Origin of the sequence: Pseudomonas sp. NPDC096925 (assembly GCF_044762545.1) — a bacterium.
Lineage (GTDB): Bacteria > Pseudomonadota > Gammaproteobacteria > Pseudomonadales > Pseudomonadaceae > Aquipseudomonas.
On sequence record NZ_JBIWEM010000007.1, the window covers coordinates 113,546 to 228,888 of the forward strand.

The window sequence follows — 115,343 nt, forward strand, 5'->3', positions numbered from 1 at the left end:
GATGGCCGCCAGGGTGTCTTCGATACAGCCGGACTCGTTGAGGGTGTCGGTGTGGATCGCCACCTGGATGTCCATTTCCTCGGCCACACCCAGGCAGCAGTCGATGGCCGCCGGTGTCGAACCCCAGTCTTCGTGCAGCTTGAGGCCCACGGCACCGGCCGCGATCTGCTCGCGCAGTGCTTCCGGCCGCGAGGCGTTGCCCTTGCCCAGCAAGCCGATGTTGATAGGCAGGCTGTCGGCGGCCTGAAGCATGCGCGCCAGGTACCAGGGGCCGGGCGTGCAGGTGGTGGCGTTGGTGCCGGTGGCCGGGCCGGTACCGCCACCGATGAAGGTGGTGACACCGCTGTTCAGCGCCTCGTCCACCTGCTGCGGGCAGATGAAGTGGATGTGCGAATCGACGCCACCGGCGGTGACGATCTTGCCCTCGGCCGCGATCACCTCGGTGCCGGGGCCCACCGGCACGTTCACGCCGGGCTGCACATCGGGGTTGCCAGCCTTGCCGATCACCGCGATGCGCCCGTGCTTGATGCCGATATCGGCCTTGACGATGCCCCAGTGGTCGATGATCAGGGCATTGGTCAGTACCAGGTCCATGGCTTCGGCGGCCAGCATCTGGCCCTGCCCCATGCCATCGCGGATGACCTTGCCGCCACCGAACTTGACCTCTTCGCCATAGATGGTGAAGTCCTGCTCCACCTCGACCCACAGCGCAGTGTCGGCCAGGCGTACGCGGTCGCCCACGGTGGGGCCGAACATATCGGCATAGGCCTGGCGGGAAATACGGCTCATGCCCTGCCCTCCAGCGCGCCCATCACCTTGCCCTGAAAGCCATAGACCTCGCGCTTGCCGGCGTAGGCCACCAGTTGCACGGTACGCGCCTGGCCGGGTTCGAAACGCACGGCGGTACCCGCGGGGATGTCCAGGCGAAAGCCCAGGGTCGGTGCGCGCTCGAACACCAGCGCCTCGTTGACTTCATAGAAGTGGTAGTGCGAGCCGACCTGCACCGGCCGGTCGCCATGGTTGGCCACGCTGACGCTGACCGTCGCGCGGCCGCTGTTCAGTTCGATGTCGCCGGCGGCGACCTGGATTTCACCTGGGATCATGCGGGGCTCCTGGGCAGTTTCAGACGATGGGGTCATGCACGGTCACCAGCTTGGTGCCATCCGGGAAGGTCGCTTCGACCTGCACGTCGTGGAGCATTTCGGCAATGCCGGGCATTACCTGCTCGCGGCTCAGCACTTCGCGCCCCAGGCTCATCAGCTCGGCGACGGTGCGGCCATCACGGGCGCCTTCGAGCACGGCGGCACTGATCAGCGCCACCGCTTCCGGGTAGTTGAGCTTCAGGCCACGGGCCAGGCGCCGCTCCGCCAGCAACGCGGCGGTGAACAGCAGCAGTTTGTCTTTCTCTCTCGGGGTCAGCTCCATGGCGCTCTCTCAGGTAGCCCAGATACGCGGCGGGCAGGCAGGCAGGCCGAGGACGGCCGGGCGCAGCACATGCCACAGGCGTTGCAGGGTGCGTTGCAGGTGTTGGTTGTCATGGTCGAGCACGCGGATCACCAGCAGCGACCCGAGCAGGGTCGCGCCAGCCGGGTTGGCCAGTTCGTCAAGCAGCGGGCGCACCAGCTCCAGCACGGCCTGGTCGGCTGGTGCGGCGCAGAAGGTGGCCAGCAGCGGATGCCCGCCTAGCTTGTCCAGGCGCCCGCCTTCAAGACGCAGGCGCTCGTGCAGGCCGACTTCGTCGGGCAGTTCGATGTGCAGGCGGCTGTCGAGGGCACCCTGGTCGAAACGCTCGCCCATCACCGGGCGCCCCAGGCACAGGGTTTCCCAGGCCAGCAGGCGCGCCCCCGGTTCGAGGGTGAAACGGCTTTGCAGGCTGGCACGGGCGCCGGAAAAGAAGATGCTGTCCTGCGGTAGCCACTCCAGGGTGCTGTCAGCGGCCAGGTGGAAGCGCTGGGCCAGCCGCGCGGTCGGGCCGATGCTGCGGTAGAACTTGCTGGCGCCGGGCATGGTCAGCAGCGCGTGGCTGCCCGGTTCCAGCTGGATGTCCAGTTCCAGGCGGTCGCCGGCGACGATGCCGCCGGGTGGGTGCAGCACGTAGACATGGCAAGGTGCACCTTCCGGATAGAACGGCCGCTGCACCAAAAGAGGTCCGAAATGCCGCCACGCACCAAGGCGGGTCACCTCGTCGCGCCTGACGAAGCGCAACTGCAGGTGGGCGCTCCAGCCTGCATCGTCTTGCTGTTGTTCAATCTGCTCCGCGAGCGACATCCTGCGGCCCCTGAAATCCGTGGCCTGCTGGCCGTTTAGAGGGGCAGGCATGCACGGCTACAGCGCGCGCGGCCTGACCACTCGATCAAATTCTCAGGCTGGATATAGCAGGTTGCGGGCCAACTCCGCAGGTGAACGAAAATGAAACTTTTGCCACAGCCGCTCTGGCATCGGGCATACGGGGGGATGGCGCACAAGGCGGGGGCGTGCATCGGCCCTGTTTCGGTGCCGGGCCATCTCAAGGCAAAAAATTACCCGATGCTGTGACACGGCTTCTGTGGGCGCGGGTTTACCCGCGAAGCATCCCACCCAGTGCATGGCACGGGCTTCGCCCGTGTTCGCGGGTGAACCCGCTCCCACAGGGTTGGAGCTAGTCCTTTATACAGCGGCAAAGCCTCAGTAATCGAAGCGGTCCACCGCACGCCGGCGTTCGTTGTCATCACGCCGGTCATAGATGGCCGTGGTCTGGATATTGGCGTGATGCGCCAGCTTCTGCGCAATCGACAGGTCATGCTCTTCGATCACCCGGGTGATGAACGCCCGGCGGAAGTCGTGCGGCATGATCTTCACGCCCACCTGCGCGCCACGCTGGCGGGCGATGTAGTAAATGGCATGCTTGGTGATACGCGCCCGGGTGATGTGGCTGCCACGGCGGATGCGGTTGAACAGGAACGGGTCGTCTTCAGCCCCTGCCGGCAGGTCCTGGCGGCGCAGGTCCAGCCACGCCTGCAACTTCTCGAACGCCCATGGCGGGGCGTACTTGATCAACTGGCGGTTACCCTTGCCCAGCACCTGCAGGCTGCGCGCCTCGAAATCGACCTGGTCCAGGTCGATGTCCACCGATTCCGACTTGCGCATGCCTGTGCCGTACAGCAAAGCGATGATCGCCGCGTCACGTACCCCCTGCGGCCGTGGGTCGGCCGCACACACATCCATCAGCTCGCGGATCAGGCTGCGGCGCAGGTTGCGCCCCGGCGGCAGGCGGCTGCCAGTGTCCGGCTTGACCTCGCGAATGCGCAGCAACTGCTCGTGATCGATCAGGCCCTGGCGCCAGGCTTCGTTCATCACTCCGCGGATGGCGTTGACGTACAGCGACGAGCTGTTGGGTGCGTAACCGTCGGCACGCAGCGCCGCTACCAGGGCGATCACATGGCCGGGCTCGAGCCGATGCCAAGGCACATCGACGATATTGCAGTCGACAAAACCCAGCCGGTCGGCGGCGTCCTGAAGGATGTAGCGCATGGTTTGCTGGCTGGATGGGGCCAGGCGGGCCATGTACTGCAGCAGCGGATTTTTCGAGAGCTCGGACAAAACGTGAATCCTGTAGCGAAGCGTTGACCAGCAGCGAACCGGCCAAACCCTGAAGCAAGTCAAAACGACATATACGCAAGTCTGAATGACAGCAAAGTACGCATGTCATTCGGACCCAGAGAGGTGCCATCACCTTGATATACAAAGGGTTTGAAGCTGGCACGGATCGTGATCTTACCCCAATTGAGCCTACTGAACGAACGAAGGACCGCCCATGCTTGTACAGCCGATCGAGTCACGCCCGCGCCAGGCCGTCTGGGGCCTGGGTTTCCGCCCATTCTTCCTGGGGGGTAGTTTGTTTGCGCTGCTCGCCTTGCTGTTGTGGGCCGGCGTTCTGGCCGGGGCGCTGGAGCCCACGCCCCCCGGCGGCATGCTCGCCTGGCACCGCCACGAGATGCTCTATGGCTTTGCTGCCGCCATCATCGCCGGCTTCCTGCTGACCGCCGTGCAGAACTGGAGCGGCACCCCAGGCTTGAGCGGGCGTGCGCTGCAGGGGCTGTTCCTGCTTTGGCTGCTGGGCCGGGCAAGCTGGTTCCTGCCATTACCGGGCAGCTTGCTGGTTGTGATCGAGGGCAGCTTCCTGCCACTGGTGGCACTGGCCCTGGCACGGCCGATCGTGCAACGGCGCTTGCGTAACAACTACCCGATCGTCGGCCTGGTGCTGTTGATCGCCGCCTGCCAGTGGCTGACCCTGGTCGGCTGGCTGCGCCAGGACGAACTGTGGCAGCGCCGCGGGGTGTTTGCCGGGTTGTGGCTGGTGGCCGCGATGATGACCGTGCTTGGCGGGCGGGTGATCCCGTTCTTCACCCGGCGCGGCCTGGGCAACATGGCCCCGACCCCTGCCCGCCCCCGGCTGGACCGGGCCTGCCTGCTGCTGAGCGTGGCGGTACCGCTGGCCTTTGCCTCGGGCTTGGCCGATACGCCACGTATCGCCCTGGCCGTGCTGTTCAGCGCCTTGTTCGCCCTGCATACGGCCCGCCTGGCCTTGTGGCATGACCGTGGCTTGTGGCGGGTGCCCCTGCTGTGGTCGCTGCACCTGGCCTATGCCTGGATTGCTATTGCCTGCTTGGGCATGGCGCTGTGGCATGCCGGGGTGGCGCTGGGCCCGAGCCTGGTGACCCACGCCCTAACCGTAGGCGCCATGAGCGGCTTGATCCTGGCGATGATGGCACGGGTCAGCCTGGGCCACACCGGCAGGCCGCTGCAGGTGCCGACCAGCATTGCCTGGGCCTTTGCCTTGATACAACTGGCGACGCTGGCGCGGGTGGTGCTGCCGCTGTTAACGCCGCTGGGGGTGAGCCTTTCAGTAGTGTGCTGGAGCCTGGCGCTGCTGCTGTTCCTGCGTCACTACCTGCCCATCCTGCTGCAGCCACGGGCTGACAGTATGCCGGGCTAGCCTTGATGCCCAGATTGGGGCCGCTTTGCGGCCCAAAGTTTCAGCGCAGACGCACAAATTGCCGGGGCCGCGTTAACCTCCCGGCGCTGGCCACCACCCCGGGAACATCTGCTGCACCCGGGGTTCGGCGAAGCGCTCGTCGATCAAGACCAGAACGCCACGGTCCTGGTCGCCCCGGATGACCCGGCCTGCCGCCTGGATGACCTTGCGCACGCCCGGGTAGAGATAGGCGTAATCGAACCCCGCACCAAACTGCCGCCCCAGGCGCTGCTTGAACTGCTCGTTGACCGGGTTGACCTGGGGTAGCCCGAGGGTGGCGACAAACGCGCCGATCAGCCGTGTGCCCGGCAAGTCCACCCCCTCCCCGAATGCACCACCCAGCACCGCAAAGCCCACCCCACGGCCATCCGCCACAAAACGGTCGAGAAAGCCCTGGCGGGCCGCCTCGTCCATGCCCGGTTCCTGGACCCACAAGGGTATCTGTGCATGCCGCTCGGCCAGCAGCCCGGCCACCTGTTGCAGGTACTCGAAACTGCTGAAGAACGCCAGGTAGTTGCCCGGCATGCGCTCGTACTGCCGGGCAATCAGCTCGACGATCGGCGCCAGCGAAGCCTGGCGTTGCTGATAGCGGGTGGATACCTGGCTGGCGATGCGCACTTCCAGCTGTTCAGCGCGAAACGGCGCGGCCACTTCCAGCCAGGCGGTATCGGCCGGCATGCCCAGCAGGTCGCTGTAGAAATGCCGTGGGCTCAGGGTCGCGGAAAACAGCGTCACACTGCGCGCCGCCTGCATGCGCGGGCCCAACAGGCGCGCCGGGGTGACATTGCGCAGGCACAGGGTGGCCAGCCGGCGCTTGCGCGGGCCCTGGCGCTGGCTGATGTCGAACAGGAAGTGCTCGTCGAACAGCTCGGCAACCCGGCTGAACTGTAACGCCTGGTAGAAGAACTGCAGCACCTGCGGGTCCATTTGCGCAGGCGTCTGGTTCATCTGCTCCTGGATCAGCCCGATGCATTGCTGCAGGGCACGCAGCAATGCGTCCGGCAGCGCCTCGCTGGCCTGGTACGGCGCACGCTGTTCCTTGTAGAGGGCGTTCCACTGCCGGTTCAGCCGGTCCAGCGCACTGACCAGCCCGTGCGGTTTGCTCTGGCGCAGGGCCAGCAACTGGCCCTGGTCGAGACTGGCGCTGTACATGCCGCGCCCGCGCTCGACCAGGTTGTGCGCCTCGTCCACCAGCACCGCGACCCGCCACTGGTTGGCCTGGGTCAGGCCGAACAACAAGGCGTGGGCATCGAAGTAGTAGTTGTAATCCGCCACCAGCACGTCTACCCAGCGCGCCATTTCCTGGCCCAGGTAATACGGGCACACCTGGTGCGCCAGGGCCACGTCGCGCAGCTGGGCGCGGTCGAGCAAGGGCAACGCTGCCGCCGCCTCCCGCGCGGCCGGCAGGCGGTCGTAGAAGCCTGCAGCCAAGGGGCAGGATTCGCCATGGCAGGCCTTGTCAGGGTGCTCGCAGGCCTTGTCGCGGGCGATCAGTTCCAGCGTGCGCAAGGCCGGCTGCGGCGTGGCGTGGGTGATCTGGCGCATGGCATCGAGGGCCAAGGCCCGGCCCGGGGTCTTGGCGGTGAGAAAGAACAGCTTGTCCAGTTGCTGCGGCACCATGGCCTTGAGCAGGGGAAACAAGGTACCGAGGGTCTTGCCAATTCCGGTGCTGGCCTGGGCCATCAGGCAACGGCCGGTACTTACCGCCTTGTACAGGGTCTCCGCCAGTTGCCGCTGGCCCTGGCGGAACGCCGGATAGGGGAAGCCCAGCGCTTGCAGGCCCCGGTTACGCTCGGCCAGGCGTTGCTCCTGCCCTTGTGCCCACGCCAGAAAGCGTTGGCACTGGGTTGCGAAGAAGGCCTGCAGTTCGGCAGCCGTGCAGTGCTCGCTGATCAGCGTCTGGCCGTCGCTGTCCACGTCCAGGTACACCAGCGCCACCTCGATGGCCGGCAGTTGCCGTGCCTGGCACATCAACCAGCCATAGACCTTGGCCTGTGCCCAGTGCAGCTGGCGATGGTTGGCCGGCTGGCGCGACAGCTCGCCACGGTGGGTCTTGATCTCTTCCAGGCGGTTGCAGGCGGGGTCATAACCGTCGGCTCGGCCGCGCACCGTCAGGGTTTCGAACTGGCCTTCGAGGGCAATTTCCGACTCGTAGCCCGTAGCGCGCCCCGCCACCACCCGCCGATGTCCCTCGATCCCCTCGTGTGCGGTGGGTGATGGCGTGAAGCGCAGGTCCAGGTCGCCGACCTTGGCGCTGAACTCGCACAAGGCGCGTACCGCCACGCTGTAGCTCACGGCGTTTCGCTCCAGCGCACATGGCACACCGCGACGGGCAGGCCGTGGGCCCGGCAGAACTCCAGCCAGCGCAGCTGGTTGTCCTGCAAGCGGTCGCCGGGCCCCTTGACTTCGACCATGCGGTAGCGGCCCTGTTGGGGCCAGAACTGGATCAGGTCGGGCATACCGGCGCGGTTGTTGCGGATATCCTGCAGCAGGCGCAGGAAGCACTGTTTCAAATGGGCTGCCGGCAGGCAGGCCAAGGCTTGCTCAAGCAATTCTTCACTGAGCATGGACCAGAACACGAACGGCGACTGCAGGCCTTGCTTGGCGGCGTAGCAGTCGAGAATCGCCCGGTGATGGCTGCCATCGTCAAGCCGCGCCAGGCAACGTTCGAACAGAGCACTGCGGCGTTGCTGGAAGTCGCTGTCGTGCAGGTCCTGCGGGGCGGCCTGAAACGGGTTGAAGAACGCACCAGGCACCGGGGCGAAGATCGCCTCCCAGCACAGCAAGCCGAACAGGCTGTTGAACAGCGTGTTCTCCACGTAATGCACTGGCCCACCGTCTTCGGCCAGGTGCTGGCGTACCGCTTCCTCCACGCCCAGCGCTGCCAGTTCCCGGGGCAGCTCCAGCTCGATCAGCTCCAGGGGCGCGAAACGCTGGCGCCGCTGTGGCGGGCCACCTAGCTTGCGGGCCAGGCGTGGCAACATGCGCTCCAGCGCCTGCACTTCCAGGGCGTTGGCCGGTGCCGCCGCCAGTTGCAGCGCCAGCGCATGGGCCTGGGGCCACTGCTCGCTGCGCTCCAGCACCCGCACCTGGCGGATGCGCGCCTGGGCATGGCTGCACTGCGCGTAGACCGCCATGGCCTGCGCCCAGTCACCCAGGCGTTCGCATTGCTGGCCCAGGGCGAACTGCAGGCGCGCATGGCGCCGGGCCAGCCACGGGTTGTCGCTGCGCAGGCCTTGCATGGCAGCCAGGATCGACAGCGGCTCGTCGCCCTGCTCCAGGCGCTCGGCACATTGGTGCAAGGCCATGGCCAGGTCGACTTCGGCACGTTGCTGCAGGGCACGCGAATCGGCACTGAACGGCACCTGTTCGTAGCGCAGCACACCGAGGTCGGCAAGGACGAAGTCCGACCAGTCCTGGTACAGGTTGCCGAAGAACAGCAGGCGCATGCGGTCGCACAAGGGTTGCAGGCACCACTGGAGGATGCGCACGCCGCTGTCCGGAAACCACTCGGCCAATGACCGGGCTTGCAGGCCCAAGGGTTGCAGCTGTGCAAGCAGGTCATGCTTGGCGGCGCGGGGACGGCTCAGCTGCGGGGCAAAACAGCGGGCAAGTTCGTCCTTGCGCAGCAAGACGAACAGTTGCTCCAGCGCCAGTTGCGCAGGTTCCTGTACCCAGCCGAGGGCCAGCAACGGCTGCAGGGCCTGCCCGGTATCGCCGATTTCGGCATAGTCGAGGCGATCACTGCGAAACAGCTCGCCTTTGCGCATGACCATGCGCACCATCAGGGCTTGTGCCGGGGCGTGCAGTTGGCTGAAGGTGCGGATGAAAGCGAGTTCCTGATCATCGAGCAGGTCTTCGTAGCGCTGTTCGACCCACAGCAGCACCTGGCGGAAGTTGTGCAGGTAATAGAACGGGTCGTCGACGGAATGGGCGATCACGGGCTGGGGTCAGGCGGCTGGAATGGATACTGGTTATACATACAGACCAGTATGCCTGGCAAGTGCCGTGGGTCGCTCAACAATCGGCTATCGGCTTGGGGGCTGCTTTGCAGCCCAATCGCGACGCAAGGCCGCTCCCACAGGTATTGCAGTGCTGTTGAAACCAGCGCGATACCTGTGGGAGCGGCCTTGCGTCGCGATTGGGGCGCAAAGCGCCCCCCGGAATTCACACCTGTTCCGTCGCCCCGACCATCTCCGCCGCCTTGACCTTGGCACTGCCAATCGGCGCCTGCAGCAGCAGGAAGTACGCCACCGCCGAACACAGCGCCACCCCTGCACTGATCATGAACGCCGTGGTGAACGAACCCGAGTACTGGATGCTGAAGCCGGTGACGATCGGCGCCACCGAGCCGGCAATGTAGCCGCCGAAGTTCTGGATCGAGCCAAACGAGGCCACGCGCTGGCTGTCGACGATGGTGTTGACGATCATCCAGGCGGTGGCACTGGCCATGTTGATGCTGAACAACGCCAGGCACAGCAGGATGATGCAACCGGTCAGGCCGGTGACGAACGACAGCGGCAAGGTGAACAGTGCCGCCAGCACCAGGCCGGTGATGACGCTGAACTTGCGGCTGGCCAGCACGCTCATGCCGCGCTTGACCAGCACGTCGCAGAAGCGCCCGGCGACGATCGTGCCCGCTGCGCCAAAGCCGTAGGCCAGCGACACCACCCAGGCAGTCTTGTACAGGTCCAGGCCGTGCTCACGCTCGAAGTAGCCAGGTAGCCAGGTCAGGTGCAGCCAGAGCATGTAGATCACGCCCATGAAGCCCAGTACCGCACCCCAGGTGCTGCGGTGCTTGAACAGGTCGAGCCAGCCGGCAAAGTAGGAGGCCTTCGGCGCTGGTGCAGCGGCTACCGGCGCCGGCTGTTCGCCTGGCAGCGGCTTGCCTTCGGCAGCAAGCTCCGCCAGGTAGCGTGCCTTGCTTTTGTAGAAGGTCAACCAGCACAGCGCCAGCACCACGCCGATCACGCCTGTGATGATGAACATGCCGCGCCAGCCGAAGTTGACCATGAACAGTGTCAGCAAGGGTGGCGCCAGGCACGGGCCGAGGCAGGTCGAGGACCAGACCACGCCGGTCGGGGTGCCGCGTTCGTTGGCATCGAACCACTCCGACAGGGCCTTGGCCGCCGACGGGAACATCGGTGCCTCGCCAATCCCCAGCAGCACCCGCAGGCCCATGAAGCCGGCAAAGCTGTTGACCATGCCGAACGCGGCCTGTGCCACCGACCAGCCCAGCAGCGAGGCGCCGAGGGCGATCTTGCTGCCCAGGCGGTCGATGATCATGCCCATCGGCAGCTGGGCGAAGGCATAGGCAATGGAAAACGCCGACAACAGGATGCCCATCTGCGACGGGCTGATCATCATGTCTTTCTGGATCGAGGTGTTGGCGATCGACAGCGCACTACGGTCCAGGTAGTTGACGATACCGATCAGCAGCAGGAACACGACGGTAATGCGTTGGTACTTCTTCATAGGCTTCATGTGATGACCTTTATTATTATTGTTGCCGCGCTGTCAGCGCCTTGACGATCCTTCGTTGATGCTACGCCCTCCCTGACGCAGCGCGCCGCTCAAGGCTGGCGCGCGGTGGTTGCGACCTCCAGCAGCCCACGCCGGCCGAGGCTGTGGATCAGCGCACGCAGGCCAAAGTCCCACTGCGGCGCCAGGTCGCTGGTGGTCACGCGGTTGCACAGGGTACCCAGGTGCGGGTTGCTGATGCTCACCACATCGCCCGGCTTGTGGGTGAAACCGTTGCCCGGTTGGTCGCGGTCCTGCTTGGGGGCGAACAAGGTACCGAGGAACAGCACCAGGCCGTCGGGGTACTGATGGTTCTCGTTGAGGGTTTGCTGCACCAGGTCCTGCGGGTCGCGGCTGATCTGACGCATGGAGCTGCGGCCGGCGAGGATGAAACCGTCTTCGCCCGTCACCTGCAAGTCCACTTCGGCGGCGCGCACATCATCCAGCCCGAAACTTTCGTCGAACAGGCGCAGCAGCGGGCCCAGCGCGGTGGAGGCATTGTTGTCCTTGGCTTTTGACAGCAGCAAGGCGCTGCGGCCTTCGAAGTCGCGCAGGTTGACGTCGTTGCCGAGCATCGCGCCCTTGATGCGACCGTCACTCGACACCGCCAGCACCACTTCCGGCTCCGGGTTGTTCCAGCTCGACTTGGGGTGGATGCCAATGTCGGCGCCGTGGCCGACCGCCGACAGCGGCTGGGCCTTGGTGAACACCTCGGCATCCGGGCCAATACCCACTTCCAGGTACTGCGACCAAAGGTCTTGCTCCACCAGCACCTTGCGCAGCGCTTCGGCCTGGGCCGAGCCCGGCACGATCTGCGACAGGTCGGCGCCGATGCGGCTGGCCAAGGTGTCACGGATTGCATCGGCCTTGGCCGGGTCGCCCTTGGCCTGCTCTTCCACCACGCGCTCCAGCAGGCTGGTGGCGAAGGTCACACCAGCGGCCTTCACCGCCTGCAGGTCGATGGGTGCCAGCAGCCATGGCTGGTGCGGGTCGCGCTGGGCCGGGTCGCTGTTGCCCAGCAAGGCTGGCAGCCCGACCAGCGGTTCGGCCAGCGGCAGGCTGCGCAGGTAGGCGACCGGGTCGGCCACTTCCAGCAGGGCCGAGACAGTGGCTACATAGGGGCTGATATCGTGCACGGCGCCGGCCTTCACCAGCACCACCGCAGGGCCCTGCTCCGGCAGCCAGACCCGCCCTACCCAACTGCCGCTGTCGAACGCGCTGGCATCGTGATTCAGAGGCAGCGGTCGCTTGCCGTTCGCTCGATCAGTCATCTGTGTACCCTTACTGTCATTCATTGGGAAAGTGCTGGCAGTTGCAGCTGCACGGCCAGCCGGTCAAGGTCAGCCACCAGCTGTGGTGAAAGACGTGCCCCCTGCTCCAGCGCTTGGCGGCGCAGGGCGAGGCCAGCTTGCCCAGGCAGGCGCACCGGGCGCTCAGCATCGAGCGGTCGGCTGGCCAGGACCAGCTGGCCGAGGAAGCTGGTTTCGTCGGTGAACGCTTGCAGGCCACCGAAGAAACGCGGGTCGATGACCACGGCCGTGGCCGAGGCCCCCCACTGGTCTGGTGCATCCTTGCGCCCGTGGCCGGCCAGCCCCGAGGTCAGGGCTTCGACCAGCAGCGCCAGAGCAAACCCTTTGTGGCCAAAGGCCTGGCCACCCAGGGGCAGGATGCTGCCTGGCGGGCTGGTGAAGAAGTCACGCGGGTCGTCGCTCAGTTGCCCGTCATTGCTCACCAGCACCGGGTGTGGCAGACGGCTGCCGGCATCGCGGCACTGGCCGACCAGGCCGAGGGTGACGGTAGACATGCTGACGTCCAGCAGAATCGGCTCGCCCCGGGTCGGGATACCCGCGGCAATCGGGTTGGGGGTGTAGACCGGGTCGACGCCGCCATGGGCGCAGACCAGCCCCACTGACGGGTCCGAGGAATACAGCACGGCCACCAGGCCCTGGTCGGTGTAGGGCTTGAGGTAGGCTGCCAGGCAGCCGATATGCGCGGCGCGGCGTACCACGGCGATACCGATGCCCTGCCCGGCCGCGCCTTTTGCCGCGCAGTCCAAAGCACGGCTGACGCAGTACGGCCCCAACACGTAGTGGCCATCGAACAGGCTGGAAATACCACTGTCGGACACCTGTTCCAGTGCCTGTGCACGGGCCTTGACCTGCCCGCTGAGCATACCGTCGATGTAGCGGCTGACCAGGTTCAGGCCATGGGTGCGATGGCCCAGCAATTCGCCTTCGAGCAGTACCCGGGTCACGACCTGGGCAACTTCGGTATCGGCGCCGGCCTTTTCGAACAGCCGCTCGACGAAGGTGGTAAGCGCTTGCACGTTGTAATGTGTGGTTTGAGTCATTGCGGTTGCCTCGGAAATGGGACAGGGCTTGGCGATCAGGTCACGGCACCGATCTGCCAGGGCACGAACTCGTTCTGCCCGTAGCCGTGCTGTTCGCTCTTGCTGCGCTCCCCGGAAGCGATGCGCAGCATCTGCTGGAAGATGAATGCGCCGCGTTCCTCGATGCTGGTGGAGCCGTCGGCGATGCCGCCGCAATTGACGTCCATGTCTTCTTCCTGGTGCTCGAACACCCGGTTGTTAGTCGCCAGCTTGATCGACGGCGCCGGGGCGCAGCCGTAGGCCGAGCCACGGCCGGTGGTGAAGGCGATCAGGTTGGCCCCGCCAGCCACCTGGCCGGTGGCCGAAACCGGGTCGTAGCCGGGGGTATCCATGAACACCAGGCCCTGGGCACGCACCGCTTCCGCGTACTGGTACACGTCGACCAGGTTGCTGGAGCCGGCCTTGGCCACCGCGCCGAGGGACTTCTCGAGGATGGTGGTCAGGCCCCCGGCCTTGTTGCCGGCCGAGGGGTTGTTGTTCAGTTCGGCGTTCATGCGCTGGCAGTAGTCTTCCCACCAGCGGATGCGGGCCACCAGCTTTTCGCCGACCTCGCGGCTGACCGCCCGGCGGGTCAGCAGGTGCTCGGCACCGTAGATTTCCGGGGTCTCGGACAGGATCGCGGTGCCACCGGCCGCCACCAGGCGGTCGACGGCATTGCCCAACGCAGGGTTGGCGGTAATGCCGGAATAGCCATCGGAACCGCCACACTGCAGGCCGACCACCAGGTGCCGCGCACTGACCGGTTGACGCTGTACCTGGTTGGCCTCGGCCAGCAGCGCCTTGACCTGTTCGATGCCGGCAGCGATGGTTTTGGAAGTGCCGCCGATCCCCTGGATGGTGAACGCGCGCAGCTGGGCGCTGGCCTGCAGGCCCTGGGTTTCCAGCAGGCTTTCGATCTGGTTGGTTTCGCAGCCCAGACCAATGATCAGCACGGCGGCAAAATTGGGATGTACGGCGTACCCGGCCAGGGTGCGACGCAACAGGCCCAGGGCTTCACCGCTGGGGTCCACCGCACAGCCGGCGCCGTGGGTCAGCGCCACCACGCCGTCGATGTTCGGGTAAGCGGCCAGCACTTCAGGGTGAATGTCGCGGCGGAAATGGTCGGCCACGGCCCGGGCCACGGTTGCCGAGCAGTTCACCGAGGTGAGGATGCCGATATAGTTGCGGGTAGCGACCCGGCCATCGGCGCGCACGATGCCCTGGAACTGCGCTTCGCTGCCGGGCTGGTTGCGGGTGTCGACACCAAAGGCGTAGTCACGGGCGAAATCGCCCATCTGCACGTTGTGCACATGCACGTGTTCGCCGGCTTCGATGGCCTGCGAGGCAAAACCGATGATCTGCCCGTAACGGCGCAGGGGCTGGCCCTGCTCCACCCGTTCGGCAGCGACCTTGTGGCCCGAAGGAATCGGCTGGCGCACGGTAATCGCCTCGGCGTCCAGGCGCAGGCCTTGCGGCAGGGCCTGGCGGGCGATGAGCACGTTGTCCAGCGGGTTGAGACGGATGACGGCAAGGTCACCGGACTTGGCAATCAGTTGCATGGGACCTCTCAGGGCGGTGCGGCTGACTTCTTGTTATGGCTGCGACCACTGTAAGAAGCCTTGGGCAACATTCCCAATGAGATGATCCGATCGAGCGATAACCCTGGGTTATCAAAAACAGATATTAGTGCCTGTTTATCAATCGCATTTTAGGGCCATTGGGGCTGCTCTGCAGCCCTTCGCGGGCTTGCCTGCGATGGGCTGCGCAGCGGCCCCATGGGCTTCACCCCTGCTCCTGCTGACGGCGCCGAGCCCCCTCCAGCAAGATCTCGACAAACGCACGGGCCGAAGCGCTCAGCGGCTCATCCTTGCGGGTAACCACGCCGTACTCCAGCGCCGCCAGGTGCAAGGGGCTGCGCAACTCTTTCAGTTGGCCGCTGGCCAGCTGCGCGGCAACCATCGAGCGCGGCAACATGGCGATCATCGGCGCCGCTTGCAGCAGTTGCAGGAACATCGGCATGGAGATGGTTTCGACGCTGTCGGCTGGCGTGGCAATGCCGGCAACCCGGAAGGCCTGCTCCAGGCGGTTGCGGATCGGCGTGCCTACCGGGTACAGCACCCATGGCCAATCGCCCAGCGCTTTCAACGGCGTGCTTTCCAGCTGGTTGAGCGGGTGCTCGCTGTTGACCACCAGGCTGAACGGTTCGGGCTCCAGGGGCTGGAAGTCGAACAATTGGCTGAAGCGTTCTTCAGTGAAGCGGCCAATCATGATGTCGAGCTTGTTCTGCTCCAGCATGGTCAACAAGTGATCGCTGGAATGCTCCACCACTTCGATCGACAGCAACGGGCTACGGGCCTTGATCGCGGCGATGGCCTGCGGCAGCACCAGCGCCGTGGCGGCAAAGATCCCGCCAACGCGGATAAAACCGTGCCCGCCGTTGCGCAGGCGATTGACCTGGTCGACGAACTGTTGTGATTCGGCCAGCGCGCCCTGGGCATAACGCACCACGTATTCGCCCAGTTCGGTGGGTGGCATGCTACGCGGCAGGCGCTCGAACAGGGCGAAGCCGAACTGCTCCTCAAGGTCACGCAACATCTTGCTCAGTGCCGGCTGGCTGAGGTTCATGCGCGTGGCGGTGGCGTGCATGTTGCGGGTGCGCGCCAAGGTGTCGATCAGCACCAGGTGCTTGTAGCGGATCCAGTTGCAAAAGCTGGAATGGGTCATCTCCGGCGGCATTGACGCAGGGCCTCAGGCAAGTGAAAAGGCAGGGCTATTGCGCCCGCAGGTAGTGCAGCAAGGTGTCCAGGGCAACCGAGTTGGGCCGCGCGCGCAAGGTCAGCACGCCCAGGTTGGCCATCGCCAGCGGCAGCTCCACAGGCAGGATGGCGACCATGCCATAGCGGGCATAATGCTTGGCCACGTCATCGGGCACCACCGCAATCATCTCGGAGGCTTCGAGCATGGCGGTGGTAGCCAGGATCGAGGCAGTTTCGACGATATCCAGCGACTGCACCATGCCACCGGCCTGCAGCGCGCTTTCGACACGGCGGCGCATCGGGCTGCCGATGGGGTGCAGGATCCAGGTAAGCGTCACCAGGTCGGCCAGTTGCAGCCCGGCCGCATTGGCCAGCGGGTGGCCGGCGCGGGCGATCACGCGCATCTGCTCACCGCCTTCGAACAGTTCGATGTTCAGGTCCTGGCTGTCGCTCTGGTCCGGCAGGCGCCCCACCACCATGTCGAAGTCGCCGCGCAGCAAGGCCGGCAGCAAGGTGTCGCTGGTGCCGACTTCCAGGGAAATACGCACCTTGGGGTGGTCGCGCTTGTAGGCCAGTACCGCCTTGGTCAGCACGCCCGGCACCGGCCCCATGACGCTGCCTACCCGCACCAGGCCCAAGGCCCCGCGCGCCAGCTCGGCAATCTGCGCCTGGGCATGCTCGAACTCATGCAGCGCGTTCTGCGCATAGCGGATCATCACTTCGCCATACAGCGTCGCTTGCATACCCCGTGGCAAACGCTCGAACAAGCGTACGCCCAGGCGCTCCTCAAGCTGCTGCAGCAACAGGCTGGCTGCCGGTTGCGTGGTGTGCATCGCCGCGGCAGCGCGGCGCAGGTTAGCGAACTCGCCCAAGGCGTTGAGCAGCGTGATCTGCCGGCTGGAAATCTTCAATGCGCCGAGGCTGGCAGGCGCCTGGGCGCTGTCGGATGGCAAGCGAGACATATCGAATCCGGTATCGCTGATTAAGAATTGGCGATTATGCCTGTATCGCTCGACAACCTACAGTCAGGTCTCCCAGTGCTTGAACAAAACAAGAGCCGACCATGAGCATACGTATTACCTACCTGAGCGTTCGCGACATTCGTTTCCCCACTTCGCTGTCGCTGGATGGCTCCGACGCCATGAACAGCGCCCCCGACTATTCGGCAGCCTACGTGGTGCTGCACACCGACGCCGAGGCGCTCGAAGGCCACGGCCTGACCTTCACCATCGGCCGTGGCAACGAGATTTGCGCGGCGGCGGTGCAGTCGCTGGCGCCGCTGATCGTCGGCCTCACCCTGGAGGAAATCACTGGCGACATGGGCGGTTTCTGGCATCGGTTCACCGTCAGCGACAGCCAGTTGCGCTGGCTGGGCCCGGAAAAAGGCGTGATCCACCTGGCCACCGCCGCCATCATCAATGCCGTGTGGGACCTGTGGGCCAAACACGAGGGCAAGCCAGTGTGGAAGCTGCTGGCCGACATGACGCCCGAGCAGCTGGTGCGCTGCCTGGACTTCAGCTACGTCACCGACGTGCTCACCCCCGAAGAAGCCATCGCCCTGCTGCGCCGCCAGGCACCGGGCAAGGCCCAGCGCGAGGCACAGATGCTGCGCGAAGGCTACCCCGGCTACACCACCGCGCCAGGCTGGCTGGGCTACAGCGAAGCAAAGATGCGCAAACTGGCCCGCGAGGCGGTGGAGGATGGCTGGACCCATATCAAGCAGAAGATCGGTGCGGACCTGGAAGAAGACATTCGCCGTGCCAGCATCCTGCGCGACGAAATTGGCTGGGAGCGCACCCTGATGATGGATGCCAACCAGGTATGGGGCGTCGAGGAGTCGGTCGCCAACATGCGCCGCCTGGCCGCCTTCGAACCACTGTGGATCGAAGAACCGACCAGCCCGGACGACATCCTCGGCCACGCCACCATCCGCCAGCGTATTGCGCCGATTGGCGTGGCCACCGGTGAACATTGCCACAACCGGGTGATGTTCAAGCAGATGTTCCAGGCCGGCGCGCTGGACTTCTGCCAGCTGGACGCGGCTCGCCTGGGCGGCCTGAACGAAGTGCTGATCGTGCTGCTGATGGCTGCCAGGTACGACGTGCCGGTGTGCCCGCACGGCGGCGGTGTCGGCCTGTGCGAATATGTGCAGAACATTGCCCTGTTCGACTACATCGCGGTGTCGGCCTCGCTGCACAACCGGGTGCTGGAATACGTCGACCACCTGCACGAGCATTTCATCGACCCGGTGGTGATCCGCCGCGGGCGCTACATGCCGCCGCAACGCCCGGGCTACAGCATCGAAATGCATGCCGAGACTCTGGAACGCTACCAGTACCCCAACGGCGCGGTGTGGCTCGACATCAACCGTTCCTGACCCACAGACCTGGGTGTGCCGCCTTTGCGCGGCGCGCCACCAGTACTTTTCACGGGGAAAAAAACAATGACAATCCTCACCGGTACTGCAGCGGCCCCCGCCCCTGCCGCTACCACCGAACAGCGCCTTAACGGCCTGCTGCTGGGCAAATTGCTGCCGCTGCTCATCGTTGTCTACGTGATGAGCTTCCTTGACCGGACCAACATTGCCCTGGCCAAGGCCAGCATGGGTATCGACCTCGGCCTGTCGGCGGCGGCCTATGGCCTGGGCGCCGGCCTGTTCTTTCTTACCTATGCCCTGGCCGAAGTACCCAGCAACCTGATCATGCATCGGGTGGGCGCACGTTTCTGGATCACCCGCATCATGATCACCTGGGGCCTGCTCTCGGCGGGCATGGCCTTCGTCCAGGGCGAAACCTCGTTCTACATCATGCGCCTGTTGCTGGGGGTGGCCGAAGCGGGCCTGTTCCCTGGCGTGATGCTGTACCTGACCTACTGGTTCGACCGTGAACAGCGTGCCCGCGCCACGGGTTACTTCCTGCTGGGCGTGTGCCTGGCCAATATCCTCAGCGGCCCGCTGGGGGGCGCCTTGCTGGAAATGGACGGTGTGCTGGGTTGGCACGGCTGGCAATGGCTGTTCGTGCTCGAAGGCCTGCCCGCCGTGGTCCTGGCCTATGTGGTATGGAAGAAACTGCCTGATGGCCCAGCCTCGGCGCCCTGGCTGTCGGCCACCGATGCCGAGGACATCGAGCGCCGCCTGGCCGCCGAACGGGCCGCCGCACCGCAGCAGAGCAAGCTGGGGCAGATGTTCCGCGACCGGCAGATCTGGCTGGCGATCGTGGTGTACTTCGTGCACCAGATCACCATCTACACGGTGATTTTCTTCCTGCCGGGCATCATCGGCACCTACGGCGCGCTGTCGCCCTTCCAGGTCGGCCTGTTGACCGCCGTACCGTGGGTTGCCGCCGCCATCGGCGCCGCCACCTTCCCGCGCCTGGCCACCTCGCCGCGCCGGTGCCGCACCCTGCTGTTCTGCGGCCTGCTGACCATGGCGGCCGGGCTGCTGCTGGCGTCGCTGACCAATTCGTTCATCGGCCTGATCGGGTTTTCGCTGACTGCCCTGATGCTGTTCGTGGTGCAGTCGATCATCTTCGTCTTCCCCTCCAGCCGCCTGAGCGGCAGCGCGCTGGCGGCCGGGTTGGCCTTTGTCACCACCTGCGGCCTGTTTGGCGGTTTCGTCGGGCCATCGGTGATGGGCCTGATCGAGCAGGCTACCGGCAGTACCCGAAATGGCTTGTGGATCATTGCCGCGTTGCTGGTGGTAGCCGCGCTGGTCAGTACCCGCTTGCGGCAGGGGCAGGAGCAAGCGCATCGCTGACAGGAGGTTTTACCTGCCAGGGCCTCATAGCCGGCAAGCCGGCTCTCATAGAACTGCACATAACTCATTGAATTAGCAGGGACCCTGTGGGAGCGGCTTCAGCCGCGAACACCGGCGCAGCCGGTGCCATGCACCGCGTTGGATGCTTCGCGGCTAAAGCCGCTCCCACAGGGTACGAGGATCGCTTGCGAATTCAGTTATCTGTGCGACAGCGCCGCCCAAAGCGCTGGGCAATCTCCCACAAGGTCAACGCCTGACTCGTTGCATTGGCAGGGACCTTGTGGGTGCTACGGGTTGCAACGCGACCCCGGCAGCTCAAGGTGCAACCCCGGCGGGCCGGCCGCAGCGCAGTTCCAGCGACTGGGCCAGGCGCTCGACAGCCTGTTGCAGTTCCTCCGGGTGATCACCCAGCCACGCCAACGCCAGGTACTGCTGGTAGCGCCCCTGCAGGCTGAACTGCTCGCCCGGCAGTGCGTGCAGTGCCGAACCAGCCAGCGCTTCAGCAATACCCTCCCACGACAACGGCTGGCGAAAGCGCACCCACAGTGTCCACCCACCCTCCGGCATTTCCAACGCCACCCGCTGGCCGAACTGCTGCTGCAGCGCATGCGCCAGGCATTGCATGCGCTTATGCAGGTCCGTGCGCAACCTCACCAGTTGCGCCTCGATCTCACCTTTACCCAGCATGTGCGCCAGCGCTTGCAGGCGCAGCGGTGCAAGCCGGAATGCACGTTCAGCGAACGCCCTGGCCAGCACGGCATCATGGCCCAGCAGGTAGGCATAGGGCGCCTCGCCCCCCACCGCGGCATCGAACGCCCCCATCACCAATAGCCAGCGGGGGTCGACCCAATCGCGCAGGCGCGTATTCGGCGGCCCGCTGTAACAGTGCTCACTGTCCAGGTCGTTTTCCAGCAACCATACAGGGTGCTGGCCGAGCAACTGGCCAAGCTGCTGCTGGTAGTGCGCTGAAAACAGCCGCCCCTGCGGCATGCCAAGGCACGACGGCATGACCAGCATGCGTACCGGCTCGCTCCCCAGCAGCCGGGCCAGGGCGCGCAGATCCGGGTTGCCGCGGGTATCCAGTGGCACCTCCAGCACACGCATGCCGGCACGTGCCAAAGCGCGCAACACCTGCCAACAACAGGGCGAGTGCACCAGCACGGTCCCCCCTTGCAGGGCCAACGCCGCCAGCACCGTCTCCAGTAACGCCTGCACATCAGGGGCCAGCTGAACGTCCTCGGCAGACCAGTACTGGCTGGAGGAGCGGGTATAGCGCTCGGCAACGGCATTGCGCAGGCGGGCGTTGCCGGGCGCTTCCCAAGGGGCAACACTGTGCATGCGCTGACGTGCCAGGCGCCGCTCGTGGGTGAACAGGGCCCGCTCCAGCATCGACTGTGCCGGCAAGGGTGGCTGCCGGGGCATGGCCGCAGCGTCCCCCTTGCCAGCACCCTGTACGTAGTAGCCCGACCTCGGCAGGCACTGCACGCGGCCCTCCTCCTCCAAAAGGCCGTAGGCACTCTGCACGGTGGCCAGTGACACCCTCAGTCGCCGGGACAATGCCCGCAGCGACGGTAAACGGCATGGGCCACTGCCTTGCGCCTGGCCGATCAAGGCTTCCAGGTAGCGATAGACCTTGCGGTAGGCAAACTCGCCGCGGGCCGATTGCTCCATCAAGGCAGCCCCGCATGACCACGCCGCCGCCCCGAGGCCTGCCGTGGCAGCAACCGCAGTTGTACATCGCGACGGGCCAGGTGGCTCATCAGGCGCCAGGCGGCCAGCGGCAGGCGCCCGTCATAGATCACCCGCAGTTGCCCCAGCGGCAGGCCACTGGTGTTTACCAGCCAGTTTTTCACCGCATCAGGGCAGGGTTTACCCTGCAACGCCCGATGCAGGTAAGGCAACGCCACCAGCATGTCGGCATGCCGACATTGCAGAAAACGCTCGAGGTTTTTCCCCTGCCTGGCGAACGGGCTGAACAGCAGGCATACCTGTTGGATCTGGTTGATACCGTAGGCCTTGCCGAGCTGCAGCTGATTCACATCACGCCGCTTGATGCCTTCCGGCTGGCCAGCCAGCCGCAATGCCGGGCGACTGGCCTGCGGCTCGAGACTGCGTGCGCGCAGTTCGTGCAACTGAGCCGGCGCCAACGGATCGACGAAGGCAGTCAATGACCAGGCATCCTCGGCAGCCTCGAAGCAACCACCGAGCATGAGGTCGAGTTGCTGCGCTTCGAGCAACGGCGGCAACAGGTCATCAATGGCAATTACCCGCACCGGCGTATCCCGCTGCACAGCCCCCGATGCCGACGCCGTCAGGGCGCCCAGCGGTACCCCGATGCTGCCGTTCAGCCGACTCAGCCCATGGGCCAGCGCCGCCAGGCATTGATGCACCCCATGCGGACCACGCTCCCCAGCCAGGCGCAGGCTGCGCCGGGCCCAGGCCAGGTAGCGGCGACGCTGGTGCGCGGGGATGCCGGTGATCAATACATCCGCGGCTGCCTGTGCCTGCAACACAAACCCCACGGCACCCGCCAGTTCCAGGTGTAGCCGGCTACCTAGCAGTGCTTCGGGACTGGCATCGACCAGGTGACCGAACATCAGCATGGCGTCCCTCGCCAACAGCCAGCGTTCGGGCGCGGCAGCGGGGTGCCGGCTGAACGGCACCACTTCACGTCCCTCGATCATCTGCAGCTGCACCCGCGGGTCATCCTGCATGAACAGCGCACTGAAGCTGCGCTCATGGCCTTCGAGCGTGGCGCTGCCAGCCACCGGCAGGCTGACCACCAGCACCCGCAGCTGGAAGGTGACCGGCGCACGCAGGGCGATACTCAGTTGCGCGGCACGCAGCATGGCCAGCAGCCGGGCGCTGCGGCGATCGTTGCCTTGCAGCACCAGCAAGCGGAAGGTGCCGATGTATTCGGGCCCGCCCGCAGCAACCAGCAACCGTTGTATCAGCAACTGCAAGGAAGCCCGCTGCGCTTGTGACATGTGACTGAGCAAGCGCTCGAGCACTTGCTGGTAGATATAATGCATTGCCTGGTCGTGAATAGCAGTCACGTAATCACCTCATCAACTTCATGCAGCCAGCGCACATTGAACAGAAGACCTGAACGTCAACATGCCCTGAACTTGGCCAGAAGAAATTCCCTACAACTAAAAGGAAGTAATGACGTAACCAGTCACTGTCGCCATGCCATCGAGAAAAACGCGTCGCTGCGACGCCCCGCCGCTGCCATGTACCGCCCTGGCTCGGGCATAGCCATGCTCATTCCACGCTCCTTGCGCAAACCATCATTGAGCCATTATCGAGGGATGCAAGGCGAATAGAAGATACAGATCAAGGTAAAAAAACCATTCAGCCGAAGTGAGAAAACACATTGACCGCCAGGCAAAAACAGTTCAAGCCAAAAAACTTGGCGGAATATTTCCACGAGCCACTGAATAATCGCGCCAAATGTAGTCCGCTTCGCTCTTTATTGTAGGATCATTCTTCTTTTGAGCATCAACCTTATGTACCGGGCACAAAAAACCCGGGACTCTGCCCGGGTTTCCTGATAATGCAAACAGCCGTCAGTGTTGCGCCATGTCCAGCACCACACGCCCGCCACACGGGCATTGGTCCATGTAGCGATGCGCTTCTACTACCTGCTCGAACGGGTACACCTTGATGATCTGCGGTGTCAGCAACTGGTCGGCGGTGAACTGGTTGATATCGCGCAGGGCGCGCTGTAGTGCCACCTGGTCCTGGCTGATGCCCAGTTCCGGCTTGCCGGTGAAGTTGCCAATGCAATGCACATGGAACTGGATGTTCTTCTGGAATGCCGCGCAGGCCGGGAACGGCGTCTGATTGCCGCCTTGCAGGCCATACAGCACCAGGCTGCCACGCGGTGCCAGCACATCGCCCAGCAGCGACATCTGCGGCCCGCCCATGCCATCGAGGACCATGTCCACGCCACGGCCATCGGTGTACTTGCCAATCTGCAGCAGCAGGTCCTGTTCTTCGGTGACAATCACCTTGTCGGCGCCCAGGCCCAGCAGGTACTCACGCTGTTCCGCCTCCTTGGTGGCGGCGAACACCTTCAGCCCCAGGGCCTTGCCCAGTTGCACGAAGGCAGGGCCCGCGCAGTGGCTGGCGTCGGTGACCAGCGCGGTCTGCCCGGCCTTGGCCCGGGCCAGGTCAACGTAGGCGAAATAGGCGATCAGCAGCGGCGTGTAGTGCACGCTGGCCTCGATCGGGGTAAGTACATCCGGATAACGGGTAATGGCCGTACGCGGCAGCACGATGACATCGCCATACACGGGGTGGTCGTTGGCACTGGTGGCCGGGAAGCTGGCAACCCGGTCGCCCACGGCAATATCCTCGACCCCTTCGCCAACCGCGGTCACCACCCCGGCCATCTCGTGGCCGATCCCCGCCGGCAGGCGTGCCTGGGATGGTGCCAGGTTCTGGCGCCAGAGCACGTCATACCAGCTGACGCCAACCGCCTCGACGCGGATCTGTACCTCGCCGGCAGCGGGTGACTGTTCGGGCTGCTCCTCGCAACGGAGCACATCGGCAGCGCCGAACTTGTGGAAACGGATCATGCGGGACATCGCATACCTCGCCATTGTGAACCTCTAATTACCACGAACTCTATCCGGGCTTTGCCGGATAGACCATCAGTGGTCATTAATAGTCGACATGCTTGTCATCGATTGGGCACCTGACTTTCCCTGCGATTGGTCCCCCTAAACCCGTGCAGGGTACCAGCCTTTGGCCTTAAGATTCACCTCTGCCCCACTTTAGGCGAAGCGCACCGATGAATCGAAACGACCTGCGTCGCGTAGACCTCAACCTGCTGATCGTGTTCGAAACGCTGATGCACGAGCGCAGCGTGACCCGTGCCGCGGAAAAACTGTTCCTCGGCCAGCCCGCCATCAGCGCGGCCCTGTCACGCCTGCGCAACCTGTTCGACGACCCACTGTTCGTGCGCACCGGCCGCAGCATGGAGCCGTCGGCCCGGGCCCACGAAATATTCTCCCTGCTGTCCCCGGCGCTGGACTCGATTTCCACTGCGGTCAGCCGCGCTGCCGAATTCGACCCGGCCACCAGCAATGCTGTGTTCCGCATCGGCCTGTCGGACGACGCCGAATTTGCCCTGCTGCCGCAGTTGCTCAAGCGCATCCGCGCCGAAGCGCCAGGTATCGTGCTGGTGGTACGTCGGGTCAATTACCTGCTGATGCCGACGCTGCTGGCCTCGGGCGAGATCTCGGTGGGGGTCAGTTACACCAGCGAACTGCCAGCCAACGCCAAGCGCAAGGTGCTGCGCCGCAGCATGCCGAAACTGCTGCGAGCCGACAGCGTGCCCGGCACCATCACCCTGGACGACTTCTGCGCGCGCCCGCATGCGCTGGTGTCGTTTGCCGGGGACCTGTCGGGGTTCATCGACGAGGCCCTGGAGGAGATTGGCCGCAAGCGCCATGTGGTGCTGGCCGTGCCGCAGTTCAACGGGCTGGGGAGCTTGCTGGCGGGCACCGATATTGTCGCTACGGTGCCGGACTACACGGCGGATGCGCTGACCGCGGCGGGTGGGTTGCGGGCCGAGGATCTGCCGTTGGATGTGCGCAGTTTCGAGCTGCACATGGCCTGGCGCGGGGCGCAAGACAATGACCCGGCGGAGCGGTGGTTGCGGTCGCGGATACAGATGTTCTTCGGCGACCCCGATAGCCTGTGAGCGTGTTCTACTGAATTCCAATAACCTCTGCAAATACAGATAGATAGGCGAATTTTCTGTCCGTTGCCATCCGTCGTATTCCACTCATTTCCAACGTAACTGGGGGTATCGTTTGGGGTACTTTTCATTTCCTGAAAAACGATACCCCCCAGATTTTGCCGACCCATCCCGCACCGGCGTTCCGGCAAAAACTCAGCGATGCCTTCCTGCGCAGCGTGACCGCCCCCGGCAAGTACGCCGATGGCGAAGTCCCCGGCGTGTACTTGCAGGTCCAGACCTGGCTCAAGGAGGGCGCCGTTTTTGGTTGAAAGCCTTACACCACGCCGACGAAATCGCTCGCTGTCAGGGCGACATGCCCGACCAGATCAATCTGGAAATCTGCGCCATTACCGCTGTTGACATTGCCCTCCACATACGTGTGTTCAACCCCACCGACATTGGCGAAGTGGTACTTCAATTGCGCTTGGTTACTGAACTCAGTGCCGACGCCATTCCACTCGCCAAGGAAGGCAAAGTCCTGATTACCGGCGGAACCTGCGCCGGAAGTGCGGGCATCGATCAGCGTCAGATCGATGTGGTCAGCTCCCTGCGCAAAGTCGGTGATCACATCGCGGCTAGCGGTCGAAGTGCCGGAGTCGTTCATTGCGCTGAACATAAAGATGTCCGCCCCCGCCCCACCGGTCAAAATGTCGCGGTTGCCGTTGCCGGTCAGTGTGTCAGCGCCGCCTCCACCAATGAGGGTGTCGATGCCGCCTTGCCCGGTCAGGGCATTGTTGGCGCTATCGCCGGTCAAGCTGTTGGTACCGTTGCTGCCGAGAACATTCTCGATGCCGCTCAAGGTGTCATTACCGGTTTGCGAACTGCTCGCCAGGCCAGTAGACAGGTTGACCGTGGCGTTGGCCAAGGTCCCCGACAGGTCGTAGGTATCAGTGTCGCCACCACCCTCGTAGCTGTCATTGCCGTCATTGACCGACGCCCGGAAGGTATCATTACCAAGACCACCAAACAGGCTGTCCAGACCTTGCCCACCGACCAGGATGTCGTCTCCGCTGCCACCGTCGATCCAGTCGTTGCCGCCCTGGCCTTGCAAAAGGTTGCTAACGCTGTCGCCCTGGATGTGATCGACGCCAGAACTGCCGGTGACGTTCTCGATGTCGGTCAGGGAGTCATTGCCGGTTTGGGTGCTGGTTGACGTGCCAACAAGCAAATCGACCGTGGCCGACGCCGATGTGGCCGATAAGTCATAGGTATCGGTGCCCGTACCGCCGTCATAGTGGTCGTTGCCGTCATTCAGCGATGCCAGCAGCGTATCGTTGCCTGCCTCACCAAAGACGGTGTCGTTGCCGGCCACACCGCTAAGCTGGTTGTTACCGCTATTGCCATGGATGACGTTGTCCAGCCCGTTACCTGCGCCGTTTATGTTGTTCGCCCCCTGCAAGCTCAGGTTCTCGACGTTGGCACCCAGGGTGTAGCTGACCGACGACAAGACCGTGTCGGTGCCTTCGTTCAGGTTTTCCTGAACCGCATCGCCATTGGCATCCACCCTGTAAGTGTCGTTGCCGGCGTTACCCAGCATCGTGTCGTTACCGCTACCGCCGTCCAGTAAGTCGGAACCCAGTCCGCCGTTGAGGACGTCATTACCCGAGTAACCCATCAAGATGTCCTGATAGTTGGTGCCATTGAGCGTGTTGCCGAAGAAGTTGGTGCCTTCGATGAAGCGCCCTACCGCTTCCGAAGGTTCGGACGTCAGTTGTTCCACTGTGCCGTTGTTGTCGGTGTAAGTGGTGATGACCCGTAGCTGCTGGCCGAACTGCGCCGAGGTGGGCGCAAAGGTCGAAGCATTCGCCCCGGCAATACTGATCCAGGCCGCCCCCACCAGTGCTTGCCATTGGAAGGTGAACCCACTTGGCCCAGGCAAGCCGTCAGCGTCCTGTATGGTTGAGGTAATGGCGGTCAGCCGGTATTGAGCCGGCACCGGACGGCTAGGTGTGGTCGGCGCAGTGGCAAACCCCGACAGCAACGCATTGCCGGTTGGCAGACTGTTGGTGATGTTCAGGTTGACTGTGCGGTCGGCGAAGCGCAGTTTTTCAATGCCAGTCACGATATCAGTGCCATCGACATTCGCCGCGCCGACCCGCAAATCCACCACTTTGAACGCCGTGATCAACTCGCCACCCAGCCGAATGTCGGTGAACTTGGTAATGCTGTAGTCGGCAAAATTGCCACTGTACAGCGCTTCATCGGCTGCGCCATCGGCCGTGCCTGGGGCTGCGTGGTTATCACCCAAAATGAAGTCCAGACGGGCCGCTTGCAGTCCAGTAAAGTGCTGAGCGAACCCCTGACTGGCGAGCAAGTGATTCAGATCGGCGAGTTTGATCGAATCGCCGACGATTACGTCATTTCCGCCATTACCTTGAGAAACATCGTCGCCGCTGCCGCCTATCAACCAGTTTTCCGTGGCATTACCGATCAGCCCCGCCTGAGGGTTGGCCGGAGTCGTCGTGCTTGCACGACTATCGCTGAAGCGTGAACCGATCAAACCCTCAATGTCTGTCAGCAAGGCGTTGAACGGCTGGAACAGCACAGCGGTGCCCGGCGCCGCCACGATATTCTGATTGTTAAGGTCTGCCGCCGCATCCAGGGCAATGTTCACATCGCTAAAGGCCGCGATGTCGAAGCCCACGTCACCGAGGGCCTCATCGCCGTCACCTTGACCCGGAGCGCCACCCAGACCAGGCAGCAGAATGTCGTCACCGACACCGCCGAACTCCTGGTCGCCAGTGGAACCGCCGGAAATGATGTCATCGCCGTCCTCACCGAACAGAATGTCCGGGCCGTCGCCACCGTAGATCTCGTCGTTACCGTCACCGCCATGCACAAGATCAGTGTCGCCGCCGGCATCGATGTAGTCATTGCCAGCGCCACCGTACAACTCGTCGATCCCGGCTTCACCGTAGAGGTGATCGTTGCCATTACCGCCAATCACCACATCGAGGGCACCTGCGCTGGTCCCGGCATAGATGGTGTCGTCCCCTTCCCCACCATCGAGGAAGTCTTCGATATCACCGCCGTAGATCACATCGTTGCCGTCACCGCCATAGATATGGTCGGCACCGGCCTTGCCATCAAGGATGTCATCGCCACCTTCGCCATAGATCGTATCGTCGCCATCGCCAGCGTCGAGCCAGTCGTTGTAGTCAGTGCCAGACAATACTTCGTGCGAGTTGTAGCCCACTGCCGCTGTGCCATCAGGGTTCTGGCCCTGGTCCGGACGGTAGTCACGGATATAGGTTTGAACGGTATGCGTTTCCGGGCTGGTCAGGCTGACCAGCAAGCCGTTACCGCCAATTCCGCCCGCGCCACCGCTTGAGTAAACGCCGACATGGTTCGCCTCGATCAGCGTGCCATATTTGTGCTCGCCCTTGTACGCCGTCGCACTTGCGCCGGAGTCGGTGTTGCTCAGTTCGATGTAGCTGTCGGCGTAACCGAATACATCACCGGCCAGGTGCCGGGCATCTGTGGTGCGTTCAATGATGTCCTTGAATTGCTCGGTCACTACCTGTTCGTTGAGGTTGGTCATCGCCGGCAAGCCGAGATCAAGGCGGAACAGATAATAGAAACGGTCGCCATCCATCAACCGTTCCATCTGATCCTCGAAGATAGCGTTGAAGGTGGTGCCCAGTTGCCCGGTGTAGACATGTTTCTCCGCGAGGCCACCGATCCACAGATCAATCGCGTTGTAGCCGTCGTAACCGGCCACATGATTGCCGTTGGCATCTGCCGCACCGGAAAGGAAATAGGCCGCCTCTTCAGCCGTGACGCTGCCGCCGGCATAGTTGGTGGTAACACCTGAGGTATCGGCATCGATGATGGCTTGGGCATGGGCCACATCACCATCAAATGAATAGGCGGCGATGAAATTCACCAGTGACTCGGGGTGAATCATGTTGTTGGCGAAGTCACTCCAACTGGTATAGGGCGTCAAGCCATCCACGATCAGGTTCGTGTGATGCTGCGCGCCTGCCGGCGACGCCCTCTCCTCGACGAGTGCATCGTGAATCTGCTGACGCGCCTGGTTCAGGGTAGGCAGACCCAAGTCGCGACCACGAGCCAGGTTGATGGTCGCGAGGTCCAGCGGTTGACCGAGCAAGCCTTGTTGCAGGGCCGGGGTCACGAATTCGTCGATTTCGTTGCTGATCTGCCGGGTCATGCCCAGAGCAATGGCTGTCGGCCCCACCTCGGCAAAACCGCCGGGGTTGAGAAAAGCCTGCTCTAGCGCGTAGTGAGTGATTGCACCGGTCAGGTCGTAGCCACCACTGGCATTTTTTTCCAGAGCATCGATGGTTTCGCGTAGTTGCGAGTGGCCGAAACGAAACGCGGCTTGGCCATACTCCAGAGAAATATTGGCGTTAATGCCCGAGTCATAGGTCACAAACTCTGGCAAATCCGGGGTGATCAAACGCGCGTATTGGTCGATCGCAACGTGCTGGTATTCCATTTCCACGGTCAACTTGGTGGCATAGAACAGTTTGTCCTGATCCCAGGACACGGTGACGCCATCGGGCAGAGTGAAATTACCGTTGGCATCAGTGTAAAAACCGCCGCTACCGTTGCTCACCTGGACCTGCCAGTTATGCCGCACATTGACGTCTGTCTGCCCCAGCACCTCGTTCTGCAGGTTGATTAGCTGCACGTTGTGGTCTTCATGGAATATGTGGTGAATGGCGGTGAGGCCGAAGTTTTCGTTCACCCGACCATCACCGGCAATGTAGTGATCACCCACCGACTGCAGCAGCAACTCGTTGGCCACCGCAAAATCGGCACTGCCGGGAACCGCGCTGATGGAGAAGTCGGAAAAGTTGACAAAGCTGAACAAGTTTTTCGGACCCGAATTGTCATAATTGATGACCATCCCATAAGGGTTGTTCGTGTCGAACGTGATGCTGGTGATGTGCGCATCCAGCGACATCAGTTTCGCTTGATCGATATGCATATCATCAAAGTGCGGGTTCATGTCCAGCAGGATCGCCTCGCGGGTGTAAACCGCTTGTACGCCGGCGGTCCCAGGATCGGCATCCAGTACATGGCCGTTGGCATCCCGCACGCGGAAGTTCACGATATCGTCCCAGGTCAGATCGTCGCGACCGGTGGCCAGCACATGAGCGCGCAATTCGCTCAGGGTCGGCAACGTCTGATGGGTCAGCACACCGTTGAGGGTCCAGGAGGCTTCGTCGCTTAAGGTTGTGCCGTCAAACAGCGCCGCACCCGCGATGAACTGGCCGGGGTGATTGGGGTCCGCCACCCATTGACGCAGCAATTGAGTCACAGCCTCATTGGAGCCGTAAGTCTGATTCTGATCGATGTAGGGCGAGTCAAGGTTGACGTATTGCGCCTGGCCTTGACCGTCCACTTCGCTGACCGAAGCCCGATGCACTTTGATCGAGTAAACCGGCTGCCCGTCCGGGCCGATGGAGCCGTACAGCGGATCATCCGGCGCCAGAGGAATAGTGATCGTCGCGTTCTGATTGGGTTTGTTGATGAAATCCAGCCCATGGTCGAAAAACTGCCCGAACAAGGTGAACCAGCCGGTTGTCGACGGGTCACCGCTGACGGTGTTCTGGTTGCGAATGTAGTACTGCCCGGAATCCGGTGAGGTGCTATCCACCTCGCCAATGGTGCCCAGAATCCCCGGATCAGTAACGATCGCTACGCCCGTGTCGGTATGCTGGATGTACCCGTTGGCATCGGTAGCAAAAGTTACCCCGCCACTGACGATGGTCTGGCTGATCATCCGGGGGGTGTAGTCCACTAGTGAAGCTGTTGGATCGCTATACAGTGAGCTACTGTCAGCTATGGGCGTGACACCGGCGGGAATGCCCGGTCCGGCCAATGCGGCGTTATCCAGGTTCTGATGAACGTAATGCGTGTAGTCCGAATGGGTCAGGCGAATGAAGTTCTGACCAAAACTGCCCCAGCTCTGTCCGTCCTGGGTCAGGTTATTGAAGTGACCGGAGACGTCGCGCAAGCCGATCGGGTCCCGTGCGCCGTTGTACCAGCGGGATTCGCCGACCGGAATATCCAGGGGATTGAAGCTGCCGAGTATACCGAGCACATGGACCTTGCCGTCCGAACCACTGTAGCCGTAAAGAGGAAAGCCGGCGGCGTTATAACCGACGACATGAATGGTCGGAAACGTAACCTGCTGGTCAAGAAACGAAATATCGTTTTGATTAAGAGTGAAGCGCTTTAGCCCATACATGTCAGTCTCCAGATATCCTGAGTTGCTGGGTTTTTCAAACGACTTATCACGATGATCAGGGAACCAAGCCGATGGCAAAAGATGCAAAGGTCGAATCAAAAAATGAGACTTCTATCGCAGATGAAGCTCAGCCTTTGGTCGAACCAGCCCCTCCTGTTTGCGAGGAGGTTCGCAATGGAATCTGGCGCACCCGGATCAGGGGCCGAGCGCGCAAACTAAGTCACTCGACCCAGTTTGTCATTGCCGCTGCGGTGATCCTGGGACTGACCATGTTCTCCGTCGGCAAGCTGGTAAGCGAACGAATAGAAAGTGCCGCAGTACAAAGCGCGGCAGAAGCAGGCGCCCACTACATGGAAGCGTTTCTGGAACCCTATGTGCAGGAGATGATCCGGGACAACAGCCTTTCGACTGCAAGTGTCCAGTCCCTGGACCGCCTCATGGAAAATCGTGCGTTAAATCAACACATTGTCTCGATCAAGATCTGGCGAGCGGATGGCACGGTGGTCTACAGCACGAATAAAGCCATCACCAACCACAAATTCCCAATAGACGAGATCACCGAGGCGCTTAAGGGCAAAGTGGTCACTGCCCTTGAAGAGCTGAGCCAGAATGAGAACGAGTTCGAGCGCAATCTAAACGTTCCGCTCTACGAGATCTACGCGCCCCTGCGGGATTTAAGCTCCAGGAAAATCATCGCTGTGGGCGAATTTTATGAAAAGGCCGATACTCTGGAGCTCGAGATCAATCGCGTCCGACAGCAGGTATGGGGGGTCGTGGGCGCCGCGACGTTGGCAATGCTGGCGCTGCTTTTCTTCATCGTGCGACGCGGTGACAAGATTATTCAGCAGCAACAAGTGGCGCTGCACTTGCGGCTGCAGGAGCAAACCCGCTTACACATCAGCAATGCCGAACTCCAGCTCAAGATGGCGACGGCGACCCAGGAGTTTTCTCGAGTCAACGAACTCAACTTGAGGCGGATTGGTGCAGACCTGCACGACGGGCCGGCGCAGTTATTGACATTGATTCTAATCTGGCTCGACGAGTTGACCGAAAACTGCTCGGATGTCGATCAGGAGGCGTTCGAAACCATTCGTGGTGCCGCCACCGACGCACTGCGGGAGATCCGCGACTTATCACGAGGTCTGGCACTTCCGGAAATTAACGATTTGAACTTGGTGGAAGACTTGCAACTGGTGGCGCAACGGCACGAGCAACGTACCGGCACCAAGGTCAACTTAGCCCTAGGGCCGCTACCTGACGCCACGCCGCTGCCGCTCAAACTCTGTTTGTACCGTTTTGTGCAAGAAGCCCTCAACAACGCTTACCGTCATGCCAACGGCGAGGGTCAGGTCATCCAAGCGCAATACATTGATCAGGTATTAAATATCAGCGTCAGGGATAGTGGTCCGGGTATGGCGGCGGACGCCATGCAACTCGATATATCCGGCAGAACCAGATTGGGGCTCGCCGGTTTGCGTTATCGCGTTGAATCTCTGGGCGGGTTGTTCAGTATCGACTCTAGTACATCAGGAACGTCGGTCAATGCACAGTTCAAACTTTAGTCAGAGCGGTTCCGGGCATACATTGGTGTTTTCCCTGCGCCGATGTGAAATCGCCCGAGAGCTTCGCGTTCCCTGTAATACCGTAGGGCCGTGACCGCTTCGACACGATTTCGTACGTGCAGCTTCTGCATCACACAACTCATATAGTGCTTGACTGTTTTTTCGCTAATAAACAGCTTTGACGCAACCTCCCTATTAGTCAACCCCTTTGAAACTTCATAAATAACTTGCTCTTCGCGCTGGGTGAGATCAAACGCGTGATTCTCCGCTTCATGTTTCTTGAAATTACTCAGCAGTTTGTTGACAAAATCGGGGGTGATATACGTTTGCCCCTTGGCAACTAACCTGATAGCCGTGACCAGTTCCGGTCCGCTGACACCTTTCAACACATACCCGAACGCGCCGGCCTCCAGCGCCAAAAAGGCGTCATTTTCGGATTCTGAAACCGTCAGCATCAGGACCCTCACATCCGACAGTTCAGTGGAAATGAACCGCACCGCAGCGAAAACATCACCCGGCATATTGACGTCCATCAGCATCACATCCGGACGCACCCTCTGGGCGATATCCTTGGCATCTTGCGCACTGGCGCCCTGTTCCATGACCTGAAGATCCGCCCGTCGTCTCAGTATGTTGGCAACGCCCTCACGCAACAACGGATGGTCGTCGACAATGCCGATACGAATGAACGGATTCATGACGCGCTCCCGATAGGACTAGCACTCGAACGAAGAGTCATTCATTAATAGCAGAAAAGCCGGGATGACAGCGGTCATCCATCGTGTACTCCAGGCTCCAGGCGTTCGAAAATCAGGCTCAGGCCTGACACAAGCCGATCGTCAACGAACAATCACCTTTACAAGAAATATGAACAACTACACCACAACCCGTTGTTTTTAAAGCACTATGAAAGCGTCAAAAAAATGCAGCCGCATAAAGCCCGGATCCAACCTTATCCGACCAACGGTCGCTTTTGTGAGATCGATACCATCGAGCCGAGCCTGGACTTGAGTGAGCCATCGCCCACCGGTTTTGAGCGTGGCTGCGCGCGGCTTACCCACGGTTCCCTGGATCTGATGCTCAGTTTCAGTCAGCCGTGTATCTATCGAATCAGGAGCGCCTTTCTCGTCACGCACGTGCGCCGTCTCGATGACTTTAAGACCTGCTTTGATCTTGTCCGCTATCGGTCGACAGCAGCCGATCGTGAATGCATTCCCTAATGGATACAGCCCTGTACAAATGTTCTTCGGCGACGCTGACAGTCTTTAGGGAAAGTGTTGGTGATGCCGGTCGATCATGCCTTGACAGGGCTCGACACCCTGACGCTCAGCGATACCCTCAGCCACGCTTATGACGGTTTGCCGGGTTACACCCGAGCGCTGCTGGGCTGTTTGTCTCTACCGCTAACCGGCAAGGCTTGACTCTACCGTTAGGGGCAGACTTTACCCTTGGCACTTCATTATCTGGAGTTCGTCATGAAGAGCAAACGCATGCTCGTAATCCTCGGCCACCCTTCGAACGACAGCTTTTGCGGCGCTGTGTCCGAACGTTATGTCGAGGCCGCCACGCAAGCAGGCCATGAGGTGCGCCTGCTGCGCCTGGACACCCTGGACTTCGATCCGGTCTTGCACGATGGCTATAACCAGATCCAGTTGCTTGAGCCCGATTTGATCGACGCACAGAACGACATTACCTGGGCCGAACACCTGACATTGGTGTACCCGATCTGGTGGGGCGGCATTCCGGCGTTGCTCAAGGGGTTCTTCGACCGCGTGTTTCTGCCCGGTTTTGCCTTCAAGTACCGCAAGGGCTCGCCCTTCCCGGACAAGCTGCTCAAGGGCCGCACGGCTCACCTTCTGGTGACCATGGACACGCCTCCGTGGTACTACCGGTGGGTGTATCGCATGCCGGGCCTGCACCAAATACGCAAGACCACCCTGGAGTTCTGCGGCATAAAACCCCTGAAAACCCTGACCTTCGGTCCGGTATTGGGGTCCAAGCCGGAACAGCGTGAAGCCTGGCTCAAACAAGTCCAGGCAGTCGCCAGCCGCTGATCGGCCCCGGTCGGGCCGTGCCCCTGCGCTGCCCAACCGAGCCTCCCTGCCGTGACACCCTGTCCACCTTGGCTTCCCACCCCCTGACGCTTGTGCAAAGATGTCGCGCGCTTGTACGAGCGCGCGACATCTTTCCGCTTCTGATGCGTCAAAAAAAGGGATTTTCATGTACATCGGCAAAGCCGCCCAGCTGTCGGGCACCACCGTCAAAAGCATTCGACATTACGAAGAAATCGGCCTGTTGCCCCCCCCGCAACGCGAAGGCAAGTACCGCGTCTACAGCCAGCAAAGCGTAGAGCTGCTGACCTTCATCAAATGCGCTCAGCAACTCGGTTTCAAGCTCAAGGAAATGCAGGCCATTCTGCAGGATCATCGCGGCCAGGAGCTGCCCTGGGATCTGGCCATGCAGGCCATCGATAACAAAAAGCAGGAATTGATGGGGCAGATCCAGGCCTTGCAGCAAGTGCATGACGGCTTGGTTGAGTTTGAGCTGAGCCTCAAGGATGCTCAGATGCAATGCCAGTTCGAACACCTGGAAAAAGCCCGCTGAATCCGCACCGCCGCCCCTGAACGGCCATGGCGCCCCGTGCCGTTTTCAGCACGCAGGCGCCCCGGCGATTTAGCCTGGCACAGTCTCACCCCCCGGCTGCTCGCTCTCTTGCACTGCTGGCTGCGGCACAATCGAGGCAAAGAACCACGGCGAAATCAGCGTGACCAACAAAATGGTCATGAAGCCGCTGGATGACAGCGCCAGTATCACCAATACACCCAGGTCAATGACGGGTTTGTAGGCGGAGAACAGCAGCGCGACAAAGCCCATCGAGAAAATCACGACGTTGACCACCGTAGAGCGCCCGACGCCCTGCATGGCCGCCAGGATGGCCTCGTCGATCTCGATGCCCTTCTGCACCAGCATCTTGATCCGTGACAGCAGGTGAACGGCGTAATCCACGACGCCCACCACCAGGAACGTCACCAGTGTGGTACCGATGTTCAACTCGATATCCAACAGGTACATGCTGCCGTACACCGTCACCGACGTGGTCAGCAACGTCAGCATGCCGAGGATGCCCAGGCGTACTGACTTGAGCCAGAACATCATCATCAAGGTCACGGCCAGCAACGCCAGCGAGAAGCTCAGCACCTGACCCTGGGTGATTTCCTGCAACACCCCGGTCCATATGTACGGCGTACCGGCATGGGTGACTTGCAGGTTGGCCGGTTTGTTGATGGCCAGCCAGGCGTCCAGTTTATCGAGCATCGCCTGGTAATCGCCCGCCACAGATGAGGTCATGGTGAACAGCGTCACCGCCTTCGAGTAATCGGCATTGAGCACGTTCTGCAAGTCGGTGCCGCCACCGTTCTCGAACATCATGATGTGTTGTTCGATGAGCGAGTTGCCGTCGACATCGAAGGTCTCCGGTTTCCCGTCATCATCGACCACCGTCACCTGCTCCACCGCCTGCGGCACCCGCAGGAAAGCAGGGTTCATGTCGTTGAGCACGAGGTTCATGCGCTTGATGTAGGTCGCTACCGAATAGGTGTAACTCACGTTCGGCTGGGCCCTGATGAACTGGTCCAGACGTTCGAGGAACTGCACGGTTTCAGTGGTCAGCGCGCCACGCGGAGTCTTGGTGTCGAAAGCGATCCAGCCCGGCGATGTACCCGCGACTCCAGCCCGGTTGATGAACTCGTCGGACATCCGTACCGGGCTGTCCTTCTTGAAGTAGGCAATGCCCGAGTCTTCGATATCCACCTTGAACGTGAACACCGTCATCATCGCCAACAACGGCAGGGTCACCAGCAATACCGGCTTGCGCCAGCGAATCAGCCAGGCACAGAACACCACCAGATAGTGGGAGATCAGCGACTCTTTGAGTTGCACTTTGCGCGGGACGGCATCTTTGCCCCAGATCGAAATCCACGCCGGAATCAGTAGCAACGAGATGATCAGCGCCGCCGTCAGGCCGATGGACATGAACACGCCAAAGTTGCGGATGCTGACAATGTTGTTGGTGGTTGAAATCAAGAACGTCGCAATAGTCGTGACCGTTGTCAGAACTACGGGTGTGACCATCAGGCGCTGGGTTTCACGGTTGGCTTCGCGGAAAGACTTACCCGAATTGAGCTGTTCGTAATACTCGGCCATGACGTGGATCGCGTCGGCACAACAGATGGTGAACAGGAACACCGGCAAGACACTGGTGAGCAAGTCCATCGGCACACGCAGCAGCGCCATCAGGCCAAGGGTCCAGATGGTGCAGAACAGGATATTGAACAGCGGCAGCACCACGCCAAGTGGTTTGCGAAAGAAGAAAACCAGCAGAGAGGTCACCAACAGGAACACGATCGGGAACAGCATCGCCAGGTCGTGATCGATGATTTCCTGCTGGGCCGCAATGAAGATCGGCATGCCGGCGATGAACACCTCATCGGTGAACTCCGGGTGAGCGGCCTGGTACTTCGCGATGATCTCGCGGACCTGGTGATAGGCACGCAACTGGGCCTGAGCGTCGTCCTGTTTGGTGCCCAGTTCGGCGACGACCATGGCGACTTTCTTGTCCGCCGAGACGACGCCACCGACCATCTGCTCGTTGCCCATGATCTGCGCTTCGACCTTGACCGGGTCCATATCCAGGGCGTGCAGGGTCTTGTGGATCCACAACTCGCCATCGGCACTCAAGCTGATGTTTTCCAGGTCAGCCATCGAGGCCATTTCCTGGATCGGGTTGAGCCGCTCGGCAAGAAAGCTCAGGAACTGCAGGTCATGGCTGTCCCAGTGCCGGGCAATCCCATGGTCGCGCAGCGCTTTGGCAGCAGCGTAATCGTTCTGCGAAAAACCCTCGGCGAGGATCTGCACCAGCAAGCCCTGGGCATCATGGTCGTCACTGTGCAGGCCGACGATGCGCTGCAGTTCGACACGGTCCTCATCGTTCGCCAGCATCAACCGGCGTATGGCCTGGGACAGCTCGAACTGGGCGTTCAGCGACGTGGTGTTGAAGACACTCTCAGGGTTGCTCAGCGCCACCATGACCGAGTCATACGTGCCGGTGAACTCGCGCTGCAAATCAATGATCGTCTTGCGCGCCGGGTGAGTGTCCTTGAGCAGATACGGATTGGTGTCCGACATCAGCGCGCCGAGCGTGTAAGTGAAGTAGGCGGTGATCGCCACCAGCACGAACACAATTGCCCGCGCATAGCGCTCGACGAAGTTCAAGTATCTTTCCATGAATGAGGGTTCCAGATGAATCGAGAGCGGCGCTTAGCGGGCAGACACGGCGTATTCCGGCAAGTCGCCGGCTTTCAGCCCGCGCTTGATCGCGGTCTGCGTGAACAGGCGGTCGTCCAGCGCGACGTTGTACTGCAACTGGTTGAAGCGCAGCTGAGAGCGCGTACCGGCGATGAAGTCCTCGGTTTCGCTGAGGGTAATGCTGTCGATCTGGTCGATGGTTTCAGTCTTCAGGGTGCGCATCTGCTTGAACATCACACCTTTTACATCGAAGAAGTCCTGGCGCAGCACCAGTGAGTTCTTCTTGTCAATCCAGACCTTGAGCTTGTTGTAGCCGGTCTTGGCCAGCACGGCAGGCGTCGCCGGCTCACGCTCGATCACGTAGCAATCGCGGCCCTGCAACTGCTCTTCGCCAACCAGCGTTTGGCGATAGTCTTCGGCGCGAATCTTGTCGAGGTCGGCATAGGAGTAGTCGCTACCCATGAACGCCCCGCGTTTGTCGGTGGTGGAAATCCTTCGGGTCTGTCGGCTGACCGGCAAGTACATCCATTGGCTGTCTTCGAGGCCCAGGGCCTCGCGCGGGTTTTCGATGTGGAAGGCGACGTCACGCACATCACTCGGCGCGGAGAAATACATGGTGAATTTGTCGCTGTCCGGGTAATCCTTTTGCAGGTAGCTGAACTCGCGGATGCGGGTGTTACCTTGCTTGTCGATCAGGATCAGGGACACCTGGGACATGAAGCTCTTGCCGTCATCGCGGTCCCGGGCCTGGCGAATGATGTCGTCGGCCGTGCGTGTTTCAGCTGCCATGGCGGCAGCGGCGCTCAGCAGCAGTGCGCTTACAGTCAGGGTCTTGAAGATGGGCAACATCGCGATTTCCTTTTCATTGTTTGAGTGGTTCGCACACCGCACCGGTGTGGTCAGAACAGATAACCGGCGGACAAGCGCACCTGGTCGCGGTTGGCGTACGCACCGAACTGGCGGTCGGGCTTGCCGAAGAACACATCGACTTCGAGCCCCAACTTGAGCCAGTCCACCGGTTTGTAGGTGAAGATCCCCTGAACGAAACTGTCGTCCTGCGCTGGCGGCGACATACCGAAAACCAGACGGGTCTTGAGGCGATCCTGGAACTGCGAGCCTTCGGCAGACACGGTGAACAGGTCGTCGCGTTTGTCCTGGACCATGCCGGGCTGCCAGTCGAGCAGCCGCTGATGCTGCCACTGCGTCGAGATCAGCCAGTCCCGCAATAGGTAATCGACGCCCAGCAGCGACTTGGTCATCGCCGTCTGGTCGCTGCCGTAAGCGCGGTAAGGGTTGGTGACGCGCCAATTGTCGAAGTAGGCGACTTCACTGCGTACCACGATGCTGTGGCCGGCATCGATGGCCACACTGGCGCCGCCCATGGAATAGCGCGGGAATTGCCGTTCGAGGCGAATCAGGCCCTCGTCGGTCTGGCCTTCGACGGCGTAAACCGGGTCCTGTTGGCGGGCGTTGAGGGCCACGAAGCTGACATCCACCGTGCCGATCCGGCCGTTGGCACTGGCGCCGTAACCGAAGCCACTGTGACCGTCATAACCGGGCCGCGAATCGACCACAAACATCTGCGGATCGGGTGTGGCAAAGATAGGTGCATCGAACTCGCTGCCGACGGCCGGCGCCTGGTTCTTCACAAAATCAGTGATCACCAGCGCTTCCAGCTCCCACTCGGCGACCGGCTGCACCAGGCGAATCATCGGCACGGCGATGCGGCTGTCTTCCAACAGACCGATCACACCCTCGCGATAATCCAGCGGGTTGATCTGATCGAGCACCCGTAATTCATCTGCACGCCCCCACACCACCTGCTGCCAGCCCACCGTCAGCTCGCCGTCACCGACGTAGAGCCCCCAGTAAAGGTGCCGCCAATCGGCAGTCGCCCGGTAATCGTCCCGGGCTTGCGCGCTGTAGGGGTTGTTGCCGTCATAACGGAAGTCGTAGCGGGCTCGGCCCTTGGCCTTGTAGTAGCCGCTGTCCCAGGCATCCTCCAGGCTGAACTTGAGGTACACGGCCTTTTGCGTGACCTGGTCGTCCCCGTGCAGACGCACGGCCATGGCAACGCCGATCTCCGCTTCATGATGCCCCGGCAACCACTCGGCGATCGCCACTGGCGAGCCGAGGCTGACCAGCGCGGCCAAAAGGCCGCGGTTCAATCCCAGTCGAGCCATGGCTACATTCCCAACCCGGCACCGCCGTCGATCATCAGGCTTTGCGCCGTGACGCCACTCGCCTGCGGGCTCGCCAGATAACGGACCATGGCCGCCACTTCGTCACCCTGAATGAAGCGCCGCAGGGGCAACTTCTTCTTCGCATTGCGCAGGATTTGCTCGTGGGTGATCCCGGCGATGCGCGCTTGAGCCGCCAATTCGCCTTGCAGCATCGGTGTGTCGATCCAGGCGGGCAGGATGGCATTGACGGTGATTCGCCGTGGTGCCAGGTCCAGCGCCAAGGCTTTGGTCATGCCGATGATGCCGTGTTTGGAGGCGCAGTAAGCGGTGTTGCGGACCTTGCCCGCTCGGCCGAGGATCGACGACATGTTGACGATCCGCCCACCATCCGCCATCAGTGGCAGGCACAACGAGGTGACGTAAAAGGTGCCGTTGAGGTTGATCGAAATCACCTTGTGCCAGTTGTCGAGGTCTTCGGGTTCGTTCTCGTCGCAGACCCCGGCGCTGTTGACCAGCACATCGACAAAGCCGACCCGGTTGGCCAGGCCCTTGAACAGGAGTTGCAGGCTGGCGAGATCGGCGATGTTCGCTTCATGGGTTTCGATGCGAGCGGCAAATTCGCCCTCGGTGACCCACCTCTGCAAGGTTGGCAGATCCCGATCAAGCAAGATCAAAAGGTGCTCGGCCTGGGCTGCAAAATTTTCCGCGACGGCGCGGCCAATACCATTGGCCGCGCCGGTAATCACAATCGTGCGTGCCTGGCTCATAGCATTTTCAATCCGCCGTTGACGGACAAGACTTCGCCCGTGACGTACAGGCCGTGCTCGGCCAGATACAGCACCGCGTCGGCAATTTCTGCAGGCCGGGCGAACCGTTTGATCAACAGCCGCGACTGGATTTCCTGCTCATGGGCGCCGACCAGGGCTTCGCTCATGTCGGTGCTGACGATGCCGGGCGCTACCGCGTTGACCCGGATGTTGCGCGGCGCCAACTCCACCGCCAGTGCACGCGTCAATGCTTCTACACCGCCTTTGGCGGCGGCGTAGTTGCTCTGGCCCCTGCCGGGCTTTTGCGCGGCCACGGAACTTAGGTTGACGATGCACCCGCTGCGCTGGCGCATCATGCAGGGCAGCACCTGCTGACAGCACAACAACGTGCCGACCAGGTTGGTCTGGATGACCTCGGTGATGTCGCTCACCGATTGCGTGGCGAGCAAACCGTCACGGGTAATACCGGCGTTGTTGACCAACAAGTCGACACGCTCGAAACGCTGCTCGACCCGTTCGAAAAACGCCTGAATGCTCTGCGCATCCTTGACATCACACTGCGCGGCCAGGCACTCCCGGCCGAGCCCTTCGACCTGCGCCTGCAAGGCAGCGGCTGACGCCTCGTCACGGACATAACTGAAGGCAACCTGATAACCTGCGCCGGCCAGGGCCAGCACGATGGACTTGCCAATGCCGCGACTGCCGCCGGTCACGACAGCTATTTTCTGAGTCATGACCGCTCCTTAAAGTGAGTTTTGAGTTTTGAATTGCGCGAGGGTGAAGCCGTGGATCGCGGCCAGTGCGCGGACCTGCTGAACTTGCTCACGGCTGATATCGCCGTATGAGCCGTGCTGGCTCATGCCAGACAAGCCCATCAACACCGACTCGGCCATGCACGCATACAGCTGACCTTTTTTCAGGTAGGCCCGCACGTTGGGCGCCAGGCCGTCGTCGAACGGCGTCTGGACGATGCCGCCGTGCATGTAGAGCAGGTCTTCGCGTTGGCTCGGCAGGTCTTGATGGACGTTCAGCGGCACGGCGATATCGCAGATCACGCTGCGCTCGGCGAAATGTTCGGTGCCGAGGAATGGCTGAGGCGCATTGGCCGCACACAGGACAACCCGTGCGCCCTTGAGGGCGTCGAGATCGTTGGTGACCGTGATGAAAGCGTTCGCGCCAAGGCGCTCATCCACCAGACGGGCGATGTGCAAACCGAGGTCGGCTTTTTGCCCATGTGAGCGCAACAAGTCACAAAAACCATCAAGGGTCAGCAGTCGCTGCGCCAACCGGTCGTGTTCGGCCGTGCCCTTGAGGATCGAACGGGCCGCGTCGGCGTAAATCAGTTGGGCAGTTTTCTCCAGGCGCCGAACCGAGCCGTCACGACCGCTGCCAATCAGAATCAGGTGATCGACGGTGGCGGAAAGCACCGAGGCATAGGTCGAGGCAACGTTACCGGCGGCACCGACAACGGCAGCGGTTTGCTCGCGCAGTGCCAGACCCTGCTGTACGCAGCCTTGCTCGATGGCTTCGAGCCCCATGCCGATGGTCAGGGCATTGCCGGACGTCAGCGCCATGTCGGCAATCTTCAGCGCCTGACAATTGTTGGTGACGATCGAGGTGTACATCCCAAGGCCAGCGATGCTGCAGCCATCGGCGCGGGCATCGGTGACGCGTCTGCCGACTTCTTCGCGAATGCTGTCCAGGTCACCGCTGAGGATGTACTCGGCCATGGCATCCGAATCCATGCACAGCGGGTACAACGTGAACTCCACCGCCATGCCGAGGCGCGACCGAATGGTCACCGGGCCGACTGGCGCAGCGCGGCGCTCAGGCTTGGTGCGGTTGATGAACGTGCGTTTTTGTTCCGGGCTCAGGGCTGCCAGCGAGGGATCGACGTCACCGAGGATATCGGCATCGATCAGGTGGTTGATGAACGCTACCCGAGCGACTACTTCGACCTTGGCCTCGTTGTTTTCAACGGGCTCGGCCACCCGAAAATCGTCCTGACGGGCTGGCACGGCGGGAATCGAGTCTGCGCAGATACCCGCCGCCAACGGCAACGCATCGCCACGGCGCAGCATGTCGCAGACCCGTTGCAGGGCACCGATCAGCCCGTCGATCTCGCTCAGGGTGATACAGGCTGGCGGCTCCAGGCGAATCACGTTGGAGTTGCTGCCCGACGGTGCTACCCGCAACGCTTCGAACTGCAACAGGTAACCGGCGATCAAGTAACCCAAGGCATCGTTGTACTGGGCCGACGCCTGTACCAGCGAGCTGCTGACACTCAAGTCGTGCAATTCCAAACCCACCAGCAAGCCACGCCCGCGCACATCGGCGATCACATCCGGATAGGCCATCTTCAGTTCATCGAGCGAGGCTTTGAGGTAGGCGCCCTTGCTGCGTATGTCTTTGAGCATCGCGTCATCATTGGCGAACAACCGGCGCAATGCCGACAGCGCGATATGGCAGGACGGATCGTCCTCGGCGAAGGTCGAGCTGTGGATGTAGCTGAACTCGCCTTCGTAGTGGCTGCTGCGGATCACCGTCGCGGCGATTTTCATCAAGCCGCCGCCGAGGGCCTTGGACAGGCAGTAATAGTCGCCTTGCAGGTTGAACTGGCTGCTGGCAAGAAACGTCCCGGCGCGACCAAAACCCGACTGCACTTCATCGACGATCAGCGGGCATTGTTGCTCGTTACACAGCTTGCGCAGCCCCAGGTAGAACTCGGCCGCGAACTCGTTGATGCCGCCTTCGCCCTGAATCGGTTCCATCAACACGGCGGTAATCGCACTGAACGGCAGTTGCAGCACGTTCAGGTGTTCGCCGTCCCATTGCAGGCTCAACCAATGGTGCCTGTGCCGGGCAGGCAATTCCTGCAACTGATGGGGCTGCTGTGGGTCGATGAACTCCACGTTCAGACCAAAACGGGCAAACGGCGCGCGGTATTGACGGCCATAGGTCAGTTGCACGGTATTGACCAATTTGCCGTGGAAGCTGCCGCGCAGGGCGACGAATACCGGTTCGATGTGCAACTGCGCCAGGTTGTGTTGGCGAACGGCTTCAACCAGCTGACGCAAGGTCACGCTGTTCAGGTTGGCCGGCAGGACACCTGCAGGCAGGTCGAGGTCGGCCACATCCAGCTCGCGGTAAGCGCGTTCGCTGGCGGTCAGGCTGGCCAGGGTGAAATCGATGTCGTCGAACTGCTTTTGCAGGCTTTTCTGGCGACGGAACTCCGCGTGCTTGACGGCGATTTCCACCGCCTCCGCGCCACTGTTGGAGAAGGTCGAAATATAACGTTCGGTGTTCTTCAGTTCGCGATTGAAGGCGTCGCTGAGCTCTCGCCCCAATTGCCCGGCCGCGCCGCGGATCGACATTTGTGCGTTGAACGGCACGTCGCTGCGTAGCAGCGCACATAGCTGATCGACAAACTGTGGGTCGTTGTGGCCGAACAGTGCCGCACCGTAACCGCCGAGAAAGTCGGTGACCGTGACCATGTCGCCCTTGCGGTTGCGGTAGAACAACTGGCTACCGAGGGCGCGCTGAAACTCACACTCCAGGCCCAGTGCCTGGAGCAGGCCGACGAATTTGGGCCGAACGAAATCGCGATAATCCATGACAGTCATATCCCTTGAAAGTAAAAAAGAGGCGGTAGTCAGCGGCAGTCCTGAGTGACCTTTGCGCTGTAGAGCACTTGATAGGCGGCGCTGAAGCCGTTGTCGTCGCGGTTCAGCACCAGGCAATGCGCAAGGCTCGCGGCGTGGGGTGCGCCCTGAATAAACGGCAGGTTCGCCACTGGCTGCTGCAAGCCGGCAATCGGCGGCACGCTTTGGGCCTGCAATGCGCAACGCGCAAGTATCAGATCCACCAGGCTCGGCGCCGCGCTGAGAATGCCGTTGATCGCCAACCCGCTGGTGATGTGCGAGGCGCGCGCAAGGGCCAGCGTCTGGCACAACACGCGGTCTTTGTGCGCATCGCCGGTGCCGCTGCACACCAACACATCGGTTGGGCTGTCGGGCAGGCTCAAGCGACCGAGGGTGGCATGGGCCGTCATCTCGGCGAGGCACGCCTGAGGACCGGCCGGCAGGTCTTCGCGCCGGCGCAACACCAATGCTGCCGCGCCCTCCCCGGCAATGCCGCCGGTGCCCCGAAGGTCAAACGGCAGCAGAGTGTTCGAGCCGTTGGCGCTGATGACCCCCGCCTGGACCAACCCGGACAGCGCCAGGGCATCCAGCTCGCTGCCCGCACCGACAACGATTGCCGCGTCAATCCGGCCATCCTGCAAAGCGGCCGTAGCCTCACGCAAGGCTGCCAGGTTGCCGGCGACACCTTGCATATAGGCGTTGCACTCACCCACCAGTTTCAGCGCCAGGCTGGTGACACCCAGCAAGCAGTTGCTCAAGCCTTTGAGCACCAGAAAAGGGTCCTGGGCACGGTCTTGCAGGATCCGTTTGGCGAACGCCGCCATGTCGGCCACGCCGTCCTGCCGACAGCCGAGCAACAACTCGGCATAGGATTCCAGAGACGGATGGGTGTAGCCGCCCTGACAGCAATACAAACCGAAACGGACATCCGGCTGCTCACCGGCCAGGCCTGCTTCTTCCAACGCCTGACGTACCGCGCTGACACCCCAGATCACTGCCGGCGTGCAGTAACGCTGAAGGTTTTGCGCAAGGTCCTGTCGGCTGCGTTGGTGGTCCTGATCCTGAATTTGCCCGAACGCCACCACGCGTTCGCTGCTGAACCGTCGGGCGTTCAGCGCCGTAATTGCACTGCGCCCTTCGGTTGCGGCCGCCCAGAACGACTCGACACCCCAGCCACTGGGCAACACGCAACCCGCACCGGCAATCGCGACCGCCTGTTTCATCGCGGCGCCTCCCGGTACTTGCCCAGCGCCAGCGAAGTGTTGAGGCCGCCGAAACCGAAGGAGTTGCTCAGGGCAACGTCGACCTTGCGCTTGACCGCTTGATGGGCGCAGTAGTCGAGGTCGCATTGTTCGTCGGCATCATGCAGGTTCAGGGTCGGCGTGACCCGATCATCCCGGCAGGCCAGGGCCGTGAGCATGAACTCCGGTGCTCCGGCGGCCGCAATCAGGTGGCCGAACTGGGATTTGTTGGCCGTCACCAGCAACCGCCGATAATGTTCGCGCTCGGCGAACAGGGTCTTGATCGCCAGGGTTTCGACGGCATCGTTGAGGGGTGTCGACGTACCGTGGGCATTGATCAGATCGACCTGTTGCGGCGCCAGACCGGCATCCGTCAGGGCCGCCTGCATCGCCAGCACCGCTCCCCGGCCCTGCGGGTCGGGTGCGGTGATTTTGTAGGCATCCAGGCTGCTGCCGAAACCCAGCACTTCGGCGTACGGCGTTGCCCCTCGGGCGAGCGCCCGTTCGAGGGTTTCGAGCACTACAAAACCACCGCCTTCACCCGCAATCAAGCCACTGCGATGGCGGTCGAACGGCCGACACAGTTCGGTACCCCAACGCTGTTCGCTGCTGGCGGCGCCGAGCAGATACAGCGCGGTCATGGTGTCCAGGCTCAGCACCGAATCGGCGCCCCCGGCAATGGCCACCTCGACCTCGCCGCGACGGATCATCTGGAATGCATTGCCGATGGCCTGGGACGCTCCCGCGCAGGCGCTGCTGATATTGATCACCGGGCCTTCACTGCCGACGCCATCGGCAATCACCCGCGCAAGACGGTCGTTGCTCTGACACAGTGAACTGTCAGGATCGACCTGCGCCTGTCGCGCCATCAATTGAGCCCAGGACGGCGCCTGCGCCGGGTTATCCGCCAGGCTGAGCAGCATGTCCTGCAAACGATGAGCAGGTGCGCCGGACGCTGACAATACCGCCGCGCCACGCAACTGTTCGGGGCTCAGGCCACTGTCGGCAATGGCTTGGGTGGCCGCGACCCAACCAAAGCGGGTGCGTTTTTCCAGCGACAACCCCCAGGCCGGATGGTCTTTCAAGTGTGCCGGCATCAAGCTCATGTCCACGGGCGCTGCGTAACGCACGGGAAACGCACCCGCCTCGACACCTTCCGGTTGCCATGGCCGAATGCAATGCTCGCCGGCCAACATTTTTTGCCACATGGACTGCCACTCGAAACCGAAGCCGGTGACGGCGCCCATGCCCGTGATCACGACCCGTGTGGGGCTCATGGGTAACTCTCCATTGTCTCTGTGTCCGACGACATTCTGGCCAGCAGCACCGCGCCCCAATGCCCGCCTCGGCTATGTTCGAGCAACAGCGTGTAACGGCTGCAATCCAGTGCCCAGGTCACAGCGATTTCGCTGAGCAAGGCGCTGGCGCCCAAGTCACCTACCAACGCCTTGGAGTGTTCGAGGGTGTGCCCCGATCGGGCAAACAACGCGGCAATCTGCGGATCCTGTGCATCGGCGACGACTTGCCCGACATCGCTGAGGCACAGTTCTTCGTTGCTCAAAGCACGCTCAATGACGTCGCGACCAACCGCCAGTCCACGCTCGGGTTGCGCGCTGTAACCACGGGCAAACCCGGCAATTCGCAACGCAGACTGAGCACCGCTGCCCGGGTTGGTCGTCAGCAACAGTGCCGCAGCACCTTCGCCGAAAACCCACGGGCCGGGGTTCACAGGTGGGTGAGTAGCGTCACGCAGGTACAACGCCGGGGTAATGTTCGGACTGCTACTGACGACGACGGCAGCATCGGCACGGCCTTCGCTCAGATGGGCGGCGGCCTCCATCAAAGCATCCAGCCCCGCATTGCCCTGTGAGCAAAAACCGCCCATGGGTCCCTTGCAACGCAAGGCCTCAGCGGCGTGGGCCATGACGCTGCTGTTGAGCATCATCAGCGCATGCAGCGGCGGTGTGTGGGCAAAGAATTGCGCCAACAGATCCGCCGGTTGTGCGCCAATGGCCTGCACTGCATCCCAGCACGAGCTGGGGCCATCCACTTCCGGAATGGCAGCGATCAATGCGATCCGCTCGTCGGGCAGTTCCAGCCCACGCAAGGTCTCGGCGAGACGGCCGGCGCAATACAGCAGGCGCGCGCCCTGAGGCTCGAGGCTGCGGGACAGCTTGCGGTCGTACACACCAGCCGGCAAGGCGGGCGCTGCGACACAATGGGCCAGGCGTGCCGGGTCGAAATCCAGCGGTTGCGCGGCCGGAGGTTGACTGTCACGGGACGCACATTCAGTACCGGCGGCGTTGAGTACCGACGCAGCGGTGATATAAACAGCGGTTGAATTGGATCTGATCATGTCATGCCCTGCCCAGCACCAACGAACTGTTCACGCCACCAAACCCGAAGGAGTTGGAGAGCACGACATTGATCGGTTGCTGCAACGGTTCGCAAAGGAATTTCAACTCTGGAAATTCGGATTTTTCCGGCTGGAAATTGAGGGTCGGCAAGGCCACGCCCAACTGAATGCTCATCAACGACAGCACCGCCTCAATGGCACCACTGCCGGCCAACGAATGCCCTACGGCAGATTTGTTGGCGGTGAACGTCATCTGCTCCAGGGTTTCGCCGAAGACCTGCGCCAGGCCCAGGGCCTCGCAACGGTCATTGGCCTGTGTCGACGTACCGTGAACATTCACATGGTCCACAGCCGCACTGGTCAGTTCGGCATCGGCCAGGGCCGCCGTCATGCAGGCGGCATACTTGCTGCCGTCGCGGCTGCTGGAGGTGATCTTCTCTGCCTCGCACAGATTCGCGTAACCCAGCACCCGGCCCAGCGAACAGGCCTGACGACGCTCGGCATGCTCGCGGGATTCCAGCACCAACAGCGCCGCCCCTTCACTCAGCACAAAACCGCAACGGTCCGGCATGAACGGCCGGCTCTGTTCTTGTGGGGAAAAGTCCACTCGCTGGCAGAGTGCGCCCAGCCCATCAAAGCTGTAGTAGGACAATTCATGGGCCATCAACTCCACCGCGCCACACAACGCCAGGTCGATCTCGCCACGGGCGATCGCTCGATAGGCGCTGCCGATGGCCATGGTGCCGGCGGCACAGGCATCGGAATGTGTGGAGATATGGTCACGTACACCCAGCCATTCGGCGAGATGGCGGGTTTGCTGATCAACCCGCCGGGCAAACGCCCCACCGCTGAGGGTGTGGTTATCCAGGTACTGGTCGAGATCGACCCGCCCCTGATCGTCCATGTAACGGCTGGCGTCCCGCAAATCACCGCTCGCGCAATATTTGTTGGCCCCAACGAAAATGCCGCTGGCGACTCGGGCAAATGCACCATCGGCCAACCCGGCATGGGCCAGCGCCTGACGGGCCACGTAATGCGAGAGCCATTCCTGGCGGGAGGTGGTCTGCAGATCGCCCGGAAAGGCCGCCGCGATGACCTGCCATTGTTGCTCATCGATAAATCCGGCCGCCGGGTTCGCAAACCCCAGTTCGACAAACGCCGGGTGCTGGCGAATGCAGGAACGGTTTTCGCAGATCGTCGTGAACAGCGAGGCCGCATCCAGTGCCGTGGGAGCCACCAGGCCATAGCCGGTGACCAGAACCTCTCTGGCCTGCATCAAGGCAACCCCTACGCCGAAGCCTTCAACTGGGTGGCCGCGTACTGCTCAACCAACAGACGCGAGATCGAGTCACCGTCCAGAGGGGTCAGGCGAGCACTGCAACCGCCACACACCACTTGTTTGCGTTCATTGAGTAGGGCATGAACCGCGCCACACTCCGGGCAGGTCTCGGGGAGGTAGTTGAAAACGTTATGGCACTGCTGCGCCCAGTTACGCACGGTGGTGGCCGAGAAGACATCGCCCGGCTGCATGCCCGCGTGCAACTGGCCCGGCGCATAAGCGCTGAGGCTGTGCTCCAGCAAGGCCACGCCGTCCTGCGTGATTCGGCCATTTTCGACAAACCGGCTGGCGTCGCCGAACACCGCTACCGCGTGATCCAGCACGCTGGTTTTCGGCAAGGTGCAACCGTACTGACGGCCCAGCTGGAAGCTCAGGTCGACGATGTCCAGCGAGTCGGCGCCGAGGTCGTCAACGATACTGCTGTGCTCTGCCACGTCGCCCCTATCCAACACCAGCAACTGCGCAAGAATCTCCTGTGTACTGCTGATAACGCTGTCCAATTCCAACGGATTGTTCATTGATTGCTTCCCTACAAAAGCCGCATTGAATGAATAAAGTCATCGGGCCAAAAAAGCTGTTTTCAGGCCAGGTCTATCGAGGGCCGGGAGTCTAAAGTCTCCCCCTAAGGGGAGAGTCAACGTGCCATCGTTCAGTAGGTTATTGCCGCGTTCACTGGCCTGCCGAACAGGTGATACCCCCCCACCGCAAAGCCGGCCAGAGGCAACAGCCAGATGGCCCAGCGGTGGGTTGCACGCCATTGGGTCGCGTGATCGAGGGAGAGCAGAAACAGCGCGGATGCCGATCCCGCAAGAAGCGCTACGGCGCTGGCCATTTCCGACCAGGGCATGCGTGGAACATCAGCCACGCAGCTAGCCAGCCGGCGACCAGGGTCAGCGGCAAGCCGATCGTCAGCGCTATTACTGCGTCCGTGGCGCGGCGAGCCCAAAGGCGGCAGAAGTGATCTTAGGTCAACAGTTGAGGTAATTAACCTGCAAGGCCGCTGCGCATCGGGCGATGCCAGCCCAATGCCCTCGACATCGACCGCGAGCATCGTCGTGGATTTGACCTGTGCTTGGCTTTTATCAAGTCGAACTGGCGGTGGCAGCGTAAGTTGCCAATAACCATTGGCCGGCTACGGACAAGAATCATGAACCGCCCCGCTCCCTCACGCTTTCGCCTGTATGACGAACAAGATCTCGATAGCGTGCTGCGTACAATGGCATATCAGGCCCTGGCGCTGATGCCTGCGCAACCCTTGGTACTGGTGGGAATTCAACGCCGAGGTGAGCCTTTGGCGCGTCGCCTGCAACTGCACTTGCAACAACTGACCGGTGGTGCCGCGCCACTGCCGCTCTACCCGATCAAGGTCAAGCGCTACGCCGACGACCTCAGCCTCCTGCATGCCCATACGCAGCTCACCGAGAACCCTGAACTGGCCAACCTGAATCTGGCCGACACCACCTTGCTGGTGGTCGATGACGTGCTGTACGAAGGGCACTCCCTGCTGCGCACCAGCGCTTACCTGGCTGAGCTTGGGGCGCGACGGGTACTCAGCGCGGTGCTCGTCGACCGTCACGCCTGCCGGCAACCCGTGCATGCACATATCGTGGGTATACACCTGCAAGTCGCCGAGCAGGACATCGTCGAATGTCATGTGCCGCCTTTCGAAGCGGATTTCAGCGTGGAAGTGATTCGCCACGGCCGAGCCGGCGATACCGCCTGAATCAACCCGCTGACGGGGGCCTGACTGTCAGAATGCTGCACGGGGCATGATTGACGAGCCGTTCGGTAGTATCGCCGATCAGCTTGGCCCAACGTCTGGGCTGCGCCACGCCGACCACCACCACATCGATCTTCAGCGTGGGAACGAGAGACTGAATAACGCGCAGCGGCGCACCTTCGATAAAGTAGCGCTGCGCATAGGGAATGCCATGGATATCGGCCAGTTCATCGAATGGTAGCTGGAGTGACTCGCGCACCTGCTCCGCCCATGGCGCTGCAAGGTCGGGATTGGCCAGCATGGCCAACGGCAAATCATAGACCGACAGCAGATGGACCTGGCCGTTGCATGGGCTCGCCAGTTGCCGACCTGCCTCCACCAGCGCATGGTTCAGCGCTTGCTGCGCAAGGTCCGTCTTGGCCACATCCACGGCCACCAGTATGTTCGCGGGCATGGGCATGGCCCTGGCCTCGGCAGGTACGAGCAGCAATGGCACCTGACTGGTATGCAGCAACACATGGTCAACCGAGGATTTGTCGTTCAGGCCAAGTACCGGACTGGCGGGGAGCCCCTTGATTACCAAGTCAGGTGCAAAGCGAGCAATACACGCCGGTACGAGGTCACGCGCCGTGGAGGTTTCCAGCGCTTCGAAGGTGGTGTGCAACCCTGCGGGCGCCTGCTCGTCGAGCAAAGCCTTGAGCCCGGCACTGAAGTGCGCGAACGCGGCTGAAGGTTGTGAAGCTTGCTGCCCTGGCTCGGGCAGGCCAGGTTCAGTGGGGGTGTGGATGCCCAGTACGTGCAAAAAGGCACCTGAGGCGTGAGCCAATGCCATGGCCCGATGCATCGCGGCATGGGCCTGGACCTTGGTCATGACCAGAAGAATCCGGCGGTACAGGCTCATCAGCCACCTCCTGGCGCGAATATGGGGTGCCGCACCGCTGTCATTATCGAAGCTGCCGCTCAGCCAATCTTGATAAATATCAAGGCCATCAAACCCCACTGCGTCACCCTTGACCTGTACCGGTGGGCCTTCATCGAGGCTGCCATCGCCGTGGAGGCCATCATGAACGCTTACTCGCGACTGCTACTGATCTGCCATCCAGACCTGCACCCCTCGCCTGCCCTGACGCGTGCTCAGGCGCTGGCCAGTATGACAGGCGCCACCTTGCACCTGGTGGTGCTCAGTCAACTGCCCTCACGCCTGGCCACCCTGGACCAGGTGCTGCGCAGCAATGCCCGCAAGCAGGACGCCGAGCACCGCAAGGCCTGGCTCGCGGACCAGGTGAAGGCGCTGGGCGAACTGGGCATTACCGCCTACGCCGAGACACTGGACGATGAAGACCCGCTCAAGGACTTGATCCGGCTGGCCCAACTGCACCGGGTGGAAATGATGATCAAGGACATCAGGCACGAAACCGCCTTGAGCCGTGCCCTGCTCACCCCCTTGGACTGGCAACTGCTGCGCCGTTGCCCGATCCCGATGCACCTGGTGGCCCAGGCTGAAACCAGGCTGCCAGCGCGCATACTTGTCGCCGTGGATCTTGTCGAGCACGACCCGGTGATAGACAGGCTCAACGACCACATCCTGCAATCGGCACAGGCACTGGCACAGCGATGCAAGGCGCAACTGCATCTGCTGCAGGCCTATGAACCCAGCACCAGCTTCGTTGCCTATGCCGCCGCACCCGTGGCCTGGACTGACAAGCTGATAGAGGAAATATCTGGTCGCGCGCGCGAGCGCATGGCGACGTTCGGCGGCCGTTACGGCATCAAGGCAGATCATCTGCACCTGGTGCGAGGTGCTGCCCGTAACGTGGTCAGCGACTACGCGAACCAGCATGGCTTCGATGTGGTGGTGATGGGTACGCTCTACCACGAGGGGGTGAGCAAGGTCGTTGGCAGTACTACAGAGCAAACCCTGTACAAGGTTCACTCCAGCATTCTGGCTATCCACGGTTGAGCGATCAGCCGTCTGGCTTCACGCCCTCCAGTTTGTCGCTGTGGCTTTTCTGGTACTTGTCCATTGGCATACTCTCGGTGCAGATTTAGGTGCGCAGGCCTTGGCATGCTCTGGCCTGCCCAGTGTCCGACTGCTGGCTATGCTCGACTTGATAAACGTCAACCCCCCCAGTCCAACGCAGCTTATGTTGCTATGTACGACCAATGGAGCGCAGGGCATGAATGACACACCGCCGTTACTGTTCGCCCTGCGAGGCAGCCAGGCCTATGGGAATGCCGTGGCGCAACGCCTGGGCCGGACACTGTCAGCACATGAAGAGCGCGACTACGAGGACGGAGAACACAAGTGCTGGCCTGGCGAATCGGTCGACGGTCGAGCGGTCATCGTCTTTCACTCGCTCTATGGCGATGCGCACCACAGCGCACACGACAAGCTATGCCAGTTGCTGTTCTTCTGTGGTGCGCTCAAGGACGCCGGTGCAAGCCAGGTGACGGCAGTCACGCCTTACCTGTGTTATGGCCGCAAGGACCGCAAGGTAGAGTTTCAGGATGCGACCATCACCCGCCATGTGGCTTGCCTGATGGAAAGCTGCGGCGTCGACCGCGTGGTGGCGCTGGACGTACACAATCCCAGCGCCTTCGACAACGCCTACCGAATCCCCAGCTGGAACCTGCAATGCACCGCGCTATTCGCCCAACACCTGGCCCCGCTGCTCGGTGAACAGACAGTCACGGTCGTGTCGCCGGATATTGGCGGCATCAAACGCGCCGAGCAGTTTCGCCAGGCTCTGGCGGACCTGCTGGGACGCCCGGTATCTGTGGCCATGATGGAAAAGCACCGCCAGCAGGCGGGCCTGAGCGGCGAACACCTGGTGGGTGACGTGGCAGGCAGCACTGTCATCATGTTCGACGACCTGATCAGCACGGGGCAGACACTGCTGCGCGCTGCCCAGGCCTGCCGGCAGGCCGGAGCCAGGCGCATGCTGGCCGCTGCCACCCATGGCCTGTTCACCACTGGTGGCGAGCTATTCGACAGCGGTGTGTTCGAACGGGTACTGGTTGCCGACAGCATCGCGCCCTTTCGCCTGCCCGTGCGATGCCTGCAGCAGCTGGATATCGTCGATACCAGTGCCCTGGTCGCCGAGTTGCTTGCCAACCGCCGGGGCTGCGGCGCATGACCCCGACGCATGGCCCTACACCGCCAGGATATTGCAGGGTATCTGGTACAACACATGCTCCGTGCTGCTGCCAAACAGTCGGTCCAGCCCCCTGGCGGCCCAACAGGAAGTGCCTGCGTTCGGCCGGCGCACCGTAGCGGTCGGCCAGCGCCTTGAAATCGGCGACCGGTGCCACAAGTGAACGGCTTGCGAAGGTCACCAGGGGCAGTTGGTGGGAGCACCGTTCCACTGAAATACGAGGAGGGAGCGTCCATGCTCCTGAACGCGGTCGGGTCGCTCATTTGCTGCTTGTGATGGGAATCACTTTTTCAGGGTGAATCGCTTCGGCGCGCTTGGGCAAGTGCACCAGCAGCACGCCCTTGGCAAACTGGGCCGTGATCTTTTCAGCGTCGACTTCACGGGGCAACTGGAAGACCCGCTCGAAGCTGCCGTAGTGGCGCTCCGACAGGTGGTATTCCTTGCGCTTTTCGTCGACTTCTTCCTGCTTCTCGCCGCGGATCACAACGCTGCCATTGACCAGCTTGATCTCGATGTCCTTGTCGTCCACACCAGGCAGTTCGGCGCTGATGCAAAACTCATCGGCCAGTTCGCTGATATCCATCGCCGGCATGCCATGGCTGAACAGCTCACGGCGCCAGAATGGCTCGACATCGAACGGCGTGTGGCTGAACGGCATGCGTAGTGGCCGGCGCCCGAAATCGTCGAACAAACTGTCGATCTGTCGCCGCAACTGCTGGAATGGACGCCACAAGTCCGATGGCTCGGTGCTTGGTGGCGAAGCCTTGGTGGGCTGGGTGGCAGCGGGTGTGACAGGTACTTTCTTGGCTGTTTCGGACATGGCGACCTCCTCGAATGAGTAATGCCTCACTGGGTGACACCTCGATCTTGCGCTGGCAGGCAAGCCCACGTTTGACCTTTATCAATCAGAATGCGGCCACCATCATCTGTCGGTTTGATCCTGATCAAAGTGTTGCCATCGCAGGGGCTTAGCTTATATGGAGCGTGGCCCGCCCAAACCTGTTCGAGGCGCATATGGACGAGGATCACAGTGAATGTGTCCGTTTGCTGGAAACATTGCCGGGGCCCGGCATACAGTACCTTCGCCTGATGCTGTGCAACCCGCAACGCAGCGAGGCGATGCCAGGCCAGTATTGCCAACTGGCGAATCAAACCCAGCGCTGGACCTGCAACTACATCAGCATGCCTGGCGCAGCGGGTCGGTTCATGGTCGCCACCCGCAGCCTCCTGACATTGCAGGTCGGAGATCTGCTGGAGTACTCAGGGCCTCTGGGCAGCGCCTGGCCGGTGCCCTTGCAGAGTGTGCGACTGCTGGCTATCACTCACGGCGAGGGGGTTTTGGCGCTACTTTGCACACTGGATGAGGTTCGCTGTTGGCTACCTTGGGTAGAGGTGAGGCTGTTGCACGAAAGCTTTGAGCAGGAGCACCTGCCCGCCGAATGTCAGCCATGGATCTCAGCGTTTACCTCGGTGCCACGCAACAGCAGAAGCGTTTGGATTCAACTGACTGAACAGCTGGAGGATTTCAAGCCGGACACTGTCTACTGCTGCGCGCCGTCCTTGGTGGCAAGGCATGCCGCGCGCATCTGTTGGCAAAAAGGGGTCCCGATACAGCGTATCTGGTTGCGGGCAGACCATGTGTCGCGTCCATCCTGGAGTTGTCAATTTCCTCTGAATGGGCCTGTGCAACGTTATGACAGGATTCTCGAGGCCCTCAATTCGGCTCCTCCATCCGACTGAGCTTGAGCAGGCCTTGTTGATCGATGAGTCGGACCTCCCGGCCAACACATTGCAGGAGCCCAGCCTGATTGAACCGGCTGAACAGCCGGGAGACAGTTCTTCAGGGCCTGACATGACGATGTCTGCGCTTCTTCTTGCGGGCTCTATGAACGCTAGCCGCTTCGCCCGAAGTTTCTGAGGCAACTGACCAAGGGGCATGGTTGTGCCCTACTAAAGCTTGATCGAGATCAAGTCAGGCCAATGTGCTGCCCTCATGCTCGACGTGGACAGCCTTCAACCCGTTTTTCTACCTGAAGGCCCCTGTGGTTTGCCGGCCGTCGAAGCGGGTGAGGCGCTTACTGAGCGACTACCGCATCAGTGAGCCCTGTCGTTGAGCATGACTGGCAACCTTATAAGTCTGCATTGTCTGGTAACGTGAAGAGGATTTGTCATGAATACCTTACTGAACGAACTTCACGCCTATCATCATGACATGGCCAACAAGATAAGCCAGATCAGGAAATTGCTGAAAAAGCTAAAGCATGAGCCCGATGGTACTGATGACTGTAAGCTTTTGTTTGAGATGTTGGAGGCCTTGCACAGTAATGCAGAGCGGCACCACCATGAGAATGAAGAAATCATTCGGCGAGCCTTGCTAGCCACGGAGGCGCCGATCCACCCGCGGATCCTGGATATCGAGCGAGATCACCAGGCATTTGCGCGCATTGCTGTGCAATTGAATACATTAGCGGCTACAACAAAAAACACGAAAGTAATCGCTGACACTGTTGATGACTACATCGAAAAATATTACGACCACATGGAGTCGGAGGAAAACATATTCTTTCCAGCTGCAGACAAATGGCTTTCAAACAGTCAATGGCTGGAAATAAAACATCAATGGCACTAACTGGAGTGCATATTCAAGCGTCCAACCGCCCCATCTCCATCACACGAGGATACTGCCATGGCTCCTGCTGATACTTCCCGTCAATATACCGCCCCCTCGTTTCCCAAGCCTGCGGGCGAACATTGGATCGAAGCCCTCGACAATGGCACCCATGTACTGATCAGGCCGCTGCAAGCCAAGGACCGGGAGCGCGAGAGGGCCTTCATCGAACGGCTGTCACCGCAGTCGCGGCATTTTCGCTTCCTGTGCCAGATCAAGGAGCCCGGTGAGGCGATGCTCGACCAGTTGATGGCGGTCGACCAGGACCGACAAGCCGCCTATGTCGCCCTCGCCCATGTGGACGGCGAGCTGCAGGAGGTGGGCATATCGCGTTATGCCGCCATTGCCGGCAAGGATGAATGCGAATGCGCCGTGACGGTGCTCGACAGCTGGCAGCACCATGGCCTGGGCCGCCTGCTGCTCAAGCACCTGACCGATCATGCCCGGGCAAAGGGCCTGCGGCAGATGTACTCGATCGACTCAGCCGCCAACCTGGCGATGCGCGACCTGGCCAAGGCGGCAGGATTCACCACCAGCACCGATCCGGATGATCCGGCCCAGGTCATCCATCGCCTCAACCTGACCTGAAGCGCCGTTGCGCCAGCGCCTGGGGCAGCCACCGTGCTGCCCCGCCGCTTCAAGCCTCACGACCTCCGGCCATATCCGCACGAGGAGGGTATCCATGAACAGCAACTCGCGGAAACTGATGGAAAAGCTCTACGGCAAGCAATGCCAGGTCGACAGCGCTGAGATCGCCCCCCTGCTGCATCAATTCGCCGAACCCTTGCCCGACCTGAACTCCCCCGCATTCGCTGCGCTGTTCGACCGCTACGCCGACGCCCGTGTAGTGATGCTGGGCGAGGCAAGCCATGGCACCAGCGAGTTCTATCGCGCCCGTGCAGCAATTACCCGGCGTCTGATCGAACAACACGGATTCAACATCGTGGCCGTCGAAGCCGACTGGCCGGATGCCGGACACGTCGACCAGTACGTGCGGGGCTTGGCCCATTCGGCATGGAAGCGCCATATTTTCAGCCGTTTCCCAACCTGGATGTGGCGCAACAGCGAGGTCAAGGCATTCTCCCACTGGCTGCATGGACACAATCGCCTGCTGGCCGTCGAGCGCCGCGTCGAGTTTAGAGGCCTGGACGTCTACAGCCTGCGCAACTCCATTCATGAAGTGCTGGCCTTTCTGGACCGGGCAGATCCGCACCTGGCTCGCGAAGCGCGCCGCCGTTATGGTTGCCTGACGCCCTGGCAGGATGACCCGGCCCTGTACGGCCACTTCGTCGAACGCGGTGGCGTCATGCCGTGCGAGCAGCCTGTGGTTGAACAGCTGAATGTGATGCTGGCCGAACAGCTGTCGGGCCTGATCCGCAACGACGAAGCGTTCTTCAATGCCACCCAGAACGCACGGGTGATCATCGCTGCGGAGCAATATTACCGCGCGATCTACCGAGGCTCGACTGCCTCCTGGAACCTGCGCGACCGGCATATGTTCGATACCCTGCGCGCACTGCTGGAACATCGCGGGCCACACGCCAAAGCCGTGGTCTGGGCACACAACTCCCACATCGGCAACGCAGATGCCACGGAAATGGGCTGGAAAGGTCAGTTCAACATCGGTCAGCTGTGCCGCAACGCCTTTGGCCGGGAGGCCGTGCTGATCGGCATGGCCACTGATCGCGGTCAAGTGGCCGCCGCCAGTGACTGGGATGGCGACATGCTGATCAAGGACATCCGCCCTTCGCGGTCGGACAGCTGGGAGCACCAGTTCCGCCTGGCAGGCGTACCGGCTTCCTTGACCGACTGGCGAGACCCACAGCGCAAGGAGTTGCGTCGCATCTTGTCCATGCCACTGCTCGAGCGCGCGATCGGCGTCATCTACCGACCGGAGAGCGAACGGCTGAGCCATTACTTCGAAGCAGTGCTGGCCGAGCAATTCGATGCCATGCTCTGGATCGAACAGACCCAGCCGGTCAACGCCCTGCCTCTGCCGAAACAACAGCATCTCGAGCCGGAAGACGAAACCTATCCGTTCGGCGTCTGAATATCCGGCCTGCAAGCCTCAGGGGGAAGAGGCTTGGGGGCCGCGACTGGCGAGCATGTCCGCCACATACTGGCTTCTGCCGCTCAGCCGGCCGCTGCCATGGGCAAAAATGACCAAGGCACGGGTGTCGGTAGGTAACCGTCGGTCGGCCAGCAGTTCTACGCCCGGCCATTTCATCGAACGCAGCTGCACCTCAGTCATCTTCAGCCTCCCCGGCACGCACCCTGGAGGACTCCGCGAACCCGGCCTTGTCCATAAGCGCGATGACTTCTTCGTCCGAAGTCTGGGGAAAGTCCTGGTACCAGTAGCCGACCGAAACCATCCGCTCAGGCACCAGCGGGCAGACCACCTCGTCCACTTCGCCCCACATGGCCTCCAGCGTTTCCGGTGGCGCGACTGGCACCGCGACCACGATACGCACAGGCGACAACGCCCGTGTCGCCTGAATGGCCGCCATCATCGAGGCTCCGGTTGCCAGGCCATCATCAACCAGTATTACGGTCTGGTCCTTGAGCCGAAGCGGTGGTCGGGTACCTCGATAGGTGCGCTCGCGACGTATCAGTTCCTGGGTTTCCCTGGCAACCACGCTTTCCAGCAAGGTGCGATCGACCGGATAAGCCCGCAACGCATCGTCGTTGAGAATCTTCACCCCACCCCCGGCGATCGCACCCATGGCATATTCAGGGTGCGATGGTATTCCAAGCTTGCGCACTACCAGCAGGTCCAGGCGAACCTTGAGGGCGGTAGCGACCTCGTAAGCCACCGGCACGCCGCCTCGTGGCAAGGCGAGCACGATCACATCAGACCGTCCGGCATATCGGCTCAACAACGCCACCAGGCAGCGACCGGCTTCAGCACGGTCGGGGTACAGGGTGCGACGAGCAAGATCATGCGACATGCAAACCTCCCGCGCCGCGACGGGCGCCTGTCGTTTCAGCTACTGGCAAGCACTACTACCATTCAAGGCACCGTCGCCCGGGCCTCTTCAGGCAGCAGGTCGAACTGCTCGAGGCAGCGCTTTTCGTCGTCTGCCGTCAACCCCTTGTATGCGCTCACTTCCCGCATCGGCGTTTCCAACAAGGCCAGGCGTATTACCCCATTGCGATCCAGAAACGTTTGCGCCAGGCAGGTACACACCGGCTTGCCGACCAATGCCGTGAGCTTTTCATCCTCAGGGGTGTTCACCCGGGCCTGCAGGCTGTCTGTGCAATTCTCCACGATACGGTCCACCGAGCGCCCCGCCAGCCAAAGCGTGCCGCCAGCGAGCAACGCCAGGAGCAGCAACATGCTCAAGAGCACGTTCGACTCCTGGGTGACCGAGCGCAGGAAGGCAAGCCGAGCCTGCCAGCCCGTGGCCTGGCCATTGAATATGGTCTTGCCTACCGTGCGTTTCACGCCACGCTGCACCACCCACCCCAACGCCACGCACAAGGCGAGCAAGGCCAGCAGCATAAGTGGATGTTGCATCGGCAGGCGCCAGTTCGGGCTCAACGACCGGTAGGCAGCTACCACGACGAGCAATGCGAAGATTGCCACGATCACCCCCAGGCTACCTCGTGGCCGATGCATCCAGGCCCGCAGTTTCGCCCTTGCTTGTGTATCCATGACAGCCTCCCGGCCCAGGCTAGCGCACTGGGTCAATAGCAACCGTTTCGTGGTACTCGGGTACGTACACCTGCCAACCGAGCTCGATGCTGATCCGCCGCCGCAACGTGTCGGCGGCGTGCGGCTCACCATGGATGACATAGGTCTGGCGTGGCGGGCGGGCGAAACCGCGCAACCACTCCATGATCTCGTCGGCATCGGCGTGCGCAGAGAGATTATCCATCGCATGCACCTGGGCCCGGATAGGCACGTCTTCACCGTGCAGGCGCACACTGTGCGCGCCAGCTACGATATCGGCGCCGCGCGTACCTCCGGCCTGAAAACCAGAGAACAGAATGCTGTTGCGCGGGTTGGGTGCCAACGCCTTGAGATGGTGCAGAACGCGCCCACCGGTCGCCATGCCACTGGCGGCGATGATGACCGCAGGTTCACGCAGCTGATCCAGACGCCGGGATTCATCTACCGTGCGGATGATATGCGTGCCCCTGCACATTGCGGCGCATTCCTCCGGTGTCAACCGATGCTCGCTCCTGAACTGCTGGTACAGGACGGTTGCGTCGGTGGCCATCGGGCTGTTGAGGTAGACCGGGATATCAGGTATCAGGCCATCGCGCTTGAGCTTGTACAGGTAGTACATCAGCAATTGGGCACGGCCAACGGCGAACGACGGCACCAAGGTGATGCCATGACGCAGAAGGGTCTGGTTGATGACCTGGGCCAGGAATTGCTCGGTCGATTCGGTTGGATGCTGGCGGTCGCCATAGGTGGACTCCACCAGCAGCACATCTGCCGTCCTGATCAGTTCCGGTGCACGCATGATCGGGTCTTGTGGCCGTCCCAGGTCGCCGGAAAAGACCAAGGTCTGGCCATCGGCCTTGATCTGCACCGTCGCCGCGCCGAGTATGTGTCCAGCCGTACGCAGCAGCAGCTCCATGCCCTGCGCGACCATGATCGGTTGATGCAGCGCCACAGGGCGCAACAGTGCCAAGGCGCGCTTTGCATCCTGTTCGGTGTAAAGCGGGCGTGCCGGCGAATGCCTGGAGTAGCCATGCCGGTTGGCATGCTCGGCCTGCTCCTCCTGCAGCCGGGCACTGTCGAGTAACAGGATCTCGGCCAAGGCACAAGTGGCCGGGGTTGCGTAGATAGGCCCGGTATAGCCCTCCCGCGCGAGCACCGGAAGATAACCGCTGTGGTCGAGATGGGCATGGGTCAGTACCACGGCATCGAGCGCGCTCAGCGCCGCCGACAACGGTTCCCAGTTGCGCAGACGCAGTTGCTTGTAGCCTTGAAACAGCCCGCAGTCGATCAGCACACGGCTGCTGTCGCGAGTCAGCAGGAACTTGCTGCCAGTCACGGTCCCGGTACCACCAAGAAATGTCAGTTGCATGGCCAGGGCTCCAGGGCTTCGAGCGCTTGCGGGTGAAACGCCAGGACGCTGCACGGTGGACGGCTGATGATGCGCTCGGTAGTGTCGCCCAGTAGCTTGTCCAGGCCCTTGGGTTGCACGACCCCCATGACCACCGTGTCGATGTCCAGCGCAGCGACCTGCTCGCGAATCACATGCACGGGGCCACCTTCCATGAAGTGGCGGCGATCCGCCGCGACCCCCTCGGCGTCCGCCAAGGTGTCGAACGGTTCCTTCAAGGCACTGCGCATCTCATCGATCCACGCCTGGGTGACGTTCATGTCCGAGGCGAACACGCCTGCCAGGTTGTAGGCCGAGAGCAGGTGCAACTGCGCATCGCATTGCAGCGCCAGCGCCTGCGCGGCACGGATCAGCCCACGGTTGAAGGACGCCTGGACGTCGGGTGTTTCGCTGAAAGAAGTGTCGACGGCGACCAGCACGCGCTTGGGCAGCGACACCGCGGCCGCCGGCACGAAATGCGTGACACCCTTCAAACCCCGCATCAAGGCGCAATCCAGAGGCGTGCGGAACAGTCGCACCATGGCTGGCGTCGCTTCGCTGTCCTTGATGACCATATCGGGCTGCAGTTCGCTGATGTAGTCGATGGCCTGGCTGCGGATGTCGTCCGCCTGCAGGCTGTCGACCGTCAAGGCGATGCTGCCGCCACGGTGACGCTCGACCAACCCCGCCAGCCGCACACGGTAGTGATCGAACTGGCGCTGGATATCTGCCTCGTTCAATCGTTCTTCGCGCAGCAGGTGCTCCTGCGTCGGTTCGAACAAGCCCAGCACATGCACACTGGCACCACTGACATGCGCCAGGGCCAGGGCCCTGCGCAGTGCGGCCGAATGCGGATCGACCTCGGTGAGCAGCACCAACAGTTGTCGATATTGACCCATGGTGAACCTCCGGGCTTGCGCGGCTGGCGTGATGATGTAGGCGATTGTCCGAAGACGGGCCGCTTCGCGCTTGATGCAGATCAGAAAAACCACCGTCGAGCCTGAACTTGACGATTGTCAGAACCGGCGCCGCCCAGCACGGTACAACCACTGCAGCAAGCATCGACCAGGTGACCGGGAGGCGACATGAACAGGCAGCAGACTGAACAGCCAGACGCGTGCGAGCATTGGATCGAAAAGCTTTCGGACGGCTCTGCCGTACTGATCCGCCCGCTGGATGAGAAAGACCGCGAAAGGGACCGCCGCTTTCTCGGCACGATCGCCTACGAGGCACGGCGTTTCCGCTTCATCGCCGGCCTCAGTGGCGGCCTTCCGAGCCTGGATGCGCAGCATATGCCTGTGGATCATCACCAGAGCGAAGCCTACGTTGCCTTGGTCCATGCAGATGGCCAGTTGCGGCAGATCGGGGTCAGTCGGTATGCCAGTGTTCCCGGCAGCCGGCTCTGCGAATGCGCCATAGCCGTACACGAAGAATGGCAACGCAAGGGGTTGGGCCGGCTGCTGATGCAGCACCTGATCGCGGCCGCGAAGCGCAATGGCTTTCACTGCATGATCTCCAGGGACCTGGCGAACAACTACGCCATGCACCGGCTGACCAAGGGACTGGGGTTCAGCTCACGCTACCTGGGTGGCGATGTCAGCGAAATCATTCACGAACTTGACCTTCGCGCCTGAAAACAAGGCCCTTTCGGGCCTTGCAGCCTAGCCTCTGGAATGCTCCGGTGAAATCACCAGCACGCTGCTGGACAATCGATGCAATACCCGCTCCGCCGTGCTGCCGATGAACCAGCCAATGCCGTGATGGTGGTAACTGCCCATGACCAGCACATCGATATCATTGTTCTCCATGAACAGCGCCAGCACCTTGGCCGGGTCTCCCAGCCTCAGGTGGCGGTGTTCGGCGGCGATACCGTTACGTTCGGCCAGTGCCTGGAATGCCTCGCTTTGCGCCTCGTGCAGTGTCTGGGCGAGGTTGGAGTCGAACAGAAACGAATGCTCGCGGCTGCCACCTGAGTCCAGGTACATGGACCCGAGGTCGTAGGCGTATAGCAGTTCGATCTGAGCGTTGCACTGTAGTGCCAGTTTCAGCGCTTCACTGATGATCTGGTCGTTGAACCCCTCAAACTGGTCCTCGGGGCGGGACAGGTCCACGGCAGCCAGAATCTTGCGCGGCAGCGCGTGGCTGGCCTGATGCACCAGGTGCAGGGGGATACGGGTTTCCCGCAGCAACTGAATGTCAAGCGAGGTGAACATCGCCCGCGCCCACCAGGGTTCATGCTCGAAGGCCTTGATCAGCATGGCGAACGGCTGCTCGCGCAGGTGGACGAGGATCTCGTCCAGCGGATGCTGCACCCATACCACTTCGGTGGTGACCGTGCCCCCGTTACGGCGCATCGAAAGCGCTTGGGTTTCCAGCCATGCACGGTGTTGCTGTACATAACCTTCACGCATCACAGCCAGCGCCTGGTCGTTGACCATGCCCGCCGTGGCAAGGCCTTCGAGATAGTCGAAAGCAACGATATGCAGGGCCATGCCCTTGGCCTTGGCCAGCGCAGCCGCACGGTCGTAGGCCGGGGTGCGCCGCATCAGGGGCGAGGCGATCAGCAGGAGTCTTTGCGGGTTGTCCATGGCACACCTCAGCAGTTGGGAAGTGTTCCTGGATCATCCATCACCCGCACCTGACGGATTTGATGTTTATCAACTGAACCACTGGACGGACAAACGGCAACGCCCGCTGCGCGGAAATTTGATGCTGGTCAAAGCTTCTGGCCGTTAACGGCGCAATCTGGCCCTACACCAACAACAATCATCGAATGCCCCGGAGGCGTGCCATGGCGCTCATGAAAACCATCGAAGTCACCTATGGTCGTTCGCCAACCAGCGCGATAGCGTGATGAAAATGGCCATCACGCCCTGAACACCCCTGTTGCCGGCAGGGATGCCTTCGTTTCGCATGGATTTGCAGTTGGTTTGCTCATGCATGCTTTTGGAGGCTTCCATGAACATCTACGTCGAAAATAATCCTCAGCAGAACCGCTGGTGGGTCCGCATGGACGACTGCCGGGTGAGCTTCAATACGTCCGCCGAAGCGCAAGCCTTTGTCGACCGGTTGAATGCGCGCCTCAACGCGCCCCACTCGCGGGACATGCTGGCCGACTGGTCACCACGCCCAGGTATGGGCAGCGTTGGCAAAGCCCATGCAGGGATGGCAGCCCAGGCAGATCTCCGATGCGCGAAGGAGGCCTGAAAATGACTGGCCTACTGAAGGTGACCTTGCTCGACCAACCTGCAGCGTCGAACCCGGCAACCCCGATTCACCTGAAACCGCTAACAACCCTGTGCACAGAGTGCCGTGTCAGCGGGCTGTGCCTGCCCACCGGTCTGCCTGTGCATGACAACAGTTGCCTGGGCGCACTGATCGGCCCGCGCATGCGTATTCGCAAAGGCGCCGCACTGTTCAACGCCAACGATCCGCTGACGACGCTTTATGCCGTGCGCTGCGGCAGCTTCAAGACCAGCCTGAACAGCGCCGAAGGCCAGGGCGTGGTGATCAATTTCTGGATGCCGGGCGATGTACTTGGGCTCGACGCCATCGCCACCGAGCATCACGTATGCGATGCCATTGCCCTGGAAGACAGCGAGGTGTGCCCTGTCCCCTATCGCCGGCTGCAGGCATTGGCGCGGGACTTTCCCGTCCTGCAGCAAAGCCTGAACCGTTTGATGAGCCGAGAAATCGTGCGCGAGCATGAGCGGGTGCTGATGCTGTGCAATCTCACCGCCGAACAGCGCCTGGCAAGCTTCCTGGTCGGGTTGTCACGGCGCTTCGTCAGCCGCGGTTATTCTGCCCACGGCTTCATGCTGCGCATGTCCCGGGAAGACATGGCTTCGTACCTGGGCTTGCGCCTGGAAACCGTGTGTCGCTCGGTCGCCCGCTTGCGCGCGCTGGGCATCGTCAGCATGCGTGGCAGACTCGTCGAGATACTCGATCTGCCAGCCTTGATAGCCCTCGAGCAAGGCGGCGCGGAAGTCAGCCCCAAGGACACCCCGAAGGCGCCATGCTCGACACGGTGAAGTCAGCCATGGTGCCGTCGCGCTGAGCATCGGCATGCTGGTGGGGCTCGAGCGCGAGCGCAGGAAAGACCGCAACGAAGATCATGCCGCCGCCGGCCTGAGGACCTTCGCCATCACCATCCTGCCAGGCTACGTCAGCCTGTTGCTGGCCGGGCCTGTGCTGGTTGGCAAGTCACAGCCGTGAGGCCCTTGGCCGCCGCCGCTGTACTGTCGAACCTCGCCAGCATCGCGCAATAAAAAACATCTCTGAGGGTGCGTTTTCCTTATGACTCTACGGCGCGCGCCATAACAGGACATAAATGATCATCGATATATCAACCGACTCAACAGACGCTCGACGATACCCTGCCGAACAAAAAAGCAAAAAAAACCTAGGAAACCCTAGGTTTTTTTGCAAGTAGCACCTTGGATGGCGGCTTTAACGCCCAGGCTCAGGATACGTCGCGCAGAAATCAACCTCCACAGCCGGAAGCGCATCAATCTCGGGCGTTTTGCCAAACGCGACCGCGTCTTCCAAAACAATTTCCCTGGATCCTAGTTCATGTTCAAGGTCTGCACGAATCATGCGAAGCAAAGACCAGGTCAGCACACCGAGCACAGGTATCAAAGGCAGCGCGACGACAATGGTTGAAGTCTGAACAGCTTTCAGCCCGCCGACCTTGAGAAGCCCGATGCCAATGACCGCCAGTAACAGCGCCCATACAATCCGCAGCCAGCGCTGAGGTTCTTCATAACCGCTCAGCTCATTGGATGTAACTGACGCAAGCACATAAGCTGCCGAATCAAGCGTCGTTGCCAGGAATACAAAGCAAAGAAGAACGAAAGCGCCAATAACGAGACTTGAAAACGGCATGGTTTTCAAGATGGCGAGTACTGCCGCCGGAATACCCTGTGCTGACAGAATAGCACTGACATCCAGCTCGCCTGTCAGCTGCAGATTAAGCGAGTAGCCGCCCCAGACAGCGAAGAACACCCAGCAACCCAGGCTGCCCCACACCAGCTCCGCCAAGATGAGTTCCTTGATTGTCCGACCTCGAGAAATACGAGCAACAAACAATCCCATCATGGGTGCATAGGCAATCCACCAGGCCCAATAGAAAATCGTCCAGTCCTGAGGGAACGTACCTTTTGCAACAGGGTCCGTCCACAGACTCATGTGGATGAAATTATTGACCATCAGGCCCAGGCTGTTGGCCCAACCATTGATGAGCAACAAGGTGGGACCAACAACCGCAGCGAACAAAAGAAGCGCAAAAGCCAAATAGACATTGATATCGCTGAGTATCTTTATCCCCTTACTCAGCCCAAACCAGACACTCATGCCGAACATCAATGTCCAGAGCGCCAAAACGCACATGTCAAATACAAAGGACTGCTGTATTCCAAAGATGTCGCTGGCCAAGGTCGAGACCAGGGGCACAGCCAAACCAAGGGACGTGCCCACGCCGCCAACAATACCGAAAACCACCACCGTATCAAGCGTAATACCCATCCAACCGTTCGACTTGTCACCCAAGACACCACGCGCGGCCACCGACAATCTCACACCAGGCTGTCGACGAACATACATCGAGTAGGCAATGGGTAACGCCGGCAAGCAGTAGAATGCCCACGGGGTCAGCCCCCAGTGGAACTGCCCATACGTCAACGCCCACTCTGCCGCCTCACGACTGTGAGCAGCCACATTCAAAGGGGGGGTATTAAAATAATAAATTGGCTCTACCCAGGCCCAGTTAACAATGGCTATGCCGATACCACCGCAAAAAATCATGGCGACCCAGCTGAAATAGGAAAACTCCGGAACGTCACTCTTTCGTCCAAGGCGAATATTGCCGTAACGCCCGAACGCCATCCACAGCAGGAATACGACAGTCATCAAGCCGGAAACCAGGTAGAGCCAGCCAAACTTCCCGGTCGCAAACGCGAACATCTGGTTTATTACCGCACTCCCCGCCTCGGGAAACACAATAAGCGGAATCGTGACACCAAGTATCACCGCAATCGATGGCCAAAATACGCGACCATCCAACGAGGCACCATCTTTTGACTTACTCATTTGGCATATCTCCTCAGAACGTTCGATTCAACACCAGGACTCTGTTGAATACAAATATGTCAAGCACGAATTAAAACCCCTGCTCAAACAGATCTAGTTCCATGGAGAAATGAAAGGCCGCTTGCCTTTCCCGAACATATATTGTGCTTATTATTCATATTCGCCTCGAATTGTATTTAATTATTATTTCAGCGGCACAACCAGGTAAACCTCAATTCGCAACTGACACCACCGGTATTCGGCACGACTGCGAGCGGAACTCATTGCCACAAAAAGATGGGTGCCTGGCGGCAGTCAGGCACTCACCTTGTCCAATCCTTACTTCATCGTCGGCATGGAGAACTCAACGCCCTCCCGGACACCTGACGATGGCCAGCGCTGGGTGACTGTCTTGCGTCGGGTGTAGAACCTCACGCCATCCGGCCCGTATGCATGCAAATCACCGAACAGCGAGCGCTTCCAGCCGCCGAAGCTGTGGTAGGCGACGGGCACTGGCAAAGGAACGTTGATGCCAACCATGCCCACCTTGATGTTGTCGGAGAAATAGCGTGCTGCTTCGCCGTCCCGGGTGAAGATGCACGTACCATTGCCGTACTCGTGTTTGTCGATCAGCGCCATTGCTTCCTGCATGCTGTTGACACGTACGACCTGCAGAACCGGCCCGAAGATCTCTTCCTTGTAGCTCTGCATGTCTGGGGTAACGTGATCGATCAGCGTGCCACCGACGAAGAAACCTTCCTCGTAGCCAGCAACGTTTGGCTCACGCCCGTCGACAACCACGTTTGCCCCCTGCTGTTCAGCACTGTTGATGTAGCCAACCACTTTTTGCTGATGCTGCCGGGTGATCAGCGGGCCGAAGTCGTTCTTGCTGTCGGTGTAAGCGCCCACCTTCAGGTTTTTCATGGCTTCTTTCATCTTGCCGATCAAGGCATCGGCTGCCGCGTCACCCACCGCAACGGCGACCGACAGCGCCATGCAGCGCTCACCGGACGAGCCGAATGCAGCCCCCAGCAGCTGGTTGACCGCATTGTCGATATCGGCGTCTGGCATGACGATGGCGTGGTTCTTGGCCCCACCCAGTGCCTGGCAGCGTTTGCCGTGGGCGGTGGCGGTGGCGTAGATGTACTCGGCAACCGGCGTCGAACCCACGAAGCTGACCGCCTGAATGCGCGAGTCGTGCAGCAGGATGTCGACCGCCTCCTTGTCCCCGTTCACCACGTTCAGCACGCCCTTGGGCAGACCGGCTTCGTGCAGCAGTTGCGCAATGAACAGCGTGGAGCTTGGGTCGCGTTCGGAAGGCTTGAGAATGAAGCAGTTCCCCGCTGCAATGGCCACAGGGATCATCCACAGCGGTACCATCACAGGGAAGTTGAATGGCGTGATGCCTGCAACCACGCCCAGCGGCTGGAATTCGCTCCAGGCATCGATGTTCGGGCCAACATTCTTGCTGTGTTCGCCTTTGAGAAGCTCGGCGATCCCACAGGCGTACTCGACGTTCTCGATGCCACGCTGCAGCTCGCCTGCAGCATCATGGGAAATTTTCCCGTGTTCTTCACCAATGAGTTTGCAGATCGCATCTGCGTTCTGCTCCAGCAGCTCTTTGAAACGGAACATGATGCGGGCCCGCTTGATCGGCGGCGTATCACGCCAGGCCGGGAAAGCAGCTTCAGCAGTCGCGATGGCGTGCTCTACCGTTTGGCTGGATGCCAAGGCGACTTGGCGTGCCACCTGGCCGGTAGCGGGATTGAAAACATCCTGGGTGCGCCTGGATTCGAAAACGACTTCGCCGTTGATCAGATGACCGACAGTATTCATGTGAATCTCCACTTTTTGTTATTCAGATAATGCGTTGGTGCCGGATTACCAAAGGCTGCGGTAAAGCTCGACCATCTCTGCCTCGGTCGGCACACGCGGGTTATTGCCAGGTGAGCCGGAAGCCAGCGCCTGGGCGGCCATGGTTGGCATCAGCTCGAAGAATTTCTCGCGGTCGATTCCGAATTGCGCAGGGGTGGGCACATTCAGTTCCTCGTTGATAGCCACCAACTCTTCCAGCAGTTTTTCCACGGCGGATTGGTCCGTATCGCTTTCAGTGGCGACGCCCATTGCACGCGCGCAATCGGCATACCGGTCACGGGCAGCAGGGATCGAGAATGCCGTCACTTCGGGGAGCAGCATGGCGTTCGACAAACCATGAGGCACATGGAATGCGGCGCCAATTGGGCGGCTCATGCCATGCACCAGGGCAACAGAAGCCGCCGAGAACGCCAGGCCCGCCAGGGTCGATCCCAGCATCACAGCCTCCCGCGCGGCACGGTCCGCCCCGTCGTGGTAGACCTTGCGAAGGTTTGGCCCGATAAGGCGCATGGCAGCCAGCGCCTGGGCATCACTGAACAGATTCGCTTTCTTGCTGACGTAAGCCTCGATGGCATGCGTCAGCGCATCGATACCGGTGTCCGCCGTCACGCGGGGCGGCAACGAGAGCGTGAGCTCGTAGTCGACCAGTGCAGCGACAGGCATGAAGCCTGCGCCGACGCACAGCATTTTTTCGTCAGTCGACTCATCGGTGATGATGGTGAAACGGGTGACTTCGGAGCCAGTGCCGGCAGTCGTTGGAATGGCAATGATCGGCAAGCCCATCTCGGTGACATTGCGCGGGAACTTGTAATCGCGCATGACTCCGCCGAACCTGGCCAGGATGCCGATCGCTTTGGCGCTGTCGATCGGGCTTCCGCCGCCCAGTGCGATGATGCTGTCATAGCCCCCTTCCCTGGCGGTCGCGACGCCGGCCTGAATCGAAGCGACGGTAGGCTCGGGGACGGTATCGGAGAATACGTCGACCTCTATTGCGTGTTCTGCCAGAACTGCGCTGATACGACCGGCATAACCTAACTCAACCATCATTCGGTCAGTGATGATGAGTGGTTTATGGCAGCCGAGGCTGGCCAGTACCTGATGGATCTGCTGGCTGGCACCGGCACCGGTTTGCAGGATACGTGGGAGGATGCTGTTGTAAGTCATGGCTCTATCTCATTTCCTGGGCATGAACGCGCCCGCGAGCAGCCTCGGGCTCGTGTTCGCTTGATCGGTCAATCGGCAAGCAAGGGGGCGTTTCAAAGGCCTGCCCCCTGACCTGCCTTCAGCAGTCAGCTCGGCAGATATTCCTCACTCCAGGATTCGCCGATTGCGCCGGCGTCCAGGAGTGACTGAATCTCAGCCTCGGTATAGCCGTAGCGGCCCAGCACCTTGCGGGTCGAAGTGCCAAACTTCTCAGCGGGTGGTAGCGCTCGAATACGCGCTACCCGTGGGCGAATGGCGTAGGGGTCCAGCTGCGTGACCCGATGACCGCTCGGATGGTCGCTGTAGACGCTGAAGGAGTAGCTGCCATTCTCGGTACCTGGCAGGCCATCAGCGGCTCGGCTGTACTGGCTGCGCAGGTGATCGATGTTGTCCGGCACCGCGGCCGCGATGTTGGCCGCCTGCAGACGCTCCTGAAGGAAAGAGCTGCTCATGCGGGCAATGACCGCTTGCAGATAGGCAGCGCGATCACTGGCGGATGCCAAGCCGCTGAACTCTGTGATGTCGGCGAATTTGTGCAGTTCTGGCTCGGAAGCATCCAGGTAGATCCAGCCATCCGCCGTCTTGTAGAAGCGAGAAAGATCGCTGTAGCCAACCACGTCGCGCCCGGACGGCTCATTGAATGGCGCTCGACCTGCGTAGTCATAGCAGAACGGGATCTGCACCAGATTCCCCAGTGAAGCCAGAGAGGTGCGCGCCCGGTAGGCTTCGCCGGAGTGGTGTTTGCGATAAAGCGCCGTTGCGACGCCCAGAGCGGCAGCAAATCCACACATCACGTCGATGGTACCGACGTGGGCATGTTCTTCCGGGGTTTCCATGCCACCACCAAAACGCAGCATGATCCCGGTCGTGGCCTGGATGAGATCGTCATACCCCAGATAATCGGTGCGAGGGCCACGGCGGGGGCCACCGAAACAATCGAGCTGGCAGAAGATCACTCCAGGATTCACCGCCTGAAGGCTGGCCTCATCCAGACCCAGCGGCGCCAGTTGGCGATCGGGCGCGTTCATGACGATGACATCGACCTCCCGCACAAGACGATTGAACACCTCTCGCCCTTCGCAAGAGTTCAAGTCAACCAGGACACTTTCCTTGCCCCGTGCCGAAGACATACCAAAGACCACGGTATTCCAGGGATCATAATTAGGAACGACAGGGTCGAGTTTGATGACGTCTGCCCCGAAGCGGCCCAGGAAAGACGTCGAGTGGGGCCCCGCGATGACGTTGGTCAGGTCCAGAATCTTGACGCCTTCCAGCCAGCCGGCAGGTTTGTCGAGCTTGGCAGGCGGCAAGGCAGGAGCCGAACGCTCGGACAGTGTTGCCAACGCTTGCTCATAGCTCACCTCGCGACGCGAAAGAGGTTTCAGCATTGGCTCTGAGCACCCCTCCAACCACGCAATCGGGCCAGGCTGTTTCATGACGCCGAACTCGCGATCATTGACCTCAACGATCAGCCCGGCGGTATTCGAATGCTCGTCATGGAGCCACTCTTGGGTCGACCTGTGCGGAGCCCCAGGGAAACGCCCCTCACCGAAGATGACTTCCCACTCCGCCGCTGTCTTGGTCAGGAATACTTCTTTCATCCGCGCGGAGATGCGTGCGGCCCAATCAGCAGGCAACGGGTAAACCCCCAGGGATGCATTTCCTGCCCACTGGTCAATCGGCAGGTAGGGGTCATCAACTTTCGGCAAGCCGGCGGCAACCATTTCCTCGTAGATGCCCATTGCCTGCAGGCAGCGCTTGGCATGCTCACGATGCGATGGGCAAACGGCGTAGAATTTACGACCATCCGCACATTCATAGGTACGGTAGAACGGGTCGAGGAACTCCTGCAGATCCTGATAGCTCAAGTTCATCGGCAGGTTCTCAGCGCGACGACGCTCACTCTCCTTCTCTCGCAGGGTCTTGTAGCGCAGCGGGTAACCATCGATCTTGATCGAGTTGTACGACAGACCTTCCATCACCGCTGATGCCAAGGGAACTTCGATCTGATCGCCAACGCCATTCTTTTCACGCGCCTGCAGAGCAAGCACTACAGAAGATACAGCAAGCATGGTGCCGTACGCTGACGCCAAGGGAAGTGGCGAGAAACTAGGGTTGATACCCATCAGTACGCGGTTTTGACCCATGTCGGTGAACACACCGGAGGCCGAAGCGATCACCGCCTCGGTAGCACGCCATTGCGCACGCAGTACGTCATCACTGGCAAACCCTGGAATCGACAACGTGATCAACTCAGGACGAGCACGCCGCAGCTCTGCGAAATCGAGGCCCAGCCTGGGCATGACACCAGGCCGGAAATTTTCAATCACGATATCGGCACGGGAGATGAGTTCACGCGCCTGATGCAGCCCCTCTGGCGTTTTCAGATCCAGGCGCATACACAGCTTGTTGCGATTGAGCGTGGCATTTGCCGGGCTATCCCAGAGAGGCCCTGCCTGCGGGTCGATGTGAACGACAGTCGCTCCCAGATCAGCGAGGATCATCGCTACTGCGGGGCCTGCGATGTATTGTCCGAAATCGATGACATTGACGCCTTGCAAAGGCAATTGGTTGGAGTGTGCCATGACGATAACCCTAGGTAGCCCCGTGCCAACGAGATTCGTCGGCGCGGTTATTGTTGTTATTGAGACCTCGTACTAACCGGTCACCTGGACGACTGCACCATCCAAGGGCTTGCGATGTGATTGCCACTTTCAGAAATTCGAAGGCATCGCGAAAGCAATAAAAAATGGCCCTAAGAGGCCATTTTTTTTATTGCTCGGGTACTTTGCTTATCACGAAGGGTGCTCGTCCTCGTCGGCGCCGGGCTCGACCTTGAAAGCCTGCGCCTCTTCGCACAGCCACTGGGCAAACGCCGCTGCATCCGGATTGACCATGCTGTGTGCTGAATAGACCAGGTAGAACGCCTCCTTGGTCGGTACATGACGCCCAAGGGGTGCGACGAGCCGGCCCTCGTCCAGAAGATGCCTGACCAATGAAGACCGCGCCAACGCAACGCCCTGGCCCAGTTCAGCCATCGTCAATGCCGAAATAAGGGTGTCGAACTGCATCCCCTGAGAAGAGTCGACGCTCTCTGCGTTGCTCCTCTTGAGCCAATAACCCCAGCCTTCTTCATAGCCCAGCACGTGCAGCAACGGGTGCTTTGCAAGGTCCTGAGGACGCTGCAACGGACGTTGCGCAGTGATCAATGCCGGTGAACATACCGGCACCAGCGTGTCCCACGTCAGACGCTCGGCCTTCATGCCAGGCCAGCGCCCCTGTCCATACCTGATTTCGAGGTCGGCATCGAATTCTGTTTCATCTACCCAGATGTTACTCGCGACGCGGATGCCCACATCCGGGTGCAATGCTTTGAATCGGGGTAACCGGGGAGCGATCCAATGAGTGAAGAACACCAGGCTGCTGCGGATACTGAGCGCGCTTCGATGCCCCTGCCCGAAGATCTCATCCGTCGATGCAGCGAGGCGCTCAACCGACTCTCTCACTACTGGAAAGTAGGATTTTCCTGCTTCCGTAAGCTCAAGCCCGCGCGGGAGACGCTTGAAAAGCGCCTGGCCTAGCTGCGATTCCAAAGCCTTGACCTGCTGACTGATCGCTGCCTGCGTGAGATTGAGCTCTTCGGCGGCATGGGTGAAATTCAGGAGCCGAGCAGAAACCTCAAAAGCTCGAAGCCAGTTCAGGGGAGGTAAACGCTTTTTCATGACGCATCCAACGCTAAGGCTAATCGGAGATCGAGTCGCTCAGTGGTTGACATTAGAGACGGACAGTCTAAATTACAACGCATGAATGACTCCAAACCTGTTCCTCGAAGGGGCCGACCGCCCAAAATCGCACGTGAGCATGGCGAAACGCTAGAGCTTTTGCTGCGCTGCGGCATGGAAATCCTTACCGAACAGGGCTTTGCTGCCACCGGCATCGATACTGTGCTCAAACGCGTCCAGGTGCCCAAAGGCTCGTTCTATCACTACTTCGACAGCAAAGAAGCATTCGGCCAAGCGGTATTGCAGCGCTATGCCGACTACTTCGCCCGAAAACTCGATCGTTGCTTCAGCGACCTGAGCGTGTCGCCGCTACGAAGGCTTTCCAACTTCGTTGAACAAGCGAAGGTCGGGATGGCCAAGTACCAGTTCCGAAGGGGCTGCCTGGTAGGCAATCTCGGCCAGGAGGTATTGGTGCTGCCAGACAGCTTCCGTGAACAATTGGAACTGACCCTGCTGGACTGGGAGCAGCGCTTGTCTGCCTGCCTGGAGGAAGCGGTCAAGCTGGGCGAGGTATCTTGCGAACATGACTGCAAAGCCTTGGCGGCCTTTTTCTGGGTTGGCTGGGAGGGTGCCGTGCTTCGCGCGCGACTGACGCAGCATGTCCGCCCCCTGGACATTTTTTTCCAAGGATTTCTGATGGGAATCACTCGATGATTCTCTGGGGCAATTTAAAGACAAACGGTCTAAATGAGGATAAAGCATGTTCAAAGCCATTCTGATCGAAAAGCTGGAAGACAAGTATTCGTCCCGAGTCACCGAGTTGCAGGATGACCAGCTACCCACCGGGAACGTGACGGTGAAGGTGGCCTACAGCACCTTGAACTACAAGGATGCGCTCGCAATCACCGGCAAGGGGCCGGTTGTTCGTCAATTTCCGATGGTGCCGGGCATCGACCTCGCGGGCACTGTCGAAGCGAGTGACGACCCTCGATACCAGCCAGGCGATCGCGTGTTGCTCAATGGTTGGGGGGTGGGTGAAAGCCATTGGGGCGGGCTTGCGCAAAAGGCGAGATTGAACGGCGATTGGCTGATCCCTCACCCAGAGCGCCTGGACGAACGGCAAACCATGGCCATCGGCACCGCTGGATACACCGCCATGCTATGCCTGATGGCCTTGGAGCGCCATGGATTGAAACCCTCCGATGGGCCGGTGTTGGTCACAGGCGCCACAGGCGGCGTCGGTAGTTTCGCCATCAGCCTTCTGGCCGGTGCCGGGTATACCGTCACTGCCGCAACCGGAAAAGCTAGCGAAGCCGCCTACCTGAAAAGCCTGGGCGCAACGACCACCATCGATCGGGCCGAGCTTTCTGCCCCGGGGCGTCCATTAGCAAAAGAAAAATGGGCGGCCGTTATCGACTCGGTCGGCAGCCATACGCTGGCCAATGCGTGCGCAAGCACAATGTCTGAAGGCTTGGTAGCTGCGTGCGGATTGGCCCAGGGAATGGATTTCCCGGCAACCGTTGCACCTTTCATTCTTCGAGGGGTAAGCCTGCTCGGCATCAACAGCGTTACTCAGCCATTCGAGCGACGAGTCGAGGCTTGGGAAAGGCTGTCCGATCAGCTGAACCTCGACGCACTATCGTTGATGAGCAAAGAAATTCGCCTTGAGAGCGCGATTGCCGCCGCCTCTGAACTGATGGACGGGAAGATCCGTGGCCGGTTGATTGTGGACGTGAACGGCCAAGCCGCCGATCGTTGACGCCAACCATGAGGTAGACTCTGGACTGTTGGGTGCAGTTGAAAGACCGGTGTCTGCCATCAAACTGGGCGGGGCGCTAGTGATGGTGGCAGGCCTGGGTATAGCTCTGTTCGGAGAGTGATGGTCATCACTTTTCTCCAACTGACGGCTGCGTCATGCGGAGCACAACCATTTCTTCCCTGAATACTGCCCATCACAAGCGTCCGCTTTACGCCCTGAGGAAGTCAGTCAACCTAAACCGAGCTTCCTCAGCGCGGCCGCCGATGATCAACACCGGCAGGGCTTTGAGCACCACCAGCGAGAGGTAAAACTGCACGCCCAGGCGTGCGCCCCAGAGCAGCCGGCGACCAGCCCGACGAAGCCAGCGACAGCCCAAACCACCGCCCACACCTTGGGCAGGTTGTCTGTACGTTCCCCATGCATGGCGACGGGCCTCAGGCCACGGCCACGGCTGCGCGCCTTTCCTGCTCCAGTTCGCGCACCAGCGGCAGTACGTGTCTGCCGAAGTACTCGACCTCTTCCTGGAAATGCAGGAAGCCGGAGAGAATCAGGTCGACGCCGATGGCCTTGAGCGCGACGATGCGCTCGGCGATCTGCCGTGGGGTGCCGATCAGGTTGGTCTTGAACCCATCGTTGTACTGCACCAAGTCCTCGAAGGTGGACTTTGCCCAGTTACCTTCGCCTTCCGGGCTGGCCGCCCCTGCGTTCTTCACTTCGCTGCCGAAGCCGTTAACCGCCTCCGGGTCGGCCTTGGCGATGATTTCTGCCAATACCGCACGGGCTTCTTCCTCGGTGTCACGGGCAATGACGAAAGCGTTTACCCCGATCTTCACCGCGTGCCCGTTGGCTGCGGCCTTGGCACGGATGTCATCGACCTGTGCCTTGATACCCTCGACGCTGTTGCCGTTAGTGAAATACCAGTCCGAGACCCTGGATGCCATGTCACGCGCAGCCCGCGAGCTGCCGCCCTGGAAAATCTCCGGATGCGGCCGTTGCAGCGGCTTGGGCTTGAGGGTGTAGTCGTTGAAACGGTAGAAGTCACCGTGGAAGCTGAAGTTGTCCTGGGTCCAGATACCCTTGAGGGCACGGATGAACTCCTCGGAGCGACGGTAGCGCTCGTCATGTTCCAGCCAAGGCTCGCCGATGGCGCGAAACTCGCCTTTGAACCAGCCTGACACCACATTGACGGCAATGCGTCCGCCGGTGAACTGGTCAATGGTCGCCAGTTGCTTGGCCGCCAGCGCGGGCGACCACGGGCCGGGCAGGATTGCGGCGATGACCTTGAGCTTCTCGGTGGCTGCCAGCAGCGCATGGCTGATGGTCACCGACTCGTGCTGGTTGTCGGCGCCGTAGCCGGCAGTAAAACGGATCTGCGACAGCGCGTACTCGAACCCGGAACGCTCGGCGATCTGTGCCAGCTTGCGGTTGTAGTCGATGTCCCAGCTGGTGCGCTGCTCAATCTTGCTGACGACGAGGCCGCCGCTGACATTGGGGACCCAGTAGGCGAATTTGATTGGTTGGCTCATGGCGATGCTCCTGTTGCCGGGGGAAATGAAGTCAGGCCGCACTGGCGACCGGGATCTGGAAGAACGCGCTGACGGTGTCGAGCACCCGTTCGATGCGTTCGAACTGCGCGGGCTCGACCAGATGGTGCTGGTCGAAGGCCTCAACGCTGGCGTACAAGCCATACGGCAGGGTGTGCGCCTGGAAGAAGGCGAACAGGGGGCGTAACTGGTGATCGATCATCAGGGCGTGGCGCTCGCTGCCACCGGTGGCCGCCAGCACTACCGGGACCCCTCTGAGCGACTGGTGGTCTACCAGATCGAACAGGTGCTTGAACAAACCCGTGTAGGAGGCGCGGTAAACCGGACTGCCGACCAACAACAGGTCGGCCTGCTCAATGGCCTGCAAGTGAAGCTGTAAATCGGCGGAGGCGGTATCGCGCTCAAGCGAGCCGGACAAGGCGCTGCAAAGCTCGGCGATGCGCACCCAATGCACGTCAAGGTTCGACAACCTTGCCTGCAGCTTCTCCACCAGCGCCTGCAGCAACCCATGAGTACGCGATGGCGCGCGCAGGCTGCCCGATACCACCACGACCCTGATGACGCTTGTGTTCATGCACATCCCTCCTGCCCTCGCGGCTTCGTCCAGAAGCTCTTGAGCAGCTACCGTGCCAAACCAATAAAGCGTTCAAAATCAATGCGTTGGCCAAAACACTCAACAGCCATTGCTGCTCCGGCACAAGCAGGCTGTTGAATCACTGACTGCAAGCCAACAGCAGGGCCTGAGGCGCCGAATGACCGCCTGGCAACAGCCCTGCGACAGGCTGTTGCCAGCGACACAGCCCGCGCGTCAACGAAAAATGATCAAGCATTTGATTTAAAAGCACTTTTTTAAAGGGCACGGAGTTTGCGAAGGAGCGATGGTGCGCAACCGCACCCATCGAGGAGAACTGCAATGACCGCTCAAGCCCACCTGCCTCAACTGTCCATCGGAACCGACTACGAAACCCTTGCCGCCCGCTTCCGGCCAATCTTTGCGCGCATCGCCGAAGGTAGCGTGGAGCGGGAGCGCACCCGCAGCCTGCCTTTCGAGCCCATCCGCTGGCTCAAGGAGGCCGGCTTTGGCGCCGTGCGTGTTCCCGTCGAACATGGCGGCGCTGGCGCCTCGTTGCCGCAACTGTTCCAACTGCTGATCGAACTGGCCGAAGCCGACTCCAACGTGCCGCAGGCATTGCGCGGGCACTTCGCTTTCGTCGAAGACCGTCTCAATGCCCACGCCAGTGCAGCGCAGGACGTCTGGTTCAAACGCTTCGTCGAAGGTGATCTGGTGGGTTGCGCCTGGACGGAAGTGGGTTCGGTGAAGATTGGCGATGTCATCACCCGTGTCTCGCGCAAAGGCGACAAATGGGTGGTCAACGGAACCAAGTACTACAGCACCGGCAGCCTCTTCTCCGACTGGATCGACCTGTTCGCCCGCCGCGACGACACCGGTGGTGATGTGATCGCGGCGATCCGCACCCGACAGCCAGGCATCACCCAGAGCGATGACTGGGACGGCTTCGGCCAACGCACGACAGGCAGTGGCACCTCGGTGTTCGAGAACGCAGAGGTCGAGGAAGAGAACATCATCGACTTCGCCACCCGCTTCAAGTACCAGACCGCCTTCTACCAACTGGTACTGCTCGCCGTCATCGTCGGTTCGGGTCGCGCCGCCCTGCGCGACTTCAGCCAGGAAACCCGCAAACGCACGCGCGTGTTCAGCCATGGCAATGCACCAGCGGTAAGCCAGGATCCGCAGGTGTTGCAGGTCATCGGCAAGGCCTGCGCGCTGGTCTACGCCGCAGAGGCTGGCACCCTGCGCGCCACCGAGGCTGCGCAGCAAGCCTACCTGGCTCGCTTCGGCCATGACGAGGCCGCCGAGCGCCAGGCCAATATTGCCGCCGAACTGGAGTCAGCCCAGGCGCAGGTGGCGGCCGTGGAGCTGGTGCTGCGTGCCACCAGCGACCTGTTCAACACCCTGGGCGCCTCCAGCACCAGTACCACCAAGCAACTTGACCGCCACTGGCGCAACGCGCGCACCGCTGCCGTGCACAACCCTGTGATCTACAAGGAACGCATCATCGGCGACTGGCACGTCAATGGCACCGAGCCGCCCTACGTCTGGCAGATCGGCGGTGGTGCCAAGCAGCGCTGAAGCCGCCATTCCAATCCCCCTGCGATCACGCCCACCCCCGAGCCACACTCGCGGGTCGGCGTAACTTTTCATCCAGGACATCAAGCTCAACGACCGTTTCTAAAGGAGCCCTTTGATGAGCGAACCCCACCTGCAGCAGCGAGATGAAAGCATCGTGCTGCACCCATCCAGCAAACCAGCCCACCGCTTAGGCAGTGAGCGCGAAGCCATCGAGGCGGCGCACGCCCTGGCTCAGGACTTCCGCCGCGAGGCTGCCGCCCGTGACCGCGAACGCCGCCTGCCCCTGGCGGAGCTGGAGGCCTACTCGCAAAGCGGCCTCTGGAGCATCACCGTGCCTCAGGCTTATGGGGGCCTGGGAGCCAGCTACCGCACCGTCGGCGAGGTGTTCAAGATCATCTCGGCAGCCGACGGCTCACTCGGCCAGTTACCGCAGAATCACTTCGTCATCCTCGCGCACATCGGCTTCGACGCCAGCGACGCGCAGAAGCGCTTCTTCTTCGACCTTGCCCTGTCCGGAGCTCGCTTCGGCAACGCCTTCTCCGAACGCAATGGCAAGCACGTCGCGGACCTCCAGACCAGGATCACACGCGATGGCGACGACTACGTAGTCAACGGGCAGAAATTCTTCTCCACCGGCGCCCTGGTGGCACACTGGATTCCCATCGTCAGCGTGGACGAGCAGGGGCGCCCGCATCTGGCCGTGGTGCCACGGGAAACCGAAGGGCTCAAGGTGATCAACGACTGGTCCAGCTTCGGCCAGCGCACCACGGCAAGCGGCACGGTGCTGATCGAGCAGGTGCGGGTGCAGGCCAGCCAAGTGGTGCCAATCTGGCAGGCCTTCGACCGCCCTACCGCTGGCGGAGCGATCTCGCAGTTCATCCAGGCGGCCATCGATGCGGGGTTGGCACGAGAAGCGCTGGCCGACACCCTGGACTACGTGCGCCGACACACTCGTCCCTGGATCGATTCGGGACTGGAGAAAGCCACCGATGACCCTTACATCCTCCAGCAACTCGGCGACCTGCAGATTCGCCTGCGCGCCGCCGAGGCCGTGCTGGATCTGGCGGCAGATGCCATCGACCTGGCAATACGCGAACCCAGTGAAGAGAGCGTGGCCGAGGCCTCCATCCGCACGGCCGAAGCCAAGGTGCTCACGACCGAGGTGGCCATCCTTGCCAGCAATCGCTTGTTCGAGTTGGCAGGCACCCGCTCGACCCTGGAGGAATACTCCCTTGACCGTCACTGGCGTAATGCCCGCGTGCATACTCTGCACGACCCCGTACGCTGGAAATACCACCTCATCGGCAACTACCTGCTCAACGGCATCAAGCCGCCGCGCCATCCCTGGAGCTGAGCGCAGCCCTGGCCGGGCGCAGGATTCGGCCAGGGGGTTCCCGGAGCATTAAACAAGCATCAGTGCTGGATGATGCAAGGCGGTTGCAGATGCCGCCGCCCCATCAGCCGGCCTTGCCGCCCAGGTAGAAATGCCGGATGTCTTCCCGTGCAATCCGCTCGGCGGCCGCTCCCTCACCTACCACCCGGCCGTTCTCCAGGATGCAGGCATAACTGGCATGGCGCAGGAAGTGGATACGGCCACGGCCTGTACCAGACCGGAGATCGCCTTCAGCGTGGTGCTCTTGCCGGCGCCGTTGGCGCCTAGCAGCGCGACGATATCGCCACCCTGCAGTGAAACCCCGGCCACGGAGAGAATCGCGCCGTCGTAAATCACTTCTATGTCGTTTACCGCAAGCAGCGACTGGCCCGAGCAACGTGCAGCCCCTCAACCTGGCCGCCGTTGATCATCGCGGTCTGACAGCGTGACGACACCGACACCAGCTAGTCGGGGATCTCCTCGTGCGCCTGCAGGTGATGATTGAGCTGGGCGATATGTTCCGGACCAATGCCACAGCAACCACCCACGATGGTAGCCCCCTCCTCGACCCACTGCTGCGCCCACTGCAGGTAGGCCTCAGGCCCAAGGTCGGCGCGGATATCGAGCAGAGTGTCGTTGGCCTGGGCGTCTTCACGCACTGGAGGAAAGGCATTGGCATACACACCGAGTGGCAACTCGCGGGCCTGCTTCTTCAGCACCTGCCGGGCACTGTGGAGCGCGGCGCCCATACTTTCCGGCTGACTGCAGTTGAACAGCAAGGCGCTGGCACCCAGCTCAAGGGCCAGGAGAACTGCCTGCTCCACGCTTTCGCCCGAGCGCAGCAAAGGCTGCGACTGCTCCGTGTCGGGATCGAGCAGCGTGAAGGATAGCCAGAGCGGCTTGCACTCACCGTCCAGCGCGGCATGCACGGCGCGGGCTTCGGCCAGGGAGCTCTGGGTTTCCGCCAGCCAGAAATCCACATACGGCGCCAGGCCGGAGATCAGTTCGCGGTGGATGGCCTGGGAGCGGAGCGGGTCGAAGAGGTCCGGCCGATACGACCCTAGCGCGGGGGGCAGTGAACCGGCAACCCGCACCTGGGCGTCTGCCTCGTCGGCGGCACCACGGGCAAGCTGCCCGGAAAGCCCGGCCAGGGCCCGGCCGGAGCGGGCAAAGCGTTCCTCGCCAATATGAAACGGCACCACCGCATAACTGTTGGTGGTGATCACGCTGGCGCCGGCCGCAATGAACGCGCGATGTACCTGCGCTACGTATTCAGGTGCTTCGAGCAGCGCCAGGGCCGACCATTCCGGCTGCCGGAACGGTGCGCCGATACGCTTGAGCTCTCGCCCCATCCCGCCATCAAGCAGGGTCCAGGCATTCTGAGTCATTGCGCTGCCACCTTGGTGCCAGCGGCACTCAACCAGTGATCGACGGTCGCCTGGTTGGCGGCGACCCAAGCCTTGGCCGCGGCGTCTGCCGGCTGCTTCTCGCGCTCGATCTTGAGGATCAGCTCGTTAAGGGATGCCGGATCGATGCTCACGTTTTCCAGGAATGCGGCGATCCGGGGCGCACGCTGCTGCAGCGCCGAAGAGGCGAGAATGTGCACCTTCGCGTCAGGATAAGCGCAGGTGACGCTGCTCTTGTTCAGCCAGTCGGCATCGACGGTCGGACTGATGAACTTCCAGCAGCCGTCAGCCTTGTACAGGGGATCGCCCTTCTTGTTGTCCTGGGCATAGCCATCGAACGGTGGCTCATCGAGACGGCGCAGGTCATAGGCAGAGAAGATCCAGTCCGGCGTATAGGCGTAGAAGATCACGCCGCGCTCAGCTTTGTAGGCAGCGTCGAGCTTGGCGTAGGTCACCGAGGCTTCGGTGGAGACAGACTCGAAGTTGCCGTCGAAGCCAAAGTCCTTGGCCTTGATCTGACCGATATAGGTCGACTCCCAACCCGCCGGCCCGACCAACAGCTGGGACTTGCCGCCCCCTGGCGGCGCGAACAGCTCGGCGACCTCAGGCCTCTTGAGGTCGTAAACCGACTTCACCCCGTACTTGTCCTGTATATAGCCGGGAATATAAAAACCTTGTACACCAACGTAGGGCTGCTTGTTGGGAACCAGCGAACGGGTGCCGCCGGTGACGTATCTGGCCCAGGCGGCGGACTGGTTCGGCAGCCAGATGTCGGTGAGCACATCCACCGAACCGTCGCCCTTGGCGGCGGCTGCGAACAGTACCGGCAGGTCACCGGCCAGGTAGGACACATCGCCGTCAAGCCGGCTGGTGATGACGTTACCGAGGATGTACTGGATGGCGATGGCGCCGGTCCAGTTCTGCTCGCCGATGACGATCTTGTCCTTGGCGAAGATTGCCGCGGTCGGCACTAGCGCACCCAGCAACGTGACACCAGCGAGTGCGCGGGAAAGGAATCTGGCCATGTAGGGGGTTTACTCCTGAGTGGGACGATGACGTTTGCGAAGGGATGCCTGGATGATCCGGTCGGGCACCAAGGCACAGAAAACAATGGCGATGCCGGCGAGGACGCCCTCCCCACCCTTGATGTTGCGCAGGGCGGTCATGACGTCGTAGCCGAGGCCACCGGCGCCGATCAGCGCTGCCACGACGACCATGGACAGGCTCATCACGATGGTCTGGTTCACCCCTAGCAACAGGGAGCCGGAAGCCAGCGGCAACTCGACCCGGGTGAGCGTCTGCCAGGGCGTCGCGCCGTGGGCGACTGCGGCCTCTACTGCGGCCTTGGGCACCTCCTGAATACCCAGGGCAGTGAGGCGGATCATCGGCGCCAGGGCGAAGATCACCGTGGCGATCACCGCCGGTGTTTTGCCGACGGAGAAAAAGGCTACCGCCGGAATCAGGTAGACGAAGGTCGGCAAGGTTTGCATGACATCGAGCAGCGGCGTGATCACGCGCCGCGCCAGCGGCCGCTTGGCCAGCAAGATGCCGGTAGGAATACCGATCAGCAGCGACAGCAGCACCGATGAGCCGACCAGCGCGACGGTAGAGACCGTGCGTTCCCAGAAACCGAACAGGCCGATGTAGCCCAGGGCCAACGCACTGGTAAGGGCCAGGGTCGCTCCGGCGGAACGCCAGGCCAGATAGATCAGGGCCAGCGCCGGCACCGGCCACGGAATCCAGCCCAGCGCGCCTTCAACGCCTTCGATGACAGTACGCACAGCGACGATCACCCCGACGAAGGCGCTCTCGAAGGTCAACTGAGACCAGCTGATCAACCGGTCGATGGCACCAGCTACCGCAAGCATGCTGTCGCGGTCGGAGGGAAACTGCAGCAGTGCGCCGGCAGCATCAGGCGTCAGGGCGCGCCATAGTGTCAGTGCCTGGCTCGCCAGCAGCAGCACCAGGGGCAATCCCGCGCCATGGGAGTCACGGTCGTGACCGCGCAGGCTCAGCCAAACGCAGGCAGTGCGGTTGACCAGAAGTGCTGCCAGTGCGATGGCCAGCATCCATCCGGCCCCCTCGCGCCACGCGCCAGCGAACCCGGCGAGGGCCGTCAACTCCACCAGCAGCGCCAGCCAGAACAGGCTACTTCGTCCTGCGGCAGCCAGCGCTGCCGGGCCCAACAGGCCTTGGCGAAGCCAGCTGTTTTTCGCAGGCGCTTGCAAAGCGGCCGGCGGCGACGCGCCGAGCACCTCGTCGCCAGGCGACGCAGCGGTGGGACCGATATGCGGCCGCTCGTCGAAGAAATCGGCCACGCCCTCGTCCGCCGGTTGTTCAAGCAGTTCACCGGGGGTGCCGACCTGAATCAGTCGCCCGGCGCGCAGCACGGCGATACGGTCGGCCAGACGCAACGCTTCACCCGGATCGTGGGTCACCAGCAGCGTCGTGATGCCGCGTTCACGCACCAGTTGCAGGAAGCGACCCTGCAGGTCGCGGCGAATGGTCGGGTCCAGCGCGCTGAATGGTTCGTCCATCAGCAGGATGTCAGGGTCGGTGACCAGCGCCCGGGCAAGCCCGACGCGTTGCTGCATGCCGCCAGACAACTCGTGGGGGAAATGCTCGCCCCACTCTGCCAGCCCCACCGCCTGCAGTTGCCGTTGCGCCGCTGCGTGCCGCGCACTTTCCGGCTCACCTCGCAGCTCCAGAGGCAAGGCAACGTTGTCGCGTACGCTGCGATGCGGCAACAATCCGAAGTGCTGGAACACCATGCCGATGCGCTGCGAACGCAGCTGGCGCAGCGCGGGCAACGTCAGGTCGCTCAGCAGCTCGCCATCGATAAGCACATCGCCGCTGCTTGGTTCTATCAACCGGTTGACGTGGCGCAGCAAGGTCGATTTGCCGCTGCCGGATGTACCCATCAGGCAAAGCACCTCGCCACGCCGCACCGCGAGGCTCACTTGCTCAACCGCGCTACTAGAGCCTGACCTGCGGCCCTCGTAGCGTTTGGTCACCACGCGGAATTCCAGCGCGATATCGGCGATCGATGCCGAGGCAAAGGCAATATTTCGTCCACCTGTGCCGGCCAGCGCAGTGGCTTTCACTGGGTCGCCGGCAATCAGTGGGTATTCATCAGCGATCACGTCGCCCCCTGGAGTTCACAAGATTCCAGAGCGACTGAGCAGACTCCATGCCAATCAGCCAGACCCCACGTATTTCCAGGCGTGCCTGCTTATTTAGCGGGAGCGGCATGCTGCGGTAGCAGCATCACTGTACGGCTGCTGTTGGATGGGCAACAGCAAGAAGGGAGCCCGTTATCCAAGGCGAAGGGATGAATACGGTCATTCACGACCCTCCCGCCGCCTGGACACAGCTCGTGAAAGCCAGCCGACGACGTCGGCCGGCAACCGGCATCAACCACGCAGCATGTGGGCTGCCAGGCCGGCCAGAGCACAGGCAACCAGTACCTGGATCACGCCACGCTTGAAGCGGAACAGGGCCACTGCAGCAGCAATAGCGATCAGCGCCGAAGGCCAGTCGAACGCCCCGCCGAAACCCTTTGGCCAGAGCACGTGATAGCCGAAGAACAGGGCCAGGTTGAGGATCACCCCCACGACCGCAGCCGTGATGCCAGTCAGTGGCGCAGTGAACTTCATCTCATTGTGGGTCGACTCCACCAACGGGCCACCGATCAGGATGAAGAGAAAGGACGGCAGGAAGGTGAACCAGGTGACCAGGCTCGCCGCGACCGCACCGGCCAGGAACGGGTGCTCCGCGCCAAACACTAAATGCACATAACCACCGACAAAGCCGACGAAGGCAACCACCATGATCAACGGCCCTGGCGTGGTTTCCCCCAAGGCGAGACCATCGATCATCTGGGTAGGTGACAGCCAGCCGTAGTGCGCGACGGCGCCCTGGTAGACATAGGGCAGTACGGCGTAAGCGCCACCAAAGGTCAAAAGTGCGGCCTTGGTGAAGAACCAGCCCATTTGCGTCAGGGTGCCGGCCCAGCCAAACGCCAGTGTCAGCAGCCCCATGGGCAAGGCCCAGAGTACCGCGCCGATCAGTACCAGGCGCAGCAAATGCCCCACCCGAAAACGCGCATGCTCAGGCGTTGGTGTGTCGTCGTCGATCAGCGCCGGGCCGTAACTGCTATTGGCAGCGCCATGACCGCCACCAATCACGAATTTGCCGGGCGCGAACCGGCCGCCTACATAACCGATGATACCGGCGACCAGCACGATCAGCGGGAAAGGCACGTTGAGAGCGAAGATAGCCACGAACGACGCCGCGGCCATGGCCCACAGCCAGCCGTTCTTCAGCGCGCGCGAGCCAATCCGGTGAGCCGCGTGAACGACGATCGCCGTGACTGCAGGCTTGATGCCATAGAAGATCCCGGCCACCACCGGGACCTCGCCAAAGGCAATGTAGACCCAGGACAAGCCAATCAGGATGAACAGTGAGGGCAACACGAACAGTACGCCGGCAATCACCCCACCCCAGGAGCGGTGCATGAGCCAACCGATGTAGGTGGCTAGCTGCTGTGCCTCAGGGCCTGGCAACACCATGCAGTAGTTCAGTGCGTGCAGGAATCGCTTCTCGCTGATCCATCGCCGCCGCTCAACCAACTCCTCGTGCATGATCGAGATCTGCCCGGCAGGTCCGCCAAAGCTGATAAAGCCCAGCTTGAGCCAGAACAGAAACGCTTCAAACAAGCCAATCGGCTTGCGAGCAGCTTGCGATGGAGGCTGTTCGTTTACTGCGGAGGTGGTTTCAACCATTTGGGTTTTCCTCACTTGCGAAAGCCGTCAGCAGGCCGTCGAAGATGCCCCCGGCGACCGTTGTCAGTTGATCATCGTCGCCAATGCTTTCTCTCAAGCCCGCGAGGACGCGCTCGATGCCAGGCGCCTCTGAGGGCTGGCTTCCACCAACATCCAGGTAATGCACGACGGCGGCCAACCGAGACAGGCCTGGCTGCTGAATGGCAAAACTTTCGATGAGGGTTTCGAAGGACACACGCTCCCCGACATGGCTGAACGTTGCACCGTCGAAGTCGAAGCCGAGCGCATCGCTCGGGCAGTCGTCAGGGCTGCCCAACCAGATGAATCGGGCGTCAGCATCGATGAAGCGACGTATCAACCAGGCACATGCCAGCCGATCCACCCAGGGGCGCCTACGGGTTGCCCAGCAGCGGCCCTGGTAGTCGATACGTTCCAGTCGGGTGATAACCTGATCGTGCGCACTCGGCTCATCGCAAGACAGTGCGCGGCTAATCGCGGCTTCAAGCTCCTGCAGCGCCGAGTCGGCTTGTGCCCTGGGCACGCCCGGGAAAAAATCGATCGCTGCCAACTGGCCGAAGGCCTTCCTGAGCTTGCGCACCTGCCGTGCTGTCTGCAGCGCATTGTCCGGCGCCAGTTCAGCCCTGCAGCCTGCGATTTCTGCCATCAGTCTGGCGTACTCATCGCTCCTGTCGAACAGCTTGCTGAAGCGCTCTTCACGCTCCGGCAGCGACAGGAGAAATGCCGTGCCGTTGATGGCCAGTACGTCTCGCTCGACGGCTTCGAAAACCTCCCGACCCGAGCGTTGCTCGGGCAGCAGGTAAACACCATCCCTCAACACTGCGGCTCCAGAGGCCTTCAGGGCTCTCCAGGCACGCATTCGCTCTGTGGCATTGGCCGTCGGCAATCCGAGAATCAGTAGCAACCAATCCATTATGTAGCTCATTCAACATAAATTGTTTAATTCGCTACATTAATCCAGAACTACGGAAAATCAACAGGCGCGCTCCAATTCGGGCCAAAAGCTGAAGCTCGGTGCATGACGTGCCTTTTTTTGAGGCACACCTGTCGGCGGTCCCTCGGGCCGCTCCGCTACGGCTGCGCGCTGCGCAGTCATTGAATGCAGCAATAAAATCTCGCGGTTTCAATGTGTTACCGCTCGCTTCTTGCCATTTCGCAGCTGTGCCGGGCTTTCGGCACCTTCATTGCAACGGCCCTTGCGTGCACGACGCACCAGCAATTGATTGGATTCGAGGCTCACCGCAGACACAGCACCCACCGACCCCAGCAAGGCCGCACCCGAATATGTAGATGAACCGCAATGAAGCTGCCGGCAACGGCGGCAAGGAGTGGGTATGTCCCGGGCATTTTTCAATGAAATGTACGAAACGAACGGAAGTTGCCGCCCGCATTACCAGGAGTTCGCTCGCTGGTTGGCAAACACCCCATTGGAGTTGCTGGAGCAACGCCGACGCGAAGCCGACCTGCTGTTTCACCGCGCCGGTATCACCTTCACCTTGTACGGTGACAAGCAAGACACCGAGCGCCTGATCCCCTTTGACATCATCCCGCGCAGCATTCGCGCCAGCGAATGGCGCATGGTCGAGCGCGGCTGTATCCAGCGGGTGCACGCCCTGAACCTGTTCCTGCAGGACATCTACCACGACCAGCGCATCCTCAAAGCCGGCATCATCCCGCCGGAGCAAGTGCTGGCCAATGAAGGCTACCAGATCGCCATGCAGGGCCTGGGGCTGCACCGTGGGCTCTATGCCCATATCGCCGGCGTCGACCTGGTCCGCGATGGTGATGGCAGCTACTTCGTGCTGGAGGACAACCTGCGCACCCCCAGCGGGGTCAGCTACATGCTCGAAGACCGCAAGATGATGATGCGACTGTTCCCCGAGCTGTTCGCCGCACAGCGCATCGCCCCGATCGACCACTACCCCAACCTGCTGCTGGACACGCTCAAGAGCGCCAGCCCACTGGACAACCCCACCGCCGTGCTGCTCACACCTGGCCGCTTCAACAGTGCCTATTTCGAGCACGCCTTCCTGGCTCGGGAAATGGGTATCGAACTGGTCGAGGGCGCGGACCTGTTCATCCGTGACGAGCATGTCTACATGCGTACCACCGCCGGTCCGCAGCAGGTGGATGTGATCTATCGCCGCCTGGACGACGATTACCTCGACCCGCTGTCGTTCAACCCTGACTCGATGCTGGGCGTGCCGGGGCTGATCTCGGTATATCGCGCCGGCAACGTGGTGCTGGCCAACGCGGTGGGCACCGGTGTGGCAGACGACAAGTCGATCTACCCGTATGTCGACGACATGATCCGCTTCTATCTGGGTGAAGAACCGGTGCTGAACAACGTCCCTACCTGGCAGTGCCGCAGGCCTGCAGACCTGTCCCATGTCCTGGCCAACCTGCCCGACCTGGTGGTCAAGGAGACCCAGGGTTCCGGTGGCTATGGCATGTTGGTCGGGCCAGCGGCAACCAGCGCACAGATCGAAGACTTCCGCGCCCGCATCAAGGCCCGCCCGCATGCCTACATCGCCCAACCTACCCTGTGCCTGTCCACCTGCCCGACCTTTGTCGACAGCGGCATCGCACCGCGCCACATCGACCTGCGCCCGTTCGTGCTGTCTGGCAGTGAAACCCGACTGGTGCCAGGCGGCCTGACCCGCGTGGCACTTCAGGAGGGCTCGCTGGTAGTCAACTCGTCGCAGGGCGGCGGTACCAAGGACACCTGGGTGGTGGAGGACTGAACCATGCTTTCGAGAACTGCTTCCGACCTGTACTGGATGTCGCGCTACCTGGAGCGTGCGGAGAACCTTGCGCGCATGCTCGAGGTCAGCTATTCGCTATCACTGATGCCCCAGGCCGGGCGCAGTGACGGCCATGCCGAGCTGGCCATGTCGCTGCTGGCATCCGGAACGCTGGACGACTACCGCCGCCGGCACACCGAACTCGACACCGAGCGCATGCTGCACTTCTTCGCCCTCGACGCGACCAACCCCAGCAGCATCTATTGCTGCCTGCAGGCGGCCAGGACCAATGCCCACGCAGTGCGTGGCCGCATCACCGCCGACATGTGGGAGAACATCAACGCTACCTGGATCGAGATGCGCAACATTGCCAGCAATGGCCTTGGCCGTTACGGCATCAGCCAGTTCTGCGACTGGGTCAAGGAACGCTCGCATCTGTTCCGCGGTGCAACCTCAGGCACCATCATGCGCAACGACGCATACAGTTTCATCCGCCTGGGGACCTTCCTGGAGCGAGCCGACAACACCCTGCGCCTGCTCGATGCACGCTATGAAATGTTCGGCGAGGCCTCTGAAGAGGTCAGCGATGACTCTGCCCGCGGCTACTACCAATGGAGCGCCTTGCTGCGCGCGTTAACCTCCTACGAAGCCTTCAACGAACTCTATCGCGCCGCGCCCAGTGCACGGCCGGTATCGGAGCTGCTATTGCTGCGGGTCGACGTGCCCCGCTCGCTGCATGCCTGTATCGAGGAACTGGACCAGATCCTTGCCTGCCTGCCGGGCAGCACCGGGCGCGCCGCCCAGCGCATGGCCGCCGAACTCAACGCTCGTCTGCGCTACACCGCGATCGACGAAATCCTCGAAGCGGGGTTGCACCCGTGGCTGAGCGACTTCATCGGACGCATCAACCAACTGGGCCAGGCGGTCCATCACTCCTATCTGGAGGTCGTATGAAACTGTCCATTCGCCACGACACTACGTACAGCTACGCAAGCGATGTCTGCAACAGCATCCAGTTCCTGCGCCTGACACCCCGCAGCAGCGAGCGCCAGCGCATCAATGAATGGCAACTGGACCTGCCCTGCAAGGTCAACGGCCAGATCGACCCGTATGGCAACATCCTGCATGTACTGACCCTGGACAAACCCCACGGTCACCTGGCGCTGACCGCCAGCGGCCAGGTGGAGATCGACCCGGAGCGCGAGCAGGAGGCCGGCGAACATTCTCCCCTGCCATTCCTGCGCGGCAGCCACCTGACCCAGGCCGATGACGCACTCAAGGCCTTCGCCAAGCGACACTGTGGCGAACACCGCGACCGGGCGGCGCTGGTCGGGCTGATGCAAGCCCTGGCCGAGCACATGCCATACAGTCCCGGGGCCACGTCGGTGGGCACCACCGCCATCGAAGCGTTCGGCGGCGCTGCCGGGGTCTGCCAGGACCACACCCATGCATTCCTCGCCTGCGCACGTAGCCTGGGTATTCCGGCACGCTACGTCTCCGGTTACCTGTGCACCGAAGACGAGCAGCATCTGGCCAGCCATGCCTGGGCCGAAGCCTGGGTCGATGACGCCTGGTACAGCTTCGACATCACCAATCGCCTTACCCGGCCAGAGCGTCACCTGAAGCTGGCAGTGGGCCTGGACTACCTCGATGCCTGTCCGGTCAGGGGCGTGCGCCGCGGAGGTGGCGCCGAATCGATGCAGGCCAGCGTGCACGTGCATCGCCAGTGACAGGCGCTGCACCCGTTCATAAAGAAAACAAGGGAAACAGCATGACCTATTGTGTCGCCATGCACCTGGCGGACGGGCTTGTCTTCATCAGCGACTCACGCACCAATGCGGGCATCGACCAGATCGCCAGCTTTGCCAAGTTGTTCGTGTTCGGCGTGCCGGGGGAACGCCTGATCGTGCTGCAGACCGCTGGCAACCTGGCGACCTCGCAATCGGTGGTGAACCTGCTGCAGCAACGCACCCGGGGCCCCGGCCCCAACCTGCTGAACGTTGCCACGCTCTACGATGCGACGGTACTGGTTGCCGACACCCTGCGCGAAGTGGTCGGCCGTGATCGCAGCAAGCTGTCGGCCGGAATCGACCTGAGCAGTTCGTTCATCGTCGGCGGCCAGATTGCCGGCGGCGCCATGGGCATCTACAACGTCTATGCGCAGGGCAATTTCTTCCAGGCCACGCCAGACACCCCGTTCCTGCAACTGGGCGAAAGCAAGTATGGGCGGCCGATTCTGGACCGTAACCTCGGCTACCAGATGCCTCTCGATGAAGCGTTGCGCTGTGGCCTGATCTCGTTCGACTCGACCATTCGCAGCAACCTGTCGGTGGGTATGCCGTTGGACCTGTTGGTATATCACAAGGACAGCCTGGAAACACCGAAACGCCAGCGTATCGCCAGCGACGATGCCTATTACGAGCAGATACGCAGGCAGTGGAGCGACGGGCTCAAAAGACTGTTGGCCGAATTGCCACCGCCGCCGTACTGATTGGCAGGGCCACTGTGGGAGCGGGCATGCCCGTTCCCACAGTGGTCTTGGTCCTACTCCAGCGGAATAGTCAGGCGATCAATGACGGTGCGGGTTTCTGGCCGCACCCCACGCCACCAGGCGAACGCCTCCGCCGCCTGCTCGACCAGCATGCCGACACCATCGGCCAGTCGCGCCACACCCTGCGCCTGGGCCATGCGCAGGAACGGCGTCAGGCCTTTGCCATACGCCAGCTCGTAAGCCAGCCGCGTCTCGCCCAGCACACCCTCAGGCAGCGGCGGCAGCTCACCGGTGAGGCTCGCGGAAGTGGCGTTGACCACGATGTCGAAGGACTGTCCTTCCAGTTCCTCATAACGGCTGATGCGCAGCCTTGGGTGATCCAGCTCGTTGCGCAGTGTGAGCGCCTTGGCCATGTCGCGGTTGGCGAGCACCAGTTCGCTCGGCCCCGCCTGCAGGAACGGCAGCAACGCACCACGCACCGCGCCACCGGCGCCGAGCAACAGTACCCGTCGATTGCCCAGCGGTTCACCGAGGTTTTCCTCGATATCCCGCAACAAGCCAATGCCGTCGAAGTTCTCGGCAACGATACGGCCATCCTCGAACTTCAGTGCATTGGCCGCCCGCGCCAGCTGGGCGGCCTCGCTGCGCTGGTCGGCCAGCTCGAAGGCACGCAACTTGAACGGCGCGGTGATGTTCATGCCCAACCCGCCATCATCGCGAAACTGCAGTACCTGGGCCTCGAAGCCCTCGAGTTCGCCCTCGATGGCGCCGTACTCCAGGCACTGGCCAGTGGCCTGGGCGAACAGGCCATGAATCAACGGGGACTTGGTGTGGTTGATCGGTCGGCCGATCACTGCATAGCGGTCGCTCATCGGGCATCTCCGTGGGTGAACAGCACACCGTCAGCTTGCATGGCGGTGATTTCTTCAGGGCTGAAGCCAAGCCCGGCGGCTACTTCGGCATTGTGCTGGCCGAGGTCCGGGGCCACCTGGTGGATCGTGGTGTCGCAGTCGGAAAAGCGGAACGGCAGGTTGGGCAGGCGCAAGGTACCGTAGCGCGGGTGCTGCTGCTCGATGACCATGTTGCGCGCCTGGATCTGCGGGTCAGCCACGACCTCGTCGATGCGCTGCACCTTGGCGCTGGGAATGTCGATGCCATCGAGCAATTGCAGGATATCGGCTACCCGCCGTGCGCCGACCCAGTCACGCACCACGGCCAGGATCGCCTGGCGATGGGCGTTGCGGCCATTGAGGCTGTGGTAGCGGCTGTCGCTGCCGAAGCCGGGCGGGCCACCGTTGGCCTCGAGCATCGCGGCAAAGCGCTTCCAGGCGTCGTCGACCTGGGCGGCGATCACCAGGTCGCCATCGGCGGCGCGAAACACGCCGTACAGGGTGGAGGTCGGCATGTCATGGCCGGTCTGCTCAGGCAGGACGGTGCCGTCGGACAAGGTGTAGCACTGCACCGCGTATTCATGCATCGACACCAGCGTGTCGTACAGGGCCATGTCGATGTGCTGGCCACGACCACTGCTCACCCGGCCCAGTAGCGCCGCATTGATCGCCGCCACGGCATGGATGCCGGTGTACATGTCGCCCAGGGAAATGCGCAGCAACGGCGGCGCTTCGCCCGGCACGCCGACCATCTGCATGATCCCGCTCTTGGCCTCGGCAATCAGCCCGAAACCGGCGCGGTGGGCATCCGGCCCGGTGTGGCCGTACGCGGAGATGGAGCAGTACACCAGTCGCGGGTTGCGCGCCGACAGCTCGGCATAGCCCAGGCCCAGTTTGTCCAGGGCGCCGGGGCGATAGTTTTCGATGAACACATCGGCCGAGTCGGTCAGGCGTTGCATGAACGCTTTGCCACGCGGGTCCTTCATGTTCACGCTGACGCCCTGCTTGCCCATGTTCAGCTGCAGGAAGTAACCGCTCTGCTGCTCATCCAGGGTGAATGCATGCTGGCGGCCGGCATCGCCGCTGCCCGGCCGTTCGACCTTGATCACCTCGGCGCCCAGTGCTGCCAGGCAGCGGCCCACATAGGGCCCGGCCAGGAAGTGGCTGTAATCGATGACGCGGATACCCGCCAATGGCAATGCCTGGCTCATGCCTGCACTCTCCTGGGCACCATCAGCCGGTGCTCGCCACGCTGCACGACTTCGCCGTGCTGGTTGATCAGTTCCGACGGCAAGACCACGATGCCCCAGCCCGGTCGGCTGTTGCTCGGGCGCATCGCCCCCACGCGCATGCGCACGTGCAGCACATCGTTGACCTTGATCGGCAGCACGAAGTCCCAGGTCCAGCCCAGCGACATGCCCGGCACAAAGCGGTATTCGCACTGGGTCTTCAGGCCGTCGGCGATCGACAGCCCGAACAGGCCATGGGCAACCAGGCAGCCGAAGTGACTCGCGTTGGCGTACGCCTCGTCGACATGCACCGGGGTGTGGTCACCGGTGAGGTCGGCATAGGCCAGAATGCGTTCGCGGGTCACGGTGTAGGTGGGGCTGATGCATTCATCGCCTTCGCGGGCATCGTCCCAGTATTTTTCCACCACGCTCATGCCTTCACCTCCGCACGCGGGTCGATGGCCAATGCCTGGGCGACACACTTCGCCGGCAATGCCTGAATGAACTCCACCGCCAGGCCGTCCGGCAGGCGCAGCCAGTTGCGGCCCTGGGGCATTTCGCTGACGCCGAAACGCTGTGCAGCGGCCAGGGCAGCTTCAAGGTCCTCGCACATGATGCCCAGGTGCGCCATGCGCCCTTCCGGGCCGGCAAAGTCCGGCTGGTGGATGAACTGCAGGCCACCGAGGGTCCAGTACTGCGCCGGCTGCTCGACGTCACCCTGTATCTCGCGCATGGTCATGCCGCACACCTCGCTGAAAAAGCGGATGTGCCACTGGATGTCCCGCACCCAGAACGCAACGTGTTCCAGGTAGGCTTTCGGCTGACTCATGGATGACTCCCCTTCTGCTGATCGGCCATTGCGCGTTCGATACCCTTGATGCAGGCCACCAGGGTCGCGTTGACCGGCGTCGCCACGCCGTGGCGCTGGCCCCAGCGCACGACGGAGCCGTTGATGAAATCGATCTCGGTGACCGAGCCCTTCTCCAGGCTCTGTAGCATCGAGGTACGGAAGCTTGCCGGCAGGCCTTCGGCGGCCAGCCGCCAGGCAGCATCCGGGCTGGTGAGGCTCAGGCGGATGCCTGCTTGCCCGGCGACGGCGATGGCTTCAGCCACCGCTGCCTTGGCGGTGCTTTCCAGCAGCGGCTCGCTGTAGAGCTGGCCATAACCGAGCCTGGTGATAGCGCTGAGCGCGCCCGTCGCGACGTTGACCAGCAGCTTGTCCCACATGGTGCCAAGGATGTTGTCGCTGACCGTGGTCGCGAGCCCGGCGCTGTTGAAGACCTCGGCAATGGCCTGCACACGGGGCGTCAGCTTGCCGTCGAGTTCGCCGATGAAGGTCTGCTTGCCTGCTACACCGGCCCGGATCGAACCCGGCGCCAGCAATACGCCGCCGACGTAGGTCTTGCCGGCCAGCACCCGCTCACGCCCCACCACTTCGGCCAGGATGTCTTCATGGCCAAGGCCATTCTGCAGTGACAGCACCAGCGTCTGCGGCCCGATCAGCGCCCCGGCACCGTCAATCGCCTCGCGGGTGTGGAACGATTTGACCAGCACCACCACCAGGTCGGCCACACCCACGTCTTCGGCGTCGCAGGCCGCATTGACCCGCACCTGCCGCTCGCCGCGTTCGTCCTGCACCCGCAGCCCGTGCAGGTTCATCGCCTCGACATGTGCGCGGCCACGGTTCAACAGCCAGGTTTCATGCCCCGCCTCGCTCAAGGCCGCGCCTATGGCGCAACCCAGGGCGCCGGCACCCAGAATGCAGATTTTCACGTCGCAGACCTCCTGTTGTTTGCGACTACCTTATGCAGCGAGGCTTATTTCGGCTATACAATGGGCTTAATATGCCTATTGAGATTCGCAATAATGAGCGCGCTCGACGCCTTGCCTGACCCCAAGCTGCTGCAGCTGTTCGATGTGCTGTACCAGTGCCGCAGCGTGACCCGTAGCGCTGAACAGCTCGGCCAGAGCCAACCTACTGTGAGCATCTGGCTGGGGCGCTTGCGTGAAGAGTTGAACGACCCGCTGTTCGTACGCACGCCAGGGGGCATGGCCCCTACCCCGCGCGCAGACCAGTTGATCGGGCCATGCCGCGAGGTGCTGGAGTCGCTGCGGCGCCTGACTGCCTGGGAGCCGCAATTCGTTCCGGCCACGGCGCAACGGCGCTTTCGCCTGTGCGTCAGTGATGCCAGCCATATCACCCTGCTGCCCAGCATCCTCAACCACCTGCGTACCCACGCGCCCGGTATTCGCCTGGAGGCGGCGCGCATCGATGGCAATACCGAAAGTGCGCTGGAGTCGGGCGAGGCGGACCTGGCCATCGGCTTTGTGCCTTGGCTGGGCGCGGGGATGTATCAACAGGTGTTGTTCGAGCAGGACTGGGTCTGCCTGAGCAACCCACAACACCCTCGTTTGGGTAAAGGCATGAGCGTGGCGCATTACCAGGGCGAGGGGCATGTACAGATCAGTGCCGGGACCGGGCAGAAGCTGCTGGAGGCTGGCCTGGCGCGGGCCGGCATCGAACGCAGGATCATACTGGAGCTGCCAGCGTTTCTGGGCTTGGGGATGATCGTCGGGTCGACCGACCTGGTGGCGACGCTGCCACGGCACATCGGACAGACCCTTGCCGACATGCATGGTTTGCAGGTGCACGATTGCCCGTTTCCAGTGGAGGGCTTCACGGTCAAGCAGCACTGGCACGCACGGTACCAGCAGGACAGCGGGAATCGCTGGATGAGGGAGGTGGTTCGGGCATTGTTTCAGACAGGGGGTGGTTAGAAGACGAACGCGTCCCTCGCCAAGCTTCCTTCCCTGGAGGCATCGGTATACGGATCAAGCAGCAGGCTTGAGCACCACCTTCGTCCAGCCATCATCCCGCGCATCAAAGTGCTTGTAGGCGTCGGGCCCTTCAGCAAGCGTCAAACGATGGGAAATGATCCGGGAAGGCGTGGTGCGCCCGTGATGAATGAGCTGCGCCAGGCGGCGGTTGCAGGCTTCAGGTTCGCCTGGCCCGTGCGGATGGATTGGCCCTTGAACCAGAACGCACCGAAATCGAAGGCCATCTTGCCCTGCTTCGCCAGGTCGTTCTTCGCCCCCGGATCGTCTGGCACGAACACACCCACGGCGTCGATGCCACCGGTGGCCTTGGTTGAGGCAACCAGGGACGCGGAGGCCGCTTTCGACCCATTGCTGCCGCTCGTGGAGGACAGCTATCGGCCAAAAGCGGTCGTTCAGTGCCTGTGAAATCAAAAGCGATTCAAAATGACTGCGCGCGCGGGCGCGATGGCTGATATGTTTTCCGCACATCAGGTCGCACCCAACCGACGCTGGCCTCATCAAGGAAGATAAGCCAATGAAAACAGTATTCGGCTTCTTGCTCTATGTCTGCCTGAACATATCCGCATTCGCAGGCTACAAAACCATCGGCTTCCAGGTCTCGACGTTGCCGGGCGCGCAAAATGGCCGCCCGCTGGAGCTGGCAGTCTGGTACCCGAGCACAACCACCGCTACACCACAATTGATCGCTGAGACCCAGGTATTCGCCGGTGCCCTCGCCGTCCGCGATGCACACCCGGCCACAGGTGCGCTTCCATTGGTGGTACTTTCCCACGGTTTTCGCGGCAACTGGGGGAACCAGTCATGGTTAGCCAGTGCACTGGCTCACCAGGGCTACATCGTGGCGGCAGTCAACCACCCTGGCACCACCACCCACGATCGCCGCACTGAAGCCGCAGCACAGTTGTGGCAGCGCCCCATCGACTTGCAACGGGCCATCGATGCAGTCATGGCCCAGCCGGATCAGTTTGGACGGGTAGCCAAGCGTCAGATCGCAGTGGCTGGCCATTCACTGGGTGGCTGGACCGCGCTGGAAATCGCGGGTGCCCGTTTCGATCCCAAGCGTTTCGTCCAGGACTGCATCACTCATCCCAAGCTATCCAGTTGCAGCGTTTACAAGCAGATCAATCCCGATAGCGCACCGGCTTCGAAAGCTCGACTGGGCAGCGATCTGCGCGACAAACGTGTCACTGCCATTGTTACCCTGGATCTGGGCCTTTCACGCGGCCTGACCGATGAAAGCCTGATGGCGTTGCCAGTACCGACTCTGGTGATCGCGGCGGGCGCAGCGTCTGAAGATCTCCCTGCACAGCTGGAATCCGCCGCCCTGGCCAAGCGTTTGCCTCCGGCGACGACTCGTTATGTCGAGATCGAGGACGCCAGCCACTTCAGCTTCCTGTCCATGTGCAAACCTGGCGCCACGGCATTGCTTGAAGAAGATGCACCTGGCGATGGCATCATTTGCCAGGACGGCGTTAACGCACGACCGCGCGCGCTGATACAGGCGCAGATTGCCTCGCTGATTACCGAGTTTCTGGAACAATCCTTTCGCCACTGACAAGCGCTGACTCCGTTGATGGTAGGAATGTCAGATGAATATCTCGAATGGGTTGCTAAAGAGTAAGCAGCCAGCGTACACACCTTGCACGGATCAATCAGGCATCCACAGATGCGCAAGCAGTTGCTAGATATCTCTGGCTCACTGCGTCAGCACATCATTCAGATACGCGCATGGCTGATGACCATTCAGCCGCGCAGAAGCCGAGATCTGGGGACACTCGAACGTATCCGCTACAGGGAAACTGCCACCTCCCCGTCCGCTTGGCCATCCACCAAAGCCTGGATCTCTGCGAAAATATCTGAAGCCAGGCTGGCCGGGACGCCCCAATAATCAAAGATCCCGCCCTCATCTCGATTCTGGCCACAGGTCACAAAAACGCCGGTCCCAAACTTCTGCTTCAGGCGCATTGCCAACCAGCCAACGAAACCGCTGTTGTCGGAGCCTTGCGGAAAATGGAATCGGAAGACGCCGAACAGCTCTTGCTCGACGTCGGCACAGGGGACCAGTTGACTCCACACCTGGTCATCTCGTACGAGCGCCAGTGCATCAGGGCGAGCGGCATCAGGAAACGATGACAACGGAAACTCGAGAAAGGCGTAGGTGCCGGGGAAGAGCCTCAAATGGGCTTGGGTAATGACGTGCAACAATCGACGCTCCGTATCCTGGACTGTTTCATGGGAAATGTTCACCATTTCAGACTCTCCGTTCAGTAAAGCGCGCAGCGCTTCTTTTTTATTGACCGAGGCGATACTAAGCACGAAGATCTTCAAGATAAATGCTCAAAAATCAATAACATTAACAACCAAAGATTGTAGATATGGATAAGCTAAAAAGCATGGCGGCGTTCGTAGCAGCAGCCGAGTCAGACTCCTTCTCGGCAGCAGCTGCCGTGTTAGGCGTGACGCCGCAGCTGATTGCCAAACAGGTCAGCAATCTGGAATCTGAGCTAGGTCTTAAATTGATCACCCGCACCACGCGCCGACAAAGCCTGACCGCCGTGGGCAGGGACTATTACTTGCGCTGCAAGGCTATCCTGAGCGACGTTGAAGACGCCGATCAGCTGGCGCTGTCAGCAAACTCGACTCCGCGCGGAAAAATCCGTATCAGCGCCCCCTATAATTATGGTTCTCATCGACTCATCCCGTTCCTGACCCAATACCTAACGCGTTACCCAGAAACGGAAATCGAGTTGGAGTTGACTGACAGGTTCGTGAATGTCGTAGAAGAGGGATTCGAAGTCGTGTTTCGGCTTGGCAAACCCCAACTGGCCGACAGCGCGGCATTGGTTCAGCGCGGCTTGAGACCTTTCAGGATGTTTGCTTGCGCATCTCCCGCTTATCTGTCACGAAAAGGGACCCCACTCCATCCCGAACAACTCGTGGACCATGATTGTCTCGGCTATCTGTTCTCCGATCGAATGACGGACAAACTCTGGCGATTCACCAAAAACATGCAGACGTTCACGGTCCCCATTGCAAGTCGACTGAAAGTCAATAACACCCAGGCCAAGGTGAACGCCGCATTGTCGGATTTCGGCATCACGCTGTGTGTCGAGGATGTACTGATGCCCTATGTGCAACGGGGGGAGCTGGTCGTACTCTTCGAGGAATTCGAAGGACCCACGTATCCCGTCAATCTGATCTACCCCCTCGACCGTCGCCCCTCCGCAAAGCTCAGGCACTTCATAGACGAAGTTGTTGCTGCATTGGGTTCGCCGCAGGCTTAGCAGGTTCCGGCCCTGGGTGAATGGCAGCTAATCGCCCCTCTGTCTGGCTCGAACCGCCGGGAAACCACGAGTCGAGCGCCACAGGCGCACTCTCCCGAGCCATCGATTCCCAGTAGTGCCGATTGCCGTTGGATTTGCGGGCGTCGATACTGGATTGAAACCGATGGCTCCGGTTCAGCACGAAGCGCGCGAACGTCAGAAGTTGTACTTGAAACCCGTCATGATGTTTCTTGGAGCACCGTACATACCGTGGTCGCCGGCATAGCTGAGGTATTCACGGTCGAACACGTTGTTCAGATTGACTGACGCACTCAGATGCTTGTTGAAGTCGTAGCGAGCCAGGAGGTTGGTGACGGCATAGCTACCCTGAGTGAAGGTGTGCAGGTCGGCACCGGTTTTGCTCTGCCAGTTCACACCGCCGCCAAGGGTGAGCTTGTCCAGAATCCCCGGCAGGCGATAGCTGGTGAAGGTCTTGAGACTGTGGCGAGGCAGGGTGGTAACGATACGCTGGTCGTCAGCGTCGGTGCTGACTGCATAGGCATAACCGGCAGATGCCTGCCAGCCTTCGGCCAGCTCTCCGTCCAGGGTGAATTCAGCGCCTTTGGTAGTGGTTCCCTGCTCCGACTTATACGTGTTACCGCCTGGGGTATCGATCCAGATCGCCAGGTTGTCCTGCTCGATCTTGAACAGCGCGACGCTGGAGTTCAGCTTGCCGTCGAAGTGGCTTCCCTTGACGCCAACTTCATACCCGGTGCCCTCCATCGGATCCAGTGGTTTGTTGTCGATGTCGCGAACCCAGGACGACTGTGGGTTGAAGATTTTCGTATAACTGGCATACAGCGACCACGTATCGTTGACGTCATACACCACGCCAGCATACGGGATGTAGACGCCGGTTTCCGCCTCCTTGGTCTTGGTTTGCTCGGCGTTGTAGGGTTTATCCTCGATGTCACGATGCCAATCGATCACGCGGCTACCCAGCAAGACACTGAGATCGTCGGTGGCGTGCAGGCGCGTGGCGAGATAAGCGGCGTATTGGGTTTCGTCGGCAGTGGATTTGCCAGTGACGTCGAATTCCGGTTTGGCCGAGCCGCCGTTCCAGTTCAACAGGTTATCGATCGCGCCAGCCGGAGAGCCGGAATAGTCGTATTTCCAGCCGCCGTAGCTTGGCACGTCCTCGTAGTAGTTGGACAAGGTCACGCCGGCGATCAATTCGTGCTCGCGGCCCAACAGACCGAACGGGCCGGTCAGGTAGGCATCGATGTTGTTCTGGCGCGGGATGCCGGAGAAGCGCACTGGCAACTGAGTGGTGCCGCTTCCGTCCGGGTTGAGGCTGCCGTTGACGTAGTTGAAGACTTCATCAAACTTGTTTTCGGAGTGGGTCAGCTCGATCTTTCCGCTCCAGCCATTGGCGAACTGCTGTTCGATCGAGGTAAAAAAGCTGGTTTGCTCATGGTCGTTGTAAGACCACGTTTGAGCCGAATTGAGCGAGCGTTTTAGGTTGGTGCGAGACCCGTCGGTGAAGCGGGACGGCAGGCCGGAGCGCATGGGCGAGTCAACGTCTGTGCGTTGATAACTGAAGCCCATTGTCAGCAGAGTGTCTTCAGTCAGGTCGAACTCGGTAATGCCGTAGATCAGCTGCGAGTCCTGCTTGTAGCGGTCTACCCATGACTGCTCTGTCTTGAAGTCGGCGACCAGACGACCGCGTACGTTGCCGGTTTCGGTCAGCGGGCCAGATACATCAAAGCCAGTTCCGTAGCGGTCCCAGTTACCAGCTTCTGCGGTGACGCTGGCCTGAGCCTCGGAGGTCGGACGCTTGCGGATCAGGTTGATCGTCGCTGAAGGGCTGCCCAGGCCGCTGATCAGGCCGGTAGCACCGCGCACCACCTCCACCCGGTCATACATGGCCATGCTCTGGGTGTAATTGTCCATGCGCTTGACGGTAGGCACACCATCGATTTCAAAGTTCTGAACCTCGAAGCCGCGCGAGAAGTAACCATCGGATTCGGCACCCAGCCCGTCGCGCAACACGATGATGCCCGGTGTGGCATCGAGGGTATCGCTTAGATTGGTCAGGCGCTGGTCATCCAGGCGCTGGCGGGTCATGACGGTCAGCGACTGCGGGGTCTCTTTGGGGGTCAGGTTCAGACGGGTGGAACTGCTGGATGAGTAGGTGGTGTAAAGCCCGGTACCTTCTGTAGTAGACCCGGGCGCTTTGCCCGAAATTGAAATGCTTTGAAGCTCCAGCGCGGTAGAAGCCGGCGCTCGCTGGAGGGTGTATCGCCCATCCGGCTGGCGCACCGCTATGAGCTGGCTGCCCTCAAGCAGCGCCTGTAGCGCACCGTCGACCGTGTAATCACCCTTCAAGCCAGGGCTGTTTTGTCCGGCAATCAATTCATTGGGAAACGACAACAACAAATGGGCTTGCTGGCCCAGGTGATTGAGCGCAGTGCCCAGTGGCGCCGCAGGGATTTCATAGTGTTGCACGCTGCTATCGGCGGCTGCCCACACTGGCGATGAACTGGCAATCAGAACCGCCGCGGCGCAACCCAGGGTGCTGGCGAGCGGGGTTGCGTAGCACGACGAAATACTGCGGTGATGCATGTGAAGTTCCCCGATGTCTTTTGATGTATGGCCTATAAGTCTCGCCAGAAATCAAAACGGCTCATCGAAGACGAAAATAGTTCAAACGGTTGCCGGCAAGGCGCGCAAGTTGACCCATAGGCGAGTGAAACGCTGGACATCCAGTTTCAGCGTCTGGGCAACGGCATCGATGATTCGATCGCTGTCTGCCAGCGGGTAGGATCCCCATACACGCAGGTTGGCCAATGCGGGGTCGCACCCGAGATGCCCATGACGATACCGACCCAGTTCATCCAGGAAAGCCTGGAGCGGTTGGCCGTTGGCGACGATCATGCCTTCTGCCCAGGCCGGAGCGTTTGCTTGCAGTGCATCCTGATCGAGCAGGCCGAGCGCCCCGAAACGAGCCAGTTGCCCGGCCTGCAAGGAAGTCCACGTGCTCGCTTTTGCCGGGCTTACCTGAAGTGAGCCACGATAGACCGCCAACTGAGTCGAGCCATTGTCAAATTGGCGTACCGTGAAGCGCGCCGAGGTCGCCTGTGCGCGAATCTGAGTGGCTTCGATGGAGAGTGCCTGGTTCAAAACCGTGTCGACCAGGATCTCGCCGCTGAGTAATCGAAGGTGCCAGCGATGATCTGTATGACGAACATTTATCGCGCTGCGGGTATTGAGATCAAACGACAGATTGGCGTTCAGCGCGACGCGTCGCTGCTCTCCAACACCCGTGACGTAATCGGCGCTCAAGCGCGAAACCACTTCGCTGCCTCCGGCCAACCATGCACCCGCGCTTGTGGTCAGCAGCAAGGCCAGGCCCTTGATGGCCCGTCGTCTGCTCAACCCTTCCTGAGAAGAAAGCAACAGGGCCTGTCGGGCAAGGTTTGGATCGCCCTGGGTACGCAATGAGTCTAGCTGCGCAGCCAGGGCCAAGGCCCTTTCCCAGGCCAGCTCATGCAAGGGGTGTTCACTACGCCATGCCATGAAGGCGGCCTGTGCGGGTGAATCAAAATTAGCTTCCTGCATATCGAGCCACCATGCCATCGCCTCCTCACACATTTTCGGTGATGGCGCGGGTTCTCGGGTAAAGGCGTTTTCGGTGATCGTCATTCCAGCGCTTCCGTCACCAGCATGCACTGCGCACCTGCCTTGATGATGTGGCGTTTGACGGTAGCGATTGAAATACCCAGCCGCTCGGCAATTTCCCCATGGCTGAGCCCATCCAGTTGCGACCAGAGGAATGCCTTTTTGACGGCGATATCCAACTTACAGAGTGCTTCGTCGAGTCGAACCAGCGTCTCGAAAATAATCAATTGGGTCGCCAGATCCGGCAGCACGTTTTCGTCTTCCGTCTGGATCGCATCCAGATAGGCTTTTTCCAGGCGTGTGCGGCGGTAGTGGTTTGACAGGACACTGCGTGCCACCTTCGCCAGAAACGGTCGAGGCTGCCGGACTTCCAACGCCTCTTTGCTGAGCAACAGGCGCATGAAGGTGTCCTGCATCAAATCAGCGGCGCGGTGTGAGCAGCTCAATTGCCGATACAGCCAGCGACGCAGCCAGCGGTGTTGCTGTTCGTAAAGAGCCGTGAGCTGAGCACTGTCGACGGATGCCATGAGTTGCCACTGAATAGACGCAAATGAGACTTAGTATCATATGCAACTATTGGGCTGTCGACAAGGACGCAGAATGTCTGCTTAGGGTCGAAAGCTTTCGGCCTTGGTTGGCCGCTTTCGACCCATTGCTGCCTCCCGAGAAGCGGGTAACGGCTGGCAACTTAGCCTTCACGTGGCGGCAGGAACGTTGATCGGAATGTCTTGTTGGGCTTCCTTAGCCGGGTAGCTTGGCAGCAAGGACATCAACTTTCTCGATTGACGGCGGTTTGGTAAACAGCTCGGCAGCCTTTGCCATAAGCGCCGCTGCGACCTTTCCCGAAAGATGCGCTTGTCGCCCAGCTTCATCCGGGAAGGCGTCAAAGATGCCAAAGGTGGAAGGCCCCAAGCGGATTGCGAACCAAGCGGTGGTGGCAGGCTCCTCCTCCACTATTGGAAGGCCGCCCATGAGAAAGCTCTCTACATCCTTCTCTTTCCCGGGTTTTGCTTCCAGACGAACGAACAACGCTACGTTGACCATGACGTGGCTCCTGTTGTTACGGTGCGGCTGGCGCTATCAGGTCGCGATAGCCACAAGGGGCATCCGACTCTTAACTATGGTCGATGATGGCAGGATTACAAACCCCAAAAGACCAAGGGTAGCGGCGGGTGGCGCACGGGTAGTGAGAATGACGTAGTGGGCGGCGTGTAAGCCGCAAGCCAGCCGCTTGATCACTTTGTCCCAATCTGCGGTCTAATAGTAGTGATTCAACGATATCTGAAATTTAGGAAAACATAAGAGATCATGGTTGCTGTCAGGCCGACCAATATGTACTCGACGCGGGGTAGGAATATGACCAATACACCCAAAGAAAACACGATCAAGGTGTTTTGCAGTATGTATTTCCTTATTCTACTTACGGCTATGAAATAGCCATACTGCTTGCCTAGGAAAAACAAGGCCATGCCGATGAGCGACATAATCTGGAAATCGCGCATCGCAATGTCATTCAGGATCGCATGCCTGATCAAATTAGCCAGGAGTGCAAGCCCCATAAAAAGAAAAAGGTGCGAGTAGATCAAGGAGTGCCCGCTCATTCTGATTTGATTTTTGCTCAGCAGGTAAAAGCTATCAAAGTAGATCCACCATATACTGCAAATCATGATAAATCCGGTGATTGCCGCCATCACATTATAGCGATCCCATTGAATGTCAGATAAGCCTCCAGAAAGGCTAAACACTGACTCACCCAATAAAATGAGCGTGAGCAAGCCTATCCGTTCAATCAAGTGTTCTGTATGTGCCGGCAATGGTTTTAGTTTAGTCCAGAAAAAAACAGGAAGCAAAATATCAAGAATGATTCCAATATAAGCAACAAAGTAACGCGCGGGCGGACTAAAAAGAACTGATGAAAGACTAACAACTGCGCTAACTAACAGGGCGAAGCCAAGCCTAGAGGAGAGTTCGCCACGAGAATCGAGCTTGCTTATGGACGAAATGTACATGATGCTGATAATGGCACGTATACCAAAATAGCAGGCAATAATAAGCGGGTAGTTAACTTCCAGGTCTTCTCCGATCCGTGCAGATAGCACAATGAGCAGCAGCATTATGAATAATGTTGCCAAACGGTGAAGTTTGCTGTCTGTATCAAACCTATTGGAGTAAATCGTGTGACTGGACCAGACCCACCACAGTGGTATAAAAAGCAGCAAAAAAGTCCATAATTGCCCATGCTCAAAGTGGCCTTGATGAACATGTCCGAGAGTATGCGTAACCTGGCCAATTGTAACAACAAAAGTCAGGTCAAAAAACAACTCCAACCATGTGGCGCGTCGATTTTTTTCATAATATTTCAAAGACTTCATTAGCTGCCGGCTCCGTGTACACCTCTTTAATGAAGAAGGCAGCTGACGCTGGCTTTCCCTCGGCTCTGGGGTGGGTGATACCAAGCCGATGTCGCTCTCTACCGATTTCGTCCACGCACCAAGAAAAGTTCAATCATCTGAATCATCTCGTTGAACTCTGGAACCCCGTCATAGCGAACCGCATCAATGTAGAATGTTGGGGTGCCGTTCACGCCGCTTCGTACCCCGCCATTGAAGGCGGCTTGAATTTTGGGGATGTAAGTATCCTCTCGGCGTATTCTCTGAATGTGGGTAGCAACTGGTTGTACAATGTCAGTTGGTCACCGCACACCGAAGTCCAGTCAGCGGGATAAAACGCCAGTACCACGGGATTTCCCTTGAGTTCACGCAGCGACAACTGTTGATCAGGAGTTGCGTAAAGGGTGAAGTTGGGCGCGACAGTGCCGGCCGGCAGCGGCCCCTGAACCAGATCGCCATTCGTTTCTTTTGCATCATCAAATTCTGAAGTTTTCATTGCTTGAACCTTGATAGATGGGTGGTTGGGGCGTGCTCAGTGGGATACGACGTGCCCGGCGGGATAACTCCATCCACCATCAAGGGGTTTACAAAAGACAACGGTGCCTCGATCTCAGCCTGAGCCTGAGTGATTTCGGCAACGAAACGTTCACGTTCCGCATCACGGAACACATGGAGGTCCGCCGTGTAATCGCGGAATTGGATTTAGGCCAGTTTGGCTGGGAAAGGGTCGGATTAGCTCTGGCTCACCAATAACTATAGTCGTTGGTGAGGCTTACCGTTGTCGCTGAGCGAATTTTCGGTATCCTCCAGTGCCAACAATGCCACTGAGCGCTTCTGGCCGTTAGCTGTCCTCAACGAAGGGCAGCTATGGGTCGAAAGCGGCCACTCTCAAGTAATGGATTTGGCCATTTCCGAGGTGCCAGTCCAACCGGTCTGCTCGTAGACCGGTTTGCCCGTCCTGGTGGCGTGCAGGACAGCGAAGGTGATTCCTCGGCGGGCGAACTCGGCATCAGCTGCTTGCATCAAGGCCGAAGCCAGGCCTCGGCGGCGGTAGGCCGGCTGGACGAACACATTCAACACATAACCACGCTTGTCCTGGGTTGGGTGCGATGGATGTGGCGGCCAATCAATGCTCATCAGGCCAATGGCTGCGACCGGTTGGTCGCCATCCAGGAGTTTGAACCCGTAATACCGACCGTCACCGAGCCGCTCCTCCAGCCAAGGGCGAAAGTGCTGAGTCATGACCTGTAGCTCTGCAGGGTCCCCGCCCGCCTCAAGAAACATTTCCTGGCGGTGCGAGCAGATCATTTCTGCGTCGGATGGCCCCACAGGCCGGCACTCCAGACCGGAAAATCCTAAACATCCTTGTAATTCGCTCATCGTCTACCCAGTGTCATAGCATCGATTCACAAGGAGGCAGCCTAGGGCATCTTCGGGCTCAGAACAACTTGCTTCGTCATGGATCGAGGTCGCGAGCCGCCTACATCTGTCAAAGCAGCTCGGGGAATGCAACACCAAGCAAACCGGGGTCCTTCAGAATCGATGCGCTGCTGGCGATATCCGGGGCCAGCCAACGGTCCTGGGCGTAGGCCGGAACCCGTTCGCGCAGCAACCGCCAGGCAACGTTGGTACCTGCACCAAAGCGCTGCTCCTTGAGGAACTCGAAGGCCTGGGCCGCCAACAAGTATTCGATGGCGAGGATCTGCGTACAGTTCTCCAGGGCGCGGTGCAGCTTCAACCCGGCATTGGTGCCCATGCTCAGGTGATCTTCCTGCAGGCCGGAGGTGACGTAGTTGTCGACGACTGCCGGTTGTGCCAGCTGACGGTTTTCTGCACACAGTGAAGCGGCCACGTACTGGACAATCATCATGCCCGAATTCACCCCCGGTTGACTGACCAGGAAGGCCGGTAAACCGCTGACCAACGGGTTGATCAGGCGATCGAGACGACGCTCGGCAATCGCCCCGATCTCCGCTACCGCGATTGCCAGCAAGTCGGCCGCCATGGCCACGGACTGCCCGTGCGGATTCGCCTGGGAAACCACCCGATACGACTCGGGGGTACCCAGTAACATCGGGTTGTCGGTCGTGGAGTTGAGTTCGGTTTCGATCTGCCGCGCAGCGTGTTCCAATTGATCGCGCGCAGCACCGTGAACCTGCGGGATCGAGCGAATGCTCAAGGCGTCCTGGGTGCGAATGCCTTGGCTGCTGGCAATGATTTCGCTGCCGTCGAGCAGGCGACGCAGGTTACTGCCCACGCGCTGCATGCCGGGGTGCGGTTTCATCGCGATGATTTCAGGGTCGAAGGCATCGAGCTGGCCGCGCAGGGCCTCGAAGCTCATGGCGCTGATAACGTCGGCCCATTGGCTCAACCGGGTGGCGTCGTCCAAGGACAGACAGCTCAGGCCAGTCATGCACGGGGTACCGTTGACCAGGCAAAGACCATCCTTTGCACCCAGTTTGATCGGCGCCAGGCCGACCTCGGCCAAGGCCTGCTGCGCCGGCATGATCTGGCCGCGAAAGCTGACCTGGCCTACGCCCAGCAAGCTGATGCTGATATGTGCCATGTGGGTCAGATACCCCACCGACCCCTGTTTCGGAACCTGCGGGGTGACATGCTGGTTGAGCAAGGTCAGCAGCGCCTCGACCACCTTGCGCTGAAGGCCTGAACGGCCCTGGCAGAAATTGATGATCGCCGCGCACATGATCGCCCGGGTCTGTTCGTCCGACAGCGCCGTACCCACGCCACAGGCATGGCTGAGCAAGGTGTTGTGCGACAGCTGGCTGAGTTGTTCGTCCTGCAACGAGACATTGCACAAGGCGCCAAGCCCGGTGTTGACGCCATAGGCGCGGTCACCGCTGGAAACGATGCGCTGGACAATCGCCTGGGCGTTCTCGATCCGCGCCCAGGCCGATGGGGCCAGCTCAAGCTTCGCGCCATGCCGGGCCACAGCCACCACGTCCTGCCAACGAACTGGCGCCTCGGCGATGATGATTTTTTCGGCAAACGACATACACGCGGTTCCTTAAAGCGAAGCTACGCGACGCTGCACGAAACGATCGACGTATTCGTCCGCAGGCTGGTAGAGGATTTCTTTCGGCGTGCCGACCTGGACCAGGCGACCGTCCTTGAGAATGGCAATCCGGTTGCCGATACGCACCGCTTCGTCCAGATCATGAGTGATAAAGACGATGGTCTTGTGCAGGGTTTTTTGCAGTTCCAGCAACTGGTCCTGCATTTCGGCGCGAATCAGCGGGTCGAGCGCACTGAAGGCTTCGTCCATCAGGATGATGTCGGTGTCGGCAGCCAGAGCACGGGCCAGGCCGACGCGCTGACGCATGCCGCCCGACAACTGGTGCGGGTACGATTTTTCGTAACCCTTGAGGCCCACGGTGTTGATCCAGTGCAGGGCTCGCTCCGCGCATATGGCCTTGCTCTCGCCCCGGACTTTCAGGCCGTAAGCGACGTTGTCCAGCACGGTGCGGTGCGGCAACAGGCCAAAGCTCTGGAACACCATGCTGATCTTGTGCCGGCGGAATTCGCGCAGGGCGTCCATGTCGTATTGCAGAATGTCCTCGCCATCGACCAGGATCTCGCCGCTGGTCGGGTCGATCAGGCGGTTGAAGTGGCGCACCAGGGTCGACTTGCCAGAGCCCGACAGCCCCATGATCACGAAGATCTCACCACTGCCGATGGACAACGAGAGATCGTTGACCCCGACCACGCAGCCGGTTTCGGCCAGGACCTGATCCTTGGCTTTATTCTGGCGGATCAGTTTCAGGGCATCTTCGGCGCGAGCACCGAAGATCTTGAAGACATGCTTGACTTCGATCTTGTTCATCGTCTGCGTAACGCTCATTTGCCCACCCCATGCCGTGGTCGGCCATAGGCCTGGGTAATGCGGTCGATCACAACCGCCAGAATCACAATGGCCAGGCCCGCTTCGAGGCCGCGGCCCACATTCAGGGTCTGGATGCCGACCAGGACGTCCTCACCCAGGCCACGGGCACCGATCATCGACGCGATGACTACCATCGACAGGGCCATCATGGTGGTCTGGTTGATACCGGCCATGATGCTCGGCAACGCCAGTGGCAGCTGCACGCCGAACAGTTGTTGCATGCGATTGGCACCGAACGCGTTGATCGCTTCCATGACCTCGCCATCCACCTGGCGAATGCCCAGGTCGGTCAGGCGAATCAGCGGCGGGGCGGCATAGATGACGGTGGCGAAGATCGCCGGCACCTTGCCCAGGCCGAACAGCATCAGAACCGGAATCAGGTACACGAAGCTGGGCATGGTTTGCATGATGTCGAGCAGCGGCATCAACACCGCCCGCAGGCGATCGCTGCGTGCCGAAAGGACACCCAGCGGAATGCCGACCAGGACCGATATCAGTGTTGCTACCAGCATCAGCGCCAGGGTCTGCATCAGCTTGTCCCAGAGACCGACCGCACCAACCAGGAAGAGCAAGCCGACGATCACGGCAGTGGTCACGACTTTACGAGTGGCATGCCAGGCAATACCGGCGACGATCGCCAGCATCAGCCACCAGGGCATCGCGCGCAGCAGGCCTTCGAGGTTGACGATGGCCCACAGCAGGGTGTCGGAGATGTGCCGGAACACGTCACCGTAGTTGGTTACCAGCGCATCGACCCAGCCATTGACCCAGTCGGCAATGGAAAACGTGAAGTTCTTGGGAAACATGGGATTCTCTCGAGCAAGTGTATGAAGCGGACTGTCATGCGCCTTGTCCGGCAGGAGCCGGACGAGTTCACACGCTCAGAGTGCCGCGTCCACCTTTTTGGCTGCGTCTTCGCTGACCCAGCCATGCCAGACCTCGGGGTGCTCCTTGAGGAACAACCTGGCCAGTTCCGGCGACTCGATACGATCTTTGCTCATGCGCGCCAGGTTCTGATTCAGCAGATCGATCGGCAGATTGACCTTTTCCAGCACCGCCACCAGTTCCGGCGCCTGCTCGTGGAAGGCCTTCGACAGGCCCACCTTGATGGTCAGGGTTTTATCCACGCCTGGCTTCTCGTCCAGCTTGACCAGGTCAACCATGCCCATCAGCGGTGTCGGCGACCAGTAGTAGAACAGGATCGGCTCGCCACGCTTGTAGCTCGACAACACGGCGGCATCCAGTGCCGGGCCGGTGCCCGGGCGGAAGTTGGTGTAGCTGCTTTCCAGGCCATAGCGCTTGAGCATCTCGCTGTTGTCCAGCTCGCAGGTCCAGCCGGCCGGGCAATTGTAGAAGCGCCCCTTGTCCGGCTCTTCCGGGTCCTTGAATACCTGGGCGTATTGCCCAAGATCGGCGATGGTCTTGAGGTTCGGAGCCTTGGCTTCGAGTTTGCGCCCGGCATCGCCTTCGATCACATAGCGCGGCACATACCAGCCTTCTACCGCGCCAACGACCGGCGCGCCGACGCCAACCACCTTGCCGGCAGCCGCTGCCTTGTTCCAGACCTCGCTGCGCCCCACCCACTCTTCGGCAAATACCTGAATATCATTGCTACTCAGGGCGTTTTCCATGGAGATGGAGTTACCCGGCAAGCTATCGGTATCACAGCCATAACCGTTTTTCAGCACGAACTGCATCACATCCGTGAGCAGCATCCCGCTTTCCCAATTCAAACCGGCGAATTTCACCGGTTTGCCAGACTCGCACCAACCGGCCGCCTGGCTGGCGCCAGCGGCCGCCAGCAGCCCGAAAGATAGTGTCGTGGTCAGCAGAGCCTTTGTAATTTTCATTGTGACGCTCCCAAACAAGAACATGGATTGCAGTAGTCGAGGGCATCCGGCCCAAAGAGGGTCGCCAAACTTGCTGATGAGCCTTGCAATCGGCATCGGCGTGGCCCCTGTGATCGGTGGCCACTGCGCAGTAGAAATATTTCACAACCTTAAAAAAGGATAAAATAATATGTCCTGATGTATCACAACGGAAAAAACTATGAAGTTCACACTGCGACAACTTCGCTATGCGCTCGCAGCGGCCAAGCACGGAAACCTGACGACTGCCGCCATGGAGCTTCATGTTTCACAACCCTCCATCTCGGCGGCCATCACCGAACTGGAAGAGGTACTGGGTCAATCGATTTTCGTACGCCAACGTGGCCTTGGCATATCGCTGACCCCGTTCGGTCGCACCGTCATGGTCCAGGCCCGTCGCGTTCTGGCAGAGGCTCGGACCTTTGCCGAGATCAATGCCAATGCCGGGGAGTGTGTCGGAGAATTGGTCGTCGGATGTTTTGAAGACCTGGCGCCCTATTGCCTGCCACAGATTGTGCGACGGATGCAGGAGTCCTGCCCGAGGGTGACTGTCGATATGCGCGAAGGCAGCTTCGATTATGTTGGCAAGCGGCTGAGTGAGGGCGCGATAGAGCTGGCAATCACCTACGATCTGGGTCTGCCGCCGAACACGCAATGCACACAGCTGTGTCAGCTGACTGCCCAGGTACTGCTGGCTGTCGATCACCCGTTGGCCAAGGAGCCGCGCGTCAGTCTCAAAGCGCTATCCGAATACACTCTGGTCGTCACCGATCAGGTCCACAGCTGGCAGCACGTGCTGGATCTGTTCAGCTTCTACGATCTATCACCCGCCGCTGTGCACCGTGTGCGCACCTTCGAACTGCAGCGTAGCCTCGTCGCCAACGGGTTTGGCGTGGCGCTGATCTATACCCGGCCATTTGGTGACCGTAGTTATGATGGTCAAGCGCTGGTGTGTCGGCCGACTCTGGAGAAATTGCCAACGCATAGCATCGTCCTGGCCCATGACCAGCGCTATCCGCTGACGCCTTCGGCTGAGGCGTTCAAGGAGCTGGCGGTGGCATGGTTCGCGGAACGGCCGTCGTTTGCGTCCGAGTGAACAACGGGTGTCGCATGACGACGCTGGCGGGTAGATGAGATTCCCTGCACGTAAGTCAATCTGGCCGACCAACGGACATCAAAACCATGGCCATAGTAACTTGCATAATGAAAGTTACTGGCGGATAGTGACGTCATCCCAGGATGACGCCCAAGGCCGATGCCATGAAAAAAGCCAGCTTCCAACCCATGCCTTGCCCCGTAGCCCGTGCGCTCGAACACATCGGTGATGGCTGGAGCCTGTTGGTCCTGCGCGATGCGTTCTATGGCCTGCGCCGGTTCGATGAGTTCCAGCACAGCCTGGGCATCGCCACCAATACGCTTACCCGTCGGCTGACCGACCTGGTCACCGCAGGCCTGCTCGAGCGCCGGCCGTACCAGAACAACCCGCCGCGCTTCGAATACCTGCTCACCGAGGCCGGGCGTGACCTGCGCCCGGTGATCCTGACCTTGATGGCGTGGGGGGCGAAGCATGCCGAGGGTTCGCAAAAGGTCTACCTGGCCGATGAACGCACCGGCGAGCCTGTCGCCCTGGCGCTCATGGACGCCAACACTGGAAAACCCATCACCGTGGACGAGCACCGGCTGCGTATCGCACCCGACGCGGACCCGCTGACCCATTGGCGCGCTGAAACCGGGCAGGCCTACCGCCAAGGCAGCAACTTGGTAAGC

The 115,343-nt window shown here is 61.1% G+C and carries 97 protein-coding genes and 6 pseudogenes (2 of these 103 running past the window's edge); 32 read left to right on the forward strand and 71 right to left on the reverse strand.

Going from position 1 to position 115,343, the window contains the following annotated elements:
* The 5 genes from ureC to xerC form a co-directional block, all read right to left on the reverse strand.
* Nucleotides 1–789 carry the beginning of an urease subunit alpha gene (ureC, locus tag ACIQYU_RS19465; protein ID WP_063913453.1) on the reverse strand. 915 nt of this gene lie to the left of the window's left edge, so only the first 789 of its 1,704 coding nucleotides appear in the window; the start codon lies at nt 787–789; its stop codon lies beyond the left edge, outside the window.
* A complete protein-coding gene (locus ACIQYU_RS19470; protein WP_015270155.1) occupies nt 786–1,103 on the reverse strand; it encodes an urease subunit beta in 318 nt (105 codons plus the stop codon). The genes ureC and ACIQYU_RS19470 overlap by 4 nt, the downstream gene beginning before the upstream one ends.
* Before the next feature lie 19 nt (nt 1,104–1,122).
* Nucleotides 1,123–1,425 (reverse strand): urease subunit gamma, encoded by a 303-nt coding sequence (locus ACIQYU_RS19475; protein WP_003256923.1) that lies wholly within the window; start codon nt 1,423–1,425, stop codon nt 1,123–1,125.
* A gap of 9 nt (nt 1,426–1,434) precedes the next feature.
* Entirely contained in the window at nt 1,435–2,268 is an 834-nt protein-coding gene (locus ACIQYU_RS19480; RefSeq protein WP_402801596.1) for an urease accessory protein UreD, read from the reverse strand.
* Between the two features lie 396 nt (nt 2,269–2,664).
* The gene (xerC, locus tag ACIQYU_RS19485; RefSeq protein ID WP_207838005.1) at nt 2,665–3,579 is read right to left on the reverse strand and encodes a tyrosine recombinase XerC; all 915 of its coding nucleotides are present in this window, start codon (nt 3,577–3,579) and stop codon (nt 2,665–2,667) included.
* Between the two features lie 214 nt (nt 3,580–3,793).
* Here xerC and ACIQYU_RS19490 point away from each other — a divergent pair, with 214 nt between their 5' ends.
* Entirely contained in the window at nt 3,794–4,975 is a 1,182-nt protein-coding gene (locus tag ACIQYU_RS19490; RefSeq protein ID WP_207838002.1) for an NnrS family protein, read from the forward strand.
* Nucleotides 4,976–5,047: 72 nt separating this feature from the next.
* Here the strand turns inward: ACIQYU_RS19490 and ACIQYU_RS19495 are convergent, their stop codons facing one another.
* The 8 genes from ACIQYU_RS19495 to ACIQYU_RS19530 form a co-directional block, all read right to left on the reverse strand.
* Entirely contained in the window at nt 5,048–7,309 is a 2,262-nt protein-coding gene (locus tag ACIQYU_RS19495; RefSeq protein WP_233694199.1) for an ATP-dependent DNA helicase, read from the reverse strand.
* Nucleotides 7,306–8,955 (reverse strand): VRR-NUC domain-containing protein, encoded by a 1,650-nt coding sequence (locus ACIQYU_RS19500; protein WP_207837996.1) that lies wholly within the window; start codon nt 8,953–8,955, stop codon nt 7,306–7,308. The genes ACIQYU_RS19495 and ACIQYU_RS19500 overlap by 4 nt, the downstream gene beginning before the upstream one ends.
* 226 nt (nt 8,956–9,181) lie before the next feature.
* Nucleotides 9,182–10,498 carry an MFS transporter gene (locus tag ACIQYU_RS19505; RefSeq protein WP_402801601.1) on the reverse strand — a complete coding sequence of 439 codons (1,317 nt, stop codon included), beginning with the start codon at nt 10,496–10,498 and terminating at the stop codon, nt 9,182–9,184.
* 89 nt (nt 10,499–10,587) lie between these two features.
* Complete coding sequence (locus ACIQYU_RS19510) at nt 10,588–11,805, reverse strand: fumarylacetoacetate hydrolase family protein (protein WP_333956620.1); 1,218 nt, start codon at nt 11,803–11,805, stop codon at nt 10,588–10,590.
* Between the two features lie 20 nt (nt 11,806–11,825).
* Nucleotides 11,826–12,884 (reverse strand): Ldh family oxidoreductase, encoded by a 1,059-nt coding sequence (locus tag ACIQYU_RS19515; RefSeq protein WP_233694200.1) that lies wholly within the window; start codon nt 12,882–12,884, stop codon nt 11,826–11,828.
* 35 nt (nt 12,885–12,919) lie between these two features.
* Nucleotides 12,920–14,461 carry a UxaA family hydrolase gene (locus ACIQYU_RS19520; protein ID WP_402801605.1) on the reverse strand — a complete coding sequence of 514 codons (1,542 nt, stop codon included), beginning with the start codon at nt 14,459–14,461 and terminating at the stop codon, nt 12,920–12,922.
* 223 nt (nt 14,462–14,684) lie between these two features.
* Entirely contained in the window at nt 14,685–15,638 is a 954-nt protein-coding gene (locus ACIQYU_RS19525) for a LysR family transcriptional regulator (protein ID WP_207837985.1), read from the reverse strand.
* 34 nt (nt 15,639–15,672) lie between these two features.
* Complete coding sequence (locus ACIQYU_RS19530; RefSeq protein ID WP_233694202.1) at nt 15,673–16,620, reverse strand: LysR family transcriptional regulator; 948 nt, start codon at nt 16,618–16,620, stop codon at nt 15,673–15,675.
* A gap of 101 nt (nt 16,621–16,721) precedes the next feature.
* Between ACIQYU_RS19530 and ACIQYU_RS19535 the strand changes: the two genes are divergently transcribed.
* The gene (locus ACIQYU_RS19535; protein WP_402801610.1) at nt 16,722–18,035 is read left to right on the forward strand and encodes an L-fuconate dehydratase; all 1,314 of its coding nucleotides are present in this window, start codon (nt 16,722–16,724) and stop codon (nt 18,033–18,035) included.
* Between the two features lie 66 nt (nt 18,036–18,101).
* On the forward strand, nt 18,102–19,412 hold the full coding sequence (locus ACIQYU_RS19540) for an MFS transporter (protein ID WP_207837979.1): 1,311 nt from the start codon (nt 18,102–18,104) through the stop codon (nt 19,410–19,412).
* 315 nt (nt 19,413–19,727) lie between these two features.
* Here the strand turns inward: ACIQYU_RS19540 and ACIQYU_RS19545 are convergent, their stop codons facing one another.
* The 3 genes from ACIQYU_RS19545 to ACIQYU_RS19555 all read right to left on the reverse strand — a co-directional run bounded on the left by ACIQYU_RS19545 (nt 19,728) and on the right by ACIQYU_RS19555 (nt 24,004).
* Nucleotides 19,728–21,083 (reverse strand): GntR family transcriptional regulator, encoded by a 1,356-nt coding sequence (locus tag ACIQYU_RS19545; RefSeq protein WP_207837211.1) that lies wholly within the window; start codon nt 21,081–21,083, stop codon nt 19,728–19,730.
* A complete protein-coding gene (locus ACIQYU_RS19550) occupies nt 21,083–22,468 on the reverse strand; it encodes a hypothetical protein (protein ID WP_402801615.1) in 1,386 nt (461 codons plus the stop codon). The genes ACIQYU_RS19545 and ACIQYU_RS19550 overlap by 1 nt, the downstream gene beginning before the upstream one ends.
* 513 nt (nt 22,469–22,981) lie before the next feature.
* Nucleotides 22,982–24,004, reverse strand: coding sequence for a zinc-dependent alcohol dehydrogenase family protein (locus ACIQYU_RS19555; RefSeq protein ID WP_063913469.1), 1,023 nt, complete (start codon nt 24,002–24,004; stop codon nt 22,982–22,984).
* A 206-nt stretch (nt 24,005–24,210) separates the two neighbouring features.
* On the opposite strand from ACIQYU_RS19555, the gene ACIQYU_RS19560 reads away from it, so the two are divergent.
* Both ACIQYU_RS19560 and ACIQYU_RS19565 read left to right on the forward strand, forming a co-directional pair.
* Nucleotides 24,211–25,125 carry a LysR family transcriptional regulator gene (locus ACIQYU_RS19560; RefSeq protein ID WP_233687440.1) on the forward strand — a complete coding sequence of 305 codons (915 nt, stop codon included), beginning with the start codon at nt 24,211–24,213 and terminating at the stop codon, nt 25,123–25,125.
* Between the two features lie 155 nt (nt 25,126–25,280).
* A pseudogene (locus ACIQYU_RS19565) lies at nt 25,281–25,418 on the forward strand (integrase); the annotation flags it as partial.
* A gap of 20 nt (nt 25,419–25,438) precedes the next feature.
* Here ACIQYU_RS19565 and ACIQYU_RS19570 read toward each other — a convergent pair.
* Entirely contained in the window at nt 25,439–31,384 is a 5,946-nt protein-coding gene (locus ACIQYU_RS19570; protein ID WP_402801620.1) for a peroxidase family protein, read from the reverse strand.
* 71 nt (nt 31,385–31,455) lie between these two features.
* On the opposite strand from ACIQYU_RS19570, the gene ACIQYU_RS19575 reads away from it, so the two are divergent.
* Complete coding sequence (locus tag ACIQYU_RS19575; RefSeq protein ID WP_233687442.1) at nt 31,456–32,946, forward strand: ATP-binding protein; 1,491 nt, start codon at nt 31,456–31,458, stop codon at nt 32,944–32,946.
* Here the strand turns inward: ACIQYU_RS19575 and ACIQYU_RS19580 are convergent.
* Nucleotides 32,943–33,644: a response regulator transcription factor gene (locus ACIQYU_RS19580; protein WP_233687443.1), complete on the reverse strand. Its 702-nt coding sequence runs from the start codon at nt 33,642–33,644 to the stop codon at nt 32,943–32,945. The genes ACIQYU_RS19575 and ACIQYU_RS19580 overlap by 4 nt on opposite strands.
* A gap of 777 nt (nt 33,645–34,421) precedes the next feature.
* Between ACIQYU_RS19580 and ACIQYU_RS19585 the strand changes: the two genes are divergently transcribed.
* Both ACIQYU_RS19585 and ACIQYU_RS19590 read left to right on the forward strand, forming a co-directional pair.
* On the forward strand, nt 34,422–35,000 hold the full coding sequence (locus tag ACIQYU_RS19585; RefSeq protein ID WP_207837189.1) for an NAD(P)H-dependent oxidoreductase: 579 nt from the start codon (nt 34,422–34,424) through the stop codon (nt 34,998–35,000).
* A 166-nt stretch (nt 35,001–35,166) separates the two neighbouring features.
* The gene (locus ACIQYU_RS19590) at nt 35,167–35,550 is read left to right on the forward strand and encodes a MerR family transcriptional regulator (RefSeq protein WP_207837225.1); all 384 of its coding nucleotides are present in this window, start codon (nt 35,167–35,169) and stop codon (nt 35,548–35,550) included.
* A gap of 69 nt (nt 35,551–35,619) precedes the next feature.
* Here ACIQYU_RS19590 and ACIQYU_RS19595 read toward each other — a convergent pair whose 3' ends face one another.
* The 11 genes from ACIQYU_RS19595 to ACIQYU_RS19645 all read right to left on the reverse strand — a co-directional run bounded on the left by ACIQYU_RS19595 (nt 35,620) and on the right by ACIQYU_RS19645 (nt 50,295).
* A complete protein-coding gene (locus tag ACIQYU_RS19595) occupies nt 35,620–38,229 on the reverse strand; it encodes an RND family transporter (protein WP_233687444.1) in 2,610 nt (869 codons plus the stop codon).
* A gap of 33 nt (nt 38,230–38,262) precedes the next feature.
* Nucleotides 38,263–39,099 (reverse strand): outer membrane lipoprotein-sorting protein, encoded by an 837-nt coding sequence (locus ACIQYU_RS19600; RefSeq protein WP_402801627.1) that lies wholly within the window; start codon nt 39,097–39,099, stop codon nt 38,263–38,265.
* Nucleotides 39,100–39,149: 50 nt separating this feature from the next.
* Nucleotides 39,150–40,433, reverse strand: a complete 1,284-nt coding sequence (locus ACIQYU_RS19605; RefSeq protein WP_402801630.1) for a DUF1302 family protein — start codon at nt 40,431–40,433, stop codon at nt 39,150–39,152.
* A gap of 2 nt (nt 40,434–40,435) precedes the next feature.
* Nucleotides 40,436–41,200: an SDR family NAD(P)-dependent oxidoreductase gene (locus tag ACIQYU_RS19610; protein ID WP_233694208.1), complete on the reverse strand. Its 765-nt coding sequence runs from the start codon at nt 41,198–41,200 to the stop codon at nt 40,436–40,438.
* On the reverse strand, nt 41,197–41,934 hold the full coding sequence (locus ACIQYU_RS19615) for a 3-oxoacyl-ACP reductase family protein (RefSeq protein WP_233694209.1): 738 nt from the start codon (nt 41,932–41,934) through the stop codon (nt 41,197–41,199). Before ACIQYU_RS19615 ends, ACIQYU_RS19610 begins: the two co-directional genes overlap by 4 nt.
* 9 nt (nt 41,935–41,943) lie before the next feature.
* Nucleotides 41,944–44,814 (reverse strand): aminotransferase class III-fold pyridoxal phosphate-dependent enzyme, encoded by a 2,871-nt coding sequence (locus tag ACIQYU_RS19620; RefSeq protein ID WP_207837174.1) that lies wholly within the window; start codon nt 44,812–44,814, stop codon nt 41,944–41,946.
* Nucleotides 44,815–44,852: 38 nt separating this feature from the next.
* A complete protein-coding gene (locus tag ACIQYU_RS19625; protein WP_402801636.1) occupies nt 44,853–46,064 on the reverse strand; it encodes a beta-ketoacyl synthase N-terminal-like domain-containing protein in 1,212 nt (403 codons plus the stop codon).
* The gene (locus ACIQYU_RS19630) at nt 46,061–47,359 is read right to left on the reverse strand and encodes a beta-ketoacyl-[acyl-carrier-protein] synthase family protein (protein ID WP_402801639.1); all 1,299 of its coding nucleotides are present in this window, start codon (nt 47,357–47,359) and stop codon (nt 46,061–46,063) included. The genes ACIQYU_RS19625 and ACIQYU_RS19630 overlap by 4 nt, the downstream gene beginning before the upstream one ends.
* Entirely contained in the window at nt 47,356–48,270 is a 915-nt protein-coding gene (locus ACIQYU_RS19635) for a beta-ketoacyl synthase (protein ID WP_233687513.1), read from the reverse strand. Before ACIQYU_RS19635 ends, ACIQYU_RS19630 begins: the two co-directional genes overlap by 4 nt.
* Nucleotides 48,271–48,439: 169 nt before the next feature.
* Nucleotides 48,440–49,714: a beta-ketoacyl-[acyl-carrier-protein] synthase family protein gene (locus tag ACIQYU_RS19640; RefSeq protein ID WP_233687445.1), complete on the reverse strand. Its 1,275-nt coding sequence runs from the start codon at nt 49,712–49,714 to the stop codon at nt 48,440–48,442.
* A gap of 11 nt (nt 49,715–49,725) precedes the next feature.
* Nucleotides 49,726–50,295, reverse strand: coding sequence for an acyl carrier protein (locus ACIQYU_RS19645; RefSeq protein ID WP_207837158.1), 570 nt, complete (start codon nt 50,293–50,295; stop codon nt 49,726–49,728).
* Between the two features lie 629 nt (nt 50,296–50,924).
* Here ACIQYU_RS19645 and ACIQYU_RS19650 point away from each other — a divergent pair.
* Nucleotides 50,925–51,500: a phosphoribosyltransferase family protein gene (locus ACIQYU_RS19650; RefSeq protein WP_233687446.1), complete on the forward strand. Its 576-nt coding sequence runs from the start codon at nt 50,925–50,927 to the stop codon at nt 51,498–51,500.
* Nucleotide 51,501: 1 nt separating this feature from the next.
* On the opposite strand, the gene ACIQYU_RS19655 is transcribed toward ACIQYU_RS19650, so the two are convergent.
* Nucleotides 51,502–52,398, reverse strand: a complete 897-nt coding sequence (locus ACIQYU_RS19655) for a universal stress protein (protein ID WP_402801644.1) — start codon at nt 52,396–52,398, stop codon at nt 51,502–51,504.
* Nucleotides 52,399–52,467: 69 nt separating this feature from the next.
* On the opposite strand from ACIQYU_RS19655, the gene ACIQYU_RS19660 reads away from it, so the two are divergent.
* The gene (locus ACIQYU_RS19660; protein ID WP_233694212.1) at nt 52,468–53,457 is read left to right on the forward strand and encodes a universal stress protein; all 990 of its coding nucleotides are present in this window, start codon (nt 52,468–52,470) and stop codon (nt 53,455–53,457) included.
* A 217-nt stretch (nt 53,458–53,674) separates the two neighbouring features.
* On the forward strand, nt 53,675–54,634 hold the full coding sequence (locus ACIQYU_RS19665; RefSeq protein ID WP_402801648.1) for a ribose-phosphate diphosphokinase: 960 nt from the start codon (nt 53,675–53,677) through the stop codon (nt 54,632–54,634).
* Nucleotides 54,635–54,649: 15 nt separating this feature from the next.
* Here ACIQYU_RS19665 and ACIQYU_RS19670 read toward each other — a convergent pair.
* Nucleotides 54,650–54,794: pseudogene (locus ACIQYU_RS19670) on the reverse strand (universal stress protein); the annotation flags it as partial.
* Between the two features lie 117 nt (nt 54,795–54,911).
* A complete protein-coding gene (locus ACIQYU_RS19675; RefSeq protein WP_233687449.1) occupies nt 54,912–55,472 on the reverse strand; it encodes an Hsp20/alpha crystallin family protein in 561 nt (186 codons plus the stop codon).
* Nucleotides 55,473–55,666: 194 nt separating this feature from the next.
* Between ACIQYU_RS19675 and ACIQYU_RS19680 the strand changes: the two genes are divergently transcribed.
* Nucleotides 55,667–56,392: a hypothetical protein gene (locus tag ACIQYU_RS19680; protein ID WP_402801650.1), complete on the forward strand. Its 726-nt coding sequence runs from the start codon at nt 55,667–55,669 to the stop codon at nt 56,390–56,392.
* On the opposite strand, the pseudogene ACIQYU_RS19685 reads toward ACIQYU_RS19680, so the two are convergent.
* Nucleotides 56,367–56,489, reverse strand: a pseudogene (locus tag ACIQYU_RS19685) (transcriptional regulator FNR); the annotation flags it as partial. The gene ACIQYU_RS19680 and the pseudogene ACIQYU_RS19685 sit on opposite strands and share 26 nt — an antisense overlap.
* Before the next feature lie 333 nt (nt 56,490–56,822).
* Between ACIQYU_RS19685 and ACIQYU_RS19690 the strand changes: the two are divergent.
* The 3 genes from ACIQYU_RS19690 (at nt 56,823) to ACIQYU_RS19700 (ending at nt 59,370) form a co-directional block, all read left to right on the forward strand.
* Nucleotides 56,823–57,281, forward strand: a complete 459-nt coding sequence (locus ACIQYU_RS19690) for a hemerythrin domain-containing protein (RefSeq protein ID WP_402801652.1) — start codon at nt 56,823–56,825, stop codon at nt 57,279–57,281.
* Nucleotides 57,282–57,338: 57 nt separating this feature from the next.
* Nucleotides 57,339–57,908, forward strand: a complete 570-nt coding sequence (locus ACIQYU_RS19695; protein WP_233687452.1) for a GNAT family N-acetyltransferase — start codon at nt 57,339–57,341, stop codon at nt 57,906–57,908.
* A 94-nt stretch (nt 57,909–58,002) separates the two neighbouring features.
* Nucleotides 58,003–59,370: an erythromycin esterase family protein gene (locus tag ACIQYU_RS19700; RefSeq protein WP_207837093.1), complete on the forward strand. Its 1,368-nt coding sequence runs from the start codon at nt 58,003–58,005 to the stop codon at nt 59,368–59,370.
* An 18-nt stretch (nt 59,371–59,388) separates the two neighbouring features.
* Here ACIQYU_RS19700 and ACIQYU_RS19705 read toward each other — a convergent pair whose 3' ends face one another.
* The 5 genes from ACIQYU_RS19705 to ACIQYU_RS19725 all read right to left on the reverse strand — a co-directional run bounded on the left by ACIQYU_RS19705 (nt 59,389) and on the right by ACIQYU_RS19725 (nt 63,279).
* Nucleotides 59,389–59,571, reverse strand: coding sequence for a hypothetical protein (locus ACIQYU_RS19705; protein WP_241106609.1), 183 nt, complete (start codon nt 59,569–59,571; stop codon nt 59,389–59,391).
* Entirely contained in the window at nt 59,564–60,268 is a 705-nt protein-coding gene (locus tag ACIQYU_RS19710; protein WP_233694216.1) for a phosphoribosyltransferase, read from the reverse strand. The genes ACIQYU_RS19705 and ACIQYU_RS19710 overlap by 8 nt, the downstream gene beginning before the upstream one ends.
* Before the next feature lie 62 nt (nt 60,269–60,330).
* Complete coding sequence (locus ACIQYU_RS19715; protein WP_233687514.1) at nt 60,331–60,939, reverse strand: hypothetical protein; 609 nt, start codon at nt 60,937–60,939, stop codon at nt 60,331–60,333.
* Between the two features lie 55 nt (nt 60,940–60,994).
* Nucleotides 60,995–62,362, reverse strand: coding sequence for an MBL fold metallo-hydrolase RNA specificity domain-containing protein (locus tag ACIQYU_RS19720; protein WP_207837085.1), 1,368 nt, complete (start codon nt 62,360–62,362; stop codon nt 60,995–60,997).
* Nucleotides 62,353–63,279: a universal stress protein gene (locus ACIQYU_RS19725; protein ID WP_087502220.1), complete on the reverse strand. Its 927-nt coding sequence runs from the start codon at nt 63,277–63,279 to the stop codon at nt 62,353–62,355. The genes ACIQYU_RS19720 and ACIQYU_RS19725 overlap by 10 nt, the downstream gene beginning before the upstream one ends.
* A gap of 186 nt (nt 63,280–63,465) precedes the next feature.
* Here ACIQYU_RS19725 and ACIQYU_RS19730 point away from each other — a divergent pair, with 186 nt between their 5' ends.
* Nucleotides 63,466–64,014, forward strand: a complete 549-nt coding sequence (locus ACIQYU_RS19730; protein ID WP_207837083.1) for a GNAT family N-acetyltransferase — start codon at nt 63,466–63,468, stop codon at nt 64,012–64,014.
* 27 nt (nt 64,015–64,041) lie between these two features.
* Here the strand turns inward: ACIQYU_RS19730 and ACIQYU_RS19735 are convergent, their stop codons facing one another.
* Entirely contained in the window at nt 64,042–64,968 is a 927-nt protein-coding gene (locus ACIQYU_RS19735; RefSeq protein WP_402801663.1) for a universal stress protein, read from the reverse strand.
* 370 nt (nt 64,969–65,338) lie between these two features.
* On the opposite strand from ACIQYU_RS19735, the gene ACIQYU_RS19740 reads away from it, so the two are divergent.
* The 3 genes from ACIQYU_RS19740 to ACIQYU_RS19750 are packed head-to-tail and all read left to right on the forward strand — an operon-like array spanning nt 65,339 to nt 66,595.
* Nucleotides 65,339–65,587: a hypothetical protein gene (locus ACIQYU_RS19740; RefSeq protein WP_233687455.1), complete on the forward strand. Its 249-nt coding sequence runs from the start codon at nt 65,339–65,341 to the stop codon at nt 65,585–65,587.
* Nucleotides 65,588–65,589: 2 nt separating this feature from the next.
* Nucleotides 65,590–66,411 (forward strand): helix-turn-helix domain-containing protein, encoded by an 822-nt coding sequence (locus ACIQYU_RS19745; RefSeq protein WP_207837080.1) that lies wholly within the window; start codon nt 65,590–65,592, stop codon nt 66,409–66,411.
* A gap of 34 nt (nt 66,412–66,445) precedes the next feature.
* Nucleotides 66,446–66,595 (forward strand): hypothetical protein, encoded by a 150-nt coding sequence (locus ACIQYU_RS19750; protein ID WP_402801862.1) that lies wholly within the window; start codon nt 66,446–66,448, stop codon nt 66,593–66,595.
* Nucleotides 66,596–66,829: 234 nt separating this feature from the next.
* On the opposite strand, the gene ACIQYU_RS19755 is transcribed toward ACIQYU_RS19750, so the two are convergent.
* The 5 genes from ACIQYU_RS19755 to gcvA all read right to left on the reverse strand — a co-directional run bounded on the left by ACIQYU_RS19755 (nt 66,830) and on the right by gcvA (nt 75,246).
* Nucleotides 66,830–68,467 carry a BCCT family transporter gene (locus tag ACIQYU_RS19755; protein ID WP_402801666.1) on the reverse strand — a complete coding sequence of 546 codons (1,638 nt, stop codon included), beginning with the start codon at nt 68,465–68,467 and terminating at the stop codon, nt 66,830–66,832.
* A gap of 318 nt (nt 68,468–68,785) precedes the next feature.
* The gene (locus tag ACIQYU_RS19760; protein ID WP_402801669.1) at nt 68,786–70,282 is read right to left on the reverse strand and encodes a CoA-acylating methylmalonate-semialdehyde dehydrogenase; all 1,497 of its coding nucleotides are present in this window, start codon (nt 70,280–70,282) and stop codon (nt 68,786–68,788) included.
* A 45-nt stretch (nt 70,283–70,327) separates the two neighbouring features.
* The gene (locus tag ACIQYU_RS19765; protein WP_207837072.1) at nt 70,328–71,485 is read right to left on the reverse strand and encodes an iron-containing alcohol dehydrogenase; all 1,158 of its coding nucleotides are present in this window, start codon (nt 71,483–71,485) and stop codon (nt 70,328–70,330) included.
* Nucleotides 71,486–71,610: 125 nt separating this feature from the next.
* Nucleotides 71,611–74,109: a CoA transferase gene (locus tag ACIQYU_RS19770; protein WP_402801673.1), complete on the reverse strand. Its 2,499-nt coding sequence runs from the start codon at nt 74,107–74,109 to the stop codon at nt 71,611–71,613.
* A 210-nt stretch (nt 74,110–74,319) separates the two neighbouring features.
* The gene (gcvA, locus tag ACIQYU_RS19775; protein ID WP_402801675.1) at nt 74,320–75,246 is read right to left on the reverse strand and encodes a transcriptional regulator GcvA; all 927 of its coding nucleotides are present in this window, start codon (nt 75,244–75,246) and stop codon (nt 74,320–74,322) included.
* An 81-nt stretch (nt 75,247–75,327) separates the two neighbouring features.
* Between gcvA and ACIQYU_RS19780 the strand changes: the two genes are divergently transcribed.
* Entirely contained in the window at nt 75,328–75,960 is a 633-nt protein-coding gene (locus ACIQYU_RS19780) for a TetR/AcrR family transcriptional regulator (RefSeq protein ID WP_207837059.1), read from the forward strand.
* Nucleotides 75,961–76,006: 46 nt separating this feature from the next.
* Nucleotides 76,007–77,005 (forward strand): MDR family oxidoreductase, encoded by a 999-nt coding sequence (locus ACIQYU_RS19785; RefSeq protein WP_402801678.1) that lies wholly within the window; start codon nt 76,007–76,009, stop codon nt 77,003–77,005.
* A 256-nt stretch (nt 77,006–77,261) separates the two neighbouring features.
* Here the strand turns inward: ACIQYU_RS19785 and ACIQYU_RS19790 are convergent.
* From ACIQYU_RS19790 to sfnS, 3 genes and pseudogenes are all read right to left on the reverse strand, one after another.
* Nucleotides 77,262–77,404: pseudogene (locus ACIQYU_RS19790) on the reverse strand (branched-chain amino acid ABC transporter permease); the annotation flags it as partial.
* A gap of 35 nt (nt 77,405–77,439) precedes the next feature.
* Nucleotides 77,440–78,531 (reverse strand): dimethylsulfone monooxygenase SfnG, encoded by a 1,092-nt coding sequence (gene sfnG, locus ACIQYU_RS19795; RefSeq protein WP_207830149.1) that lies wholly within the window; start codon nt 78,529–78,531, stop codon nt 77,440–77,442.
* Nucleotides 78,532–78,562: 31 nt separating this feature from the next.
* Entirely contained in the window at nt 78,563–79,123 is a 561-nt protein-coding gene (gene sfnS, locus ACIQYU_RS19800) for an NADH-dependent FMN reductase SfnF (RefSeq protein WP_207830154.1), read from the reverse strand.
* Nucleotides 79,124–79,462: 339 nt separating this feature from the next.
* Here sfnS and ACIQYU_RS19805 point away from each other — a divergent pair, with 339 nt between their 5' ends.
* Together ACIQYU_RS19805 and ACIQYU_RS19810 are read left to right on the forward strand one after the other, a co-directional pair.
* Nucleotides 79,463–80,701: an acyl-CoA dehydrogenase family protein gene (locus ACIQYU_RS19805; protein WP_207830156.1), complete on the forward strand. Its 1,239-nt coding sequence runs from the start codon at nt 79,463–79,465 to the stop codon at nt 80,699–80,701.
* 115 nt (nt 80,702–80,816) lie between these two features.
* Complete coding sequence (locus ACIQYU_RS19810; protein ID WP_402801684.1) at nt 80,817–82,055, forward strand: SfnB family sulfur acquisition oxidoreductase; 1,239 nt, start codon at nt 80,817–80,819, stop codon at nt 82,053–82,055.
* 231 nt (nt 82,056–82,286) lie between these two features.
* Here ACIQYU_RS19810 and ACIQYU_RS19815 read toward each other — a convergent pair.
* The 6 genes and pseudogenes from ACIQYU_RS19815 to ACIQYU_RS19840 form a co-directional block, all read right to left on the reverse strand.
* A pseudogene (locus ACIQYU_RS19815) lies at nt 82,287–82,454 on the reverse strand (ATP-binding cassette domain-containing protein); the annotation flags it as partial.
* 83 nt (nt 82,455–82,537) lie between these two features.
* On the reverse strand, nt 82,538–83,461 hold the full coding sequence (locus ACIQYU_RS19820) for a homocysteine S-methyltransferase family protein (protein WP_402801687.1): 924 nt from the start codon (nt 83,459–83,461) through the stop codon (nt 82,538–82,540).
* Nucleotides 83,458–84,504: a glycine betaine ABC transporter substrate-binding protein gene (locus tag ACIQYU_RS19825; RefSeq protein ID WP_207830164.1), complete on the reverse strand. Its 1,047-nt coding sequence runs from the start codon at nt 84,502–84,504 to the stop codon at nt 83,458–83,460. The genes ACIQYU_RS19820 and ACIQYU_RS19825 overlap by 4 nt, the downstream gene beginning before the upstream one ends.
* A 9-nt stretch (nt 84,505–84,513) precedes the next feature.
* Complete coding sequence (locus ACIQYU_RS19830; RefSeq protein WP_333956658.1) at nt 84,514–86,568, reverse strand: ATP-binding cassette domain-containing protein; 2,055 nt, start codon at nt 86,566–86,568, stop codon at nt 84,514–84,516.
* Nucleotides 86,569–86,892: 324 nt separating this feature from the next.
* Entirely contained in the window at nt 86,893–88,263 is a 1,371-nt protein-coding gene (chrA, locus tag ACIQYU_RS19835) for a chromate efflux transporter (RefSeq protein ID WP_207830168.1), read from the reverse strand.
* On the reverse strand, nt 88,256–89,197 hold the full coding sequence (locus ACIQYU_RS19840) for a chromate resistance protein ChrB domain-containing protein (RefSeq protein WP_207830634.1): 942 nt from the start codon (nt 89,195–89,197) through the stop codon (nt 88,256–88,258). The genes chrA and ACIQYU_RS19840 overlap by 8 nt, the downstream gene beginning before the upstream one ends.
* Before the next feature lie 418 nt (nt 89,198–89,615).
* On the opposite strand from ACIQYU_RS19840, the gene ACIQYU_RS19845 reads away from it, so the two are divergent.
* From ACIQYU_RS19845 to ACIQYU_RS19860, 4 genes are read left to right on the forward strand one after another with little or no spacing between them, the layout of a single operon-like run.
* Nucleotides 89,616–91,025, forward strand: coding sequence for a circularly permuted type 2 ATP-grasp protein (locus ACIQYU_RS19845; RefSeq protein ID WP_207830170.1), 1,410 nt, complete (start codon nt 89,616–89,618; stop codon nt 91,023–91,025).
* Nucleotides 91,026–91,028: 3 nt separating this feature from the next.
* Nucleotides 91,029–91,979, forward strand: coding sequence for an alpha-E domain-containing protein (locus ACIQYU_RS19850; protein ID WP_063913495.1), 951 nt, complete (start codon nt 91,029–91,031; stop codon nt 91,977–91,979).
* Nucleotides 91,976–92,755 carry a transglutaminase family protein gene (locus tag ACIQYU_RS19855; RefSeq protein WP_063913496.1) on the forward strand — a complete coding sequence of 260 codons (780 nt, stop codon included), beginning with the start codon at nt 91,976–91,978 and terminating at the stop codon, nt 92,753–92,755. Before ACIQYU_RS19850 ends, ACIQYU_RS19855 begins: the two co-directional genes overlap by 4 nt.
* 41 nt (nt 92,756–92,796) lie before the next feature.
* A complete protein-coding gene (locus ACIQYU_RS19860) occupies nt 92,797–93,516 on the forward strand; it encodes a proteasome-type protease (RefSeq protein ID WP_207830172.1) in 720 nt (239 codons plus the stop codon).
* Nucleotides 93,517–93,569: 53 nt separating this feature from the next.
* Here the strand turns inward: ACIQYU_RS19860 and aroE are convergent, their stop codons facing one another.
* The 5 genes from aroE to ACIQYU_RS19885 are packed head-to-tail and all read right to left on the reverse strand — an operon-like array spanning nt 93,570 to nt 97,408.
* Nucleotides 93,570–94,388 carry a shikimate dehydrogenase gene (gene aroE, locus ACIQYU_RS19865; protein ID WP_063913498.1) on the reverse strand — a complete coding sequence of 273 codons (819 nt, stop codon included), beginning with the start codon at nt 94,386–94,388 and terminating at the stop codon, nt 93,570–93,572.
* Nucleotides 94,385–95,617 carry a CaiB/BaiF CoA-transferase family protein gene (locus ACIQYU_RS19870; RefSeq protein WP_063913499.1) on the reverse strand — a complete coding sequence of 411 codons (1,233 nt, stop codon included), beginning with the start codon at nt 95,615–95,617 and terminating at the stop codon, nt 94,385–94,387. Before ACIQYU_RS19870 ends, aroE begins: the two co-directional genes overlap by 4 nt.
* Nucleotides 95,614–96,069, reverse strand: a complete 456-nt coding sequence (locus tag ACIQYU_RS19875) for a MaoC family dehydratase (RefSeq protein ID WP_063913500.1) — start codon at nt 96,067–96,069, stop codon at nt 95,614–95,616. Before ACIQYU_RS19875 ends, ACIQYU_RS19870 begins: the two co-directional genes overlap by 4 nt.
* The gene (locus ACIQYU_RS19880; protein ID WP_085622481.1) at nt 96,066–96,464 is read right to left on the reverse strand and encodes a VOC family protein; all 399 of its coding nucleotides are present in this window, start codon (nt 96,462–96,464) and stop codon (nt 96,066–96,068) included. Before ACIQYU_RS19880 ends, ACIQYU_RS19875 begins: the two co-directional genes overlap by 4 nt.
* Nucleotides 96,461–97,408 carry a ketopantoate reductase family protein gene (locus ACIQYU_RS19885; RefSeq protein WP_233687465.1) on the reverse strand — a complete coding sequence of 316 codons (948 nt, stop codon included), beginning with the start codon at nt 97,406–97,408 and terminating at the stop codon, nt 96,461–96,463. Before ACIQYU_RS19885 ends, ACIQYU_RS19880 begins: the two co-directional genes overlap by 4 nt.
* 93 nt (nt 97,409–97,501) lie before the next feature.
* Between ACIQYU_RS19885 and ACIQYU_RS19890 the strand changes: the two genes are divergently transcribed.
* Nucleotides 97,502–98,413, forward strand: coding sequence for a LysR family transcriptional regulator (locus ACIQYU_RS19890; RefSeq protein WP_233687466.1), 912 nt, complete (start codon nt 97,502–97,504; stop codon nt 98,411–98,413).
* A gap of 54 nt (nt 98,414–98,467) precedes the next feature.
* Here ACIQYU_RS19890 and ACIQYU_RS19895 read toward each other — a convergent pair.
* Nucleotides 98,468–98,799, reverse strand: a pseudogene (locus tag ACIQYU_RS19895) (aldehyde dehydrogenase); the annotation flags it as partial.
* Nucleotides 98,800–98,987: 188 nt separating this feature from the next.
* On the opposite strand from ACIQYU_RS19895, the gene ACIQYU_RS19900 reads away from it, so the two are divergent.
* Complete coding sequence (locus ACIQYU_RS19900) at nt 98,988–100,028, forward strand: alpha/beta fold hydrolase (protein WP_233687467.1); 1,041 nt, start codon at nt 98,988–98,990, stop codon at nt 100,026–100,028.
* 233 nt (nt 100,029–100,261) lie between these two features.
* Here ACIQYU_RS19900 and ACIQYU_RS19905 read toward each other — a convergent pair whose 3' ends face one another.
* Nucleotides 100,262–100,801 carry a DUF6196 family protein gene (locus ACIQYU_RS19905; protein ID WP_233687468.1) on the reverse strand — a complete coding sequence of 180 codons (540 nt, stop codon included), beginning with the start codon at nt 100,799–100,801 and terminating at the stop codon, nt 100,262–100,264.
* A 47-nt stretch (nt 100,802–100,848) separates the two neighbouring features.
* Here ACIQYU_RS19905 and ACIQYU_RS19910 point away from each other — a divergent pair, with 47 nt between their 5' ends.
* Nucleotides 100,849–101,757 (forward strand): LysR family transcriptional regulator, encoded by a 909-nt coding sequence (locus ACIQYU_RS19910; protein ID WP_207830185.1) that lies wholly within the window; start codon nt 100,849–100,851, stop codon nt 101,755–101,757.
* 195 nt (nt 101,758–101,952) lie between these two features.
* Here the strand turns inward: ACIQYU_RS19910 and ACIQYU_RS19915 are convergent, their stop codons facing one another.
* The 11 genes from ACIQYU_RS19915 to ACIQYU_RS19965 form a co-directional block, all read right to left on the reverse strand.
* Nucleotides 101,953–104,361 (reverse strand): TonB-dependent siderophore receptor, encoded by a 2,409-nt coding sequence (locus tag ACIQYU_RS19915; RefSeq protein WP_333956643.1) that lies wholly within the window; start codon nt 104,359–104,361, stop codon nt 101,953–101,955.
* Nucleotides 104,362–104,442: 81 nt separating this feature from the next.
* Nucleotides 104,443–105,441, reverse strand: coding sequence for a FecR domain-containing protein (locus ACIQYU_RS19920; RefSeq protein ID WP_207830191.1), 999 nt, complete (start codon nt 105,439–105,441; stop codon nt 104,443–104,445).
* Entirely contained in the window at nt 105,438–105,944 is a 507-nt protein-coding gene (locus ACIQYU_RS19925) for a sigma-70 family RNA polymerase sigma factor (protein WP_207830195.1), read from the reverse strand. The genes ACIQYU_RS19920 and ACIQYU_RS19925 overlap by 4 nt, the downstream gene beginning before the upstream one ends.
* Nucleotides 105,945–106,158: 214 nt before the next feature.
* Complete coding sequence (locus ACIQYU_RS19930; RefSeq protein WP_207830198.1) at nt 106,159–106,461, reverse strand: putative quinol monooxygenase; 303 nt, start codon at nt 106,459–106,461, stop codon at nt 106,159–106,161.
* Nucleotides 106,462–106,688: 227 nt separating this feature from the next.
* Nucleotides 106,689–107,789 (reverse strand): low temperature requirement protein A, encoded by a 1,101-nt coding sequence (locus ACIQYU_RS19935; protein ID WP_207830201.1) that lies wholly within the window; start codon nt 107,787–107,789, stop codon nt 106,689–106,691.
* 208 nt (nt 107,790–107,997) lie between these two features.
* Nucleotides 107,998–108,303 carry a redoxin domain-containing protein gene (locus ACIQYU_RS19940; protein ID WP_243434084.1) on the reverse strand — a complete coding sequence of 102 codons (306 nt, stop codon included), beginning with the start codon at nt 108,301–108,303 and terminating at the stop codon, nt 107,998–108,000.
* Nucleotides 108,304–108,695: 392 nt separating this feature from the next.
* Complete coding sequence (locus ACIQYU_RS19945) at nt 108,696–109,187, reverse strand: GNAT family N-acetyltransferase (protein WP_063913507.1); 492 nt, start codon at nt 109,185–109,187, stop codon at nt 108,696–108,698.
* Between the two features lie 109 nt (nt 109,188–109,296).
* Nucleotides 109,297–110,820: a histidine ammonia-lyase gene (gene hutH, locus ACIQYU_RS19950; protein WP_063913508.1), complete on the reverse strand. Its 1,524-nt coding sequence runs from the start codon at nt 110,818–110,820 to the stop codon at nt 109,297–109,299.
* A 12-nt stretch (nt 110,821–110,832) separates the two neighbouring features.
* Nucleotides 110,833–111,666: a glycine betaine/L-proline ABC transporter ATP-binding protein gene (locus tag ACIQYU_RS19955; protein WP_233694228.1), complete on the reverse strand. Its 834-nt coding sequence runs from the start codon at nt 111,664–111,666 to the stop codon at nt 110,833–110,835.
* Nucleotides 111,663–112,514, reverse strand: a complete 852-nt coding sequence (locus ACIQYU_RS19960) for a proline/glycine betaine ABC transporter permease (protein ID WP_207830213.1) — start codon at nt 112,512–112,514, stop codon at nt 111,663–111,665. Before ACIQYU_RS19960 ends, ACIQYU_RS19955 begins: the two co-directional genes overlap by 4 nt.
* Before the next feature lie 75 nt (nt 112,515–112,589).
* Nucleotides 112,590–113,558: an ABC transporter substrate-binding protein gene (locus ACIQYU_RS19965; RefSeq protein ID WP_207830216.1), complete on the reverse strand. Its 969-nt coding sequence runs from the start codon at nt 113,556–113,558 to the stop codon at nt 112,590–112,592.
* A 199-nt stretch (nt 113,559–113,757) separates the two neighbouring features.
* Between ACIQYU_RS19965 and ACIQYU_RS19970 the strand changes: the two genes are divergently transcribed.
* Together ACIQYU_RS19970 and ACIQYU_RS19975 are read left to right on the forward strand one after the other, a co-directional pair.
* Nucleotides 113,758–114,672, forward strand: a complete 915-nt coding sequence (locus tag ACIQYU_RS19970; RefSeq protein ID WP_402801713.1) for a LysR family transcriptional regulator — start codon at nt 113,758–113,760, stop codon at nt 114,670–114,672.
* Between the two features lie 164 nt (nt 114,673–114,836).
* Nucleotides 114,837–115,343 carry the 5' portion of a winged helix-turn-helix transcriptional regulator gene (locus ACIQYU_RS19975; protein ID WP_402801716.1) on the forward strand. Its footprint extends 33 nt past the window's final position, so the window shows 507 of its 540 coding nt (coding positions 1–507); its start codon is at nt 114,837–114,839; the stop codon falls past the right edge of the window.

Bases quoted from the DNA above. Each gene is read 5' to 3' on its own strand.
- ACIQYU_RS19810 (WP_402801684.1), top strand. From the start codon at position 80,817: ATGAGCGAACCCCACCTGCAGCAGCGAGATGAAAGCATCGTGCTGCAC.
- ACIQYU_RS19505 (WP_402801601.1), bottom strand. From the start codon at position 10,498: ATGAAGCCTATGAAGAAGTACCAACGCATTACCGTCGTGTTCCTGCTG.
- ACIQYU_RS19855 (WP_063913496.1), top strand. From the start codon at position 91,976: ATGAAACTGTCCATTCGCCACGACACTACGTACAGCTACGCAAGCGAT.
- ACIQYU_RS19480 (WP_402801596.1), bottom strand. From the start codon at position 2,268: ATGTCGCTCGCGGAGCAGATTGAACAACAGCAAGACGATGCAGGCTGG.
- ACIQYU_RS19970 (WP_402801713.1), top strand. From the start codon at position 113,758: ATGAAGTTCACACTGCGACAACTTCGCTATGCGCTCGCAGCGGCCAAG.
- ACIQYU_RS19915 (WP_333956643.1), bottom strand. From the start codon at position 104,361: ATGCATCACCGCAGTATTTCGTCGTGCTACGCAACCCCGCTCGCCAGC.
- ACIQYU_RS19655 (WP_402801644.1), bottom strand. From the start codon at position 52,398: ATGAGCCTGTACCGCCGGATTCTTCTGGTCATGACCAAGGTCCAGGCC.
- ACIQYU_RS19730 (WP_207837083.1), top strand. From the start codon at position 63,466: ATGAACAGGCAGCAGACTGAACAGCCAGACGCGTGCGAGCATTGGATC.
- chrA (WP_207830168.1), bottom strand. From the start codon at position 88,263: ATGGTTGAAACCACCTCCGCAGTAAACGAACAGCCTCCATCGCAAGCT.
- ACIQYU_RS19620 (WP_207837174.1), bottom strand. From the start codon at position 44,814: ATGGATTATCGCGATTTCGTTCGGCCCAAATTCGTCGGCCTGCTCCAG.
- ACIQYU_RS19875 (WP_063913500.1), bottom strand. From the start codon at position 96,069: ATGAGCGTGGTGGAAAAATACTGGGACGATGCCCGCGAAGGCGATGAA.
- ACIQYU_RS19750 (WP_402801862.1), top strand. From the start codon at position 66,446: ATGCTGGTGGGGCTCGAGCGCGAGCGCAGGAAAGACCGCAACGAAGAT.
- aroE (WP_063913498.1), bottom strand. From the start codon at position 94,388: ATGAGCGACCGCTATGCAGTGATCGGCCGACCGATCAACCACACCAAG.
- ACIQYU_RS19765 (WP_207837072.1), bottom strand. From the start codon at position 71,485: ATGACTTACAACAGCATCCTCCCACGTATCCTGCAAACCGGTGCCGGT.
- ACIQYU_RS19475 (WP_003256923.1), bottom strand. From the start codon at position 1,425: ATGGAGCTGACCCCGAGAGAGAAAGACAAACTGCTGCTGTTCACCGCC.
- ACIQYU_RS19510 (WP_333956620.1), bottom strand. From the start codon at position 11,805: ATGACTGATCGAGCGAACGGCAAGCGACCGCTGCCTCTGAATCACGAT.
- sfnG (WP_207830149.1), bottom strand. From the start codon at position 78,531: ATGAGCCAACCAATCAAATTCGCCTACTGGGTCCCCAATGTCAGCGGC.
- ACIQYU_RS19665 (WP_402801648.1), top strand. From the start codon at position 53,675: ATGAATGACACACCGCCGTTACTGTTCGCCCTGCGAGGCAGCCAGGCC.
- ACIQYU_RS19890 (WP_233687466.1), top strand. From the start codon at position 97,502: ATGAGCGCGCTCGACGCCTTGCCTGACCCCAAGCTGCTGCAGCTGTTC.
- ACIQYU_RS19640 (WP_233687445.1), bottom strand. From the start codon at position 49,714: ATGCAGGCCAGAGAGGTTCTGGTCACCGGCTATGGCCTGGTGGCTCCC.
- ACIQYU_RS19850 (WP_063913495.1), top strand. From the start codon at position 91,029: ATGCTTTCGAGAACTGCTTCCGACCTGTACTGGATGTCGCGCTACCTG.
- ACIQYU_RS19945 (WP_063913507.1), bottom strand. From the start codon at position 109,187: ATGAGCGAATTACAAGGATGTTTAGGATTTTCCGGTCTGGAGTGCCGG.
- ACIQYU_RS19560 (WP_233687440.1), top strand. From the start codon at position 24,211: ATGAATCGAAACGACCTGCGTCGCGTAGACCTCAACCTGCTGATCGTG.
- ACIQYU_RS19610 (WP_233694208.1), bottom strand. From the start codon at position 41,200: ATGAGCCAGGCACGCACGATTGTGATTACCGGCGCGGCCAATGGTATT.
- ACIQYU_RS19700 (WP_207837093.1), top strand. From the start codon at position 58,003: ATGAACAGCAACTCGCGGAAACTGATGGAAAAGCTCTACGGCAAGCAA.
- sfnS (WP_207830154.1), bottom strand. From the start codon at position 79,123: ATGAACACAAGCGTCATCAGGGTCGTGGTGGTATCGGGCAGCCTGCGC.
- ACIQYU_RS19715 (WP_233687514.1), bottom strand. From the start codon at position 60,939: ATGCATCGGCCACGAGGTAGCCTGGGGGTGATCGTGGCAATCTTCGCA.
- ACIQYU_RS19965 (WP_207830216.1), bottom strand. From the start codon at position 113,558: ATGAAAATTACAAAGGCTCTGCTGACCACGACACTATCTTTCGGGCTG.
- ACIQYU_RS19555 (WP_063913469.1), bottom strand. From the start codon at position 24,004: ATGTCCCGCATGATCCGTTTCCACAAGTTCGGCGCTGCCGATGTGCTC.
- ACIQYU_RS19490 (WP_207838002.1), top strand. From the start codon at position 3,794: ATGCTTGTACAGCCGATCGAGTCACGCCCGCGCCAGGCCGTCTGGGGC.
- ACIQYU_RS19615 (WP_233694209.1), bottom strand. From the start codon at position 41,934: ATGACTCAGAAAATAGCTGTCGTGACCGGCGGCAGTCGCGGCATTGGC.
- ACIQYU_RS19825 (WP_207830164.1), bottom strand. From the start codon at position 84,504: ATGGCCAGATTCCTTTCCCGCGCACTCGCTGGTGTCACGTTGCTGGGT.
- ACIQYU_RS19575 (WP_233687442.1), top strand. From the start codon at position 31,456: ATGGCAAAAGATGCAAAGGTCGAATCAAAAAATGAGACTTCTATCGCA.
- ACIQYU_RS19690 (WP_402801652.1), top strand. From the start codon at position 56,823: ATGAATACCTTACTGAACGAACTTCACGCCTATCATCATGACATGGCC.
- ACIQYU_RS19910 (WP_207830185.1), top strand. From the start codon at position 100,849: ATGGATAAGCTAAAAAGCATGGCGGCGTTCGTAGCAGCAGCCGAGTCA.
- ACIQYU_RS19525 (WP_207837985.1), bottom strand. From the start codon at position 15,638: ATGCCGCCGGAGATGACCCATTCCAGCTTTTGCAACTGGATCCGCTAC.
- ACIQYU_RS19650 (WP_233687446.1), top strand. From the start codon at position 50,925: ATGAACCGCCCCGCTCCCTCACGCTTTCGCCTGTATGACGAACAAGAT.
- ACIQYU_RS19725 (WP_087502220.1), bottom strand. From the start codon at position 63,279: ATGGGTCAATATCGACAACTGTTGGTGCTGCTCACCGAGGTCGATCCG.
- ACIQYU_RS19940 (WP_243434084.1), bottom strand. From the start codon at position 108,303: ATGAAAACTTCAGAATTTGATGATGCAAAAGAAACGAATGGCGATCTG.
- ACIQYU_RS19820 (WP_402801687.1), bottom strand. From the start codon at position 83,461: ATGACTCAGAATGCCTGGACCCTGCTTGATGGCGGGATGGGGCGAGAG.
- ACIQYU_RS19745 (WP_207837080.1), top strand. From the start codon at position 65,590: ATGACTGGCCTACTGAAGGTGACCTTGCTCGACCAACCTGCAGCGTCG.
- gcvA (WP_402801675.1), bottom strand. From the start codon at position 75,246: ATGAAAAAGCGTTTACCTCCCCTGAACTGGCTTCGAGCTTTTGAGGTT.
- ACIQYU_RS19545 (WP_207837211.1), bottom strand. From the start codon at position 21,083: ATGGAGCAATCGGCCCGCGGCGAGTTTGCCTACCGCAAGGTCTATCGC.
- ACIQYU_RS19735 (WP_402801663.1), bottom strand. From the start codon at position 64,968: ATGGACAACCCGCAAAGACTCCTGCTGATCGCCTCGCCCCTGATGCGG.
- ACIQYU_RS19680 (WP_402801650.1), top strand. From the start codon at position 55,667: ATGGACGAGGATCACAGTGAATGTGTCCGTTTGCTGGAAACATTGCCG.
- ACIQYU_RS19675 (WP_233687449.1), bottom strand. From the start codon at position 55,472: ATGTCCGAAACAGCCAAGAAAGTACCTGTCACACCCGCTGCCACCCAG.
- ACIQYU_RS19740 (WP_233687455.1), top strand. From the start codon at position 65,339: ATGAACATCTACGTCGAAAATAATCCTCAGCAGAACCGCTGGTGGGTC.
- ACIQYU_RS19925 (WP_207830195.1), bottom strand. From the start codon at position 105,944: ATGGCATCCGTCGACAGTGCTCAGCTCACGGCTCTTTACGAACAGCAA.
- ACIQYU_RS19695 (WP_233687452.1), top strand. From the start codon at position 57,339: ATGGCTCCTGCTGATACTTCCCGTCAATATACCGCCCCCTCGTTTCCC.
- ACIQYU_RS19880 (WP_085622481.1), bottom strand. From the start codon at position 96,464: ATGAGTCAGCCGAAAGCCTACCTGGAACACGTTGCGTTCTGGGTGCGG.
- ACIQYU_RS19870 (WP_063913499.1), bottom strand. From the start codon at position 95,617: ATGAGCCAGGCATTGCCATTGGCGGGTATCCGCGTCATCGATTACAGC.
- ACIQYU_RS19780 (WP_207837059.1), top strand. From the start codon at position 75,328: ATGAATGACTCCAAACCTGTTCCTCGAAGGGGCCGACCGCCCAAAATC.
- ACIQYU_RS19960 (WP_207830213.1), bottom strand. From the start codon at position 112,514: ATGTTTCCCAAGAACTTCACGTTTTCCATTGCCGACTGGGTCAATGGC.
- ACIQYU_RS19955 (WP_233694228.1), bottom strand. From the start codon at position 111,666: ATGAGCGTTACGCAGACGATGAACAAGATCGAAGTCAAGCATGTCTTC.
- ACIQYU_RS19710 (WP_233694216.1), bottom strand. From the start codon at position 60,268: ATGTCGCATGATCTTGCTCGTCGCACCCTGTACCCCGACCGTGCTGAA.
- ACIQYU_RS19755 (WP_402801666.1), bottom strand. From the start codon at position 68,467: ATGAGTAAGTCAAAAGATGGTGCCTCGTTGGATGGTCGCGTATTTTGG.
- ACIQYU_RS19760 (WP_402801669.1), bottom strand. From the start codon at position 70,282: ATGAATACTGTCGGTCATCTGATCAACGGCGAAGTCGTTTTCGAATCC.
- ACIQYU_RS19580 (WP_233687443.1), bottom strand. From the start codon at position 33,644: ATGAATCCGTTCATTCGTATCGGCATTGTCGACGACCATCCGTTGTTG.
- ACIQYU_RS19530 (WP_233694202.1), bottom strand. From the start codon at position 16,620: ATGTCTCGCTTGCCATCCGACAGCGCCCAGGCGCCTGCCAGCCTCGGC.
- ACIQYU_RS19520 (WP_402801605.1), bottom strand. From the start codon at position 14,461: ATGCAACTGATTGCCAAGTCCGGTGACCTTGCCGTCATCCGTCTCAAC.
- ACIQYU_RS19595 (WP_233687444.1), bottom strand. From the start codon at position 38,229: ATGGAAAGATACTTGAACTTCGTCGAGCGCTATGCGCGGGCAATTGTG.
- ACIQYU_RS19935 (WP_207830201.1), bottom strand. From the start codon at position 107,789: ATGAAGTCTTTGAAATATTATGAAAAAAATCGACGCGCCACATGGTTG.
- hutH (WP_063913508.1), bottom strand. From the start codon at position 110,820: ATGTCGTTTGCCGAAAAAATCATCATCGCCGAGGCGCCAGTTCGTTGG.
- ACIQYU_RS19920 (WP_207830191.1), bottom strand. From the start codon at position 105,441: ATGACGATCACCGAAAACGCCTTTACCCGAGAACCCGCGCCATCACCG.
- ACIQYU_RS19930 (WP_207830198.1), bottom strand. From the start codon at position 106,461: ATGGTCAACGTAGCGTTGTTCGTTCGTCTGGAAGCAAAACCCGGGAAA.
- ACIQYU_RS19860 (WP_207830172.1), top strand. From the start codon at position 92,797: ATGACCTATTGTGTCGCCATGCACCTGGCGGACGGGCTTGTCTTCATC.
- ACIQYU_RS19625 (WP_402801636.1), bottom strand. From the start codon at position 46,064: ATGAAACAGGCGGTCGCGATTGCCGGTGCGGGTTGCGTGTTGCCCAGT.
- ACIQYU_RS19630 (WP_402801639.1), bottom strand. From the start codon at position 47,359: ATGAGCCCCACACGGGTCGTGATCACGGGCATGGGCGCCGTCACCGGC.
- ACIQYU_RS19600 (WP_402801627.1), bottom strand. From the start codon at position 39,099: ATGTTGCCCATCTTCAAGACCCTGACTGTAAGCGCACTGCTGCTGAGC.
- ACIQYU_RS19570 (WP_402801620.1), bottom strand. From the start codon at position 31,384: ATGTATGGGCTAAAGCGCTTCACTCTTAATCAAAACGATATTTCGTTT.
- ACIQYU_RS19470 (WP_015270155.1), bottom strand. From the start codon at position 1,103: ATGATCCCAGGTGAAATCCAGGTCGCCGCCGGCGACATCGAACTGAAC.
- ACIQYU_RS19720 (WP_207837085.1), bottom strand. From the start codon at position 62,362: ATGCAACTGACATTTCTTGGTGGTACCGGGACCGTGACTGGCAGCAAG.
- ACIQYU_RS19705 (WP_241106609.1), bottom strand. From the start codon at position 59,571: ATGACTGAGGTGCAGCTGCGTTCGATGAAATGGCCGGGCGTAGAACTG.
- ACIQYU_RS19590 (WP_207837225.1), top strand. From the start codon at position 35,167: ATGTACATCGGCAAAGCCGCCCAGCTGTCGGGCACCACCGTCAAAAGC.
- ACIQYU_RS19770 (WP_402801673.1), bottom strand. From the start codon at position 74,109: ATGGCACACTCCAACCAATTGCCTTTGCAAGGCGTCAATGTCATCGAT.
- ACIQYU_RS19540 (WP_207837979.1), top strand. From the start codon at position 18,102: ATGACAATCCTCACCGGTACTGCAGCGGCCCCCGCCCCTGCCGCTACC.
- ACIQYU_RS19645 (WP_207837158.1), bottom strand. From the start codon at position 50,295: ATGAACAATCCGTTGGAATTGGACAGCGTTATCAGCAGTACACAGGAG.
- ACIQYU_RS19585 (WP_207837189.1), top strand. From the start codon at position 34,422: ATGAAGAGCAAACGCATGCTCGTAATCCTCGGCCACCCTTCGAACGAC.
- ACIQYU_RS19900 (WP_233687467.1), top strand. From the start codon at position 98,988: ATGAAAACAGTATTCGGCTTCTTGCTCTATGTCTGCCTGAACATATCC.
- ACIQYU_RS19845 (WP_207830170.1), top strand. From the start codon at position 89,616: ATGTCCCGGGCATTTTTCAATGAAATGTACGAAACGAACGGAAGTTGC.
- ACIQYU_RS19805 (WP_207830156.1), top strand. From the start codon at position 79,463: ATGACCGCTCAAGCCCACCTGCCTCAACTGTCCATCGGAACCGACTAC.
- ACIQYU_RS19785 (WP_402801678.1), top strand. From the start codon at position 76,007: ATGTTCAAAGCCATTCTGATCGAAAAGCTGGAAGACAAGTATTCGTCC.
- ACIQYU_RS19535 (WP_402801610.1), top strand. From the start codon at position 16,722: ATGAGCATACGTATTACCTACCTGAGCGTTCGCGACATTCGTTTCCCC.
- ACIQYU_RS19605 (WP_402801630.1), bottom strand. From the start codon at position 40,433: ATGGCTCGACTGGGATTGAACCGCGGCCTTTTGGCCGCGCTGGTCAGC.
- ACIQYU_RS19515 (WP_233694200.1), bottom strand. From the start codon at position 12,884: ATGACTCAAACCACACATTACAACGTGCAAGCGCTTACCACCTTCGTC.